The sequence below is a fragment of the Atopomonas sediminilitoris genome, from assembly GCF_022601735.1.
Lineage (GTDB): Bacteria > Pseudomonadota > Gammaproteobacteria > Pseudomonadales > Pseudomonadaceae > Atopomonas > Atopomonas sediminilitoris.
In genome coordinates, this window is sequence record NZ_JAKUMM010000008.1 from 170,761 (window position 1) to 269,012 (window position 98,252).

A 98,252-nucleotide genomic window follows, 5' to 3' on the forward strand; every position below is an offset into this window, starting at 1 on the left:
GCTGCCAACGCTTGGGCGAGCTGCCCACCGAGCGACCAGCCGAGCAACCAAGCATCGGCGGGCACGCTGGCATCCAGCTGCGCCAGCCAGCTGTCGGCCGGGCCTCGGGGCAGCGGATAAATCGTGACGTGGAAGTTGGGCGCCTGCTCGCGCAGCGCGTCGGCCAATGGCTGCAACACGCTCGGTGCAAACCCCCAGCCAGGGAGCAAAGCAATATGATCACGCATCAATCGGCATCTCCTGATTAAGCAGCGACCAACTGCTCGCCAACGCATCCAATAACCGCGCGACCTGCGCGTGGCTATGCGCCGCCGACAAGGTGACGCGTAAGCGCGCACTGCCGGCCGGCACCGTGGGCGGGCGAATCGCGCCCACCATCACCCCGCGCTCACGCAATAGCGCCGACAAACGCAGTGCACGGGCGCTGTCGCCCACCACAATCGGCTGAATCGGTGTGTGGCTGTCCATCAAGCGCAAGCCCAGTTCGCTGGCGCCTTGGCGGAACTGTTGGATCAGCGCCTGCAGATGCTCACGCCGCCAATGCTCGCTACGCAGCAGCTGCAAACTGGCCAGCGTGGCGCATGCCACCGCCGGTGGCTGGCTGGTGGTGTAGATATAAGGCCGCGCAAACTGGATCAAGGTCTCGATAAGCTCATCACTGCCGGCGACAAATGCGCCTGCGGTGCCAAAGCCCTTGCCCAGCGTACCGACCAAGACGGGCACGTCATCCACCGACAAGCCGCAGGCCTCCACCAAGCCGCCGCCCTGCGCCCCCAGCGGGCCAAAGCCGTGGGCATCATCCACCATCAACCACGCGCCGTGCGCTTTAGCGGTGGCACTTAAGGCAGCAAGATCCGCGACGTCGCCATCCATGCTGAACACGCCATCGGTCACCACCAAGGTATTGCCACTGGCTTTATTCAGGCGCTGCGCCAAGCTGGCGGCATCATTGTGCAAATAGCGGCTGAAGCGCGCGCCGCTGAGCAGGCCGGCATCCAGCAACGAAGCATGGTTCAAGCGATCTTCCATCACGCTATCGCCCTGCCCCACTAACGCCGTCACCGCAGCCAAGTTAGCCATGTAGCCGGTTGAGAACAGCAGGGCTCGCGGACGCCCGGTGAAGTCGGCCAATGCTTCTTCTAATTCGTGATGCGGTGTGCTGTGCCCGACCACCAAGTGCGAGGCACCACCGCCCACACCCCAGCGTTGCGCGCCCTGCTGCAGGGCCGCCAATACATCGGGATGATTGGCTAAACCGAGGTAGTCGTTGGAGCAAAAAGCCAGCAGCCGCTGGCCATCCACTTGTACCTCAGGCCCCTGCGGCGATTGCAGCAAGGGGCGCTGGCGAAATAAGTCCGCCGTGCGGCGCTCGGCTAAGCGCGCAGCAAGATCAAAAGACACGTCAACGCTCCACTTCAAGCGACCGCGGCAATCTGCAGCGATCGCAGACCACGTTAGGCCGTTGCGTCGTAGAACAGATTGGCGTCGCGCTGCTCGACCAAGGCTTGCTCGATGGCGGCTTGATGCACTTCATCGGCGTGTTCTTCGCGCTCTTCGGGCTTGATGCCTAAGCGCTTAAACAACTGCATGTCTTTGTCAGCTTGCGGATTAGCCGTGGTCAGCAGTTTTTCACCGTAGAAAATCGAGTTAGCACCGGCCATAAAGGCCAGCGCCTGCATTTGTTCGTTCATTGCCTCGCGACCGGCCGACAAGCGCACGTGCGACTTGGGCATCATGATGCGCGCCACGGCGAGCATGCGAATAAAGTCGAAGGGATCGACGTCTTGTTCTTCGGCCAACGGCGTGCCTTTGACTTTGACCAGCATATTGATCGGCACCGACTCGGGATGCTCGGGCAAATTGGCTAGCTGAATCAGCAAGCCTGCACGGTCGTCCAGCGACTCGCCCATGCCCAAAATACCGCCGGAGCAAATCTTCATCCCCGCATCGCGCACATAACTCAGCGTTTGCAAACGTTCGCTGTAGGTGCGCGTGGTGATGATGTTGCCGTAGAACTCTGGCGAGGTATCCAGATTGTGGTTGTAGTAATCCAAGCCAGCAGCGGCTAGCGCGCGGGTTTGCTCTTCATCGAGCTTGCCCAGAGTCATGCAGGTTTCAAGGCCCATGGCTTTAACGCCTTCAACCATCTTCAGCACGTAGGGCATGTCTTTAGCCGACGGGTGTTTCCACGCTGCACCCATGCAGAAACGCGTCGAGCCGATGGCCTTGGCTTCAGCGGCGGCGTCGAGCACCTTCTGCACTTCCATCAGCTTTTCTTTATCTAAGCCGGTGTTGTAGTGGCCCGACTGCGGGCAGTACTTACAGTCTTCTGGGCAGGCGCCGGTTTTAATCGACAGCAAGGTTGAGACTTGCACGCGATTAGGGTCGAAATGCGCGCGATGCACGGTCTGCGCGTGAAACAGCAAGTCATTAAAGGGTTGATGAAACAGGGCTTTAACTTCTGGCAAAGACCAATCGTGGCGCACAGGGGCAGCGGCAGTAGCGGGCATGAGCATTTCCTTGAACAGTGTCGACAGGCCGGCTAGCGTAAAGACCGGACAGGATGTCTGGGATAATAACGGGGCGATATGGACTGTCAACCAAACATAATCAAGCAGGTTTACAAGTGGTTGTTATTTGATCAGACCTGCTGGCTCTGTGAAGAACCCAGCCATGGCGATCTGCCCCTCTGTCATGGATGTGAAGACGACCTGCCGTGGCTGTTGAGTCACTGCCCGTGTTGCGCGGAACCCTTAGCCAGCGCGCAACTGTGTCGCCACTGCCAACAACGCCGACCACACTTTGCCACTGTTATTAGCCCACTGCGCTACGCCTTCCCGGTCGATAGCCTGTTGCAACGCTTTAAAGCCGACCAGCAAACCCACTACGGCCGGCTACTCAGCCACTTACTCGCTCGCCACCTTCAGCATGCGTATGCCGAAGGCTTGGCGCGCCCGGATCTATTGCTGCCCGTGCCACAAGCCAACACGCGCTTACGCCAGCGGGGCTTTAATCAGGCGCAATGGTTATGTCGCTGGCTGAGCGCGACGTTAGAGTTGCCGTGGCAGCGCCGCTGGCTGCACGACAACGGCCAGCATCAAAGCCAGAAAAAACTCAGCGCCCGCGCTCGTGCGCGCAACTTACGCGCCGCGTTCAGCCTGACCGAACACGCCAAGCCCGGCGGCCTGCACATTGCTTTGGTAGACGACATTGTCACCACCGGCAGCACCGCCAACGCCCTCGCCGCGCTGCTACTGAGCGCAGGGGCTGCGCAAGTGGATGTGTATTGTGTTGCGCGCACGGCGAAGATTCCCTGATCACGCCCTGCGCGGGCGGGTACACTGCGCCGATGAACACGCATCCGTATGATCGATTGACCCCTGAACTGATCCTCGACGCCGTTGAGGCACAAGGCTTACTCAGCGACGGCCGCCTGCTAGCGCTCAACAGCTATGAAAACCGCGTCTACCAAGTCGGCATCGAAGACCAAGCCCCGCTGATCGCCAAGTTTTATCGCCCAGAACGCTGGTCGCCGGCGGCCATCGCCGAAGAGCACGCCTTCGCCCATGCGCTCGCCCAGCACGAACTGCCCATCGTCGCCCCGCTGCTGTTTAAGCAACGCAGCGTGTTCGAGCATCAAGGCTTTCACTTTGCTTTATACCCGCGCCGGGGCGGTCACGGCCCCGACGCGGAAAATCCAGACTTGCTCTATCGCCTCGGCCAGCTATTGGGGCGCATCCACAACCTCGGCGCCACGGAGCACTTTGTGCACCGCGAGCGCTGGGATGTGGCGCTGGTGCAGCAAGCGTTAGATGAACTAGCGACGTTCCCCGCTTTATTAGAAGCGCCGTGCGACTACCTCAGCCAAGCGCAAGCGCTGCTGGATGAGGCCGGGGCACGCATCGCCGCGGTGAACCCAACCTATCTGCGCGTGCACGGCGACTGTCATATCGGCAACCTGCTGTATCGCGACGAGCAGCTGTGGCTGGTGGACTTGGACGACACTCGCATGGCACCTGCCATTCAAGATATCTGGCTGCTGCTGAGCCCCGAGGAAGACAGTCAACGTCGGCAATTGACCGAGTTAATCGACGGTTACGAGGAGTTCCGCGACTTCCCACGGGCCGAGTTAGCCTTGATCGAGCCGTTACGCGCCTTGCGCTTGGTGCATTACGACGCATGGCTTGCCAAGCGCTGGGCTGACCCAGCCTTCCCGCGGGCCTTTCCGTGGTTTGCTGGCAGCGGTTATTGGCAGGCGCAAGCTCGGCGCCTACAAGAGCAGCGCGTCGCGCTCACGCGGGCAACTGTTACGCTGTATTGAGGCTCGACTGTTGCGCTGCGATCAACGCAGCGCCCTCTAGACTGCCTATTTGCAGGACGCGCCCATGAGCGATGCATCCTTACGCCAAGGTTATGTGCTTGGCTTGACCTCTTACGTGCTGTGGGGGTTATTTCCGTTTTACTTCAAACCATTGGAAAGCATCCCCGCGCTGGAGATCATTGTGCAGCGTGTTTTGGGCTGCGCCTTGGTCGGCGGCTTGCTGCTGTTGTGGTGGCGCCACCCCGGCTGGTGGCGCGAGCTACGCAACCACCCCAAACGCCTCATGGCCCTGTCTGCTAGCGGCTTTTTGATTGGCTTTAACTGGACGCTCTACGTGTGGGCCGTCACCCACGAGCGCATGATTGAAGCCAGCTTGGGGTATTACATCAACCCGCTAGTTAACGTGCTGCTGGGCTTATTACTGCTCGGTGAGCGCTTACGCCGTTTGCAATGGTTAGCGGTAGCGCTGGCAGCATTGGGCGTCGCCTTGCAAGTGTGGCAGTTTGGCGCGGTGCCTTGGGTATCACTGGGGCTGGCGTTGTCGTTTGGCTTTTACGCGCTGATTCGTAAACAAGCACAGGTCAGCGCACTGCCGGGACTGGTCGTAGAAACGTGGTTGATGGTGCCCGTGGCACTGATCTGGTGGCTGGGCTTTAGCGATGGCCCCACCCGCACGCTGGAGCTTTGGCTAAGCCCACTCGGGCTGTGGCTGGCCGGCGCCGGCGTGGTCACCTTGGTGCCGCTGCTGTGCTTTGCTGCCGCCGCGCGCATGCTGCCGCTATCGACCCTCGGTTTTTTACAGTACATCGCCCCCACTCTCGTGTTGTTGGCAGCCGTCATGGTGTACGACGAACCGTTCGACCTTGAACATGGCCTCGCGTTTGTCTGCATCTGGGTGGCTCTGGTGGTGTTCAGTTATGACTCATGGCAGTGGCTGCAGCGCCAACGTGCCAGCAAACGTACTGCTGGCTAAAAAACAACCAGCCAACGGCAGCCCACAGTGGCTGCTGGCTGGACTGAGTCTTCCCAAACCCATTCACAGAGTTATCCACAGAAGTCGGGGATAATTACAGCGCTTATGCACCGCGCCAAGCCATGATTGCGCCAGCACTGGATAAGCAACCACACACCAATCAGCGACCTGATCCAACCGATTAGGTCAAGTATTTCAGCCAGTTACACGCGACGACCGGCAAGTCACTGCAACATTGATCAATAACTGATCAGCCTACGCCAAGCCACGCCGTATCAGGCTTGGCGACACTAACCCCAAGCTTATCCACAGACTTGCTCAGTGCTTTTGGGGGTAATCTGCGGACTTATCCCGTGCAACGCCGAGCCGACATTTCAGCCGGACAAAAACAACGAAGCCCCAACCATCGAAACGGCTGAGGCTTGTTTGGGGACACACTGAATCATGCCTGTACAACCCAAGCACTGGGTTGTGTCGCGCGACGATTAAATCGCCGCGCCTTACAGCAGTGTGGTTTAGCAGGCCATGCGGCTGCTAGCGCCCAGCTCACTGATCAGCATGCCTTGGCGCACCACGCAGCGCTGCCCGGCATGTTCAATTCGCAATGGGTTGCGCGCGACAACTACCCAGCCGTCACCAAACAGCTGGTCAATGTAGTGGCGTAAGGCATGAAACTGGCGCTTGTCTTGGTCTTTCGAGTCCATTCGAACCTCCTATCAGTGAAGCAATCCTTGCTCTTGGCTAGGCACACGGCCTTGGCGGGCGGCATCATACCGCACCTGCTAAGCCGCGCAAAAAAAATTGCACTAGCTCACACTATAAGCGTGATTCACGTCACGCGCGGGCCGCTCGTCGCAACGTCACGGCGATTCGTCAGGCTTATTCGGTGCCGAGCTTTAGCTCGACCATCAAATCATCGGCCAGCGACTCTAGGTGTGCTTTCAAGTCAGCGGTGGACACACTCGCCGGCACCGCCAACAAGGCTTCGGCGTGGAACAGCGGCTCACCCGACATCGGCGCCGCACGCACTTCGGTGGTTAAGCGCTCGACGTTAACCCCGCGCTCGGCCAAATGGCGGCTGACATCGCGCACGATACCCGGACGATCATTGCCCAGCAGATCCAGCTGCATGGCTTGCCATTGCCCCGCTGGGTTGTCGCCACTGGCGGCAACTTGCACACGAATCTGCTGCGCTTGCAAACTTTGCAGCTCATCGAGCAAGGCTTGGCTGCTAGCCTCAGGCACCGCCACACGCAAAATGCCGGCAAATTGCCCGGCCATGCGGGCCATGCGGCTTTCTAACCAGTTACCACCATGCCCAGCGACAACCTTTGCCAGACGTTCTACCAACCCCGGCTGATCGGGGGCCATGACGGTCAAAATCCAATGCTGCACGGTTTACTCCTCAACGGTGGCCGGCGCGAGCGCCAGCCAATAGGTTCGAAATTCCTGATCTCGCACATAACCTAGCTGTTCATACAGATTTTGCGCGGCGACATTGCTATTGGCGGTTTCTAACTGCACGCCACACACGCCAGCGGCCACGGCTTGCTCACTGACCGCTTGCAACAAACACTTGCCCACACCCTGACGCCGCACTTGGTTGGCCACGTACATATCATGCAAAAGCCACGCGGGACGTAAGTGCAAAGAGGCAAAAAAGGGATACAGCAGAGCAAAGCCCAGTAGCGCCTCGCCTTCATAGGCCAATAGCACCATAGCCTCACGATGCTGTAAGCGCTCGGCTAAAAAGGCGCGGATATCCTTAAGCGGTGCCGGGCGCTCATAGAAGCTCAGGTACGCGGCAAACAAGGGCACCAGCGCAGCCACATCGGCTTCTTCGGCTTTGCGCACGTGCACAGTCAAAGCTCGCCCCCTAAATCGCGCAGGCTTTCTTTCATCTGCTCGAAGTCGTATTCCGACAATCCCATGTACTCCAACACTAAGGTTTGAATACTCGTCCACTCGTGGTCTTCGCTTTGATTACCCAACGTGCGTGAGGTTTGGCAGATGTGCTCGGCCATCTTCAGGATCGCCAGCAGCGTGCGCAGATTGCTGTCACGGCTGGTTGGCTCTGAGAAAATCGACAGCACGTTGTGATGATTGGCGATGGCCTCGCACAAATGGCGCGGTAAACGCCACGACTTGGCCGTATAGAAGCCCACCACCGCATGGTTGGTGTTGTAGCGGCGGTTTTCGGTGTCCACCACGCGCTGCTCTGCACTGGCGCTGGCGTAGGCTTCTTCCATGACCTCCATGTAATCAGCAAAGCGCCCCAGCATCAGCGGAATGCCGCAGTTGTGAAACAACCCCAGCGAATACGCCTCATCCGGCGCTTGGTAGCCCAAGCGCTTGGCGAGGCTCATGCAGGTCATGGCGACGTCTTGCGCGGTGTCCCAGAAACGATTGAGCTGCACGATGGTTTCGTCGCTCATCTCGCCCTTGATCGACAGCGCGTTGACCAAGTTGACCACCAAGTTGATCCCCAACAAGCTGACCGCCTGTTGGATGGAGCTGATGGTGTTGGCCAAGCCAAAAAACGGCGAATTCACGATTTTCAGCAGCGCGCCAGACAAGCCTGGATCTTGGCTGATGAGCTTGGCAATAGTGCGCAAATCGGGATCAGGCATGACCTGCTCCATCTGCAAGTCCACCATGATTTGCGGCTGCGGGGGCACGCTAATGCCTTGCAAGGCTTGACGAATCTGTTCCTCGTTGAGCTCGTGGCTCATGGCGTGCACTCCTTCCACTCGATCTACTGCAGTGTAATCCATGCTTCACCTTGCACTGGGCAAACTACGACCTACGGACACGCGTAGGCACTTGCTATACGTCATCTCAAGCCTACGCCATGCGCTCAACCATCAATTCAGCCATGGCGGGGCACTGGCACAGGTATAATCGCCCTTTTTGTGGAGCCCATGCCATGTCCTTGCCCATCCTCAGCCTGAAAAATAACGCCGAGCGCCGTTTACGCGCTGGCCACCTGTGGATTTACAGCAACGAGGTGGATGTGGCGTTGACGCCGCTCAATGCCTTTAGCGCTGGCGACCAAGCGTTGGTGCAAACCGCCTCAGGCAAGCCCTTGGGGATTGCCTTGCTGAGCCCACAAAACCTGATTTGTGCGCGCCTGATCAGCCGCGATGACAAACACAAGCTGGATAAATCACTGCTGGTGCACCGCATCAATATTGCCCTGAGCTTGCGTGAGCGGGTCTTTGATCAGCCCTGCTACCGCCTGATCTACGGCGACAGCGACTTATTACCAGGCTTAGTGGTCGATCGCTTTTTCGATATCGCCGTGGTGCAAATCAGCTCAGCGGCGATGGAAAAAGAAAAAGCCGCCATCGTCGATGCGCTCGTACAGGTGCTCAAACCTAGCGGCATCTTGTTTAAGAACGATGGCAACGCGCGTAGCGCAGAAGAGCTGCCCAGCTACGTTGAAGTCGCCTACGGTGAAGTGCCCGAATGGGTGGCGCTGGAAGAAAACGGCGTGCGCTTCGAGGCGCCGGTGATGCAAGGCCAAAAAACCGGCTGGTTTTACGACCACCGCATGAATCGCGCCCGTTTGGCCCCCTACGTGGGTGGCAAGCGCGTGCTGGACCTGTTCAGTTACATCGGCGGCTGGGGCATTCAAGCGGCCGCCTTTGGCGCCAGTGAGGTCATGTGCGTCGATGCCTCCGCCTTTGCGCTGGATGGTGTCGAGCGCAACGCCGCGCTGAACAACTTAAGCGACAAAGTGGTCGCGGTTGAGGGCGATGTGTTTGAGGCGATTCGCGAACTCAAAGCCGCCGAAGAGCGCTTTGACGTGGTGATCGCCGACCCACCGGCCTTCATCAAGCGCAAAAAAGACATCAAAAACGGTGAAGCGGCCTACCGCCGTCTTAACGAGCAAGCCATGCGCCTGCTGAACAAAGACGGCATCTTGGTCAGCGCCAGCTGCTCGATGCACTTGGCCGAAGACAACCTGCAGAACATTCTGCTGGCCAGCAGCCGTCACCTCGATCGCCACCTGCAAATCCTTGAGCGCGGCGCGCAAGGCCCCGATCATCCGGTGCATCCGGCGATCAATGAAACACGCTACATCAAGAGCCTGACCTGCCGCCTCTTGCCAAGCTAAGGAAAGCGCCCCAGCCATGCACTACCCTCATGGCTGGGGCCGCCCATGCGGCTTGCTTGGCTTGCCCCAACTGACACCCTTCGACTGGCGCCGCTAAGGAATCACCCGCTTCATGGATGCACTGACCGTCAACAACCTGTTTCTGATCGGCGCCTTATTGATTGGCGCCAGCATCTTGGTCAGCTCGTTGTCGTCGCGCTTAGGTGTGCCCTTGCTGTTGGTGTTTTTGGGCATTGGCATGCTGGCTGGGGAAGACGGCCCCGGCGACATCATCTTCGACAACTACCCGCTGGCCTATCTGATCGGCAACTTGGCGCTGGCCATCATCCTGTTCGATGGTGGCTTACGCACTAAGGTCGAAACGTTTCGCGTGGGCCTAAAGCCCGCCCTCGCACTCGCCACCGTGGGCGTGTTGATCACTGCCGGGCTAACCGGCTGGGCGGCGATCTGGCTGTTTGATTTGAGCCTGATGGAGGGTCTGCTGTTAGGCGCGATCGTCAGTTCGACCGATGCGGCCGCGGTGTTTTCCCTGCTTAGCGGGCATGGTTTGTCGCTCAATCAACGGGTGTCCTCCACGCTGGAAATCGAATCCGGCAGCAACGACCCGATGGCGGTGTTTCTCACCATCAGCCTGATCGACATCATTCGCTTAGAGAGTGGTTTTAGCGCCAGCTTTTTGGTCGCGCTGGTGCAGCAATTCTCCATCGGCATCTTGTTTGGTTTGGGGGGCGGCTGGCTGCTGGTGCGCCTAATTAACCGCATGCAGTTGGCGCAAGGCTTGTATCCGTTGCTGGCGATCAGCGCTGGTCTCACCGTATTTGCCGGCACCAACGCCGTGGGCGGCAGCGGTTTTTTGGCGATCTACCTCGCCGGCTTGATGCTCGGCAACCACGCAGTGCGCAGTCGGCATGGCATTTTGCACATGAGCGACGGTTTGGCGTGGCTCGGGCAGATCGGCATGTTCTTGGTGCTGGGGCTACTGGTCACCCCGCACGAATTGCTGCCCATTGCGTTGCCAGCGTTGGGGCTGGCTTTATGGCTGATGTTGGTGGCGCGACCGCTGTCGGTGTTTGTCGGTTTGCTGCCCTTTCGCACCTTCCACTTACCCGAACGCAGCTTTATCAGCTGGGTCGGATTGCGCGGCGCAGTGCCGATTATTCTGGCGGTATTCCCGATGATGGCCGGGCTTGAGCAGGCGCAGCTGTTCTTCAACGTCGCCTTCTTTATCGTGCTGGTATCGCTGTTGTTGCAAGGCACCAGCCTGCCGCTGGCCGCGCGGCTGGCCAAGGTTGAAGTCCCGCCACTGCTCACCCCTAACTCGCGCGCGGGGCTTGAGCCATGGCCGACCAGCGACTGGGAGCTCTACACCTACCAGCTGTGCAACGAAAACTGGTGCGTGGGCGCGCCTCTGCGCGACCTGCACATGCCGGAAGGCACGCGGGTGGCGATTTTGTTTCGCGGCCACGAATCGCTGTCGACCAGCGGTAGCACCGTACTCGAATCTGGCGACATCCTTTGCGTGGTCGGCCGCGAAAGCGACTTAGGCGCCCTAGGCAAGCTGTTTAGCCAAGCCCCCGAGCGCAAGCTTGGCGCGCGTTTCTTCGGCGATTTCGTGCTCGAAAGCGCCGCCCCACTGGTCGATGTCGCCCGCCTTTACGGGCTTAAGCTTGATAACGACGATGACCCGACGCAGCTGCTCGGGCAAAAAATAGAACACTTGATCGGTGGGGAACCTGTGGTTGGCGATGCCGTCGAATGGCTCGGCCTAACTTGGACGGTCGCCGCCCTAGAAGACGGCCACGTGCGCAAAATTGGTGTACGTCTGCCGCATGGCGAGCACGGCCCTAAACTGTTCTTCTAACCGCTGCCCTGCCTGTGTGCTTTACCGCGCAGCCTGCTAACCTAGCCGCACTTTGCTTGCACCACCCGGAGAGTCACTGCATGCGCTTCCTTGCTGTACTTGCTGTTCTGATTAGCCTACAGCTCACGCCGGCCATCGCCGCAGAAACACTGCCCACACGCGACGCCGTGCAAGAGCAGCTGGAAAAACTCAGCGAGCGCAAACTGCCCGAGGCCGACGAAAAACTGGTGCGTAGCGCCCTGGAGAAATCACTCACCGTCATTGACGAGCTCAAAGAGTACAGCGAACGGCGCAAGCACCTTAACGAGCAGCTCGACAGCGCACCCAAGCAAATCAGCAATGCCCAGCGCGAAATCGGCCGCTTGCAGGAGGTGGATAGTGAAAAGCTCAGCATGCGCCACGCCAATCACGACCTCGCCACACTGGAAACCTTACTCAGCGAGAAAACCAGTCAACTGTCGATATGGCAAAGTGATTTATCCGCCGCCAACAACCTATTGATCACCACGCAAACCCGCCCCGAGCGCGCACAAGGTGAAGTAACCACCGCACAGGCGCGTCTGCTCAATGTCAATACGCAGCTAAAAAGCGGCCGCAATAGCTCACGCGAGCTACGCCCCGAAGAGCTGCAGCGCCTGACTATTGAGAAAACCGCCCTCGAAGTGCGCAGTCAGCTGAACCAAGAGGAGCTCAACGGCAACAGCGTGCTGCAAGAGCTGGCCAGTAACCGCCGCGACTTACTCAGCAAGCGCATCGCCCTCACCGAGCAAGAAGTGCAAATCCTGCAGCAGCAGATCAGCCATAAACGCTTGGCGGAAAGCGAAGCCGCGGCAGCGCAGGCGTCCACCGGCAGTTCAGGCGCGCCCGATAGCCTGCTGTCGAAGCAAAGTCGCATCAACTTGCAAGTCAGTGAGTACTTGATCAAGGCCACCACGCGACTCAACGAACTCAATCGACAAACCCAAGAAGGCAAACAGCAACTCGACAACCTGCGCCAAGTCGAGCAAGCCCTCGATGAGCAAATCAGCGTGCTGAAGGGCAGCCTGCTGTTGTCGAAAATTCTCTATCAACAAAAACAAGCGCTACCGAGCCTCAACATTGACAGCCGCTTAACGGACGAAATTGGCGACCTGCGCCTGTACCAATTCGATTTAGGCAAGCGCCGCCAAGAGCTGAGCAACCCTGACGTCTTTATCGACCAACTGCTGGTGAACGAACCGCCCGAGAACATCACGCCCTTATTACGTGACGAACTGCAGCGCTTGATCAGTAATCGTCGTGATCTGCTGGATCGTCTCAATGGCGAGCTCAATGGTTTGCTCAGCCAAGCGATTAACCTGCAACTGATTCAAAAAGACCTGAGCCGCACCAGCGGCCAGCTCAAAGACACGCTCGACGCGCAGATGTTCTGGATTCCCAGTAACCGCCCGCTGGACTGGAAATGGCTGCAAACGGTACCGGAGCTGTTTCTCGCAGAAATCAGTGACCTGCCGGGCATTCGCTCGTTGCAAAAAGCCGGCGGCAGCTTGGGTGACAACCCGTGGTTTTATTTGCCGGCGCTGGCGCTGATTGTCTTGCTGCTGCAGCGCCGCCGCGCGATTAAAGACAAACTCGAAGAGCTCAAAAGCAAAGTCGGCCATTACAAAGACGACACCCAACTGGTCACCCCATACGCGCTGTTACTGCACGCGCTATTGGCGCTGCCCGTGCCTGTGGTCTTGATTTGCGCTAGCTATTTATTGCAGCAACAAACCGGCGAAACCGACCCCGTCACCGCTCGCGCACTGCTAGAGATGGCCGGTCTGTGGTGGGTGCTGGCCTTTACTCGGCGCATTCTTGGCCCCAACAAAGTGGCTGAGCGCCATTTCCGCTGGGAGCCGCAGCGCGTACACATGATTCGCAGCAAAATCTTCTTGATCGGCTGCTTGCTGTTCCCACTCACCATGATCGTCAACGTCGCTGAACTGCAACCCTCACGACTGGCCGCCGACGTGATCGGGATCTTCATTTCCCTCTTCACCTTTACCAGCCTGAGCTGGCTGGCGTGGCAGATGTACCGCAATCAACCGCCGTTGCTGGGCTCACACAGCCTGCATTTCTTGGCCGGTGTCACCATGGTGTGCTTGCCATTGGCGCTGTTGGTGTTGGTTTTTATCGGCTACTTCTACACCGCACTCAAGTTGTTTGGCTTATACGTTTTAACCTTGGTGTTGCTCGGTGCGTGGGTGCTACTAGAGGCCATGTTTGTCCGTGGCATGGGCTTGGCCGCACGCCGCTTGGCCTATCAGCGCGCGATCACCAAACGCAACGCACCCACCCGCGAAGGTGCTGACGGCAGCGAAATCATCGATGACCACGAAATGGACATCGAGCAAATCAACCAACAGTCGCTGCGCTTGATTCGCTTAGTGCTGATGATCGCGTTTATTTTCGGCCTGTACTGGATCTGGGCCGACCTGCTGAGCGTGATCAACTACCTCGAAACCGTCACCCTGTGGGAATACAGCAGCGAGACGCCCGACGGGCCAACGCTGGTCCCGATCAGCGTGCGCGATGTGCTCGGCGCAGCCCTAGTGGTGTTTATCACCTTGATTTTGGGACGCAACTTACCAGGCCTGCTCGAGGTACTGGTGCTGTCCAAGTTGCACCTCAAACAGGGCAGCGCCTATGCCATGACCACGTTGCTGTCTTACGTGATCACCGGTTTCGGTATTGTCACCGCGATGAGCACCTTGGGCGTCAGCTGGGACAAACTGCAGTGGCTAGTGGCGGCGCTCTCGGTGGGATTGGGCTTTGGCTTGCAAGAGATCTTCGCCAACTTTGTTTCCGGCTTGATCATCCTGTTCGAGCGCCCCGTGCGCATCGGCGACACCGTGACGCTGGGTAATTTGTCCGGCACTGTGAGCCGGATCCGCATTCGCGCCACCACCATCACCGATTTCGACCGCAAAGAAATCATCGTGCCGAACAAGGTGTTCGTCACCGACCAGCTGATCAACTGGACGCTGACCGACCCTGTCACCCGCGTGGTGCTGAATATCGGGGTGGCGTACGGCTCGGATCTGGCACTGACGAAAAAACTCTTGATGCAAGCCACCCGCGAAAACAGCCGCGTGCTGCACGAACCAGAGCCACAAGTGCTGTTCTTGATCTTCGGCGAAAGCACGCTGGATCACGAAGTGCGCTTCCATGTGCGCGAGCTGGGCGACCGCCTGCAAGCGACCGACGAAATCAACCGCCGGATTGATGCGCTGTTCCGCGAGCACGGCATCGAAATCGCCTTCCGTCAGCTGGATATCTTCGTCAAAAACCTCAAAGGCGAAGAGCGTCAGCTCGTCGACAAGCAAGCCTTGCCGCCGAACGACACACCGCCCAACGCCGGATAAGCACGGCCAACACTGGCTCTTGCACACTAACCCGAGCAAAATGCTCGGGTTAGTTTTTTACAAGGTCAGCCAATGAGTGCTTGGGCAGCGTTATCTTTCGACAACCATTTCGCACGGCTCGACCCGGCGTTTTACACCCGTCTTGAACCCACCCCCTTAAGCGAGCCGCGCTTGGCTATCGCCAGCGCCAGCGCGCTGGCCTTGCTGGATTTACCGGCCAACACCGTCGATGACCCCGCGCTGGTCACCGTGTGCGCAGGCCAGCAGCGCTGGGCCGGCAGCGACCCGCTAGCCATGCTTTACGCCGGCCACCAATTCGGCGGTTACAACCCGCAACTGGGTGACGGCCGTGGCTTGCTGCTCGGACAAGTGCGCAACCGCCGCGGCGAGTCGTGGGACTTGCACCTCAAGGGGGCCGGTTTGACCCCTTACTCGCGCATGGGCGATGGCCGTGCGGTGCTGCGCTCATCGATTCGCGAGTTTCTCGCCAGCGAATATTTAGCCGCGCTGAACATCCCCACCACCCGCGCTTTGGCCGTGGTCAGCTCCAACACTCGGGTGCAACGGGAGCACTTAGAACGCGGCGCCACCTTAATGCGCCTGGCACCCAGTCATCTGCGCTTTGGCCATTTCGAGATTTTTTATTACCGCCAACAATTCGACTTGCTGCGCCAGCTCGCCGACTACGCCCTCCAGCAGCACTTTGCCGACTGCCTGACCGACCCGCAGCCTTACGCGGCCCTGTACCGCAGCGTGGTCGAGCGCACCGCCGGCCTCATCGCGCACTGGCAAGCCTACGGCTTTTGTCACGGCGTGATGAACACCGACAACATGGCCCTGTGCGGACAAACCTTCGATTTTGGCCCCTACGCCTTTCTCGATGACTATGAACCGGGCTACATCTGCAATGCCTCCGACGATCACGGCCGCTATGCCTTTAACCGCCAAGTCGACATTGCCCAATGGAACCTCGCTGCTCTAGCACAAGCCCTCACGCCCTTAGTGGCGGTCGAGCAGCTGCGGGAGATACACGCCTTGTTTGCCCCGCTGCAACAGGCCCATTTCCAACATCTGATGCGTCAGCGCCTCGGCTTAACCTGCGAACGCGACGGCGATGACACACTGGTCGTCGACTGGCTGGCCCTGCTGACGCGGAGTCGAGCCGACTTTCACTTAAGCCACCGCCGTCTCAGCGATACGCCCTGCGAACAACTGCAGCAGGTCGCCGATGACTTTGCCGATTTAGTCGGCGCACGCACTTGGCTCAGCACCTACCACGCGCGTCTACAGCACGAGACGCGCAGCGACGCCGAACGCCAGCAAGCCATGCGTGCGGTGAATCCACTGTACGTCCTGCGCAATCACTTAGCGCAGGAGGCCATTACCGCCGCCGAGCACGATGACTTCGCCCCGCTACGACGCTTACACGAGGTATTGAGCCAACCGTTCACCGCGCAAACAAACTGCGCCGATCTGGCGGCGCCTCCGGCGGAAGCACTGAAAAGAATGCACATCAGCTGCTCGTCATAAGTCCAGCCCATATTCCTTTAAAGAATATAAATTTCATAAAATGGTCTTGGACATTCTAAGCGCGACTTATTTATTGTGGCCGCCGTAGAAAACCTTGCCCGTTCGAGGACGCAATGCTCGGCGAAACATTCTCTCTGCTGTTGGTAGCCGCGGTGTTGGTCGCCGTTTTGGTGGCCTTTGTGCGCGAAACCTGGAGCCCCGACGTGGTGGCCGGGATCGCCGTCGCCGTGCTGCTGATCGCGCAAGTGCTCAGCGCCGAGCAAGTATTGAGTGTGCTGTCCAACCCGGCACCGATCACCATCGCCTGCATGTTTATTCTCTCCGCCGCGTTAGAACGCACCGGCTGTGTGGATGCGCTCGGCGCATGGCTGAGCCAGCTAGTCGGTGGCAGCCCGCTGAAAGCCTTGGCCGGTCTGATGGCCACCGCCATGCTGGTCTCGGCCTTCATTAACAACACGCCAGTAGTCGCCATCATGACGCCGGTGGCCATTGCCTTGGCCGCCCGCGCTGGCACCGTACCGTCCAAGCTGTTGATCCCACTGTCGTACGCCACCATTCTCGGCGGCACGTTAACGCTGGTCGGCACCTCCACTAACATCTTGGTCGACGGCGTCGCGCGCAACGCCGGCCTCGAGCCGATCGGCATGTTCGCCATCACCCTGCCAGGGCTTGTCTTAGCCGTGGTCGGCTTTGTGTTCATGCTCACCATCGGCCACAAACTACTGCCCGAGCGCGAGCCGTTCTCCCGCACGTTGCGCGCCCACACCGGTCGCACCTTTATGAGCGAACTGCTGGTGCCAGCGGGCTCGCCGGTGGTCGGCAAAAGCATCAGTGACGCCAGCTTAAACGGCGGCTCGGGCCTTAAAGTGTTGAAGATTTTTCGGGGCGACGAGGTACTCACCGAACCCGACCACACCACCACCCTGCGCGCCGGCGACCAGTTAGTACTGCACACCACCCGCCAAGACGTGGTGGAGCTTCGCGAAAGCGGCCTGCTGGAGTTCAACCGCAGCGAAGCGTTCGAAACCATCAGCACCCGCGACGTAGTGCTGGCCGAGGCCATCGTGGGGCGCAACTCCCGCTACAGCCATCGCCCCATGCGCGACCTCGACTTAACCGCGCGCTACGGCATTCACGTGCTGGCCGTGCATCGCCAAGATGAAAACATTCAAGGCAACCTTGACGAGTTTGAGCTGCAGTTTGGCGATGTCATGCTGCTCGAAGGCACGCCCGCACAAATCAAACGCTTTGCCGACAACGGCGAACTGATCAGCCTCAACACCGTGCAAGAGCGCGCCTATCGCCGCGACAAAGCGCCAATTGCGATCATCGCCACCCTGTCGGTGATGGTGCTGGCCGCGTTTAAAGTCATGCCGATTGAAGGCTTGGCCATGATTGCCGCCTCCGCCGTGCTGGCCACCCGCTGCTTGGATGTCGAAGACGCCTACAAAGCGGTGGAGTGGAAGATTCTCGGCCTGATCTTCGGCATGCTCGCGGTCAGTATTGCCATGGAACAAGTCGGCCTGATCCAAGTGATTGTCGATGCGGTCATGGCGGTAACTCCCACCGCGCATCCGCTGATCATGCTGGCGTTTATCTACTTCATGACCTCAGCACTGACCGAAGTGCTGTCGAACAACGCGGTGGCCGTGCTGATTGCACCGATCGGCATTAGCTTGGCGCAAACCTTAGGCGTAAGCCCTATGCCGTTTGTGGTCGCGGTAATGTTCGCCGCCAGCGCCAGCTTTGCCACGCCGATTGGCTACCAAACCAACACCTTTGTCTACAACGCCGGTGGCTACCGCTTTACCGACTTCATGAAGGTCGGCGGCCCGATGAACCTGCTGATGTGGGTCGTCGGCATGCTGGTGATCCCGGTGTTTTTCCCCTTCTAGCTGACTGCTGACAGCGGTTAACGGCGCAGGCTTTGCCCAACAAGGCGCATGCGCCTTTACGCGTGCCAATCGGGTCACTGCCCTTTAGATATATTGAACCGTCACGCGCAGTCGGCCATGCTCGGTGCTTTATTGGTCAGCGTCCCCGGAGGGAACCCATGAAGCGTGAAACACAGGCCATCCACGCAGGCTACAGCCCTGATCCGAGTACCAAAGCCGTCGCGGTGCCGATTTACCAGACCGCTTCGTATGCCTTTGACAGCACCCAGCACGGCGCTGACCTGTTTGACTTGAAGGTGCCGGGCAATATCTACACCCGCATCATGAACCCGACCAACGACGTGCTGGAACAGCGCATCACCGCGCTTGAAGGCGGGGTTGGCGCGCTGGCCGTGGCCTCTGGCATGGCGGCGATCACCTACGCCATCCTCACCCTCGCACAAGCCGGCGATAACATTATCGCCAGCAGCAAGCTCTACGGCGGCACCTACAACCTGTTCGCCCACACCCTGCCGCGCTACGGCATTGAGGTGCGCTTCGCCGCCCATGACGACATCGCCGGCATGGCCAAACTGATCGACGCCAACACCCGCGCGGTGTTCTGCGAGTCCATCGGCAATCCCGCCGGCAACATCACCGATCTCGCCGCGCTGGCCGACATGGCGCATGCGCAAGGCGTGCCGGTGATCGTCGACAACACCGTGGCCACGCCGGCCTTGTGCCGCCCGTTTGAACACGGCGCCGACATCGTGGTGCACTCGCTGACCAAATACATCAACGGTCACGGCACCAGCATCGGCGGCATGGTCGTCGATTCCGGCAAGTTCCCGTGGGCCGAGCACCAAGAACGCTTCCCGCACTTTAATACGCCGGATGCCTCCTACCACGGCGTGGTCTACACCGAGGCCTTTGGCCCAGCTGCGTTTATCGGGCGCTGCCGCGTGGTGCCACTGCGCAACATGGGCGCGGCCTTGTCGCCGTTTAACGCCTTTTTGATTCTGCAAGGCTTAGAAACCTTGCCGCTGCGCATGGAGCGCCACTGCGAAAACGCGCAAAAGGTCGCCGAATACCTACAGCAGCATGCTCAGGTGGAGTGGATCAGCTACGCCGGTTTGCCAGACAACCCCGACCACGCCCTCGCTAAGCGCTACATGGGCGGCTCGCCGGCGGCGATTCTGAGCTTCGGCATCAAAGGCGGCAGCGCCGCTGGCGCGCGCTTTATCGACGCACTGCAGTTAGTCGTGCGCTTGGTCAACATCGGCGACGCCAAATCGCTGGCCTGCCACCCCGCCAGCACCACCCACCGTCAGCTCAACGCAGAAGAACTGGCGCGCGCCGGTGTCAGTGCCGACATGGTGCGCCTGTCGATCGGCATCGAGCACATCGACGACATTCTCGCCGACCTTGAGCAGGCCCTGAGCGCCAGCGCTTAATTCACGCTTATTACCCCCGCGCAACCACTGCGCGGGTTTGGAGTCTGCATGAACCCGGTTTTAAAAGGTCTACTCGAAGACAAGATCGATTTCGTTAAGCGCATGGGTCTCACCGCTGAAGTGCTAGAGCGCGGCCACGTTGAGCTGCTCGCCCCCGCCGAAGGTAATCAAAACCATATCGGCTGCATGTATGCCGGCGCCTTGTTTACCTTGGCGGAAATTCCAGGCGGTGCGCTGTTTCTTACCAGCTTCGACACCCGCCAGTTTTACCCGGTGCTAAAAGCCATGAACCTGGACTTTAAGCGCCCCGCCCATGGCGATATCCGCGTGTGCGCTAAGCTCAGCGACGCCGAGATCGAACGCATTGAGGCCCAGGCCCGCGCGCACGGCAAATCTGCTTACAACTTAGACTTGGCGTTAGTCGACAGCCAAGGGCAGACTGTCGCCCTCAGTCACGGGCAATATCAGCTACGGAAAATTGGCCAATAACCCTTTTGCCGCAGGTCAACGGTCTGTCACCTAGACTGCGCCATACTTAACGCACACCGCACACAGGAGTTAGCTATGCGTTCCCTGATGATCGTTCACGACCTTAGCCACGAAGCCGACGCCGCTCTGCTGCGCGCGGTGCAGCTCAGTCGCCAGCATGATGCCGAGCTGCATGTGCTGCACGTTATTCAGGGGCATTTGCCGCCTGCGGTGATGGCCTCCGCCAAAGAAGCCGCTCAACGCGCGCTCGACGAAAGCCTGCGCCGCACTGGCGCGCCCACCGACACGCGCCTGAGTATCGAGTCGGGCCGCGTGGCGGAAACCATCTTAGAGCGCAGCCACGAAGGCGAGACCGACCTGATCGTGATTGGTCTGCACCACCAAAAAAGCCCCGAAATGTTTATTGGTACCACCCTCGAACGCGTCGTGCGGCAAAGTGCCCTGCCCGTGCTGGTGGTGAAGAACAGTGACGGCCAACCGTATCAACGCGGCAGCATCGCCCTGGACTTCTCGCTCTGTGCCACGCATGCGCTGGGCAACCTGTACGACCTGATGCCCAGCGATGCCGACATCTATGCCATGCACGTGTTTGACTTGCCTGCCTCAGGCTTTTTGGGTCGCCCGCGCAGCACCGAAAAGATGATTGCCACCCAAGAGCAAATGATCGCCCAACTGGTCAGTGATGAGCAGGAGCGGCTCGGCGCCGACGGCCCGACCATTCACAGCGAAGTGCGCCAAGGCGGCATTGCCAACGCACTGGACGAAAGCATCTACACCCGTCACAGCCAACTGCTGGCCCTGGGCAGCCACGGCCGCGGGGTGATCTCGCAAGCACTGCTCGGCAGCTTGACCCAGCACTACCTGCGTCACCCGCCGTGCGATTTGCTGGTGTGCAAATAAGCCTGCCCTAACAAGCCAAAAGGCGCCGTACACAACGTGTAACGGCGCCTTTTTTATTGGCCGATCAGCTCGTGCTTACGCGCCCGCCTCTAGGTGATCGTGCAGAGCCACAAATTGCTGGGTCAGCTTATGCCGTGGGTCGAGGTAAATCAGCGGCTTGCACAGCTGATGCGACTCGCGCATTTTCACCGAACTGCTCAAGTGAATCGGCAGCACCGGCAAGTCCTCGGCGACCAGCTCATCCAGCAACTGTTGTGGCAGACTGGCGCGCGGCTGGAACTGGTTGACCACGATGCCTTCTACCTCAAGGCCTTCGTTATGGTCTTCTTTTAAGTCTTCCAGCTCGTGCAGCAAGCTGTACAAGGCTTGGCGCGAGAAGCTATCGCAATCAAACGGAATCAAGCAGCGATCAGAGGCAATCAGCGCAGACACGGTGTAAAAGTTCAGCGCCGGCGGTGTGTCGATATAAATACGCTCGTAATCTTTGCTTAGGTTTTCCAGCAATTTACGCAGCTTGTTGATCTTGTGCTTGGCCTCAAGCTTGGGCTGTAACTCGGCCAGCTCTGGCGAGGCGGTAATAATGTGCAAGTTTTCAAACTGGGTTTCATGCACTTGCGCGGTCGCCTTCTTGCTAAACGGCCCCGACGACAACAGCTGCTTGAAGTAGTCAGCCATGCCCACTGGCACGTCATCGCCCAGCAAGCCGGTGAGGTAATGCGTCGTGTTGGCCTGCGCATCTAAATCCACCACCAAGGTGCGGTAACCCTGCTGCGCACTGACCGCCGCCAAGTTACACGTAATGCTCGACTTACCCACACCGCCCTTCTGATTAAATACCACGCGACGCATAAGCTTCTCCTTGACCCCCTAGGCCTCTCCACTGCTGGCGACCATAACCAGTGCTTGGGCGTTAGTCCACGGCAAAATACAGCTCCAGCCCAGCGGCAAAGCCTGAATTACCGTTCATCCACAAGCCTGAGCGCCTAGCGAACCACAGCCGATTGGGTTGTTTTCCTCACAAAAGCTGGGTGATATCATGCGCGCCCCGCGCACTGACCGGAGCATCGTCAGTACCGCCTTTCTTTAAGTCACCACATGGAAGTCCCGCAGGACAGGCAGGTTATCGTGCTGCATTTCTCTATCGCCGACTGGCAAGCTTGGGCCCCGGGGCTCACAAGCCACACTGACTGGCAAGCGTGGGCTCTCGACCAGCGCGCGGTAGACAACAGCGACACCACCCCCGATGTTAGTTTTTTACCGGCCATGCAGCGGCGGCGCCTCAGCCCTTTAGCCCGCATGAGTTTTTGCGTCGGCTGGCCACTGGCGCAAGCGCAAGGCTCGCTACCGTTAGTGTTTTTATCACGCCACGGCGAAACTGGGCGCACGGCCGAGCTACTCAACCAATTGGCCGCGCAACAGCCGCTATCGCCCACGCAATTTGGCTTATCGGTACATAACGCGATTATTGGTCAGTGGTCGATTCTGCGCGGCGAAACCGCCGAGATGACGGCCCTTGCCGGCGCCAGCGATGGCTTTGAGCAGGCCTTCATTGAAGCCTGCCTGCTGTTGCAGCAACACCCACAAGTACTGCTCATTGTTGCCGAAGAAGCACCCGCGGCCTGCTATCAACCCGCCATCGACGACGTGCCCTTTTCTTACGCGCTGGGCCTGCGTTTATCGCGCGGCGAGCAATTTACGCTGGACTGGCAAGCGCCCAGCAACGACCCCAGCACAGCCATTGCCCACCCGCTGAGCTGGCTTAAACACTTTCTGCGCAGCCATACCCAGTGGCTACACGCAACACCACAGCGCACCTGGCACTGGCAACAAGCATGAAACAGCCCAAACACGATGCCTATTATTGGCGCCTGTTCGCCACAGGCCTGAGCTTTACCGTCTTCGGCCTTGGCGGCGTATTACTGCTGCTGGTGGTTTTTCCGGTGCAACGCTTATTGCCTGGCAGCGCACTCGAGCGCCGCACGCGGGCGCGCGCCACGGTCAGCGCCTTGTTTATGTGGTTCATCCGTTTTATGCGCGCCTTAGGCGTACTGACGTTTGATATCGACGGCGCTGAGCGCTTAGGCCAACCGGGGCAGCTGATCATCGCCAACCACCCCTCGTTGCTGGATGTGGTGTTTCTGATTGCGCATATGCGCGATACCGGCTGCGTGGTCAAAGACAGCCTGTGGCGCAACCCCAGCATGCGCGGCCCGATTCGCGCCTGTGCCTACATCAGCAACAACGGCAGTGCCGAGATGCTGGAGGACGCCGCGCAAACCCTGCGCGATGGGCAGTCACTGATTATCTTCCCCGAAGGCACGCGCACCACCCCGGGCCTGCCGCCCACCTTTCATCGTGGCGCAGCGGCCATCGCTTTACGCGGCGCACGGGTGATCACCCCGGTGTACATCAGCGTGAACCCCAGTACGCTGACCAAAGCCGAGCCGTGGTACCGCATTCCGTACCGCCGCATGCACTATCGACTGCGCGTCGGTGAAGACCTTCGCCCACAAGAATACCTCGCAGGCCGCAGCGCACCCCTTGCCTCGCGCCAACTCAATCAACAGCTGCATCAGCAATACACGCAGGAGCTCGCCGTATGAGCCAACTGGAACTGGACATTAAAAACCTCATCATCGATGCGCTGGGTCTGGAAGACATGAGCGCCAACGACATCGATAGCCAGCAAGCCTTGTTTGGCGATGGCCTAGGGCTCGACTCGGTCGATGCGCTCGAACTGGGCTTGGCTATTCAAAAGCGCTACGGCATCAAGCTAGACGCCGAATCCAAAGACACCCGCGAGCACTTTGCCAACGTCGCCAAACTGGCCGCTTTCATTAATAGCCATCAGACCGCTTAAGGAGCCGCTCATGCAAAGCCGTGAAGATGTTTTTAATACCCTGCGTGACGCCCTCGTCGAACTGTTCGAGCTAGAGCCCGAGGCGGTGACTGGCGAAGCCAATCTGTACGAAGACCTTGAAATTGACAGCATCGACGCCGTCGATCTCATCGATCACATCAAGCGTAAAACCGGCAAGAAAATTGCCGCCGACGACTTCAAAACCGTGCGCACGGTGGATGATGTCGTCGACGCGGTGTTCCGCACCCTCAACAGCGACGCATGAAAAAGCTGACCAGCATCCTGCTGGTGCTGGTGGGCTTGTTGTATCCGTTTGCCGTGTATTTTGGCTTGGAGCACATCTCACCGCGCTGGTTTGCCTTGCTGCTGGCATGCCTGTGGCTGTGGCGCTTATGGCTGGAACCCGCCAAGCCTGGTCGCGCGCCGCTGTTGGCGGCAACCCTGCTGTTTTGTGCGGTATTAGTGTTGAGCAACGAGCAAAGCGTGCTGCGCTTGTACCCCGTACTGATCAATGCCGTCTTAGGACTGGTGTTCTGGGCCAGTTTGCACCACGGCATGCCGATCATTGAGCGTCTGGCACGCCTGCAAGAGCCTGATTTACCGGCGTCCGGCGTGCACTACACTCGACGCGTGACACAGGTGTGGCTGGGCTTTTTCGTCATCAATGGCAGCACTGCATTACTGCTGAGCCTGTATGCCCCGTGGCATTGGTGGACGCTGTACAACGGCCTGATCGCCTACCTGCTGATGGGCACTTTGATGGCCGTCGAGTGGCTGATACGTCAACGTGTGCGGAGCCACGCATGAGCTGGATTGACTTACCCGCGCTACTGCTTAGCCCCGACGCCTCCCGCCAGATCACCCTGGCACCGGCGCTGAACCATGCCTTGCTGAATCACGCCCTGCTGAATCACGCCCAGCTGTGCCATGACGCGGGGCGCTTAGCGGCGGCATTAAAAGCCCGCAACATCCAACACATCGCTGTGCATTGCCGCGACAGCGCTACGCTCGCCACCTGCCTACTCGGTGCTTGGCAAGCCGACATTGCGGTGTATTTACCGGCAGACTTGCAGCCGGCCAGCTACAGCGCATTGGCCGATCACGTTGAGCTTTGGTTGGGCGACAGTGACTTAGCGCACTTTACCGCCCCGCACACGCTGATCGCCGAACAAACGCAGGGCCTTGCTGCTCGCCAGCTGAACGACACGGTGCCCTTGTTGTGGGTCTGCACTTCCGGCTCCACCGGAGCGGCCAAACGCATCGGCAAAACACTCGCGCAACTGAACGCTGAGCTGTGCGCGCTGGAAAGCCTCTGGGGTGAGGCGCTACACGACGCCCACATCCTCGGCAGCGTCTCGACCCAGCACCTCTACGGCTTATTGTTCCGCCTGCTATGGCCACTGGCGGCTGGCCGTACCTTCGGTCGCGAGCAATTGGGCTACCCCGAAGACGTACTGCACCAAGCCCAGCGCAGCACACGCTGCGCATGGGTCGCCAGCCCCGCCCTGCTCAAACGCCTGCCCGAGCATCTGGAGTGGGCAGGCCTTCGTCAGACCATGCGCGCCGTGTTTTCCTCCGGCGGCCCGCTGCCGGCAGCCGCCAGTGCGCAGATTGCCCAGTGGTTGACGCACGCGCCGATCGAAATTTATGGCAGCTCAGAAACCGGCGGCGTGGCGTGGCGACAAGCCAGTGACCACTGGCAGCCCTTGCCCAGCGTCGAGCTAAGCCAAGATGCCAGCGGCGCCCTGCAAGTACGCTCCGCCTTTTTACCGGCGGGACACTGCGAGCATACCGCCGACGCCGTCGAGCTGACCGCGCAGGGCATGCGCTTGTTAGGCCGCCTGGATCGCATCGTCAAACTGGAAGAAAAACGCATCGCCCTACCGGCGCTCGAACAGCGACTGGAAAGCCACCCGTGGGTCAGCGATGCCCGCTTAGGCTTACTGCAGCAAGGCCGAGCCCACTTAGGCGCGGTGATTGCGCTCAACGCGGCCGGGGTCTTTGCCTTGCGCAATCAGGGTCGTCAGCACGTCACGCAAACCCTGCGCACGCATTTACGCGGCTATTGCGAAAATCTGGCACTGCCCAGACGCTGGCGATTGCTGCAACAGCTGCCGTTCAACAGCCAAGGCAAGCTGAGCCAACAGCACATCGAACAACTGCTCAACGCCGAACGTGCGCGCCAACCCGAGCTGATCAGCCAGCGCGTCGAGGGTGACAACCTGCTCTGCGAGCTGTTGATCCCGCTGGATTTGGCGCACTTTTCAGGGCACTTCCCGGGCACGCCCATTGTGCCGGGCGTGCTGCAAATCGACTGGGCCATTGCTTTGGCACGGCAACTGCTCGACCTTAAGGGTGAGTATGCCGGCATGGAAGTGATCAAGTTCCAACGCCTATTACGCCCCGGCGATCGCCCGCAGCTATCCCTGCGCTTTGATCAAGCCAAGCAAAAGCTGCACTTTAGCCTGCGACACAACGATGAAGCCTGCTCGAGCGGACGCATTCGCATCGAGGTCGCGCATGTTTAAGCCTTGTGCGGTTATTCCCGTGTTTAACCACGAAGAGCCCCTACCGGCGGTGGTGGCGCAGCTGCGCGCCCAAGGCTTGCCCTGCGTGCTGGTGGATGACGCCTCCAGCGCGAGCTGCCACGCAGTTATGCAGCGTCTCGCCGAGGCAAGCGACGTGCATCTGGTCTGCCTTGCGCACAACCTGGGCAAAGGCGGCGCCGTCACGGCGGGACTGTGGCACGCGCACCAACTGGGCTTTAGCCACGCGCTGCAGGTCGATGCCGATGGCCAGCATTGTCTGGATGACGTCGCGCGCTTTCTCGCCGCCGGCCAACACAACCCGCACGCCCTAATTTGCGGCTATCCCGCTTACGACGCCAGCATCCCCAAAGGACGCTTGTACGGGCGCTATCTGACCCATGTCTGGGTGTGGATCAACACCCTGTCGCTGAGCATTCGCGACTCCATGTGCGGCTTCCGCCTCTATCCGCTGCAACCGGTGGTCGCCCTGCTCAACCAAGCCAAGCTCGGTCAACGGATGGACTTCGACCCGGAAATATTGGTGCGCTTGCATTGGCGCGGCCAAGCCATGCAGTGGCTGGAAACCCGCGTCACCTACCCCGCCGACGGCCTGTCGCACTTCCGCCTTTGGCAAGACAACTGGCTGATCTCGCGCATGCACGCCCGGCTATTTTTCGGCATGTTGTTACGCCTGCCGCGCCTGTTACAACAGCGCCGCCAACGAGGCCGCACATGAGCCAAACGCAAACCTGGGCGCAGGAAAAAGAACGCGGCGCGCTGATCCTTATGCGCTTGCTCGCGTGGTGTGCCAAACATCTGGGCCGCGCGGTCATTAGCCCCGTGCTGCACCTGATCGTGTTGTATTTCTTTATCTTTGGCCGCCAAGCGCGACAAAGCAGCCGCCAGTATCAAGCGCGGCTGGCGACCTTTGCCCAACGGCCCGATTGGGCGCCCACGCTGCGCACCCAGTTTCGCCACTTTATGCAGTTTGCCGACGCGCTGCTGGACAAGCTCGATGCCTGGCAAGGCAAGCTAACGCGCGCGCAACTGAGTTTTAACGACCCTGAGCTCATCCCGCGTTTACACGCCAGCGGCCAAGGCGTGCTGCTGATTGGCTCGCATCTGGGCAACTTAGAAGTCTGTCGCGCCATGGCCGAACTGACCGACCGTGTGCCGCTCAATGTGCTCGTGCACACCAAGCATGCCGCGCAATTTAATCAGCTGTTAAGCGACAGCGGCGCGCGCCATTTGAACCTGATCCAAGTCACCGAAGTCGGCCCCGACACCATGATGATGCTGAGCGAGCGCTTGGCCCGTGGCGAGTGGGTGGTGATTGTCGGCGACCGCATCCCCGTGCACGGCGGCCGTACCGTGAACGTCGACTTTCTCAAGCACCCAGCGCCTTTCCCGCAAGGCCCCTACTTGCTGGCCGGCTTGCTGCAATGTCCGGTGTATCTGTTGTTTTGCCTCAAACAGCCACGCGGTTTTGCCGTGCATCTTGAGGCGTTTAGCGAGCGCATTCAGTGGAAGCGCAGCACCCGCGAAGCGGTGATTGCCGAACACGCGCAACGCTATGCCCAGCGCCTTGAGCACTATTGCTTACAAGCGCCGCTGCAGTGGTTTAATTTTTACCCGTTCTGGAGCTCTCATGACTGACGCCAGCCTAGTCTTCGGCGATCGCGCACTGTGCATTGAAGACATCGTCGCCCTCGCTCGGCAAACCCGTAGCAGCCAGCTGGAGCAAGACCCCGCGTACGTCGAGCGCATTCGCTCCGGCGCGCGTTTTCTTGAGCAACTGCTGGCGCGCGAAGGGGTGATTTATGGGGTCACCACAGGCTACGGTGACTCCTGCGTGGTGGCCATTCCGCCCGAGCACGTGGATGAGTTGCCGCGTCATCTGTACACCTTTCACGGCTGCGGTTTAGGCCAGCTGCTAAGCCCCGAAGCCACCCGCGCGGTGCTGGCGGTGCGCTTACAGTCGCTGTGTCGCGGCGTATCTGGCGTGCGTTATGAGCTGCTCGAGCAACTGCACGGCCTGCTGCAACACAACATTCTGCCGTTGATCCCTGAAGAAGGCTCCGTCGGCGCCAGCGGTGATCTGACGCCACTCAGTTATGTTGCCGCCGCCTTGGCCGGTGAACGTGAGGTGCTGTTCGGCGAGCAGCGCATGAGCGCGACCCAAGCGTTAGCCAGCATCCAACGTCAGCCTTTGCCGCTCAAGCCCAAAGAAGGCTTGGCCCTGATGAACGGCACCGCGGTGATGACCGCCCTCGCCTGCCTCGCCTTCGACCGCGCGCAGTACTTGTTGCAACTGGCTACCCGCATTACCGCGATGAATGTGCTGGCGCTGCAGGGCAACCCGCAGCACTTTGATGAGCGCCTGTTCGCGGTCAAGCCTCACCCGGGGCAAAACCAAGTCGCCGCTTGGCTGCGGGCTGATCTAGCCATCGAAGGCCCACAAGCGCCGCTGCACCGTCTACAAGACCGCTACTCGCTACGCTGTGCGCCGCATGTGCTGGGCGTGCTGGCCGACAGCTTGCCGTTTTTGCGGCAGCTGATTGAAACCGAGCTCAACAGCGCCAACGACAACCCCATCATCGACCCCGAGCAAGAGCGCGTGCTGCACGGCGGCCACTTCTACGGCGGGCATATCGCCTTTGCCATGGACAGCTTAAAAACCTTGGTCGCCAACGTTGCCGACCTGCTCGACCGCCAACTGGCGTTGATGGTAGACACCCGCTACAACCATGGCCTACCGAGCAACCTCTCGGGGGCTCCTGGCGAGCGCGCGATGCTCAACCACGGTTTTAAAGCGGTGCAAATCGGTGCCAGCGCTTGGACTGCCGAAGCCCTCAAGCACACCATGCCCGCCAGCGTGTTCTCGCGCTCGACCGAGTGCCACAACCAAGACAAAGTCAGCATGGGCACGATTGCCGCGCGTGATGCGCTGCGCGTGCTTAGCCTCAGCGAGCAAGTTGCCGCCGCCACCTTACTGGCCGCGCGCCAAGGGTTATGGCTGCGCGAGCAAGCCGGCGAGCTGGAGCAACTCACGCCGGCACTGGCGAGCACCTACCAACAACTGTGCGCCGATTATCCGCCACTGATCGAAGACCGCGCGCTGGAAGCCGAACTGCGCCAACTGCTCCTGCAGATCAGCCAGCAATACTGGAGCTTGTATGCGTAGCCAAGGCCCGCTGCACGTTGAAATCGAGCTGGAAGTGCCATTTTTCGACGTCGACATGATGACCGTGGTTTGGCACGGCCACTACGTGAAATACCTTGAGCAAGCCCGCTGCGCCCTGCTCGACAAGCTCAACTACGGCTACCTCACGATGGTCGAGGCTGGCTTCGCTTGGCCGATTGTCGACATGCAGCTGCGCTACGCCAAACCCGCACGCTTCGGGCAGAAAATTCGGGTACGCGCCGACCTCATCGAGTGGGAAAACCGCCTCAAACTGCACTACCTGATCAGTGACGCCAACAGCGGCGAGCGCCTCACCCGCGCCAGCACCGTGCAAGTGGCGGTCGATATCAACAGCCACGAAATGCAACTGGTCTCACCGGCGGCCTTTGTCGCTGCGGTCGAGGCGGCGCTGGGACACCCCGCGCCATGAAGCGCCGCGCGCTGATTGTTGCCCTGAGTCTCGCCGTGCTGGCCAGCCTTGGCGCACGCGCCAACGAGGCTAACAGCAGCTTTGATTTGCCCGCCCTAAGCCAGCAACTGCAGCAAAGCGAGCGCTTACATGGCCAGTTTATTCAGCGCCGCTTTCTGCCGGGCTTAGCACAACCACTGCAAAGCCAAGGTCGCTTTGTGATGGACCGCGAACTCGGCTTGCTTTGGCTGATTGAACAGCCGTGGCAACTGGATTTACGCCTCAACCAAAGCGGCTTGGCCCAGCAGCAAGACGGACAATGGCTGGCCGTGGCCGACAACGCCGCCAGCGCACAATTCACCCGCCTGTTTTTGAGCTTGTTGCAAGGCGATCACCAACAGCTCACCCCGCTGTTCGACAGCCAATTACACGGCAACCGCGAGCAATGGCAGCTGACGCTGCAGCCGCGCAGCCTGCTACTCAAGCAAGTGTTTCAACACATCGTGGTCAGCGGCGGCAACGAGATTCAACAAGTCACCCTGCTAGAAAGCCAAGGCGATCGCAGTGAGTTGTTGTTCAGCCAGCAGCAACCCAATCAGCCGCTTAGCGACAGCGAGCGTCGGGCGTTGGTGCCTTAACATGCGGCTCTTGGCCTCGTTCACCATCGTGCAGCGCGCGGCGGGCTTGGGTCTTGTGCTGCTGTTGCTGCTGCCTGCACTGGCGCTGCTAAGCGGACTGCGCGAGGCCAAATTGTCCGCCAACTTGCTTGAGCTGCTACCGCAGCAAAGCCACAGCGCCGCCGAGCAACAGGCGATCACCCAGATTCAAAGCACCTTGCACCGTGATTTGTGGCTCTTGCTTGGCCACCCCGACGCCGACCAACTGCCGCGCGCGGCGGCGCAACTGAGCCAAACATGGCAGCGCAGCGGCTTATTTGTCAGCGTCGAGTGGCAGTTCCAGCAAGACTTAGCGCAAGTCCGGCAAAGCCTAAAACAGGCGCGCATCGCCAGCCTGCCGCTGGCGGCACAAGCGCAATTAAACGACGACGCGGCGCGTTTTATTGATGGCCGCAGCGCACGCCTGCTCGACCCTTTTCGCCCAGACCTGTTGCCCCCGCAAGAGGACTGGCTTGGCTTTGCCAGCCTGATCAGCGCCAACGCGGCCAGTGCTAGCGCACTGACCTGGCAGGCCACCCGCGGCACGCTGGAGCGCCATGCCCACGGCCAGCAATGGTTACTGATTCGCGCGCAAAGCCTGAGCGACGCCTTTGCCCTCGACACCCCACAGCAGATCGCCAACCTGCTCAGCGACAGCCAACGCACGTTACAGGCCCAAGGCTTTAGCCTGCTGGCCAGTAGCGGACTGCTGCATGCGGCGGCGGCGCAAACGCAGGCTCAGCGCGAAATTAACCTCGTCGGCGGCGGCGGCCTGCTCGGTATTGTGCTGCTACTGTGCTTGAGCTTTCGCAGCGCGCGGGCGCTCAGCGCCTTGCTGCCGGTCTGCACAGGTATGCTCGCCGGTGTCTTGGTCAGCCTGTGCCTGTTCAGCAGCGTACACGTGCTCACGTTGGTACTGGGCTGCAGTCTGATTGGTGTGGCCATCGACTACCCGCTACATGTGCTGGCCAAGCGTTGGCAGCCGGGTAGCTGGCATCCCGAACAGGCGCTGCAACAACTGCTACCCAGCCTGACCCTCGGCCTGCTGACCAGCGTGCTGGGCTATCTGGCCTTAAGCGCCGCGCCCTTTCCGGCGCTGCAGCAAGTGGCGGTGTTTTCCGCAGCCGGCTTAATGGCGGCCTTTGGTTGTGTGATCTGTGTGCTCCCCAAGCTTATTCGCGCCCTGCCTGCCCACCCTGCGCCGGCACTTTTGCAGCACAGCGCTAGCCGCTGGCTTAACTGGCGCTGGCCGCGCAGCGCGTTACTGCTGGTGATGTTGTTGGCCGCGTTCGGGCTGCCGCAAATCACGTGGAGTGAAGGGCTTAAGCAGTGGATCAGCAGCCCTGCGGCGCTGCTTGAGCAAGAACAAGCCTTTGCCGACATCAGCGGACAACGTCCCACCAGCCAGTTCTTCCTGCTGGAAGCCGATGATCTGGAACAACTGCTGCAGCGCGAACGCGCCTTGCTCGAAGCCCTCAAGCCACTACAACAAGCCAAGCAGCTAGGCGCGGTGCTCAGCATTGCCGAGCGCTACAACAGCCCGGCACAACAAACCGCGCTGCAATTGCGCCTCCAGCAACTGGCGCAAACACCGCTGGACACCCCGCACTGGCAAGCCTTGGGCGTAAGCCCCGCGCTACTGCAAAGCACGCTGCATGAGCTTGCGGCCCTGCCCGTGTTGTCGCTGGCAGATTGGCTGCAAAGCCCGCTGGGCCAGCCTTATCAAACGCTGTGGCTGGGCGAACAAAACGGCACATGGCGCAGCATCGTCAGCCTCAATCAACTGCAAGACAGTCAGCTACTACACGCGCTGCCGTCCCTGCCGGGCGTACGCCTGATCAACCCCCTCGGCGATGTGCAAACGCAACTGCTCAGCGCGCGCCAGCAGGCCCTATGGCTGGTCCTGCTCGCAGCAGGTTTAATGCTCGCCTTGCTGTGCCTGCGCTGCGGCTATCGCTTGGCGCTGCGTCTGGCTGTGGTGCCGGCGCTGGCCCTGCTGCTCACCGTGAGCCTACTGGGATTACTACAAGTACCGCTGACTCTGTTCAGCGTCTTTGCCTTGCTGCTGGTGCTCGCGGTAGGGGTCGATTACGCCATCTTCTTGCAGCAGCAACATAGCCTCGCCACCGCCTGTGGCTTGTGCCTGCAAGCGCTGACCACCTTGTTATCGTTTGGTCTGTTGGCCTTGAGTAACACGCCGGCCATTAGCAGCTTTGGCCTGTGCTTGGCCCTCGGGATTAGTTTGTCGTTATTGCTGGCCCCACTGGCTAGCCCACCCACCGCTCGGAGTCATCATGGAAGAACGTGAAGTCGTTGTTATTGGCGCAGGCCCATCCGGCGCTATTGCGGCTGCCTTATTAAAACGCCAAGGGCATGATGTGCTGGTGATTGAGCGCCAGCACTTCCCACGCTTTAGCATTGGCGAAAGCTTGCTCACCCACTGCCTAGACTTCGTCGCCGAAGCGGGCATGCTGCCAGCGGTCGAAGCGGCCGGATTTCAGTACAAGAACGGCGCCGCGTTCACTTGGCATGAGCAATACACCGACTTTGATTTTGGCGACAAATTCAGCCCCGGTCGCAACAGCACCTTTCAAGTGCAGCGGGCCGACTTTGACCAACTGCTCGCCGACCAAGCCAGCGCCCAAGGCGTCGAGATTCGCTATGGCGAAACCTTAGTGCAGGCCGACTTCAGTTCGGCGCAGCCACAGCTGACCGTGCAACGCGAAGATGGCGCGCAATACAACGTAAGCGCACGCTTTGTTTTAGACGGCAGCGGCTACGGCCGGGTGCTGCCGCGTCTGCTGGATTTAGAAACGCCCTCAGCCTTCCCCAGCCGCTGCGCCTTGTTTACCCACATCGAAGACCGCATCGACGACGCGCACTTTGACCGCAACAAGATCCTCATCAGTATTCACCCCGAACACCGCGGAGTGTGGTTTTGGCTGATTCCATTCAGCAACGGCCGCAGCTCGATTGGCGTGGTCGCCGAAGAAAGCTTCTATCACGATCGCCCCAGCGACCTGGCCACCTGCCTGCGCCAACTCACCACCGACGTGCCCATGCTGAAACGCATTCTCGGCAATGCCCAGTGGGACACTCCGGTCAACCGCCAAGCCGGTTACTCGGCCAACGTTAAAGCGCTGCACGGGCAAAATTTCGCTTTATTGGGCAATGCGGCGGAGTTCTTAGACCCGGTATTTTCCTCCGGTGTCACCATCGCCATGCACTCGGCCAGCCTTGCCGCAGGGCTGGTCCATCGCCAACTACAAGGCCAAGCCGTGGACTGGGATGCCGAATTCAGCAAGCCGCTGATGCTCGGCGTCGACACCTTCCGCGCCTATGTCGAAGGCTGGTATGACGGCAGTTTCCAAAACGTGATTTTCCAGAGTGATCGCAACGCCGAGGTGAAGCGGATGATTTGCTCGATTCTGGCGGGTTACGCTTGGGACAGCAGCAACCCCTTTGTCGCCCAAGCCAAACGCCGACTGCGCGTCGTGAGTGAGTTATGCGCCTTAGACTGACCTTCGCCTGCGCCCTGCTAAGCCTTGTGCTTGGCGGGTGTAGCAGCACGCCATCGCAGCCCCTGAGCGACACCAAAAGCCTGGTCTTGCCGCAGCAGCTGTTAGTGGAGCACACCCCCAGCAATGGGCTAAAACGCTTGCTGCTGCTGGTCATCCAACCGCACGCGCAAGGCTCGCAGTGGTCACTCTTCGACCCGCTGGGCATGCCGCGCGAACGCATGCTGCTCACGCAAGGACAGTGGCAGCGCGAAGGGTTATTGCCGCCGTTCAAGCTCACCGATAGTCGTGAGTTATTTGCCGCGGTGCTGTTTGCCCTCAAGCCCCGCCACCGCTTAGCAGAGGACTACCCGCAAGCGCGCGAAGTGGATAACACCCGCTGCCTAACCCAAGCGCAGCAGTGCCGTTGGCAAGTCGACTACCATGCCAACGGCACCTTTAGCCTGCGCTTGGCCAACCAGCAGCGCTTCGAACTGCAACCCTTGGGCGCCGCCGCTGAGGCGCAACCATGACCAGTTACCTCAATGCGCTCGGCCTCGTCTGCCCGTTAGGCGACACCCTTGAGGGCGTCAGCCGCGCCCTGTTTAACGGCGACAGCGGCCTGCAACCACAAAGCCACTGGATTGCCGACAAAACCGTGCCGGTGGGCGCCGTAACCGTGGCGCTGGCACCGTTGCCGGCCAGCGTCAGCGCCTTTGATAACCGCTGCAATCGCTTACTGCACCACGCACTGCAACCGATTTTGCCGGCGATAAAACAAGCCCTTAGTCGCTACGGTGCCACGCGTGTCGGCCTTGTGCTGGGCACCAGCACCGCCGGCATTCTGGAGGGTGGCCTAGCCATCCGCGAAGGCCAGTCCGCCGCGCAAGCCTACCTCGCACAAGAGCTGAGTTCCTGTAGCCGCTGGCTAGAACAGTGGCTCGGCTTGCAAGGGCCGGTGACGGTGATTTCCACCGCCTGTACCTCCGGCGCGCGGGCGCTCCTCAGCGCGCAGCGTTTGCTGCAAAGCGGGCTGTGCGATGCGGTGATCTGCGGCGGTGTCGACTCGCTCTGCCACCTGACGCTCAATGGCTTTGATGCCTTAGAAGCCATCAGCCAAGTCCCGTGTTTGCCGCTGTCGCAGCAGCGCAACGGCATCAATATCGGTGAGGCAGCCGCGGTCTTCTTGATGACGCGCGAGCCCGGGCCCATCGCATTATTAGGCGCCGCCGCCAGCAGCGATGCGCACCATATGTCAGCGCCAGACCCCAGCGGCGCTGGTGCAGTCGCGGCCATGCGCGGCGCCTTAGCCAGCGCCCAATTAACCCCGGCACAGATTCACTACATCAACCTGCACGGCACCGCCACGCCCCACAATGACGCGATGGAAAGTCTCGCCGTGGCCGAGGTGTTTGGCGGCCGCGTGCCGTGCTCATCGACCAAGCCATTAACCGGTCACACGCTCGGCGCCGCCGGCGCGTTAGAAGCCGCGTTCTGCTGGCTCAGCCTCTCAAGCTACAACCCAGAAAGACGCCTACCTCCGCACCGCTGGGATGGCAACGCAGACCCGGCGCTGCCGACGCTGACCCTGGTCGATCACGACACACGCTTAGCCCCAGCCCTAGCACCACGCCTGCTGAGCAACTCCTTTGCCTTTGGCGGCAACAATGCGTGCCTGATTTTAGGAGCGACCGATGCTTGACTGGCCCATCCATGAATTACTGCCGCATGCCGGCGAAATGATTTTGCTCGACCACGTCGTTGCGTTCGACCACGAAAGCCTGAAGGCCTCGGTCACCATTGCCGCCAAGGGACTGTTCAATCAGGCAGACGGTAGCCTGCCGGCGTGGGTCGGTATCGAGATCATGGCCCAAGGCATTGCGGCCTTTGCTGGCTGCCATGCGCGCCAAGCAGGCAACCCAGCACCGCTCGGCTTTCTGCTCGGCAGCCGCCAGTATCAGTGCTCGCACCCCGCCATACCGGCAGGCACACCGCTGGGTTTAGAGGTCAAGCAATCGCTGCGCGATGACAACGGCATGGGCGTCTTTGAGTGTCGCCTGTCTAACGCGACCTACTGTTTAGAAGCGCGGCTTAATGTGTTTCAACCGCCGCACATTGAGCAATACCTGCAAGAAGCCAGCCCCCAAGGAGATCCCGCATGAGCCAGCGCGTTTTAGTCACCGGCTCCAGTCGTGGCATTGGTCGCGCCATTGCCCTTCGTCTTGCCGCCAGTGGTCACGACATCGTGCTGCATTGCCGCAGTCGTCGCGACGAAGCCGAGCGTGTCGCCGCTGACATCCATGCCCTCGGGCGCAGCACGCAAATTTTGCAATTCGACGTCAGCCAACGCGAAGCTTGCGCCGCCGCCCTAGAGGCCGATATCGAGCAACACGGCGCTTACTACGGCGTGGTATGCAACGCCGGACTCACCCGCGACGGCGCCTTCCCTGCGTTGACCGGCGAGGACTGGGACAGCGTATTGCGCACCAACCTCGACGGTTTCTATAACGTGCTGCACCCGTTGATCATGCCGATGATTCGTCGACGCGCGGCCGGCCGAATTGTCTGCATCACCTCCGTCTCTGGGCTGATCGGCAATCGCGGCCAAGTTAACTACAGCGCCTCCAAAGCCGGTGTGATCGGTGCCGCCAAAGCCCTAGCCATCGAGCTGGGAAAACGTAAAATCACCGTCAACTGCGTAGCCCCCGGCCTGATCGAGACCGACATGCTGGATGAGCATGTGCCGATCGATGAGATCCTCAAGATGATCCCTGCCGCTCGCATGGGGCGCGCCGAAGAGGTCGCTAGTGCGGTCAATTTCCTGATGTCGGCCGAGGCCGACTACATCACCCGCCAAGTGCTGGCGGTTAACGGTGGTTTGTGTTGAATGAGTAGTTTTAAGCGCGTCGTCGTCACCGGCATGGCCGGCATTACCGCCTTGGGCAATGACTGGAGCAGCATCCTCGCCGCCTTCAGCGCTGGACAAAGTGGCATTCGCTATATGCACGAGTGGGATCGCTACAGCGAGCTAAACACCCGCCTTGGCGGCCCGGTGGATCATTTCCAAGTGCCCAGCCACTGGACGCGCAAACAACTGCGCAGCATGGGCCGGGTGTCACGCTTATCGGTCGCCGCCGCTGAGCAAGCGCTGGCGCACGCCGGCTTGCTCGACGACGCCAGTATCCGCGATGGCCGTATGGGCGTGGCCTGCGGCTCATCCACCGGCAGCACCGATGAGGTCAAAGCCTTTGGCAACATGCTGATCAACGGCACCGCCGATGGGCTCAATGCCAACTCTTATGTGCGCATGATGCCGCACACCACGGCCGCCAATATCAGCATCTTCTTTGGTCTCAAAGGCCGCCTGATTCCCACCTCCAGTGCTTGCACCAGCGGTAGCCAAGGGATCGGCTATGCCTACGAGGCCATCAAGTTTGGCCGCCTGCCGCTGATGCTCGCCGGCGGCGCTGAAGAGCTGTGCCCGACCGAGGCCATGGTGTTTGACGCGCTCTACGCCACCAGCCTGAAAAACGACAACCCAAGCCACAGCCCAAGCCCCTACGACAGCCAGCGTGACGGCCTCGTTATCGGTGAAGGCGCCGGCATGCTGGTATTAGAAGAGCTGGAGCACGCGCAAGCACGCGGCGCGACTATCTATGCCGAGATTGTTGGCTTTGGCTGTAACGCTGACGGCCAGCACACCACGCGCCCCGAGCAAATCACCATGCGCGGCGCAATGGAGTTGGCCCTCGCCGATGCAGCGCTGGCGCCTAGCGCCATTGGTTACGTCAACGGTCACGGCACCGCGACCGAGCAAGGCGACATTGCCGAAACCCTCGCCACCCACACGCTGTTTGGCGCGCAGATGCCCATCAGCTCGCAGAAAAGCTACCTTGGCCACACCTTAGGCGCCTGCGGCGCACTGGAGTCTTGGTTCAGCATCGAGATGCTCAATAGCGATCAGTATGTGCCGACGCTCAACTTGCACAACATCGACCCTCGCTGCGGCGAGCTGGATTATCTGCGCGGCGAACTACGCACGCTGAGCAACGAATACGTCATGAACAACAACTTTGCCTTTGGCGGCGTTAACACCTCGTTAATCTTCCGCCGTTGGGCTTAACTCACCCGTCACTCACCGAAAAGGATGTTCCACGTGTCTACGCTGCGCCACTTTACCCGCCTGCTTTGCTTGGCCTTTATCACCGTCGCGCTGGTCGGCTGCACCAGCAAGCCCCTGCTCACCCCGCAAGAGGCGCTGTATAGCGGCAAGACCGAGCAGCAAGTGCATGACGCGATTATGACCGGACTAGAACAGCGCGGCTGGACCGTAACCGCGCAACGCCCACAGCTGATTCAGGCCAAGATTGTGGTGCGCGCCAAGCACGGCGCCGAGATTGACATCCCTTATTCAGCCACTATGTTCAGCATTAACTACCGCGACAGCTTTGGGCTGGACTACAAAGAAGGCAAGATTCATCGCAATTACAACCGCTGGGTTAACAACCTGCGTGCCGTGATTGCGCAACAACTCAACTAATCCTCCCCCCAACACAAGGATGCGTTTAATGAAATCGCTCAAACTGTGCAACATCGCTCTGGTTGGCGCCCTGACCGTAGCCGCCACACAAACCGCTAATGCCCGTGATACCGCGTTGTTTTTAGACTTTGACAGCGTTGTTGCCGAAGCAACCCAAGCTGGCCGACTGGATGGCAGCGTTAAGTTTTACCTCACTGGCGAAACCCTACCCGGCAAAGCCAGCATCGTGCGCGAAGTGGTGACCAACAAAAAAACCAATGCCTTTAACAAAAGTGATGAAGAGGCCTGCAGCTGGGTGCTGCAGTCAGCCTTAATCACCCTGCAAGATGCGGCCAAAGCTGCCGGGGCCAACGCGGTAACCGATATCGTCAGTTTTTATAAGCGCAAAGAATACAAAAGCAGCAAACAATTCGAATGCCATGCCGGCGCCTTCGTTGCAGGCACGGCATTAAAAGGAAATCTGGCCAATGTTAAGTAAGCGCCGCTTGCTAAGCGCCTTGGCCGTCGCCGCGCTACTGCCCGCCAGCGCCGTAGCCGATGCCAGCACGCAAGGCGAGCAACTGTTTCAGCAACACTGCGCCAAGTGCCACGGCAGCACCGGCCAAGCCAATACGTGGCGCGGCTGGCTGTTTTTCGCCAAAAACCTTAGCAAGTCTAGCTGGCAGAACAGCGTCAGCGACGATGAGATCACTCAAGCGATTAAGCAAGGCCCAGGGGTCATGCCCGCCTATGCCGACAGCCTGAGCAGTGATGAGCAACAGAACATCCTTAAGTTTGTTCGCACGCTCGGCAACTGAATCAATACTGCGCGCTGACGCCGTGCCTAGGTCGCCTAGGCACGGCTTTTTCTTGGCTTTAACACCCTAAGGACAGCCCATGAACCGGCATGCCATCGCCACCCTTTGCTGCACTTTTCTTTTAAGCGCCTGTACCGCCGTACAAGTGCAACCACTGGCCAGCGCCCCTGAACAGCTGTGCATCAAGAACAACCCGAAGGTGCAGGTCAGCGACTTTGTCAGCGTGATGCAAAGCGGCTTTCAACGGTACGGATTTAACACTCAAGTGGTGGATAACCCCTCACTCAGCGACTGCCCGTACGTCGTCACCTATACCGCGCGCCGGACATGGGACATCGTGCCTTACGTGTCGCTGGCGGAAATCCATATTTTCAACGAACAACGTCGGGAAGTCGCCAACGCCCATTACCACTTACGCGGCAAAGGCGGTTTCTCGCTGATGAAATGGCAAGGCACTCAAGCCAAGATCAGCCCCGTGATGGATCAGTTGCTCAGCAAAAGCAGTGTATTGGTAACACCCATCCAGCCTGCTCAGCCCACGCCAACAAGCAGTACAGGGCTAAGCAAGGAGCAGCAAGTAGAGGCGTTGCGCCAAGAAAAACTCAGTTATGAGCAATACCAAGCGCGCTACAAAGCGATTATGAACGCACCGTAAAACAACAAGGGCCGCAATCGCGGCCCTTGTTGTTTATTGATGGTATGGCGCCGAGAGCTCGTGCACCGCCTCGAAAAAGGCTTTGGCGTGCTCTGGATTGACCTCAGGCGTAATGCCGTGGCCAAGGTTAAACACGTGACCGGTGCCGTGGCCGTAAGAGGCCAAAATACGTCCCACTTCGGCGCGGATCGCCTCGGGTTTGGCGTACAGCACGCTAGGGTCCATGTTGCCTTGCAGGGCGACTTTATTGCCCACGCGGCTGCGAGCACTGGCGATGTCACACGTCCAGTCGAGGCCCAGTGCTTGTGCGCCGCAGTCGGCCATCGACTCTAACCACAAGCCGCCGCCTTTGGTGAACACGATCACCGGCACAGTGCGGCCATCGTGCTCGCGGATCAAACCGTCGATGATCTTCTGCATATAGGCCAGCGAGAACTCTTGGTACGCCGCCGCCGATAAGCTGCCGCCCCACGAATCGAAAATCTGCACCGCTTGCGCGCCGGCTTTGATTTGCCCGTTAAGGTAGGCGGTAACCGATTGCGCGAGCTTATCCAGCAGCGCGTGCATGGCTTGCGGATCGCTGTAGAGCATGGCCTTGGACTTGCGGAAATCTTTGCTAGAGCCGCCTTCAACCATGTAAGTGGCCAGCGTCCAGGGGCTACCGGAGAAGCCGATCAGCGGCACGCGGCCGTTAAGCTCACGGCGGATGGTACGCACGGCATCCATCACGTAGCCCAAGTCTTTTTCCGGATCAGGGATCGGCAGAGCGTCGATATCCGCCGCGCTGTTAATCACCTTTTTGAAACGTGGGCCTTCACCGGTTTCAAAGTATAGGCCTTGGCCCATGGCATCAGGCACGGTGAGGATGTCCGAAAACAAAATCGCAGCGTCGATTTGCGGGTAACGCTCCAGCGGCTGCAAGGTGACCTCGCAGGCCAGCTCAGGGTTCATGCACAGGCTCATGAAGTCGCCTGCTTTAGCCCGCGTGGCGCGGTATTCCGGCAGATAACGCCCCGCTTGGCGCATCATCCACACTGGCGTGACATCGACCGGCTGCTTGAGCAGCGCACGCAAGAAACGATCGTTTTTCAGTTCAGACATACATCACCCCAAAATTCACTGCGCGCATTGTCGCAAAGCGCAAAACAAAAGGCACGGCGAGTGCCGTGCCTTTTGCTGATCGATTGATCTGACGCAAGCCGTGGCTTATACGCCGAGGTAGTCGAGAATCCCTTCAGCCGCCTGACGGCCTTCGTGGATAGCTGTCACCACCAAGTCAGAGCCACGCACCATGTCGCCACCGGCAAAAATCTTGGGATTGCTGGTTTGGAACTTGTACTGCGCTTGCTCTGGGGCGACCACGCGACCGCTGTTATCGGTCTTGATGCTTTGCGCTTCAAACCAACTGGCAGGACTTGGACGGAAGCCGAAGGCGATCAGCACCGCGTCTGCCGGAATCACTTCCTCAGAGCCTGGAATCGGCTCAGGACTGCGACGGCCACGCGCATCGGGCTCACCCAGACGGGTTTCCACCACTTTGACGCCTTCAACCTTGTCCTCGCCAACAATGGCGATGGGCTGGCGGTTGAACAGGAAGTTAACGCCTTCTTCTTTGGCGTTCTTCACTTCTTTGCGCGAGCCGGGCATGTTTTCTTCGTCACGGCGGTAAGCACAGGTCACGCTGCTCGCACCCTGACGAATCGAGGTCCGATTACAGTCCATCGCGGTGTCACCACCGCCGAGCACCACAACCTTTTTGCCCTTCATGCCGATAAAGTCTTCCGGGGCTTTTTCAAAGCCCAAATTACGGTTGACGTTAGCGATGAGGAAATCCAAGGCATCGTACACGCCTGGCAGGTCTTCACCGGGGAAGCCGCCTTTCATGTAGGTGTAGGTACCCATGCCCATGAAGACGGCATCGTAATCCCGCAGCAAATCATCGATTTGCACATCGGTGCCGATTTCCGTGTTCAGGCGGAACTCAACGCCCATGCCGGTGAACACTTCACGGCGGCGTTCGAGCACGCTTTTTTCCAACTTGAACTCGGGAATACCGAAGGTCAGCAAGCCGCCGATTTCCGGATTCTTATCAAACACGACCGGTTTTACGCCGTTGCGTACCAGAATATCCGCGCAGCCTAGGCCAGCAGGGCCGGCACCAATCACCGCGACTTTTTTACCGGTAGGCACGACCTTGGACATGTCCGGACGCCAGCCCATGGCAAAAGCGGTGTCGGTGATGTACTTCTCGACCGAGCCGATGGTGACGGCACCAAAGCCGTCGTTTAGGGTACACGCGCCTTCGCACAGGCGGTCTTGCGGGCACACGCGGCCACAGACTTCAGGCAAGGTATTGGTCTGATGCGACAGCTCTGCCGCGGCCAAAATGTTGCCTTCGTGAACCAGCTTCAACCAGTTCGGGATGTAGTTGTGCACGGGGCACTTCCACTCACAGTAAGGGTTGCCGCAGCCGAGACAACGATGCGCTTGTTCGCAGGCTTGCGCCGGCTTAAACGTGTCGTAAATCTCCACGAACTCTTTTTTACGCTGACGCAGCAGCTTTTTCTTCGGGTCTTTGCGCCCGACTTCGATGAACTGGAAGTCGTTATTCAGACGTTCAGCCATATCAAAAACCTCTTTACAGCAGCCTCAAGCGTCACGCCTCAAGCTGTAACTCATCAGGGTTGCCTGAGCCGCGCGCAGGGCGCAAGCGGCTCAGGGCGATGCTGCATTATTGTGGGTTAGCGCGGGTGGTCGACAGCAGCGACGCCAAGTTGGCCGCCTTCGGCTTGACCAGCCAGAACCTACGCACGTAATCGTCCAAGTTCTCCAGTAAGTAAGCGCCCCAGGTACTGCCTGTTTCGGCCACGTACTCGGCAATCACTTCTTGCAGGTGGCTGCGGTAGGCTTCCATGGCCTCGCTGCTGATGCGGGTGATTTCCACCAGCTCGTGGTTCACCTTGTCGACAAAGCTGTTGTCTTGGTCGAGCACGTAAGCGAAGCCACCGGTCATCCCGGCACCGAAGTTGTAGCCGGTGCGACCCAGCACGCAAACCATGCCGCCAGTCATGTACTCACAGCAGTGATCGCCAGCACCCTCGATGACCGCATGGGCACCGGAGTTACGCACGGCGAAGCGCTCGCCCGCAGTGCCGGCGGCAAACAAGGCGCCGCCCGTTGCACCGTACAAGCAGGTGTTCCCGATGATGGCGCTTTCTTGGCTAGCAAACGCACTGCCCTTGGGCGGCGCAATCACCAGCTTACCGCCGGTCATGCCCTTGCCGACGTAGTCGTTGGCATCGCCTTCAAGGTACAGGTTCAAGCCGCCGGCGTTCCACACGCCGAAGCTCTGACCCGCAGTGCCCTTAAAGCGGAACGTGATCGGGGCACTGACCATGCCCTGATTGCCGTGCGCCTTGGCAATTTCGCCCGAGATACGCGCGCCAATCGAACGGTCGCAGTTACACACATCTAAGCTGTATTCACCGCCAGACTTGGCCGCGATCGCCTCTTTGGCCATCTCGACCATTTGCTCAGCGAGCAAGCCCTTGTCGAACGGCGGGTTGCGGTCGCTTAAGCAGTACTGTGGCTTTTCTGCAGGAATCAAATCGTTGCGGATCAGCGGCGTCAGGTCCAAGTTGCTTTGCTTGCCAGTGCTGCCAGGCAACACTTCCAGCAAATCGGTACGACCGATCAAGTCCTGCAGACTGGCAACGCCAAGCTTGGCCAACCACTCACGGGTTTCCATGGCAACGTAGGTGAAGAAGTTCATCACCATTTCCACGGTACCGATGTAGTGATCGCGGCGCAGACGCTCGTTCTGTGTCGCCACACCGGTGGCGCAGTTGTTCAGGTGGCAAATACGCAGGTACTTACAACCCAAGGCGATCATCGGCGCAGTACCAAAGCCGAAGCTTTCAGCACCCAAAATGGCCGCTTTAACCACGTCCAGACCGGTCTTTAAACCGCCGTCGGTTTGTACGCGCACTTTGCCGCGCAGGTCGTTGGCACGCAGGGCTTGGTGCGCCTCAGACAGGCCCAACTCCCACGGACTACCCGCGTACTTGATCGAGGTCAGCGGCGAAGCGCCGGTGCCGCCGTCGTAGCCGGAGATAGTGATCAGGTCGGCGTAGGCTTTGGCCACACCGGCAGCAATCGTGCCTACGCCCGCTTCCGCCACCAGCTTGACCGATACCTGCGCCGCTGGGTTGACCTGCTTGAGGTCGAAAATCAGCTGCGACAGGTCTTCAATCGAGTAGATATCGTGGTGCGGCGGCGGCGAGATCAAGGTCACGCCCGGTACGGCATAACGCAGACGCGCGATCAAGGCATTCACCTTGCCGCCCGGCAACTGACCGCCCTCACCGGGCTTAGCGCCTTGCGCCACTTTGATCTGAATAACCTCGGCGTTGACCAAGTATTCCGGCGTGACGCCGAAACGGCCCGAAGCCACTTGCTTGATCTTGGAGGTTTTCATGGTGCCGTAACGCACCGGATCTTCACCGCCCTCACCGGAGTTTGAGCGCGCGCCTAAGCGGTTCATCGCTTCCGCAATGGCTTCGTGAGCTTCTGGCGACAGCGCGCCCAGCGAGATGCCCGCCGAGTCAAAGCGCTTAAAGATCGCATCCAGCGGCTCGACATCATCCAGCGCCAGCGGCTTATCGGTTAGCTTGACCTGGAACATGTCACGCAACGAAGACACCGGACGGCTGTTCACCATATCGGCGTATTCTTGATACTTCTCGTACGAGTCTTGCTGCACCGCGGCTTGCAGGGTGTTCACCACATCCGGATTGTAGGCATGGTACTCGCCGCCGTGAACAAACTTCAGCAGGCCACCTTGCTGGATGGGCTTGCGGGCACTCCAGGCCTCAGCGGCCAGCAGCTTTTGCTCTGCCTCGAGATCAACAAAGCGCGCGCCTTCGATGCGGCTAGCTACGCCACGGAAGCACAGCTCGGTCACGTCTTTAGACAGACCCACGGCTTCAAACAATTGCGAACCACGGTACGAGGCCATGGTGGAGATACCCATCTTCGACAGGATCTTCATCAAGCCTTTGGCGATACCTTTGCGGTAGTACTTGAAGATTTCGTGGGTGTCGCCCAGCACTTCGCCGGTACGCACCAAGTCTTCCAGCACTTCGTACGCGAGGTACGGATACACCGCCGAGGCACCAAAGCCCATCAGTACCGCATAGTGGTGCGAGTCACGCGCGGTGGCGGTCTCAACCAAAATATTGCAGTCGCAACGCAGGCCTTTTTCCACCAAACGGTGGTGCACGGCACCGGTCGCCATCGCCGCATGCACCGGCAGCTTACCCGGGGCAATATTGCGGTCGCTCAGCACTAACAGCACTTTACCGGCACGCACCGCTTCTTCGGCTTGATCGGCAATATTTTCAATCGCCGCTTTCAAGCCGAGTTCTTCGGCGTAGTTCAGATCGATGCGCTGGTGGGCAAAAGCCGGATCCGTCAGACCAAGAATCGAACTCCACTTCGCCGGCGAAATCACAGGCGAGGTCAGAATCGCACGCTTAGCGTGGTCTGCTGTTTCATCAAAAATATTACGCTCGGCACCCAAACAGGTTTCCAGCGACATCACGATAGACTCGCGCAGCGGGTCGATCGGCGGGTTGGTTACCTGCGCAAACTGCTGACGGAAGTAGTCGTACACCGAACGCACGCGCTGTGACAGCACGGCCATCGGTGTGTCATCGCCCATCGAGCCGACCGCTTCTTGGCCCTGCTCCGCCATCGGGCGCAGAACTTGGTCGCGCTCTTCGAAGGTGACCTGGAACATCTTCATGTACTGCTTGAGCTGATCTTGATCGTAGCTCGCGCTGCCATGGTCTTCATCTAGGCTGGCACGGATACGCAAGGCGCTCTGACGCAGCCACTGCTTGTAGGGATGGCGCGACTTGAGGCGATCATCGATATCTTTGGTTTGCAGCATCTCGCCGGTTTGCGTGTCCACCGCCAAGATTTGCCCCGGGCCAACACGGCCTTTGGCCAGCACATCTTCGGGCTGGTAATCCCAGACGCCGATTTCTGAGGCGAGGGTGATGTAACCATTCTTAGTGGTGACCCAACGCGCAGGGCGCAGACCGTTACGGTCGAGCAGACAGACCGCATAACGGCCGTCGGTCATAACGACGCCGGCCGGGCCATCCCACGGCTCCATGTGCATGGAGTTGTATTCGTAGAATGCCCGCAGCTCGGCATCCATGGTGTCGACGTTCTGCCACGCCGGCGGAATGATCATGCGCACGCCACGGAACAGGTCGATACCGCCGGTGACCATCAACTCCAGCATGTTGTCCATGCTGGAGGAGTCAGAACCCACGCGGTTAACCAGCGGGCCCAGCTCAGCCAGGTCGGGAATCATCTCGTTGGCGAACTTGGTCCGGCGCGCCTGTGCCCAGTTGCGGTTACCGGTGATGGTGTTGATTTCACCGTTGTGCGCCAAAAAGCGGAACGGCTGCGCCAAGGGCCACTTAGGCAGGGTGTTGGTCGAGAAGCGCTGGTGGAACACGCAAATAGCGGTTTGCAGGCGCTCGTCGCTGAGGTCCGGATAGAAGGCGGCAAGGTCTGCCGGCATCATCAGGCCTTTATAAATGATGGTCTTGTGCGAAAAGCTACAGATGTAGTGATCGCTATCCGCGGCATTCGCCACGGAAGAGCGACGGCGCGCACTGAACAGCTTGACCGCAAACTGCTGGTCGCTCAGGCCTTCACCGCCAACAAAAACTTGTTCAATTTGTGGCAGACGAGCCAGAGCCAACTCACCCAGCACGCTGGTGTCGATCGGCACTTTGCGCCAGCCGACCAACGTCAGGCCGGCAGCTTCGATCTCGCGATTCATGTTGGCGCGCGCGGCTTCTGCTTTGGCAGCGTCTTGGTTGAAGAACACCATGCCCACGGCATATTGCTGGGGCAGTTGCGCAGCGAATTCAGCTTGCGCGATCGCACGCAAGAAGGCGTCTGGCTTCTGAATCAGCAGACCACAACCATCACCCGTCTTACCATCGGCGTTAATGCCGCCACGGTGAGTCATGCACGTTAGGGCTTCGATGGCCGTCTGCAACAGGTGATGACTGGCCTCACCCTGCATGTGGGCGATCAGACCAAATCCGCAGTTATCCTTGAACTCACCAGGATGATACAAACCTGCTTTCATAGACCCTCACCTGGAAAATCTTTATATAAATCAATTACTTGCCACAAAACTCAGGGCGCAAAAAGCCCTGAGAGAGGGCAAAAGGGAGGTCATTGTACACACCCCCCCTATGCCCCACAAATTTTCGTGACCGCTGGGTTTAATTCAATGTCGCGATTGCGAATGGAGCGTCACCGGCATCCATGTTACTGACCGCTAAGTCAGTCGTGCACAGCAGATTAGCTCAACGAGGCGCTAAAGCTCTCCATTGCGTTAGCGACTCGCTTGAATCTCGCGCTGTATATCGCCGAAACGCTTGGGCCAAGGCTTGTTACGCTGAAAGGTCGCCGGCAAGGTAGCGATCGCTTTTTTAGCCTCTAAGGCCGAAGTAAAGCGACCAAACGTCACCACAAATATTGGCTTGCCGCCGACCTGTTTGCGGTAATAGTGGTATTGACCACCAAACTTAGCGAGTACCGATTTAGCCGCCACTTCGGTCGAGAGCGCAGAAATCTGCAGCGCGTAATCGCTACCCGCTTGCTGCGTATACCAATCACTCCCTGCAGCAACCGACTTAGCCGCAGCGGCGACAGGCTTAGACTCAGGCTTTGGCGCAGGGGCCGGCTTGGCCACCTCAGCAACCGCCGGCTTCTCTAGCACAGGCGCTACCGGCGCCACCGGCTGCGGTGCCGGCTGCGCTACTGGCTCCGCCACGACCTCAGGCTCCGGCTTGGGCGCGGGTTCAGCCACTGGCGCAGCAGCAACTGGCGACACATCGCGCACCACCGCTTGCGCCGGCTGCGTCATAGGCAGCGGCAACGGCTGGCTTTGGCCGCTGAATTGAACTTGCGGCACCACACCAGCACCCTCTGCAGCCTCAGGTACTGCGGCGATACTGGGCTGTGCCACTGAGCCTGAACCCACTGTCGACTCAGCATCGACACTGGCCACAGGCGTCACCGGCGGCAAGGCAATCTCAGCGGGGGCGCTAGAAGCAACGCCTGGCTCGGTGCGCCCCTGCATAAACCAAGCAGCCATCACACCGAGCGCCACCACCGCCAACAGCGCAAGGTGCTTCACAGGGAAGCGCCCACGCGGCGCATTGGCGGGCTCAGCCTGCTCATGCATCGCCTCGACGGCCACCTCATGGGCAACACGATTAATCACTCCAGGCCAACCACCCGACTCTTCGTGAATTTGCTCTAACTGCTCTTCATTGAAGACATCTAAATCAGCACCCGCTGCCTTTAAACGCTGCGCCAAGTACTCGCAAGTATCTTCATATTCATAGGGCGCCAAGGCGATGGGGTGAAAGCGCTCTTGCTCGAGCGTTAACCGCTCAAGCCGCGCCGCCAATGCCGCCGTTGCAAACAGAAACACATGCGGCCGCGCCTGGCCCTGCCCCTCCGAAAGGGTCAACAAAGTCGGCAATACCTCATCGGCAAGGTCATCGGCCTCGTCAATCAGCAGGTACAGCTCTTGCCCTGTTAGCGCGACTTGCTCGATTAACTCAAAGACCTCATCCAAATCACTCGATACACCGCCAAGCCCCTGCGCCACGTGCAGCAACAAGTCTTTGGGCGTGGCTACGCTGCGGCCATTTAAAATGACGCTCTTGACCGAATCCTTATTCGCACTCCCAGCCAAAGCCTTACGCAGCAGAGTCTTGCCACTGCCCTCAGGCCCTGTGACCAGCAACATTAACTGGCTATAACGCGCCAAATGGTGCAATTGGCTCAGTACAGTCTTGCGCTGCGCTGGGAAAAACTTCATCCCTGGCACACGCGCCGCAAACGGATCATGTGAAAAACCGTAGTGCTCTAACAAAGCGTCATCAGCGTGCAGCATGCAATGCTCTCGAAGAATTCTTAAAGTGGGTATCGTGCGCTAAGCGTTGCCAATAACGCTTCACGAGAAAAATCGGCCGTTACACAGGCTTGTCCGAGGCCTTTGAGCAACACCAATCGTAACTGACCATCTAAAACTTTTTTATCGACCGACATATGCTGGATAAACGCCTCCACCGTCATGTCCGCAGGCGGCGCAACGGGAAGACCCGCACGCGCCAACAGGTCACAACCTCGGCGCACAACCTCAGCATCAATCCAACCTAAACGGTGGGACAGATCCAAAGCCATGACAGTACCCGCAGCAACCGCTTCGCCGTGCAACCAATTACCGTAACCTTGCTCGGTTTCAATGGCGTGCCCAAAGGTATGACCAAGATTCAAGATGGCGCGGATACCGCCTTCGCGCTCATCCTGCGCCACCACGCGCGCCTTTGCGGCACACGAGCGCTCGATCGCCTCACTAAGCGCGGCAGAATCCAATGCGAGCAACGCATCGACATGTTGCTCTAACCAACAAAAAAACGGCTCATCACAAATAAGGCCGTACTTAATCACCTCAGCCAAGCCTGCGGACAACTCTCTTGCCGGCAACGTGCGCAGCGTATCGATATCAATCACAACCGACTGCGGCTGATAAAAAGCCCCAACCATATTCTTGCCGAGAGGATGATTAATGCCCGTCTTACCACCAACAGAAGAATCAACTTGCGACAACAGCGTGGTAGGCACCTGAATAAAGTTAACCCCGCGCTGATAACAGGCCGCAGCAAAGCCCGTCATATCACCAACCACCCCACCACCTAAGGCAATCAAGGTCGTTTTGCGATCGTGCCGCTGCTTAAGAAGCTCATCAAAAATCAGATTCAGCGTTTGCCAGTCTTTGTGCTGCTCGCCATCTGGCAACACAACAGCATGAACATCGCGCCCAGCTAGAGTCGCGGTCAATCGCTCAAGATACAAGGGCGCGACTGTGGTATTTGTCACCACCGCCACTTGCTTGCCTGCAATATAAGGAAGAAATAGCTCAGGCTGATCAAGCAAACCTGCGCCGATGGTTATGGGGTAACTGCGCTCCCCCAAATCAACCGTCAATGTCGTCATAGCATCCTCACACACCGAAGCGGCTAGGATACCTTGTCAAACACCATCGGGGGAGTCGAGCTGGCGAAGGATTTCCTGCACCACCATGCGCGGGGGACGTTCGTCGGTAACCACAATGATGTCAGCCACCTCACGATACAGCGGGTCGCGAATGGCCATTAAGCGCGCCAAAACGGCGGCTGGATCTTCGGTTTGCAGCAGTGGACGATTACGATCACGCGCTGTACGGGCGACCTGCTGCTCAACCGAGGCGAACAAATACACCACCACAGCACCGCGCTGCATCGCTAAGCGATTGGCCTCGCGCAACACGGCTCCACCACCTGTTGCTAGCAGCATTCCGTCACGAGAAAGCAGCTCCTCTACAACCGCCTGCTCTCGATCGCGAAAGCCCTGCTCACCCTCAACATCAAAAATCCACGGGATGTCCGCGCCTGTTCGTTCCTCAATCTCCTTATCGGAATCGATAAACGGCAAACGTAGCTCTTTAGAAAGAAGACGCCCGATGGTGCTTTTACCAGCACCCATCGGGCCAACGAGGACGACATTCACAAATAATTAGTTCTTCAGCGCAATGCCCTGGCCATTCAAAATACGCGGAGTGAGGAAAATCAGCAGCTCATTTTTCTGGTCAACCACAATGTCACGCTTGAATAGCCGCCCTAGAACTGGCAGGTCACCCAAGAATGGCACTTTATCGACTGACTTAGTTTGCGTATTTGAGAACACGCCACCAATAACGATCGTTTCACCGTCACCCACCAGAATCTTGGCGCTGACTTCGTTCTTTTTAATTGGCGGAACACCATTCACTTGGTTCGAATAATCAGGCTCATCCTTATTAACTTTAACTTCAATAATGATGCTGTTATCTGGAGTGATTTGCGGTGTTACCTCAAGCGCCAAGGCAGCTTCTTTGAACGAAACCGATGTTGCACCGCTTGAGCTAGCTTCTTGATAAGGAACCTCGGTACCTTTCAGGATTTTTGCAGTTTCTTTGTCTGAAGTAACAACTTTAGGCTGCGATACAACTTCACCATTACCGGTTTTTTCCATCGCCGACAATTCTAGATCGAGAATGGTGTTATCGGTAACGAAGCCAATACCTAAACCCGAGGTCGGAGCAGACGCACCAAGATCAACAAAATCCCCAACCGCACCACCTAACGAGCCACCTACCTGATTACCACCAGCGCCGCCGTAGGCGAAGTTACCCGTGCCATCACCAAAGCGCGCACCGCGCCACTGAACACCAAGCTCTTTGTTGTAATCGACGTTAGCCTCGACAATCCGTGCTTCAATCATGACTTGACGTACTGGAATATCTAGCTGCGTAACAATCCGGCGAAGCTCATCTAGGCGATCTTGGGTCTCATAAGCAATGATGCTGTTTGTGCGATCATCCACAGTCACCGAGCCACGCTGCTCTGCGCCATCAGCCGTCACGGACTGGAAGAGCTTGGCAATATCTGATGCTTTTGCGTAGTTGACTTGAATAAGCTCACGACGCAACGGTGCCAGTTCAGCAATTTGCTTTTGCGATTCGAGTTCTTGGCGCTCGCGAGCAGCAATCTCGTCAGCGGGCGCAACCAATAGCACATTACCTACTTTGCGCTTATCTAACCCCTTGGTTTTTAAAACCAAATCCAGCGCCTGATCCCAAGGCACATTCTGCAAGCGCAGGGTAATGCTGCCTTGAACAGTGTCGCTGGCCACCAAATTCAAATCGGTAAAATCAGCAATTAACTGCAACACTGAGCGCACATCAATATCTTGGAAGTTTAACGACAGTTTTTCGCCGCTGTAGGCAAACTTATCAGAGACGCGCTTTTCAGATTCTTCTTTAGTTAACGGCTTAACGCTGACCGTTAGCTTATTATCGGTTTGGTAAGCCAAGTAGTCATAGAAACCCGTAGGTTCGATAATAACCGTTGACTTGTCCGCAGCCCCGCGCGCGTAAACGTACTGAACTGGCGTAGCAAAATCCTTGACATCTAAGCGTACGCGCAGCGCTTCAGGCAGTTGAGTCTTTGGAAACTCTAAACGAATCTTGCCGCCTACTTCCTGAATATCCGGACTGATTGACGGATCCGACAGCTCAATAACCACACTGCCTTCACCCTTCTCACCACGCTGGAAATCCAAATTCTTGATGCTTTGCGCGCCAGCAGGAGCAACAGCCACAGGTGCAATAGGCGCGACCGTGGTTTTCTCACCAGCCCCCACTACCACGATCAAATTATTGCCTTCAACTCTTGTTGAATAGGGCGTTAATGCCGTCATATTTATGATCATGCGCGTGCGGTCAGCAGCTTCTACCAACGTCACACTTCGGGCATTACCCATACCCAGCTCGCGGCTCTTCACCCCAAGCTTATTTTTAACGCCCGGAAGATCCAGTGCAATTCGAGCCGGCTGCTCAATGGTGTAGCCTCTGGGCGCAGTCACTGCAGAATCAAAGCCTAAGCGCAATTCCATTCGATCCCCTGGAAGTGTAACCACATCCAGTGACTTGAGGTCCGCAGCAATGCTTGTACAGGAAAACAATCCAAGAGCAGCAGAAAGAGCAATATTAGTCGTTATAGTTTTCATCTTCTTTTCCCCGAGCGCTGGCATGCTCTTGTCCTTAACCATTATCTTTCAAAGGTAACTGACGAGGCCTCTCAAGCCAGCCACCCTCTCCATCTGGAACTATTTCAATCACATCAATCTTTGATGCGTCGATTGCAATCACTTTACCGTGATTACGACCCAAGTAATCACCGACCTTAACACGGTGCACGCTCTCCGCTCCGTGAAGCAAAGCAAACATTCCACGCTGGTCACTTAGCGTGCCAACCATACTAAAGGTTTCAATATTGAAACCTTCTAAGAACTGTCTTACCCGCGATTCATCCGGCTTAACTTCTTTGCTGCCCTTTTGACGCTTGACCACTTCAAATTTGACTGGAGCCTGAAATGGTGAGCGCAAGCTGGATGCACTGTAAGCAAATGCCTCGTATGGCGTAAATTGAGGGAGTGGCTCAATCGATCCTTTGGGGCGCGCCCGAACTTCCGCCATGTATGCATTAAGATCAGAGAAGTCACCTTGACTACACCCTGTCATTACTAAAGCAGTGAAACCGAGAGCAATAGCTTTAAAAGCGCGCATCACTTGCCCCCCTTATCGTTATATCGGTACGTTTTTGCCGTGATTGACATTCTCAATGACGAGCCTGCACCTACTGCCTGGCCACTTAGCGGGCTGACGTCAAAATCATGCAAGGTAACAATGCGCGGCAAAGCCGCCACACCGCTAATGAAGGTCGCCAAGTCGTGATAGCTACCTACAACCGAGATCAAGATAGGCAGTTCTATATAAAACTGCTGCGTTACTTCTGGCTGTAGCTTAATTTCATCGAATTCAAGACCTGCACCCAGCCCTGTCCGAGTAATATCTTCAAGCAAGCCTGGAACTTCAGTGTCGCTCGGCAGCTGACGTAGAAGTGCGCCAAACGACTCTTCCATTTCCACCATTTGCTCTTTGTAGGCGTCTAGGTTTGCCGCCTGAAAAGCCTTCTGCTCGAAGTCCTGCTTCAGCTGTACTTCCTGCTGCTTTACTTGTTCAAGCTGGCTCTCAATATCTTTTAAATAAAAGTTGTAGCCCAACACCAAAACCAAGGTTAACAACAACACTGCAGAAATCACCTTAACCACAACCGGCCATGAGCCAACATTCTCAAAGTCAAGGTTATTAAGGTCTAAATTTTTCAGGTCATCCAACGCAGTTTGCAGGCTCATTTAGCGCCTCCTTCAAGCTGTGGCGCCACGCGACTTACGGTCAGGGCAAAGCTGTTTTTCTGATCAATTTCGCCTGCGGTTAATGCTTTAACGCCGGTCAGAACCGGTCCTTCCAGCCACTCGGACGCATCCAGCTGACGCATCAGCTTTGACACACGGTTATTCGACTCAGCAATCCCTTCTAGAGAAATCAGGTTTTCTTTCGTAGAGACCTTGGTAAAGAAAACACCATCCGGCAACGAACGCACAAGCTCATCCAGCCCGCGCACAATTACAGGGCGATTACCTTGCAAGTCAGAAATAATTTTCATCCGCTCCAACAGCTGTTTTTTTCGCTCTTGCAGCTGCTTGATTTCTGCGATCCGCGTATCCAGCACGGCAATTTCTTTCTTAATGTAATCACCACGCGCTGTCTGATACTCAATTTCAGAGGTCAAGTATTGACCCGCCACAAATACCAATCCAGCCGCCGCAATAAAGACACCCAACAAAGAAGCAACAAACCGCTGCTTACGCTCTTCGCGTAATTTTTCGCGCCAAGGTAATAAGTTAATTCTTGCCATTAGTCGAAACTCCTCATCGCTAGGCCGCAGGCAATCATCAGCGCAGGAGCATCACTGGCTAAAGCCCCCGCATTAACTTTCCCGCTAAGCGCCATTTGCGCAAAGGGGTTTGCCACTTGGGTGGGAGTCCCAATCTTTTGCTGAATTAATTGATCAAGGCCGGGAATTGAGGCTGTGCCGCCAGCCAGCAAGATGTGATCAACATCATTGAACTGTCCGCCTGCAAAGAAAAACTGCAGCGCCCGCGAAACTTGCTGCACCACCTGCTCTTTGAAAGGTCCAAGCAACTCTGTTTCATAGTCATCTGGCAGGCCACCTTGCTTCTTCGCAAGGCCAGCTTCTTCAACAGAAAGACTGTAGCGACGCTGAATTTCCTCAGTCAGCTGCTTACCACCGAACAACAGCTCGCGGTTATAGACGTTACGCCCCGCATGCAACACGTTGAGCGTGGTCATGGTTGCGCCCACGTCCACGACCGCTACGGTCAAGTCTTCAGCATCTCCGGACAAGGTCGGTAGAATCAAATCACAGGCACGCTCCATGGCGTGCGCTTCGATATCCACCACTTTGGCGGTCAACCCCGCAACGGAGAGTACCGCCTCGCGATCTTCGACGTTTTCACGACGACACGCAGCAAGCAGCACATCCACGCGCTCAGGGTTGCGCTTGGAGGGGCCGACCACTTCAAAGTCGAGCGCAACCTCATCCAGCGGATACGGAATGTATTGATCGGCTTCGAGACGAATTTGGTTCTCCAGCTCGTCATCCGACAAGCCAGACTCCATTTCGATAGTTTTGGTGATCACTGCCGAGCCTGACACCGCAACAGCGGCGCTCTTAACGCCGCTCTTGGCTTTGCCCAGCACACGCGCAACGATCTGCCCGACCAACTCGACGTCAGCCACGTTCTTCTCTTCCACCGCATTTGGTGGCAGAGGCTCGACGGCGTAGGCCTCGACTTTAAATCGAGAGCCCGACTTACTCAGCTCGATTAACTTCACCGACGTGGAGCTGATGTCGATCCCCAGGAGCGTATTCGCTTTCTTATTGAAGAGCCCTAGCACGGCTATTTCCCTATCAACATCCGAGACTTACGGACGATTTATGTTTTTCAACATTAAATAACAGACTTGACAGAAGCGCAAATAGCTCACCACGAAAAAATCCGCGTATACTGTGATGCGCTTCCTCCTGTCTTCATCCGCAATTCTTAACCTGTTCATTTTTCAGGACTTTCACAGCCCCATGCGCTTGATCAAATTTCTTTGGTGGTCGTTACTCGCCTTGCTCTGCGCGCCCATCATGGCACTCAGCGGCGCGTATCTGTATCTCAACCCCACCTTGCCTGACGTCGATACCCTGAAGTCAGTGCAATTGCAAATCCCTCTGCGCGTTTACAGCCAGGATGAACGCCTAATCGCCGAATTTGGCGAAATGCGCCGCAACCCGATCACCTACCAGCAAATCCCGCAAGACTTTATCAACGCCTTGCTGGCCGCCGAAGATGATAATTTTCAGCACCATTATGGCGTTGATGTGAAGAGCCTGATGCGCGCTGCCGCTCAATTATTGCAAAGCGGACGCATCCAAAGTGGTGGTAGTACCATCACCATGCAGGTGGCTAAAAACTTCTTTCTCTCCAGCGAGCGCAGCTTTTCGCGCAAACTCAACGAAATTCTGCTGGCCTTACAAATCGAGCGCCAACTCACCAAGGCCGAAATTCTTGAGCTCTACGTCAACAAAATCTATTTAGGCAATCGCTCCTACGGCATCGAAGCGGCTGCCAATGTTTATTACGGCAAAAGTATTCAAGAGCTGAGCCTAGCTCAATTGGCCATGATTGCCGGCCTACCTAAAGCACCATCGCGTTTTAACCCACTGGTTAATCCCGCACGCGCCAAAGAGCGCCGCGACTGGATTCTGGGACGCATGCACAAGTTGGGCAGCATCGACACTGCCAGCTTAGAAGCAGCCCTCGCCGCCCCCGTTGACGCCGAATACCACGTTCCTAAGCCCGAGGTGAACGCGCCCTATATTGCTGAGATGGCGCGCGCTGAAATGGTCGGCCTGTACGGCAGCGCCGCTTACACCGACGGTTTTAATGTGTACGTAACGATCAACAGTAGCCGCCAGCAACTGGCTAACCATGCACTGCGCAGCGGCCTGATTGAGTACGACCGCCGCCACGGCTACCGCGGCCCCGAAGCGCGCCTTGGCGACAAGACCGAGACCGAGCGCCATCAGCGACTGGCACAATTAAACTCCATGAACGGCATGGAGCCTGCTCTTGTGACCAGCGTCGAAGCGAGCGGCATCATGGCGCGCTTACGCAATGGCAACGAGCACGTGATTAGCTGGGACAGCATGAAATGGGCACGCCCGTTTATTAACAGCCGCAGCATGGGCGCGCGCCCACAAAAACCCGCCGACGTGGTCAGCGTCGGCGACATCATCCGCATCGAAAAAACACTCAAAGACGAGCAAGAGATCTGGGAGTTCGCCCAAGTCCCGAAAGCGCAAAGCGCGCTGGTTTCACTGAATCCACACACTGGCGCTATCGAAGCCTTAGTCGGCGGTTTTTCCTTCGAGCAGAGCAATTACAACCGCGCCGCACAAGCTAAACGCCAGCCCGGCTCCAGCTTCAAGCCGTTCATCTACGCCGCCGCAATCGATAAAGGTTATTCACCGGCCAGCCTAGTGAACGATGCCCCAATCGTCTTTGTGGATGAGCACATCGACAAAGTGTGGCGCCCGAAAAATGACAACAACACCTTCCTAGGCCCCATCACCCTCCGTGAGGCTCTGTACCGTTCGCGCAATTTGGTCTCGATTCGCCTGCTGCAAGACATCGGCATCGACTACGCCCTCAAGTACGCGCAGCTGTTTGGCTTTGATCCCGACGATCTGCCCCGCAACTATTCGCTGGCCCTCGGCACTGCAAGCTTAACGCCGATGCAAATCGCCACCGGCTGGAGTGTGTTCGCCAACGGCGGCTTTCAGATCAAGCCCTACTTACTTGAGCGCATTACCGATCGCGACGGCAAAGAATTGCTGCGCGTAGAAACCCCGACCAAACAAGCAGTCGCGCTGGATGAAGAAGAAACTGGCGAAGCCATGAACCTTGGCCAATTAGCCGCCGAAGTAGCCGCCAATGAAGCCGCTGTCGAGAACTTGCACATGCAGCGCGTCATCGATGAGCGCACCGCCTACCTAATGACCAGCATGCTGCAAGACGTGATTCGCCGGGGCACCGGCCGTCGCGCACTCGCTTTGGGCCGTAGCGATCTTGCCGGCAAAACAGGCACCACCAATGAAAGCAAAGATGCCTGGTTCTCTGGCTATAACGCCGACTTGGTCACCACGGTATGGGTCGGTTTCGATCAACCGGAAAGCCTAGGCCGTAACGAGTACGGTGGCACCGCCGCGCTACCTATCTGGATGAGCTACATGGGCGGCGCGCTGCAGGACATGCCTGCCCACCTGCCGGCCGAACCGTCCGGCATGGTCAGCCTGCGGGTTGACCCCAATACCGGCCGCGCCGCAGCGCCGGGCACGCCCGACGCCTACTTTGAAGTGTTCAAAGCCGAGCAAACGCCACCGGCCGCCGAAACCAATCCCTACTATCCGCAAGACAGCGTCAGCGGGCAGCCAGCCACGAGTGCGCCCATCGACCTGTTCTGAGTGTAAAAGGCTAGCAACAGACACTAAAAAGCCCCGCGTCGCGGGGCTTTTTAGTGTTGCGCGGATTAACCGTTAAACACGTCATCCACACTGGTCAGCGGGTAGTGTGCAGGGTACGGCAAGCTTGCCACGCCGCTATCCACCGCCGCTTTAGCCACTGCCGCTGACACCACGCTAATCAGGCGCGGATCAAGAGGCTTCGGAATGATGTACTCAGGACCGTATTCCAGCGCATCAACACCGTAGGCGGCCATCACTTCCTGCGGCGCCGGCTCTTTAGCCAGATCACGCAGTGCATACGCCGCTGCGATCTTCATCTCTTCGTTGATGCGGGTTGCACGAACGTCCAACGCACCACGGAAGATAAAGGGGAAGCCCAACACGTTGTTGACCTGGTTCGGGTAGTCCGAGCGGCCGGTCGCCATAATCAAATCCGAGCGAGTGGCGTGCGCCAACTCAGGCTTAATTTCTGGATCAGGGTTGGAGCAGGCAAACACGACAGGGTTCGGCGCCATCAACTTCAGGTCATCCGCGCTGAGCAGATCAGCACCCGACAAGCCTACGAACACGTCAGCGCCAGTCATGGCATCAGCCAAGGTGCGGGCGTTGGTTTCATGGGCGAACATGGCTTTGTACTGGTTGAGATCATCGCGACCGGCATGAATCACGCCCTTGCGATCAAGCATGAAGATGTTTTCAATCTTCGCGCCCATGCTCACCAGCAGCTTCATGCAAGCGATTGCGGCAGCGCCAGCACCCAAGCAGACGATACGTGCTTCTTCGATCTTCTTGTTGGCAATTTCCAACGCGTTGAGCATGCCAGCCGCCGTCACGATAGCGGTGCCGTGCTGGTCATCGTGGAACACTGGAATGTCGCACTGCTCGATCAAGGTGCGTTCAATTTCAAAGCACTCCGGTGCTTTGATGTCTTCGAGGTTGATACCACCGAAGGTGATCGAGATGCGCTTAACGGTATCGATAAAGGCCTGTGGGCTCTCAGAGGCCACTTCGATATCGAACACATCAACGCCGGCAAAACGCTTAAACAAAACGCCCTTGCCTTCCATCACCGGCTTGGATGCCAGCGGGCCAAGGTTACCCAAGCCCAAAATGGCGGTGCCGTCGGAAATCACCGCAACCAAGTTACCTTTGGCGGTGTACTTGTATGCGTCTTCTGGGTCCTTGGCGATTTCGCGCACAGGCTCGGCCACACCGGGGCTGTAGGCCAGGGTCAGGTCACGCGCCGTGGCGGTGGGCTTGCTGATTTCCACGCTGATTTTGCCCGGACGGGGCAGCGCGTGGTACTCAAGAGCAGCTTTCTTCAGATCAGACATTTCTACAGTTCCGGTTGGTGGTAACAACGGGGAGGTCGTCGAGCATACGAAAACTCCCCAGATCGCTCAAGAACAAAGCATGACGCAACGGTCAATTAGGCGTTTGGCCAACAGGCCAGCGTCACACTCAACGTACAATCTTGATCACTTGGCCTGCCTTTACTTCACCACTGGGGTACAGGCCATTGAGCAGGCGCAACTGACTTTCGCCATCTTCATTAAATTTACTGGACCCCGCCAAGCTGCGGATCGTCTCGCCCGCTTTGACCGTGTGCAAACGAATGCGCAGCGGCTGGGCCAAGGCTTTTTCTTTGCTGGTTAGCGGGCGGAAGCTACGAATCACCTGCATAAAACGATCATCCTGCGTTTCAATCGGGGCCCGCCCTTTGACCGCAGCAACAAACATATACGCGTGCTTACCGTGATACACCACCGCTAAGCGGCGCGCCTTGTCACCGGGAATCATCGCCGCATAGCCACTCAGGCCAGCTTGTTTGAGATTAAATTCTTCAACCAAAGATTGGCGACCAACCTTTTTGCGCAAGAATTCTTCCGGCGTTAGGCGCTCATCACGATCTTCCATCCCCATGATGATGAAGGCTTGGTCGTCCTGCGTGTGGCCGATCAGCTTATCTGGCTGATTGACGATGCCCCAGCCAGCAGGGTACTCCAGCGTGAAGTTAAGCTCTGCGTGATAAAAGCGCTGACCACGACGCACACCGGAGGCGGCGGAATCACCAAAGGGCACGCCATTAAGCCGCTTTAAGAAGGCCTCTCGACCGACCTCGCCCGAACCGCCGCCCGGCACCTTACCAATCACCTCCTGCAAGCGGCGGTCATTGTCGGGATGGGTATCAAACAAGCCGTGATAGCCCCCACTGGCCTCTTGGCCTTTAGCCGCCGCACGGGCCCGAGCAAAGTCCTCTTGGGCCTTTAACACCCGCACCACCTGAATCATCGCCTGCGGGTCGTAGCCGGCACGGGCCAAATACTGCGCGCCTAGGCCGTCTGCCTCGAGTTCCATATCGCGGCCATAGCCACGCACCACCGCCGTGCCCAGCACGTTGGTTAAGTCGCCGGCGGCACCATAGCCAGTGCCGATCGCCACCACGTTGGCCAAAATACTCAGCGCGCTGGACTGGCCATGCTGACGCACGCTATGTCGCGCCGTGACGTGGCCGATTTCGTGGCCCAAGACTGCGGCCAGTTCGGCTTCGCTATTGAGGTAACTCATCAGCCCGCGATGGATATAGATGTAGCCGCCGGGCAAGGCAAAGGCGTTGATCTCGGGGCTATCCACCACGGTGAATTGGTAATTCAAATTACTGCGATGACTGGCGCGCGCCATGCGCTGGCCGATACGCTCGACGTAATCGCGCAGGGCTTTGTCCTCAACCAGCGAGTACTGTTTGAGCACTTCTTGGTGATAACGCTGGCCGAGGCTGACTTCCTCTTGCTCGCTCATCATCACAAAGTCGGTTTGCCCCGTGGCCGGGTTCACCGCGCAACCGCTGAGCGCTAGCATCCCGCTCAGTAACACCAGCGCTAACCATCCTTTACTGCCGCTCATCGCCACTCCCTCAACATGCTTGGATGCTGTAAGTCTACCAACCATCGCGCGCGCTGCGTGCTGCCCTGTTCGCGTGCACGGTCGCGCCACCAGCCTTTGATCAACCAACGGCCTTGTTGCAGTTGCGTATCGCTAGGCCACGCCTGCTTACTGTGGCGCCACGCAATGCGCGCGACCGCGCCATGTTCCAACTCAAGCCAGATGCCACCACGGTTACGCTGCACCGCCACGATGCGAGCGGCCAACGGCTGAAAGCCGCTGCGCTGCACATGCGCGCTCAGCGTCGCGCGCCAGACACCGAACATGGCGCGCTGCGCGGCTTGTTCGGCACGCAACTGACAAGCCGCCAAGCGCGTATTCGGTGCAATCGCCACTTGCCAGGCGAGGCCTTGGGCAATCAATTGCGCTTCCCAGTTTTGTCCATCACGACCAAACGCGTGCGCTAGGGTACGGCCATAGTGATCGTGCGCATCATCACCCAGCTGCAGACCCACCTCAGAACCACTGCTGTGCACCAAGGCCTGCAGCGCACGCTTAGCTTGTTCGGCCAAGGGCTCGGCACTGCGCCCTTTACCTGCCAGCTCCGGCGCATTCACACCGATTAAACGCACACTGCGACCATCGGCGAGCTTTAAGGTGTCGCCATCGACCACCTTAGCCACACGTTGCCATTGCAGGTTCTGCCCCGCCGGACACTCTGCATGCGCCAAAAAACCAGGCAGAAAAAACACAGGCACAAAAAAAGCGCCGACCAGCAGCGCTTTTTTTGTGAGTTCGCGAATGTGCATTAGCCGATTCGCGCCAGCAAGTCTTACTTCTTGCTGCTGATCGCGCCGAAACGCTGCTTGAAGCGATCGATACGGCCGCCAGCGTCAACGATCTTCTGCTTACCGGTGTAGAACGGGTGGCAAGCGGAGCACACGTCAAGGTGGATGCCAGCGCACAGAGTAGAGCGAGTCTGGATCACGTTACCGCAGCTGCAAGTGGCTTCGATAGCTTCGTACTTAGGATGGATATCGGCTTTCATGGGGTGTCCTCAAGTAAGGATGTGCCGCCACCCATCCGACTTGAACGGGCACCGCACGCATTTAACACAAGCCACGCTTGTGCGGAAAAATAGGCCGGCATCATACCAGAGTGCCCCGCGCGGGCAAGACTTTTGCGCCTGCGTGCTATGCTCGCTCGCCTGTCATCTGAGAGCCGCTTCGTGCCTGTCATCTTGCAACTGGCGCTACCTTCGCCCCTGCGCCGCCTGTTCGACTATTTACCGCCACAAGGCTGCAATCCTGCACAGTTAAAGCCTGGGGTACGTTTGCTAGTGCCGTTTGGCAAGCGTGAAATGGTCGGAGTACTGGTCAATCTTGCTGACAACAGCAGCGTTCCTGCGGACAAATTACGCCCAGCCATCGCACTACTGGAATCACAACCCCTGCTGCCGGACAGCGTTTGGCGTTTGGCTTTGTGGTGCGCGCAGTATTACCAACACAGCCTAGGCGATACCTTGGCGTGGGCGCTGCCCAGCCTGCTACGCCAAGGCGAGCCAGCGCAAATGGCCGACCAATGGTTGTGGCAAGCCGCACCCAATGCCCGTCTCGATGACCCTAGCCTCAGCCGCGCACCCAAGCAGCAGCAAGCGCTGCGCACGTTATTGCAGCACCCGCACGGCATTCAGCACGCCAGCTTGGCACGCTTTGATCTGCTAAAAGCCACGCTCGATAGCCTTCGCGCCAAGCAGCTGGTGCAGCTCACCCGTCAAGCGCATCAAGGGCGCACCCGCCCCAGCCAATGGCTGCACGCCCCCGAGTTACCACTGAATGAAGAACAAGCCAGCGCGCTGCAGCATTTGCGCGCCGGCCTTGGCCGCTTTCAGCCGTATTTACTCGCCGGCGTCACAGGCAGCGGCAAGACTGAGGTCTACCTGCAGCTGATCCGCCAAGTGCTGGAACAAGGCCAACAAGTGCTGGTGTTGATCCCTGAGATCAATTTGGGGCCACAAACATTGCAGCGCTTCCAGCAGCGCTTTAATGCGCGCATCGCCATGCTGCACTCCAACCTCACCGACCGTGAGCGCCTCGATGCCTGGCTAAAAGCACGCGCCGGCGAGCTCGACATCATCCTCGGTACCCGTTCGGCGCTGTTTACCCCGCTGGCCAAGCCCGGCTTGATTGTGGTGGATGAGGAGCACGACGCCTCGTATAAGCAGCAGGAAGGTCTGCGCTATCACGCCCGCGACCTTGCCGTGCTGCGCGCTCGCCTAGAAAACACGCCCGTGCTGCTCGGGTCAGCCACACCTTCGTTAGAAAGCCTGCACAACGCCCAACAAGGGCGCTACGCCTTGCTGCGCCTTACCCAGCGCGCCGGCAATGCCCAGCCGCCTAAATTGCTGCGTTTAGACATTAAAAGCCGGCCGCTGGACGCCGGTCTGTCGCAGCCTTTAGTCAGCAGCATTCGCGACACCCTCGCCCAAGGGCAGCAAGTGCTGGTGTTTCTTAATCGGCGCGGCTTTGCTCCCACCTTGCTGTGCCATCACTGCGGTTGGCAGGCCGAGTGTCACCGCTGCGACGCGCGCCTGACCCTGCACCAGCGCCACCGCCAGCTGCGCTGCCACCATTGCGACAGCCAGCGGCCGATTCCCGACGCCTGCCCCAAGTGCGGCGAGGCCGACTTACTGCCGATCGGCGTTGGCACCGAGCGCAGCGAAGAGCGGCTGCAGCGGTTATTCCCGGACACCCCGGTGCTGCGCATCGACCGCGACAGCACGCGCGGCAAACACAGCATGCAAGCGCTGTTTGAGCAAATTAACAGCGGCAAGCCGTGCATCTTGCTGGGCACGCAGATGCTTGCCAAAGGGCATCACTTCCCCGCAGTCACCTTGGTCGCGGTTTTGGAGGCTGATGGCGGGCTGTTCTCCGCCGACTTCCGCGCCGCCGAGCGCATGGCGCAGCAAATCATCCAAGTCGCCGGACGTGCCGGGCGCGCCCAGCGGCCGGGCAAGGTGATCATCCAAAGCCAGCTGGCCGACCATCCCCTGCTCGTCCAGCTGTGTGAAAGCGGTTACGCCGCCTTTGCCGAGCAAGCCTTGGCGGAACGCCGTCACGCAGGGTTACCGCCCTTTACTCAGATGGCCTTACTCCGCGCCGAAGCCAACCAAGCGGCCTTGGCCGAACAATTTTTGCAGCAAGCCTGCGATTTAGCCGAAGGCTTAAACCCGCAACACGCCGTCGAGCTACTCGGCCCCGTACCCGCCCCGATGGCCAAACGCGGCGGGCGCCATCGCGCGCAGTTATTGCTGCTCAGCGAGCAACGCGCCCCACTACACAACCTACTCGCACCGTGGCTGCAACAGCTAGAAAGCCTCCCACAAGGGCGCAAGGTGCGCTGGTCGCTGGATGTCGACCCCATCGACACGTACTAAAACTCAACGCACAGGCATCCATCTACAGGCGCTCAGCGACGCGCTTAGACCGACAAGCGATGACCGTGACTTAATCTATATCAATTTTTTTTGATGCTTTTCTTGCGAGCAGTGCACAGGCACTCTAAACTGCGGCGCATGCATAATTCTGCCGCCGTATTGATTGCGCCCAGCAGCCCATCGCTGGATGACCTCGCCTTGCTGGCTAAAGCCGCCGGCGATGCCTTGCGCCTGCGCATTTTGCGCGCGCTGGCCAATGATTCGTTCGGCGTGCTGGAGCTGACGCAGGTGTTTGCCACCACCCAGTCGGGCATGAGTCATCACCTCAAGGTACTGGCCCAAGCGGGACTGGTGGCCACGCGCCGCGAAGGCAACGCGATTTTCTATCGCCGTGCGCTGCCGCAGACCGACAGCCCATTAGCCGCCGCCCATAGCGGTTTATTACAGAGTCTGGATAGCCAAACGCTAGAGCCGGAACTGTGCGCCAAAATCGCGCAAATCCACGCGCAACGCGCCGCCATCAGTCGTGATTACTTCGCCCGCGTGGCGGACAAGTTCCAAGCCCAGCAAGACTTGATCGCCAGCCTGCCGCAATACCACGACAGTGTTCTGAGCCTGCTCGACAGCCTGAACTTGCCTGCTGAGGCGCATGCCATTGAAGTCGGCCCCGGCGACGGTGCCTTTTTGCCGGCATTGGCCCGCCGCTTTGCCCGCGTCAGTGCGCTGGATAACAGCGCAGCGATGCTCGAACAAGCGCGACAGCACTGCGCGCAAGCAGGGCTTAACAACGTCAGCCTGCAGTTAGCCGACGCCCTGAGCGACCCTTGCGAGCCGGCCGACTGCGTGGTGCTGAACATGGTGCTGCATCATCTGCCCGCCCCAGCGGAAGCACTGCAACAGCTCAGCCGCCTGCTCAAGCCAGGCGCGAGCCTGCTGCTCACCGAGCTGTGCCCACACGATCAAGCCTGGGCGCGCGATGCCTGCGGCGATTTATGGCTCGGCTTTGAGCAAGACGATCTCGCGCAATGGGCGGCACACGCCGGCCTGCGCAATGCCGACAGCGTGTACGTCGGCCTACGCAACGGTTTTCAACTGCAAATCCGTCATTTTCAACGTCCGCCTGCGGGCGACGCCTCTATCCACCGGCCATAGGAATCCGCCGCAATGAGCGACTATTCACTGTTTACTTCTGAGTCCGTGTCCGAAGGTCATCCGGACAAGATCGCCGACCAAATTTCTGATGCGGTGCTCGACGCCATCATCACCCAAGACAAGCATGCCCGCGTCGCGGTCGAAACATTGGTCAAAACCGGCGTGGCCATCGTCGCCGGCGAAGTCACCACCAGCGCGTGGGTTGATCTTGAGCAAATCGTGCGCGATGTGATTTGCGATATCGGCTACACCAGCTCAGACGTCGGTTTTGACGGCGCCACTTGCGGCGTGATGAACATCATCGGCAAGCAATCGCCGGACATCGGCCAAGGCGTTGACCGCAGCAAACCAGAAGACCAAGGCGCCGGTGACCAAGGCCTGATGTTTGGCTACGCCAGCAACGAAACCGACGTGCTGATGCCCGCGCCCATCTGCTTCAGCCACCGTTTGGTTGAACGCCAAGCCGAAGCGCGCAAGTCGGGCCTGCTGTCGTGGCTGCGCCCCGACGCCAAGAGCCAAGTCACGTGCCGCTATGAAAACGGCAAAGTGGTCGGCATCGACGCAGTCGTGCTGTCTACCCAACACAACCCCGACGTCAGCTACAGCGACCTGCGCGAAGGCGTGATGGAGCTGATCGTGAAGAACGTGCTGCCCGCCGAGCTGCTGCACAAAGACACTCAGTTCCACATCAACCCCACTGGCCAGTTCATCATCGGCGGCCCCGTGGGCGACTGCGGCCTGACCGGGCGCAAGATCATTGTCGACACTTATGGCGGCATGGCCCGTCACGGTGGTGGCGCGTTCTCCGGCAAAGACCCATCCAAGGTTGACCGCTCGGCAGCCTATGCCGGTCGTTACGTTGCCAAGAACATCGTCGCCGCAGGCTTAGCCGACAAGTGCGAGATTCAAGTGTCCTACGCCATCGGCGTGGCACAGCCGACCTCCATCTCGCTGAACACTTTTGGCACCGGCAAGATCAGTGACGACAAGATCATTCAGCTGGTGCGCGAGCACTTCGACCTGCGCCCGTACGCCATCACCAAGATGCTCGACCTGTTGCACCCGATGTACCGCGCTACCGCCGCCTACGGTCACTTTGGCCGCACGCCGCAGCAGCTGAGCGTGGGTGACGACCGCTTCACCAGCTTCACTTGGGAACAAACCGACAAAGCCGACGCCCTGCGCGCCGCCGCTGGCCTGTCTTAACGCATTCAATCAGGAGCCACCTATGAGCACCTTCACCGATTACAAAGTTGCCGATATCACGCTGGCCGATTGGGGCCGTAAAGAAATCATCATTGCCGAGTCAGAAATGCCGGCACTGATGGGCCTGCGCCGCAAGTACGCTGGCGAGCAGCCACTCAAAGGCGCCAAGATCATCGGCTGTATCCACATGACCATTCAAACCGCGGTGCTGATCGAAACCTTGATCGCCCTCGGCGCCGAAGTGCGTTGGTCCAGCTGCAACATCTTCTCCACGCAAGACCAAGCGGCAGCGGCCATTGCAGCCGCCGGCATTCCGGTGTTCGCGTGGAAAGGCGAAACCGAAGAAGAATACGAATGGTGCATCGAGCAAACCATCCTCAAAGATGGCGCGCCGTGGGCAGCCAACATGATTCTGGACGACGGCGGTGACCTGACCCAAATCATCCACGACAAGTACCCCGCGATGCTGGATGCCATCCACGGCATCACCGAAGAAACCACCACCGGCGTGCATCGCCTGCTCGACATGTTGAAGAAAGGCACCCTGAAAGTGCCGGCGATCAACGTCAACGACTCTGTCACCAAGAGCAAAAACGACAACAAATACGGCTGCCGTCACAGCCTCAACGATGCCATCAAGCGCGGCACCGACCACCTGCTGTCCGGCAAGCAAGCGCTGGTGATCGGCTACGGCGACGTAGGCAAAGGCTCGGCGCAATCGCTGCGCCAAGAAGGCATGATCGTCAAAGTCTCAGAAGTCGATCCGATCTGCGCCATGCAAGCCTGCATGGACGGCTACGAGCTGGTGTCGCCCTACGTAAACGGCATCAACGATGGCAGCGACGCCAGCATCGACAAAGCGCTGCTGGGCAAGATCGACTTGATCGTCACCACCACCGGCAACGTCAACGTGTGTGACGCCGGCATGCTCAAGGCCCTCAAGGCCCGCGCCGTGGTGTGCAACATCGGCCACTTCGACAACGAAATCGACACCGCCTTCATGCGCAAAAACTGGGCATGGGAAGAAGTGAAGCCGCAGGTGCACAAGATTCACCGCACCGGCAAAGACCTCGACCCGACCAATGACGACTACCTGATCCTGCTGGCCGAAGGCCGCTTGGTTAACTTGGGTAACGCCACCGGCCACCCCAGCCGCATCATGGACGGCTCTTTCGCCAACCAAGTGCTGGCGCAAATGTACCTGTTCGAGCGCCAATTCGCCGCACTGCCTGCCGCTGACAAAGCGGGCAAGCTGAGCGTCACCGTGCTGCCGAAGAAGCTCGACGAAGAAGTGGCCCTCGAAATGGTCAAAGGCTTCGGCGGCGTGGTCACCCAGCTGACCAGCACCCAAGCCGAGTACATTGGCGTGGCGCAACAAGGCCCGTTTAAGCCCGACGCCTATCGCTACTAATCAAGCACCGCGCACACCGCGCTCACCTTCACGGTGGCGCGGCGTGCACGCCGCTCACGAGATACTGTTATGAGTGAACAACGCCGTTTCAGCTTCGAGTTCTTCCCCACCAAAACCGAGGCCGGCCACGACAAACTGATGACCGTGGCGCGCCAGCTGGCGGGCTACAACCCCGATTTCTTCTCCTGCACTTACGGCGCTGGCGGCTCCACCCGCGACCGCACGATCAACACCGTGCTGCAGTTAGACGGCGAGATCAAAGTCCCCACCGCGCCGCACTTATCCTGCGTTGGCGATAGCAAAGCCGAGCTGCGTGACTTGCTGCAGCAGTACCAAGCCGCCGGCATTCAACGCATTGTCGCCTTGCGTGGCGACTTGCCCTCCGGCATGGGCATGGCCTCGGGTGAGCTGCGTTTTGCCAACGAACTGGTCGAATTTATCCGTGCCGAAACCGGTGATCACTTTCATATTGAAGTGGCCGCTTATCCGGAAGCGCATCCGCAAGCACGCAACTTCGAGACCGATCTGGCAAACTTCGTCCGCAAGATGCAAGCCGGTGCCGACAGCGCGATCACCCAGTACTTCTTCAACGCCGACTGTTATTTCCACTTTGTCGAGCGTGCCGCGAAGCTGGGCATCAACCAACCCATCGTGCCGGGCATCATGCCGATCACCAACTACAGCAAGCTGGCGCGCTTCTCCGACGCCTGTGGTGCGGAGATCCCACGTTGGATTCGCAAGCAGTTAGAAGCCTACGGTGATGACATCGACAGCATCCAAGCCTTCGGCGAACAAGTGATCAGCGAGATGTGCGAACGCCTGCTCGCCGGCGGCGCACCGGGGCTGCATTTTTACACCCTCAACCAAGCCGAACCGAGCTTGGCGATTTGGCATAACTTGCAGCTGCCGCGATAAGGACTACTAATGAACGCGCCTCAATGCTCCCAAGCACTGGTGTACTTCACTTATGGTACAGATTGCTTCCATATAGAGGCGCGCTTCAGCATTCTTACTGCCTTATTCCGTAGCCCCGAGAGAACCCCCACGTTCTCTATATTTGTTTATACCGACAGCCCTCAGTACTTCTCTGACTTACCCGTCGACATCACCTGTATAGACGCTGCACAACTTAACGCGTGGCAAGGCCCGCACGGATATATACACCGTAGCAAGCACGAAATTATGCTTCGTGCCCTTGACCGAACAGAGACGGCTATCTTTATCGACAGTGACACCTATTTCACCCAAGACCCCGCGCTGCTTTTCTTACGAACGGGGCACAACACGGTATTAGTCAACGTCATTGCCGAGGGAGCAAGAAGCAGCTCCAACGATATCGTTAAAGCGCTCGCCAAACCTATTGCCAAATTAGGCCTTGATACCAGGCATTTAAAACAAACCAACTCAGGTGTCATGGGTATCCATCAACAAAACACCGAGATACTCCACCAGTCATTGGCTTTAATGGATGAGCTCTATTTACAAAGCGGCAGCCATTACACCATGGAAGAATTTGCGCTTGCCTTAGCAACCCAGAAAAACAACATGCAACTCACCCAGTGTGCTGATTTACTGCATCACTACTGGAGTCGGAAAACCATTTTCCGCGCCAAAGTCAGTGCATTTCTCAACAATTATCCAGCCCCCTTATCTGACGATCGCGCACAGACCAGCTTTACACTCGTGACGCCCACCTTGCCCAAACCACCGACCTATTATCGATTAACCAGCAAGATGCTCGCTTTCAGCCTGCCAAAAGCGTATCGTCAGTTCTTCATTGAGATTCGCTACGGCCTCTACCCGTACGCCAATGAGTTTGACCGAGCCTGCCTATACGCATGGCTAGATAAAGCCTTAAACAATGCTGAAGAAAACCAGCTTGGCTTTGATGTAAAACCTGCGCTCCGCTCCGTGCTTAGACGCTTGCCAGCTAGAGACTGTCAATCTGTCCGCGAGCACTTCCCGCCTAGCGCTTTTTAATAGACTACGTGGCCACTTCCGCCGCCGCTGCGCGCACCTTAGTGCTTGCCACATTGCTTAAGTACAGGTTAATTCATGTCCTTTTCTTCCCTCGGACTTTCTGAGGCGCTCACGCAAGCCGTATCCGCAGCCGGTTACGACACCCCTACGCCCGTGCAACAGCGCGCCATTCCTGCGGTGCTCAGCGGCCGTGACTTGATGGTGGCGGCGCAAACCGGCACCGGCAAAACCGGCGGCTTTGCTTTGCCCGTGCTGGAAAAATTATTTCCCGCAGGCCACCCCGACCGCGAACAACGCCACGGCCCGCGCCAAGCCCGCGTTCTGGTGCTGACACCAACGCGCGAACTGGCCGCCCAAGTGCACGACAGTTTCCAGCTCTATGCCCGTGACCTGCCGCTGAGCAGCACGTGCATCTTTGGTGGCGTGGGCATGACCCCGCAAATCAAAAAAATGAGCAAAGGCGTCGACGTACTCGTCGCCTGCCCCGGCCGCCTGCTCGATCTGCTCGGCCAAGGTGCGATTGATTTAAGCCACGTCGAAATACTGGTGCTGGACGAAGCCGACCGCATGCTCGACATGGGCTTTATCCATGACGTGAAAAAAGTGCTGGCTAAGCTGCCTACCAAGCGGCAGAACCTGTTGTTCTCCGCCACGTTTAACAAAGACATTATCGCGCTGGCCAACCGCCTGCTGGACAACCCCGAGCGCATCGAAGTAACGCCGCCGAACACCACGGTCGAGCGCATCGCACAAGCGGCATTCCGCCTCGATAACGGCCACAAGCGGCCACTGCTGGCGCACCTGATCACGCAAGGCGCGTGGGAGCAAGTCTTGGTGTTTACCCGCACCAAGCACGGTGCCAACCGTTTGGCGGAATACCTTGAGAAGCAAGGGCTGCCGGCGGCCGCGATTCATGGCAACAAAAGCCAGAACGCACGCACCAAAGCCTTGGCTGACTTCAAGGCCAACACGGTACGCATCCTTGTGGCCACCGACATCGCCGCCCGCGGGTTGGACATCGACCAGTTGCCGCACGTAGTCAACTACGAGCTACCCAACGTCGAAGAAGATTACGTACACCGCATTGGCCGCACCGGCCGAGCTGGACGCAGCGGCGAAGCCATCTCGCTGGTTGCCCCCGATGAAGAAAAGCTGCTCAAGGCGATCGAAAAGTTCACCCAGCAGAAAATCCCCGCCGGCGATAGCATGGGCTTTGACCCCAGCAGCATTGATCTGGCCCAAAGCCAAGACGCTCCGCGCCCACCACGCCAGTCACGTGGCCAAGGCCGTAGCGACAAGCCGCGCCACGAAAAAGACGCCAGCGCCAGCAACCCAGAGCAAAAGCGTCGCGAGCCACGCAAACCGCGCGATCCCGCGCAGCAAAAAACCTCCGCGGACGGCCAAAACGCAAGCAACAACAACCAACGCCGCGATAACCGTCAGCGCAGCAACACTCAAGGCGAGCAAAATCGTCGCCCGCGCCGTGATACCAACAACGCCGGCGCACCCGCCGCGCAAGATCGTCGCCAACAACATGCGCACCCGCGCGACACAAACGGCCGCAAGCCGTACAGCGGCAGCAACATGCCACGCATGGAAGACCTGTTGGATACCCCATGGAGTCGCCAAGAGCGTGAGCGCCCAGCCCTGCTGAAAACCCTGCAAATCGACCCACCGCCAGTACCCGAAGGCGTGGATGATGACTTCGGCAACCGCATCGATTACGTGCCGCAAGCGCCGAAAAAGCCCAGCAGCAACAAGCGGCGCGGCGGTAGCAACCAGCGTGGTGGCCGTGGCGGTCGCAGCACCAGCGGCAGCCGCTCCGGCGGTGATGACAGTCGCGGAAACCGCTAAACCTTGCGAGGCTCGACAGGCTAACCCTGTCGAGCCTTCGTTACCCACGGGAGCCCTATGCCCCTACCCTCGCGCATCAAACTGCACAAAGCCTCGCGTGAGCTTGAGCTGATCTACAACGGCAACAGCTACCGACTGAGCGCCGAGTACCTGCGCGTACATTCCCCCTCCGCCGAGGTGCGCGGTCACGGCCGCCCCATTTTGCAAGTCGGCAAACAGCACGTTGCTTTATTGACGGTCGAGCCCGCCGGGCAATATGCCCTCAAATTGACGTTCGATGACGGCCACGACTCAGGTCTATACAGCTGGGACTATCTCTACCAACTGGCGACGCAGTTCGATGAACGCTGGGCGCTCTATCTCGAGCAATTACGCGCCGCCAAGGCCAGTCGAGACCCGCACACAACCATTGTTCGGCTATAGCTATTTACCCGCCAAAGCAAGCCGCCCAGACAAGTCTAGAGCGCATTTTCTAACCACTCGTTGGCATAATTGGCTAAGTTTTTGCGTGCTAGGCTTTTACTTGTCATAACTCCGTAACTGGAGTAACAGGTAATGACGCTTTGAACATTGCTGCTAAAGCGCCACCACAATGCCAGTCGTGTGTAGCGAAATGATGCGCTGCTCGCACTGGGTATCCCTCCTCGGAGGATGACGGAGAGAACAATGAGCCAGAATAATGATCAATTGAAGGACCAAGCGGCAGAAAACACGCTCAACCTTAACCCTGTCGTTGGGCTTCAAGGCCGTGACATTCTGACCTCTGCACGCATGGTGATGACTCAATTCCTGCGCCAGCCGGTCCACAGTCTCAAGCACATGGGCCATTTCAGCCTTGAGCTTAAAAACGTCATACTTGGTCAATCTGAGATTTCTCCGACCTCAGACGACCGCCGCTTTAGCGACCCTGCGTGGAGTCAAAACCCGCTGTACAAGCGCTACATGCAGACCTACCTAGCCTGGCGCAAAGAACTGAACGACTGGACTGACAAGAGCAGCATGTCGGAGCTAGACCGCGAACGCAGCAAGTTCGTGATCGCCCTGATGACCGAGGCCATGTCGCCCACCAACACGCTGGCCAACCCCGCTGCCCTGAAGCGCTTCTTTGAAACCGGCGGCAAAAGTCTGCTCGACGGCCTGAGCAACCTAGCCAAAGACATCGTGCACAACGGCGGCATGCCCAGCCAGGTCAACAAAAAAGCCTTTGAAGTGGGCAAGAATCTGGCCACCACCGAAGGCAACGTGGTGTTCCGCCACGATGTACTGGAACTCATCCAATACAAGCCGCTGTCGGAGCAAGTGTACGAGCGTCCGCTGCTGGTCGCGCCGCCGCAAATCAACAAGTTTTATGTCTTCGACCTGTCGCCAGAAAAATCGCTGGCGCGCTTCTGCGTGAAGAACGGTCTGCAAACTTTCGTGATCAGCTGGCGCAACCCAACCAAGGCGCAACGCGAGTGGGGCCTGAATACTTACATCGAGGCCATGAAAGAAGCCATCGATGTAGTGCTGCAAATTACCGGCAGCAAAGACGTCAACATGGTCGGTGCTTGCTCTGGCGGCATCACCACCTCGTCCCTGCTGGGGCATTACGCCGCACTGGGACAAAAGAAGATCCACAGTTTCACCCAGCTGGTCAGCGTGATGAACACCGAAGCACAAAAAGGCGTAGAAACGCCCGCCTCGCTGTTCGCCGAAGAACGCACCCTAGAAGCCGCCAAGCGCCACTCCTACCAAGCCGGCGTGCTGGAAGGCAGCGACATGGCCAAGGTCTTTGCGTGGATGCGCCCCAATGACCTGATCTGGAACTACTGGGTCAATAACTACCTGCTGGGTAACGAGCCGCCAGCGTTCGATATCCTGTACTGGAACAATGACACCACGCGCCTGCCTGCCGCATTCCACGGTGACTTGATTGACCTGCTGAAGAACAACTCGCTGGCCACCCCCGGTGCGCTAGAAGTGTGTGGCACGCCGATTGACCTGAAGAAGGTTACTTGCGATATCTACTACGTAGCCGGCATCACCGATCACATCACCCCATGGCAAGCGTGCTTTACCTCAGCGCAGATGTTTGGCGGCAAGTGCGAGTTCGTGCTTTCGCAGAGCGGACATATCCAGAGTATTCTGAATCCGCCGGGCAACCCCAAAGCACGTTTTATTACGAACCCGAGCATGAAGGGCAATCCAGAAGAGTGGCTCAAGGGCGGCACCAAGCACAGTGATTCTTGGTGGCTGCATTGGTCGAAGTGGATTGCTGATCACTCAGGCAAACACAAAGAGGCTCCGGCCGGTGTGGGTAGCGCTAAGTACCCTGCCGCCGAAACCGCGCCCGGCACTTACGTGCACGAGCGATAAGCAAGACAGGAAGCAGTCATCATGTCGAACGCCTTTATTTTTCGCACCATTGAACTGGACGGCCAGCGGATTCGTACCGCGGTTCGCCCCGGCAACGGCAGCTTAACGCCGCTGTTGCTGTTCAATGGCATCGGGGCCAACTTGGAGCTGGTTTTTCCCTTCGTCCAAGCCCTTCATCCCGATCTGGAAGTGATTGCGTTTGACGTGCCGGGCGTCGGTGGTTCCTCCACACCGTCCACGCCGTACCGCTTTCCAGGGCTGGCCAAGCTTGCTGCGCGCATGCTCGACTACCTTGATTACGGCCAAGTCTCTGCCCTGGGCGTGTCCTGGGGCGGCGCACTGGCGCAGCAGTTTGCCCATGATTACCCCGAGCGCTGTAAGAAGCTGGTGCTGTGCGCCACTTCCGCCGGCGCGGTGATGCTGCCTGGCAAGCCCAAAGTGCTGCTGCGCATGGCAAGCCCCCGTCGCTATATTCAGCCATCGTACGGCGTGCATATTGCGCCCGACATTTACGGCGGGGCCTTTCGCCGCGACCCCACACTTGCGATGAAACACGCGGCCAAAGTTCGCTCATCCGGCAAAGTCGGTTATTACTGGCAATTGGCCGCCGGCCTTGGCTGGACCAGCATCCACTGGCTGCACAAGATCAAACAGCCGACCTTAGTGTTAGCCGGCGATGATGATCCGATTATCCCCTTGGCTAACATGCGCTTAATCGCTTGGCGCATTCCCAATGCCGAATTGCATGTCATTGATGACGGCCACCTGTTTTTGGTGACCCGCGCCGAAACCGTCGCGCCGATTATCATGAAGTTTCTGGAAGAGGAACGGCAGCGTGCCATTATCCACCCGCGTCCGCAGCTGGCCCGCTCTTAATTCCGCGCAATACCCAAGCGTAGCCCGCAATGGGCTACGCTTTCCCTTCTTGTTGATACCCACTGATTACTCAATGATTTAACGTCCTGCACAGGAGTGCTTGTCATGCCTCATCGCCAGAACCCGGCCGAGCTACCGGCCAACGCAGAAATCATGGTTGCGAGCAACGCCATGGTTGGCGTCAGTGGTACGGACTTATTAGGCAGTTTGCGGCAAATCGCTTTTCACGGCCTGCGCCAGCCACTGCATACCCTCAAGCACATTGGCCAACTGGGCAAAAGCCTCGGCCATGTCGCTTTGGGTGACAGCGCACTGCAGCCAAGCAAGAACGACCTGCGCTTCAGTGACCCCACGTGGCAGTTCAACCCGCTGTATCGCCGCACCATGCAAGCCTACTTAGCGGTGCAGCAGCAGCTACACAGTTGGCTGCAAGAAAGCGATTTACCGCACGACGACAAGTCGCGCGCTTTATTCGTGATGAGCCTGCTCACCGACGCGGCTTCGCCCAGCAACGCGCTGCTCAACCCACAAGCAGTAAAAGAGCTGTTCGACAGCGCGGGCTACAGTGCAGTGCGCGGTATGCGCAACATGTTCGATGACTGGGTGCACAACGGCGGCCTGCCCAGCCAAGTCAACAAGCATGCCTTTGAAGTCGGCCGCAACTTGGCCGCGACCGAGGGCTCGGTGGTTTATCGCACCGACATGTTCGAGCTGATTCAGTACAAACCACTCACCGAGCAGGTGTACGCCAAGCCGCTGTTGATCGTGCCGCCGCAAATCAACAAGTTCTACATTTTCGACCTAGCGCCGGAGAAAAGCTTCGTCCGCTACTGCCTGAAGAACGGCTTACAAACCTTCATCATCAGCTGGCGCAATCCGGATGCGCGCCACCGCGAGTGGGGCTTATCCAGCTATGCCAGCGCCGTGCTGGAAGCCATGCAGATCATTCAGCAGTTGTCCGCCAGCAAAGAGGTCCATCTCCTCGGCGCTTGCGCAGGCGGGATGAATATCGCGCTCCTACAAGGGCATCTTGCCGCCAAGCGCAAGCTCAAGCAGGTCGCCAGCGCCACCTATTTGGTGAGCCTGCTGGACTGCCACATCGACAGCCAATACACCCTGTTTGCCAACGAAGAGGCGATCGAAAGCGCCAAGCGCCGCTCATACCAGCAAGGCGTACTCAATGGCCGCGACATGGCCCGTGTATTTGCTTGGCTGCGGCCGAACGATTTGATTTGGAATTACTGGGTCAACAACTACTTGATGGGTAAAGAGCCGCCCGCCTTTGACGTGCTGTACTGGAATAACGACAACACCCGCCTACCGGCCACCCTGCACGGGGATTTGCTCGACTGTTTTAAGCACAACCCGCTGCCGCGCGCCGGCGCCATCGAAGTGTGCGGCACGCCGATTGACCTGAAAAAAGTCACCGTCGATAGCATGACCATCGGCGGCATGACCGACCACATCACCCCGTGGGACTCGGTCTACCGTTCTGCCAATCTGCTCGGTGGCGACAGCCGCTTTATTTTGTCTTCCAGCGGCCATATCCAAAGCATCCTCAACCCGCCCAAGGGGCGCAGCAAGCGCTTCTTCTACCAAAGCGATGCCCTAGAAAGCGATCCGCGCGCGTGGCTCTACGATGCCAAGCGCCAAGAAGGCAGCTGGTGGGGCACGTGGCTTCGCTGGATTCAAGAGCGCTCTGGCGAGAAGCAAGATGCGGTGCCGGCGTTAGGCAACCAAAGCTACCCGCCATTGGGTGATGCACCGGGGATCTTTGTGCATGTGCGCTGATCAGCCACGGCCAAAAACCCGCGAGCGCATTTTGTTATGCGCTCAGGAGCTGTTTAACCGCATGGGCGAACCGCAGGTCACCACGCTGGAAATCGCCAATGAACTGGAGATCAGCCCCGGCAACCTGTACTACCACTTTCGCGGCAAAGAACCACTGATTCTGGCGCTGTTTGAACGCTTCCAAAACGACACTCAACACCTGCTAGAGCCGCCAGTGGAGGCCGAGTTATTACCCGATGATTATTGGTTGTTTTTACACTTAATCGTCGAGCAAACCATCCACTATCGGTTTCTGTTCCAAGACTTATCAGTGCTGGCCGAACGCATGCCTAAGCTCGCCCACGGCATGCGCCAATGGATCAACCGCCTTAAACAAGCCATTGCGCTATTGCTGGCCAAACTCAAAGCCGAGGACGTGCTCACCAGCGAGCTAGATTCACTCGGCAGCTTGGTTGAGCAGCTCACCATGACCCTGCTCTACTCGTTGGAGTACCAGCGCATGCTTGGCCAACCGAGCGAGGCGCGCATCGCTGTCTTTCAAATCATGATGCTGGTGGCGCCGCATTTAACCCCTGCGGCACGCCATATCGCCGAAGGCATGGCCAAGGATTACCTCGCCTAGCCTCACGCCGTCTTTACTGAGCATACAAACAACAACGCCCGGCTAAGCCGGGCGTTGTTGTTGGAGCGCAACAGGTTTAGTTGTTGCCAGTGGTCGGCTTTGCGGCCGCCGGTGCTGCGGCAGGTGCCGGAGCAGCAGGCTTAGCTGCCGGTGCTGCTTTAGGCGCTGCAGGCTTCTTCGCTGCAGGCTTAGCGGCGGCGGGCTTAGCCGCTGGTTTGGCGGCCGGCTTGGCAGCAGGCTTAGCCGCAACCGGCTTGGCAGCTGCAGGCTTGGCCTTAGGCTCAGCCGTCAGTTGCTTGACCAGCTTAGACAGCTCGTCGACCTTCTTTTGCAGGTCGCGAACTTCATTGCGGCTCGGCACGCCCAGGCGAGAGATAGCGCTGTTCAGACGGCGATCAAACGCCTCTTCCAACTCACTCCACTTGCCCAACGCTTTGTCTTTCACTGACTCCACCTTTTCCAAGGCGCTGTCTTTGGCCGACTCAACGTGCTTGAGCTGCTTTTCCACTTCACCCTTGGCCAGCTTCTCAGCCTTCTCGCCGTCTTCAACCAAGCCGTCGAACAGCTTAGCGCCGTCCTTGCCGACCTTGGCATAAGCGCCAAGACCTGCCAGCCAGATTTGACGAGAGTACTTTTCGACTTCCGCCAGCCAGGAATTGCTTTCCTTCACTTCGGATTTCTTACTAGCCATGGTGCCTCCTTAAAGTCTAATTACTTAGCGCTCAGCTTCTTGATCGCGGCGCTCAGCTCGTCGATCTTGCTCGACAGCTCAGCAACGTCTTTCTTCGAAGGAATGCTCAGACGACCCAGTGCAGCAGAAACGCGCTCGTCGAATGCCTTCTCAACCACGTCCAGCTTAGCTTGCGCTTGGGTTTTTACATTGTTCTTAACAGAATCGAACTTGCTGTTAGCCGCTTCAACTTGCTCAGCAACCAGTTCTTTGCCCTGCTTTTCTACGCCTTCGCCTTCAGTGACCAGACCTTTGAAATAGTCCAGACCTTCTTTACCGGCTTTAGCGTAAGCGCCCAGGCCAGCCAACCAGATTTGACGCGCGTAAGCTTTAACGTCGGTCAGTACGGTAGCGTCTTGGGTTTCTGCAACTTTTTTAACGGCAGCCTTAGTCATAAATCACCTCTATCTATGGTGGTAAAAACTCCTGGCTCATCCAGGCTTGTGGGCAAGATTAGGGATTGTCTTTAGAAAAGGCATACTAAGAACAAAAAAGGCGCCACTTTTTTTGTGACGCCTTTCCTATCGAAGCAAAGCAGCGAAAGACGGGCTTAGCGCACCGCCGCAGTAGCACTCAGCACGTCACCCAGCGCTAAGGTCAGTTGATCGCCGGCAGCCAAAGCAGCCACACCCGCCGGCGTACCGGTTAGCACCACATCACCGGGCAACAACGTGAAGTGCTGGGCAATGTATTGCAGCAACGGCAGAATCGGCGTGAGCATCTCGGCGCTGTTGCCTTGCTGACGCAGCTGGCCGTTGACGGTCAGGCTGACCGGGATATCCGCCAAATCTTCAAAGCATTCGGGAGCGACAAAGCCCGTTAGCGGGCAAGCGCCGTCAAAGGCTTTGGCCACTTCCCACGGATGCCCTTTTTCTTTGAGCTTGCTTTGCAGGTCACGCAGGGTCAGATCGAGCGCGGCGCCAATCCCGACAATGGCTTCGCGGGCTTCTTGTGCGCTGACCTTATGCGCCAGCGGCTTGCCTATAAGCACGGCAATTTCTGCCTCGTGATGCACATCACTCCGCCCCTGCGGCAGGCACACACCCTGACTGAGTGACACCACCGCGGTAGCCGGCTTGATAAACAGCAACGGCTCGGTAGGAATAGGATTATTCAGCTCTTTGGCGTGCTCGGCGTAATTGCGCCCCACGCACACCACTTTACCCAGTGGGAAGTGAATCAGCGCGCCGTCGGTGTATTGATGTTGATAGCTCATGCCGGCTCCTCAGTGCTTAGGCGAAAATTTTACCGGGGTTCATAATGCCATTCGGATCAAACACCGCCTTGATCGCCTTCATTGTGGCAATCTCCGCCGCGCTGCGGCTGTAGTGCAAATAATCACGCTTGGTCATGCCCACGCCGTGCTCGGCAGAAATCGAACCGTTGTACTTTTGCACCGTTTCAAACACCCACTGATTAACCGTGGCGCACTTGGCGAAGAACTCATCTTTGCTGAGGTTCTCGGGCTTCAAGATATTCAGGTGCAGGTTGCCGTCACCGATATGACCAAACCAGATCACTTCAAAGTCGGGGTAGTTCTGCTCGACGATATGATCGATATCGTGCAGGAACGCCGGCACTTGGCTGACCGTGACCGAGATATCGTTCTTATACGGCGTCCAATGACTGATGGTTTCTGAGATGTATTCGCGCAGCTTCCACAGGTTTTGCAGCTGCTGCTCGCTCTGGCTCATCACGCCATCCAGCACCCAACCTTGCTCGACACAATGCTCGAACGTCTCCAGCGCTTGATTGGCCACCTCTTCGGTGGTCGCCTCAAATTCCAGCAACGCATAAAACGGGCAATCGGTTGCAAACGCGGCAGGCACATCGCCACGCGCCATGATCTTAGCCAGCGCCTTGTCGGAGAAAAACTCAAAAGCGGTCAAGTCGAGCTTGCTCTGGAAGGCGTGCAGCACCGGCATGATCGAGTCGAAATCCGGCGTGCCCAGCACCATGGCGGTGAGGTTCTTCGGCGCCCGATCCAAGCGCATGGTCGCTTCCACCACAAAACCCAACGTGCCTTCAGCGCCAATAAATAGCTGACGCAAGTCGTAGCCGGTGGCGTTTTTGATCAGGTCGCGGTTGAGCTCGAGCAATTCGCCGGTGCCGGTCACCACTTTGAGCCCAGCCACCCAGTTACGGGTCATACCGTAGCGAATCACCTTGATGCCGCCTGCGTTGGTGCCGATATTGCCGCCAATCTGGCTCGAGCCGGCCGAGGCAAAATCCACCGGGTAATACAGGCCTTTTTCTTCGGCAAAATTCTGCAATTGCTCGGTGATGACGCCCGGCTGACAAACGGCCGTGCGGTCGTACTCATTAAAAGCCAGGATTTGGTTCATGTAATCGAACGCCACCACCACCTCGCCGTGGGCCGCTACCGCCGCCGCCGACAAGCCGGTACGTCCGCCAGACGGCACAAGGGCGACCGCGTGCTCGTTGGCCCAACGCACGATGGCTTGCACCTGCTCGATGGTTTTCGGGAAGGCAATCGCCAGCGGCGCCGGAGCAAAGTGTTTAGTCCAGTCCTTGCCGTAGGTCTGCAAGGAGTCCGCATCGGTGAGCAGCTTGCCGTCATCCAGCAGACTACGCAGTTGATCAAGAAGGGCGGCTTGGCTCATGGACTCACTCTCGCTACGTTCATCGGCACCCTGAGTAGAATTCAACTCAGGTTAGGGTCACAAAATGGGCGCATATGCTAGCATACGTCGCCCTAAGAGCAGCCTCTGCCAGATGCATCTTAGATCGCCCACCGCGCACATGTGCCTCGTTTAATCACCATCGGGATCAGGTTTCACCCATGAGCAAGACTTCCCTCGACAAGAGCAAGATCAAGTTTCTGTTGCTGGAGGGCGTTCACCAGAATGCCGTCGACACCCTGAAAGCCGCAGGTTACGACAATATTGAGTACCTCAAGGGTGCCCTGTCTGACGAAGAGCTGAAAGAGAAGATCGCTGATGCGCACTTCGTTGGCATTCGCTCACGCACCCAGCTGACCGCCGAGGTATTTGACTGCGCCAAGAAGCTGGTTGCGGTGGGCTGCTTCTGCATCGGCACCAACCAGGTTGACCTCAACGCAGCTCGCGAGCGCGGCATCGCCGTGTTCAACGCGCCCTACTCCAACACCCGCTCGGTCGCCGAGCTGGTATTAGCCCAAGCCATCTTGTTGCTGCGCGGGATTCCCGAGAAAAACGCCGCTTGTCATCGCGGTGGCTGGATCAAGAGCGCGGCCAACTCGTTTGAGATCCGTGGCAAGAAGCTCGGCATCGTCGGCTACGGCTCGATCGGCACCCAGCTGTCGGTCTTGGCCGAAGCCTTGGGCATGCAAGTCTTCTTCTACGACGTCGTCACCAAGCTGCCGCTGGGTAACGCCACACAAATTGGCAACCTGCACGAATTGCTGGGCATGTGCGACATCATCTCGCTGCACGTGCCACAACTGGCTTCGACCGAGTGGATGATTGGCGAGAAAGAAATTCGCGCCATCAAGCACGGCGGCATCCTGATCAACGCCGCACGCGGCACCGTGGTTGAGCTGGATCACCTGGCCGATGCGATCAAAGAAGAGCGCCTCATCGGCGCCGCCGTTGACGTGTTCCCCGTTGAGCCTAAGAGCAACGACGAAGAGTTCGAAAGCCCACTGCGCGGCCTTGATCGCGTCATCTTGACGCCGCACATCGGTGGTTCAACCGCCGAAGCGCAAGCCAACATTGGCTTGGAAGTGGCCGAGAAGCTGGTCAAGTACAGCGACAACGGCACATCCACCTCGTCGGTTAACTTCCCTGAAGTAGCGCTGCCTGCTCACCCGGGCAAGCACCGCCTGCTGCACATTCATGAGAACGTGCCGGGCGTGATGAGCGAAATCAACAAGGTGCTGTCAGACAACAACATCAACATCTCCGGTCAGTACCTGCAGACCAACGAGAAAGTCGGTTACGTGGTGATCGACGTGGATGCTGAGTACTCTGACCTGGCGCAAGAGAAGCTCTTGAGCGTCACCGGCACTATCCGCAGTCGTGTGCTGTTCTAATCGGTAACACTGCGCCAAAAAAGGAGGCTTCGGCCTCCTTTTTTATGCCCTGCACATCGCGCCCAGCGCCCAAGCGCCCCAACCTTTCGCCAGTTTTCCGCCACAAGCGCAGCACGTCATTGCCCTGCGCCAAGCAAGCGACACAATAGATGTCGCAGTGTTTTGTTGTCGCTGCCCATAACAAGAACACACCATGGGACGACACCATGCTTAACAGAAGTGCTTACACCGCGTTATTGTTGGCCTGTAGCAGTGCCTGCTACGCGCTAACCCCAATGACCGACCAAGAACTGGCCGCCACCACCGGCCAAGCCGGTATCAGTTTGCGTTTAGATGTGCTGGCGCAAATTGGCCGTGTTGAATACCGCGACACCGACGCCAATGGCGGCAGCGTTAGCCTGCGCAACGTCAAAATTGATAACGGCTGCGTGACCGTCGCCGACTGCCCCAATGGCCAAGGCGGTGGCATTGCCTACGGCGCAGCCAAACTGGGCTTGTCGCTGCCGATTTTTGGCGTAGAGCTGCCGACGTTAAAGGTCGATGTGGTCAATACCGGCAGTGGTGACTCCGCGGTACAACTCACCCTGCCCGATCTAACCACTATCAACCAGCAAATGATCGCCAACGGTCTACCCGCACAACGGATTCGCATGCGCGTGGCTGGCGACATGTACGTGGGCGAAAGCAATCTGGGCAATGTTGAAATTCGCGACATCACCGACATCCGCGGCGAAATTCGCATCCGCGGCCACTGACCTTCCCACAAGAAACAGCAAGGCCCGCGCCACGTTAACGTGGGCGGGCCTTGGATTGGACATGCGCCCAAGTGACGCGCTGCGGTTAAAGGTCGCGGATCACCACGGTGCTGGCCATTTTGTCGTGCCAGCCTTGTTTGCGTGAATCAAACGCCACCCAAATCACCCCGATAAACAGCACCATCATTGAGGGGATATAGCCGACATAGCGCAACACTAAGCGACCGATGCTAACCGGCTGCTGGGTTTCGGCATCCACCACCCGCATGCGCAACGCCAGCTTACCCGGCGTGGCTTGCTTGTAGTGCCAGAACAACACCACCGCCGTACCAACCAGCAACTGCTGCACAATATCCCATGTGAAGCCCGGGCCTGAGCCCGTGCGCAACAGCTCATCGGTGTCGAACAGTGCAAAAAACAGCGGCACCAACAGCGCGATAACCAACACGCTGTCGATCAAGGCCGCTAACACGCGCAGCCAAAAGCCGGCGTACACCGGCGCGGCGGTGGTTGCATTGACTAACTGCGCCTGCGGGGCTTGGTAGGGGTTTTCATTCATCGAAAGCAGCTCCTTATGCTGACGGCAACGCTGAACCGCTCAGCGCTGGTGACTACGCATGGCGCGCCAACACGGCGGCCACTTGATCTAACTCATCCTCGCAAAAAACCTGTACACCTGCCATGCGCAAAGCCGCGGCTGTGACGCCTTCACCAGAAACCAGCGTGCCGTTAAAGCGACCGTCGTAGGTTTGCCGGTGCCCGCACGAGGGGCTACGCGCCTTGAGCACCGCCAAACGGATGCCATGCTGCGTTACCAAGCGCAGCGCCTGCTCGGCACCTGCGCGAAAGGCTGCGGCGACGTCGCGCCCTTGGTTATCCCAAAGCGGCAACTCGCCACGCCAGACAGCAGCACCATCACCGCCTAAGATTTCTGCCGGCGCGCGCGGCACCGGCAAGCCGCCTGCGACCTCGGGGCACAGCGCGCAAGCCAGCCCTTGCTCCCACCACTGTTGCAACAATGGATAAGCCGGCAGCAGCCGGTCGTCATACCGCACCCGCTGCCCGAGCAAACACGCCGACACCAGCACCCGTGGCGGGCTTACCACGGTATTTCGCCACGGCGCAAAAACCAGCCCGTGAGCGATAACCGCTCGCGGTGCGCCACGCGCACTTCGTGCGGCAGTAACGCGGAGCGAAAGCACACTAAGGTCCCCAGTTCTGGCTGCACGTCTTGCACGCTGCCGTCAGGCAGATACAGGCGCAGCTCGCCACCGTCTGCGGGCAACCAATGCTCATTGAGATACAGCACGATGGTGATCGTGCGCCGGTCATCGTCACGGAAACGATCCAGGTGTTTTTTGTAGAACGCCCCCGGCGGATACAGCGCGTAATGGCTTTCCAGCTCCTCGAGGCCCAAAAACAAGCTGGCGTTCAAAGCTTGCCGCAGCTGTTCACTGAGCGCCAAAAAGCGATCGGTGGCCGGCGTCATGCCCGGCTCTAACCAGCGGGTTAAGTCGCCACGAATGGCTTCGCGCACTTGCGCCTCATCACCGCGCCCAATGGCCGCTAGGCTCAACAGGCCTTCGTTTTGCCACAGGCGCGCCTGATCCGCTAATTCGCGCGCCATTTCCGCCGGCACAAAACCCGGCAAGACGCACCAACCGGGCTCGACTAAGCGCTCAACCAGTTCATCCAGAGCCGTTTCCGGCGTGAGAGGCGACAGCAACATGCAATTCTCCGCAGACCAGCGCACAGTGTAGGGCCGCGCCCGTGCCTTGGATACGCCGACGAAGCGCGCACGCACGCCACTCGACAAGCGCGCCGGCGCACGAAACAATAGCCACCTGCTCATTACCCCTCATGCGACCCCCATCATGCGTGCCCTGCTTGCCCTGTGCTGTGTTTTGTTTGCCCCTTTGTTGCTGGCCGATCCTTATGTTGCGCTGTACCGCGCCGCCGGTTGGGAGCAGCAACAACAGCACTTCCAACTGGCCCTGCAAAATGCCCAGCAGAGCTATCGCAACAGCCTGCCTGAGGCGGTCTATCAAAGCCTTAAGGACAATTCGCAGCGCCGCTTAGGCAGCGCACACATCGAGCAGCGCTTGCTCAATAGCCTGCGTCAGCAAGGGCTCGAAACAGCACCGGCCTTAGCGTTTTTTAGCGGCCCCGTGGGTCAGCGCGTGGTCATACAAGAGGTGCACGCCTCAAGCCCGAGCGAACTCAAGCGCAACGCCCAAGGCATAGCCCCCGTCAGCGCCAGTCCTGAGCGGCGCGCCATGGCGCAGCGCCTCAGCGCTGTGCTGCCGGTGCGCGAGGCCGGTGCGGAAGTCGCCCTGGCCTTGGGCAGCATCGCCGCTGACAGCTTGAGCCAAATGCTGCCGGGTTTGTTCGACACCCAACAAACGCAAAACTTGGTACAAAACCAGCGCGACCGCCTGCAACAGCAGATGGCCGGCGATTTAGTGCAAACCTTGTTGCACGTATACCGCGAACTGGACGACCACGAGCTAGCGGCCTTTGCCGAGTTTGCTGAGTCTGCCCAGGGTCGCGCTTACTATGCCGCCGCACTCAAGGCCTTGCGTGCGGGCCTTGCGGTTGGCCAGCCGCTGCCGTAACGCCGTTTAGCTCAGCAATTGCTGGCTTAAATAAGCCAAATAGCGCGCGCGGATATCGGCATGCTCGTTGGCCAGATGATGCCCCGCCGTGGGCAAGGTGAAGACCTGCGGCGCGGCAAACTTCTCCCCCAGCACGCGTAAGTTGTGCGCCCAATCCACGGTTTGATCTTGCTCACCCTGCACGATGATCGGCTGCAAGGCGCTGACCGGAGCGGCCTCCATGCGTGGAATCCAGCGCGCCAGCGCCCCAACCCAATCCACCGGCAAGGTGCGCGGCTGCAGCGGGTCAGCTTCACGTACAAAGCGCAAAAAATCGGCATCGTTACTGTTATTGGCAAAGCGCCGCGGGATGCTATCGACAAACGGGCGCAGCAAGCGGTAGCTCAACTGCGACATCCCCCACGACACCGGCCGCACCAACGGCGCCAAGAGCATGACCTTGCCCAGCCCCGTCGGCGCTTCGTTATGCAGTAGGTAATCCAACAAAATGCCGGCGCCGGTGCTTTGCCCCATCACGTGCCACGGGTGTGGCAAAGCTAACTCGGTCGCCGCTGCCATCAGGCCTTGCAAGGTCAACTGATAAAAGTGGAAGTCCTGAATACTGGCCCGCGCGCCGCTGGATAGCCCGTGCCCCGGCAGATCACAGGCCAACACGGCCAAATCATGGCTCAACGCCCAGCGTTGCAGATGGCCGTACAGCCCCATGTGATCGTAATAGCCGTGCAGCAACAGTAAGGTGCCTTTGAGCGGCCGACCTTGCGGCAACCACGCTTGCAGCGCCACTCGATAAGGCCCGACTTCACGCCGCCCGAGCAACACCTGCAGCACGCCTGTCTCGGGCATGGGGAGGCGATAAAACTGCCAATACGCGGCTGCCAAATCCGGCACTGGCGCACCCAAATCCGGTAGTTGCTCGACGAGCTTGGCGAGGCCTTGCTGATCCATTACGTTGCTCCAAATCATTCGCATCACTGCCCTATGTTGCCGATAATAGCCGCCCGCCAGCGTTTGCGCGGAGTTATCCCAAGGCACAAGGACCTGACACACCTGTGAAGGCCAAACCCATCCTGACTTTAGCGGCCGTCGCTGTGTGGCTGCTGGCAATGCTGACCGCTTTCTTGTGGTTTCAGCAGAGCTATATTCGCCCCTTTAGCGACAGCAACAGTCACCTCGACGCCTTGCAGTGGCACGCGCCGCAAGCCTTGCGCGGCGCTGGGCCGATTCGCGTGGTGCACTTCTGGCAGCCGGGCTGCCCATGCAATGTTGCCAACCAAGCGCACTTAAATGAGCTGCGGGTGAAGTACCGCGAACAGCCGGTGCAGTTTTTTCACGTCAAACACCCCAGCGAATCGGGGCAACTGCCCGGCCCGCTCAGCGATGTACTGGCCCTTGAAGCCAACGCCGCGTTTCGTCCACCGGTCAGCCCGGCAGTTGGTATTTGGGATAGCCAAGGCCGTCTGGCTTACTTTGGCCCCTACAGCGAAGGCATGGTGTGCAATGCCGCCAACAGCTTTATCGAGCCATTGCTGGATCGCCTACTCACCGGCGAGCGCATTCAAAGCAGCAACACCTTAGCCGTGGGTTGTTTCTGCCGCTGGTAACTTGCCACCCTGATATCAGCAAGGCAGCATGAGCCATCACCCAAGGAGATCGCCATGTTTCGGACCTTACTCAGCGCCGCCCTGCTTGCCAGCCTAACCTTCACCCCCATCGCGCAAGCAGAAACTATCGAAAGCGCCAAAGCCGAACTGGCCGCCACCCTGGTCAACGTTGAGGCGGGGCGCAAACAAACGATCGACAGCAACCTCAACCTAGGTGCCAGCGAAGCGGAAAAATTTTGGCCGCTGTACCAAGACTATCGCGGGCAGATCAGCGAGCTGGCCAATCAAGGCATCAGCACCCTGATCGACTATGCGCGCCTGCATAACAGCCAAAGCCTAACGCAAGTTGACGCGGCCAATATCCTTGAACAGGTACTCAAGCGCGACGCCCAACGCAGCGTGTTGAAGGAGCACTTTATTAACAAGCTATCGAGCGAGATCAGCCCGCGCGTGGCGCTGCGGTTTATGTTGATTGAAGGCCAGCTGGATTCGCTTAGCCGTTACGATGCCCTGCGCCAGATCCCGCTGGACTAAACCTCGGCCTTAAGACGCTGGCGCACCACTTGCGGGGTTTGCCCATACCAGCGTCGAAACGCCCGATAGAACGGCGACAGCTCGGCATACCCCAGCTGTCGCGCCACCTCTTTAAACGGCATCGCTTGCGTCAGCAGTGCGCTCACCTGCGCCCGCCGCACCCCATCCAACACTTGGCGAAAGCCTAAGCCGCGCTCGCTGAGCGCTTGCTTCAGTGCGCCAACCGGCATCGCTAACGCCTCGGCGCTGTGCGCCAACGTCATCGCCTGCGACGTGCCGAGCTGCCCCTGCAGCTGATTGCGCAAACGTTGCAGCAACAAATCACCGACTAGGCTGGCTAACTGCACCTGCGCCTCACGCTGCAACGCCGCAAACACCGAGGGGCAGGCATTGCGTGACGGCTTATCCAACACATCAGCCTGAAAGCACAGGGCATCATGCGCGGCGGCAAAGTGTGGGCGACAGCCTAACAAGCGCTCGTACTCCCCCCATTGCGCCGGCGCGGGGTGGCGCAGCTGTACCGCTTGCACCTGCACACGGCCATCGCTAACCCACTGCAGCAGCTTGAGCAGCAGCAATGCCAAACAATCACTTTGCTGCGCCAAATACGGCATGCCTTGGTAGCTGAGATCAAAAATCAGCCGTGCTTGCGCGCCGTTAACCTCAAGCCGCGCCAGCAAACCGCCCGACAACAACGCCTGATACTCCAGCAACGCCTGCAACCCTTGGCGCAGTGTGGCCGCCGATAACAACAGGTAGCCCGCCACGTCCAACGCGCGCGGCTGCATGGCCTCGGCCAAGTGCAAACCAATCTGCGCATCGCCCGTCAGCGGGGCAATCGCTTGCCAAAAGCGCGGTGCCAACTCATGCGGCTCGCGGCCATCGCTGAGCAATAAATTGCGCTCGGCACCCTGAAAGGCTTGACGGTAAATCTGCCCGGGATCAAAGCCCAGCGCCGCCAAGGCCTCGAACAAAAAACGCCGCAAGGTCACCGAGTGCGTCAGCGGCGCTGAAGAGGGGGGCACGACGGACTCGTTCATAAGCACCTCACAGAATTGACTTAAAAATATGCATCACCACACAAAAGGTCAATGCCGCAGAACAGGCAACGTCGCAGAATCAAGGGCATTACACCCTGCGATAACAACGACAAGAGGATTCTGTATGCGGCGGTTGCTCGGCTTTTCAGCATTAGCGCTCGCGGTGGCGGGCTTTAGCGCCATGGCTTATCTGGATGGCAAAACGCCCAAGCGCAGCGGCGAGCTCAGCTTGCAAGCGTTGAGCGCGCCCGTCAGCGTGACCTACGACACCACCGGCGTGCCGCATATCAAAGCGCAAAACGAGACCGACCTGTACCGCGCTCTCGGCTACGTGCAGGCCCAAGACCGCCTATTCCAGATGGAAATGCTGCGTCGCCTTGCGCGCGGGCAACTGGCCGAAGTGCTCGGGGAACAACTCGTCCCCACCGACACCTTGTTCCGCACCTTGCGGCTCGATCAGCAAGCACGCGAGCGCGCCGCCACCTTTGACCCCAGCACCCCAGCCGGCCAAGCGTTGACCGCCTACCTTGACGGCATCAACCAATGCCTTGAGCAATGCGCCACCCCGCTGGAGTTTGATCTGCTGGGCATTCCCAAGCGTGCCTTTACCGTCGAAGACACCTACGCCTCCGCCGGCTACTTAGCCTTTAGCTTTGCCAACGCTTTGCGCGCCGAGCCGGTGCTGAGCTTTATCAAAGACGAGCTGGGTAGCGACTACCTACGCATGTTTGACCTGAACTGGTATCCAGAAGGCGTGGTCGATCGCCCCTTGGCGCAGGCTGACTGGCAGAGCCTTGGCCACCTCGCCGCACTCAGTGCGCAAGCGCTCGAAGGCAGCGGCTTGCCGCAATTTGAAGGCAGTAACGCATGGGCGGTGGCCGGCAGCCGCACACAAAGTGGCAAGCCGTTATTGGCCAGCGACCCGCATATTCGCTTTGCCGTGCCCTCGGTATGGTACGAGGCCCACCTACAAAGCCCCACCCACGAGCTGTACGGACACTTTCAAGCGCTGATGCCGGTGCCTTTGCTGGGGCATAACAGTGAATTCGGCTGGGGCGTGACCATGTTCCAGAACGACGACATGGACCTGTTCGCGGAAAAAGTGAACCCCGACAACCCGCAACAAGTCTGGCACCGTGGCGCGTGGGTTGAACTCAGCGAAGAGGTGGTCGAGATCAAGGTTAAAGGCGCCGAACCCGTCGCGCTAACCCTGCAAAGCTCGCCCAATGGCCCGATCATCAACCCCGCCATGGGCAAGGTCGCCGGTAGCACGCCAATCAGCCTGTGGTGGCCGATTCTGACCGAGCAAAACCCCATTCTGGAAGGTTTCTACGACCTTGGCCGCGCCGACACCTTGGCGAAAGCGCGTGCGGCCGTCGAACAGATCGAGGCCCCCGGGCTGAACATCATGTACGCCAACGCCAAAGGTGACATTGCTTGGTGGGCAGCCGCCAAACTCCCCCAACGCAGCGCCCCGGGTAACCCAACTTTTATTCTGGATGGCAGCCTTGATGACACCACGCCGCAAGCCTTCCACCCGTTTAGCGCCAATCCGCAGGAAGAAAACCCCAGCCGAGGCTACATTCTGTCGGCCAACCACCAGCCAGCCCCCGCTAGCGGTATCGATATTCCCGGCTATTACAACCTGCCCGATCGTGCCCAACGCTTGAATCACCGTTTAAGCACCCCCGGCGTGCGCTGGAACACCGACAACAGCCGCGCCCTGCAACTCGACAGCGGCACCGCCTACGGCCCGCGCACGCTCGCCGTGATCATCCCGACCTTGCGCGAGCTCGTCGGCGATGATGACGCACAACAAGCCCTGCTCGACCAACTGGCGCAGTGGGACGGCGACTACCGCCGCGATAGCCAAGCCGCCAGCCTGTTCACCAGCCTCAGCTATGCGATCACCCGCGCCGCCATGGCCGATGAGCTTGGCGAAGACCTGTTCACCGCGCTGCTCTCCGTGCGCAGCTTCGACACCGCGCTACCGCGTCTGCTGGCCGATGCCAGCTCACCGTGGTGGAACAACGTGCATAGCGAAGCATCAGAAAGCCGCCGCGACATTCTGGTGCAAGCGTGGCAAGCCGCCCTCGATGAATTCGACTCACTCGCCGATGAGGGGCGCTGGGGCGCAAGCCACACACTCACCCATCTGCACCCATTGGGTAGTCAGGGGGGCGTGCTCGGCTGGGTCTTCAACGTCGGGCCACTGGCAGCCCCCGGCGGGCATGAGACGCCCAACAACCTCTCCAGCAGCATGGGCCCTGCGCCGTGGTCGGTGAGCTACGGGCCGTCGACCCGTCGTTTGATCGACTTTGCCGCGCCGGAAAAATCGCTTGGTATCAACCCAGTCGGGCAAAGCGGTGTATACGGCGATCAGCATTATGACGATCAAGCCGAGCGTTACATTCGCGGCGAATACCGCCAGCAATGGCTCAGCGAAGAGGACATCAGCCGACACAGCAGTGGCACACTACAACTCACACCCGCGCCATAAGGGTTAGCACGGCGGCGAGTGATCACGCGATCAACCGCCGCCGTGGCTTGCCACGTAGATCAGTGCCGCACCCGGCGCGGGCTACGCGCCTTTTAACTCCGCCAGCACTTCATCCGCCCACGCCAGCCACGCTTGCTCGCCCAAAATACCGCGCCGCAGAGTCAGATACGGCAAGCGCTGTTGTGCCTGCTCAGCCGCGCTCAGGGCGCGGTATTGCTGCTCAATGGCTTGTAAGCGTGTCAGGGTGTCCGCATGCGTGAGCCGATGGCGCTCAAGCTCGCCAACCAGATTATCTGGCTCAGCCAAGGCACCGCCGTACAGCTTCACCAGCAACGCGTCATTAATCTTGTTCGGCGCCGCGGGCTCGGCCTGCCAACGCTGCAACTCCGCCAACCCCGCCCGCGTTAAGCTGTAGACCTTACGATCGGGCTTGTCGCTTTGCGCATCCAGCTGGCAAGCCAGCCAGCCGTCCTCACTCAAGCGCCGTAACTCTTGGTACACCTGCTGGTGCTTGGCATTCCAGAAATAGCCCAGCGACTGTTTAAAGTGCTGCACGATGTCGTAGCCACTACCGGGCTCGGTGGCCAACAAAGTCAGAATCGCGTGACGCAAAGACATGGCAGTTCCTAGGTAAACAAAACAGCAAATAACGGCGCGGATTCTACGCCATGGGGCGCGCACATCCGCATCACGTCAGCACCACGCCGGTACTATGCAAATATTTGCATTACTCCGCACACTGGCGTAACAATACCTCAATGCAATTAATTGCATAGTTAGGCTCCCCAAAATAACAAACAACAGGCCCCACCATGAAACGCACCGGCACCCGTTTTCGCGTACAAAAAGCACTCACTCATTACGACACCATCGTGATTGGCTCAGGCATTGGCGGGCTTTGTACGGCGGCGTTGCTGGCCAAAACGGGGCAGAAAGTCTGCGTGCTAGAGCAGCACTACACCGCCGGCGGGTACACCCATGTGTATGAGCGCGGCGGTTACGAGTGGGATGTTGGCGTGCATTACATTGGCGAAGTACACAAGCCATGGTCGGTGATTCGCCGCGTGTTTGACGTCATCACCGACGGCCAACTTGAATGGGCCGAGATGGACCAGCACTACGACCACATCGTGATTGGCGGCAAAGAGTTCCGCTACCTCGCCGGCCGCGATGCGTTTAAAGAAGAAATTAAACGCCACTTCCCCGAAGAAAGCGCCGCAATCGACCGCTATGTCGACCTGATCAGCGAAGTCAGCAGCAAAATCCCGCGCTTCTTCGCCGGCCAAGCGCTGCCACGTAGCCTCGGCACGCTGTACAACAAGCTGCGCCGTCGCCTGTTCCCTGCTTATTTTTTCCAAAGCACGCGCGAAGTACTCGAAGGGCTGACACAAAACCAAGAACTGATCGGCGTGCTCACCGCGCAATGGGGCGATTACGGCCTGCCGCCGGCGCAAGCCGCCTTCGTCATGCACGCCATGGTCGCCAAACACTACATCACCGGCGGCAACTACCCCGTCGGCGGCTCAGTACGCATCGCCGAAACCATCATTCCTGTGATCGAAGCGACGGGCGGCCATGTGTTTACCTATGCCGGCGTGGAGCAAGTGCTGGTCAAAGACAACACCGCCTACGGGGTCAAAATGGCCAAAGACGGCCACGTCATCACTGCCGACAAGATCGTCAGCTGTGCCGGCCTGTTACCGACCTACGACAAACTACTGCCCAAAACCGTCGCCGCACCGCTGGGCCTGCTCAAGCAAACCGAACAGGTCAAACCCTCGGCCTCGCACGTCTGCATCTACGCCGGCTTCAATGGTGATAGCAAAACCCTGAAACTGCCGAAAACCAACTACTGGCTCTATCCGGAGTTCAATCACGACCTGTCGGTAAAACGCTTTATGGACTCACCGGGCATGGACTTCCCGATGATCTACATCTCATTCCCGTCGGCCAAAGACCCAGACTGGAACCGCCGCTACCCCGATAAATCGACAGTCGAAATTGTCGCCCCAAGCTTTCCGCACTGGTTTGAACAGTGGAAAGGCAGCACCTGGAACAAGCGTGGTGAAGACTACGAGGCCTTCAAAGAAAAGATCAGCCAAGTACTGTTAGAAGCGCTGTACCAACACCAACCGCAACTGCGCGAAGCACTGGATTTTTACGAGCTATCCACGCCGCTTTCCACCGAATGGTTCCAGTGGAATCAAGTCGGCGAAATCTACGGCCTAGAGCACACCGTCAAGCGCTTTGAACAACACTGGATCCACCCGCAAACCGAGATCAAAAACTTCTACCTGACCGGCTCCGACGTCGTCACCGCCGGCGTTGGCGGCGCGTTAATGGGCGGCGTCCTATGCACCGCCCGCATGCTCGGCTGGAAAGCCTACAAAGTGAAACAAATGATCGCCGACGCCTACCAAACCGAACCATCAAGCACCGCACAAACCGCATCCAATGTGTGATTAACCGCAAGATGAACCTAAGCGCAGCGACCTAGTCCACCCTAGAGCGCTGCGCGAAGACTTTGCGGTTTTGGCTTAGCCAGCGGGCTTTGGGTTAAGCAAAAGCCTGCTCATGGCGCTTACTAAGGGCGGGCAAGATCAGGTGCCAAGTGAAGACTGTATCTGTACATTTCCATTGAGTATGTATCGCAAGGACTCCACCCTCTCTTGGGTTCGTAGGTAAAGACAACGTTGCTGGTAGGTTGAACTCATTTCTAAACAATCCGCATCACGATAACGAAGCCAAGCGCGCTGAGCTTGACGCAGCGATTCAGCGAGACTCTTTGGCGTGACTTCAAGCAGGTGCTGATAATTTGCGTTTAATACCTCGTCGCTTTGGCTAAGCAAGTAACGCCAAGGGGAGCCTGCTAACTTAGGCTCGCGCGCTTGGTGAAGGTAGAGCAATGGCTGATCATGACTGCTGCGAAGCCCCCATTGAGGGATATCCAGATGAAGCGTCAATGTGCCTTCATCAAGGGAGTCCAGTTCCGAGCGATAGCTCAGCCAAAGGTAGTTCCAGTTGTCGAGAGGGCGAGTAGGGACATTAACCTGACGAATTTCAAGGATGTTTCTACCATTTTCACTGAGTTCAATCTTCCAACAACTCCAGCCAAGCTGTTCCAGACCTGCCTCACACCCAAAGGGTGTTGGCGGCCTCCTTAGGTCACCCGGTAATCCCCCCTGAAAAAAGCACTCGCCATAAGTAGAATTTTCTCCTAACCGGACCAAGGAAATTTTGCGTGAAGACATCCCGTTTTTCAGACAGCCAAATCATCGCCACTCTCAAACAGGGCGAGGCAGGCACGCCGGCACCGGAGCTGTGTCGCGAGCATGGCATCAGTTCGGCGACCTTCTACAAATGGCGCGCCAAGTTCGGCGGCATGGATGCATCTTTGATGACCTGCCTGCGCGAGCTTGAGGAAGAGAACCGTCGCCTCAAAAAAATGTATGCCGAGGAGCGCCTCAAGGCTGAAATCATCCAGGAGGCCATGGCAAAAAAGTGGTGAAGCCATCTCGGCGGCGGGAGATGGCGCAGCAAGTCGTTCAGGCTGGCCGAATCAGTATCAAGCTGGCGTGCCAAGCCTTTAGCGTGAGCATTACCTGCTACCGCTACCAGCCGCTGTTATCTTCGGAAAACGCTGAGATTGCCGACCACCTGATCCGCCTTACCCACAACCAACGCAACTGGGGTTTTGGCTTGTGCTTCTTATATCTACGCAACGTGAAAGGCTACCGCTGGAACCACAAGCGGGTGTACCGCATCTATCGTGAGCTGGAGCTGAACTTGCGGATCAAGCCGCGCAAACGCATCGTACGGGAAAAGCCCCAACCGCTGGCGGTGCCTGAAGCGATCAATCAATGTTGGTCGATGGACTTCATGCACGATCAGTTATCGGATGGCCGTAGTTTTCGGGTATTCAACCTGATCGATGACTTTAATCGTGAAGCATTGGCCATGGATATCGACTTGTCTCTGCCGGCAGAGCGTGTGATACGCGCCTTAGATCAGGTGATTGAATGGCGTGGCAAGCCGCGCGCAATCCGCAGCGATAATGGCCCTGAGTACATCAGCAGCAAGCTTGTGCTCTGGGCTGAAAAGCACGACATCCGCCTAGAGCATATTCAGCCCGGCAACCCGCAGCAAAACGCCTACGTCGAACGTTACAACCGAACGGTGCGCTACGACTGGCTAGGGCAATACTTATTTGAGTCGATAGCTGAGGTGCAAGACTACGGAACAAACTGGATCTGGACATACAATCACGAGCGCCCGAATATGGCCCTCGGAGGCATCACCCCCAAACAGAAACTGGCCTTAGCAGCCTAACCTCTACTTCTGGCGAGCGTTAAATATGGGGGGATTACCCATATACAGGCTGTAGAGCGTGATAGCCGGCGGCGTAGCTGCACCGGGCTTATTCAGCGCTGGTGCTTGTAGGCGATGACGCACCAAGACAAAACCGGAGGAAAACGGCGCTCGCTTGAAGGTCGGCACATCCCTCGCGAACTCGCTGACGGGGTAACGCTCGTCAATGCGATAAGCCACCACCTCACCATCGGCCATGCAGCGCACGCTACTTTGATCGAAGGTGGCTTGGGTGCCGCTATCGAAATGAATACCCCCATGCCACAGGCCATTATTGCCCACGGGGTAAAACCCGCCCTTGGCTTTGGCCAGCGCGGCCATGGCGGCAAATGGATTAAGCAACTTTTAACACGCGCCTACAGTCATTACCTTTCCAGAGAAAGGTGTAGCTTTTTTATTATGCGATACCAACCATAAACAAACCAATCAACTTTTCGCCCCTGCATTAATATCACTCAATTAAAAATTAACTGCGAAGACAAAATCCACCCTTCCACCTTAGAAACACCACCAGAATATTCAACCTTATAATAGAGCCCCTTAGGGGCCTGAAAGAAATCTAATAGCAAAACCTTATCACCACCCACCAGATAGCCTTTTCTTTCTTCAAAAAAACCATCAGACACTCTATTATTGAGCCTTGCCTTAGCCACCGAAACGACTGCAAACGCCTGCAACAGGCTAGATTTATAGATTATCTTTGGCGATCCACATGAACGCTCACCACAAACATTTTCCCTAGCGAGAAAATCATCTATATCCACTTTCTTCTTGCATAGGAAATAATCATTTCTACTAGCAGAATAGCAAAGAGTATCTTCGTGCCACCTAGCCATGTCTCGATACGAGCTAATGATCTTACGCTGCCCAAAATCTGGATTCACAATCAATCCGACTTTCGACTCAACAAGCTCCCCCTTTAAGGGATCGTTCAAAAAAAGCGTGTAGCTCTCGTTTACATCACTCTTCCCATATGGAACTGCAAAGTCACACCCCCCCACCCCTGTAATATCGCCAACAATTAACTCACCACCCTCGGGAATATCATCTAAATCCACAGAGAATTTACTAGCGCCAGCTTCCAGAACAAGGTACTGATCATCAACATACGCTTTCACTTTCGTTGTATCGCAACCTACAATAGCGGCATCCCTACTTAAATCCAAACCTTCATCCAAAGTTAAATATGCGACCTCCCCTCGCGCAGGCAGCGCCTGCAATAGCAACAAAAAACTCAACACCATAACCGCTTTCATCTCACGTTCCCTTTAATCACTCGAAATAATTGCTGCCTTGCCTCAAGACCGCGACGCCCCCCATTGACAATTTTTGTTACTCTCCGCACAACCTCATCATCTTTTTGTGCTTCAGAAAGCCCCGACTGAGAAGACAACTCCTGATAGTATCGATCAATTTTTTTATTTAAGCTTTCGCCTTTGAATACCGTCCAAAACCACAGAGAGGCACTTATCGCCAACTCCATATTTCTAGCCACAGCATCAGGATCACCCACACAATCAACCCCGCTATAGTCACTAAAAGCTTTATAAGCGCTCTTCCACGTTATTTGTATAAGACCTCGCCCCTTATATTTTGGACCATCGCCTACTACCGTGTTCCCTTCTGCCATGATTTGCCGGTGTCTTCTACACGCCCTGCTGTTCACACCATAAGCACTGCATACAGTAGCTGGATGGGTTGCCAAGTCGTAGTCCAATCCATCTGCGTACTCAACCATTGTATTAAAGTGATCACTTTCATGATAACACTGCGCCAAGAAATGAGCCTTGTGAAGACAAGAGGCAAAACCGTAAGACTTAAACGCAGAGTTAATTAGATCTACAAATCTTCCTATAGAGCCATTAAACGCATCCCCATCCTTCGGCATATTATATGCAGAGAAAATACGCCTATCACCAAATACAGACTTAAACTTCTCTACGGACAGCTCACAGTTACATGAGCTCTGCTGGTATTTCGCAATCAATGCAGTCGATTGCAAATGCCACGCCCTTCCACTCCCATTAAGCCCCACCTTTTCAGCCACACCCTCCCACCAACACAGCTTCTGAATTCGCTTCTTCTCTTCCACCCACACAGCATTCGGGTCTACTGGGGTGTGCTCCATTAAGACGTCAAGCTCGTCCCATTTGGTTTGGTTCCAGAACCACTCGCTTTCGTGCCGGGTGATCAGTTGGCCGAGGGCTTGGGCTTGCCAAGGCTTGCTGTGTGCGGCGCGGATTTCGTCGCTGGTGAGGTGGCTGTCTTGGTTGGTGTCGATCACGTCGTAGAGGCGCTGTTTGACTGGGCCTTTGTCGCTTTGGTCGATCAGGGCTTGGTATTGG

89 protein-coding genes and 2 pseudogenes (1 of these 91 running past the window's edge) are annotated in these 98,252 nt (G+C 58.2%); 54 read left to right on the forward strand and 37 right to left on the reverse strand.

Translation table 11 applies throughout. The features are described 5' to 3' along the window. The 3 genes in view from MKI83_RS13760 to bioB are tightly spaced (at most 53 nt apart) and all read right to left on the reverse strand, a layout consistent with a single transcriptional unit that may run on beyond the window. Nucleotides 1-227 carry the 5' end (the start) of an alpha/beta fold hydrolase gene (locus MKI83_RS13760; protein WP_241587439.1) on the reverse strand. 490 nt of this gene lie to the left of the window's left edge, so only the first 227 of its 717 coding nucleotides appear in the window; it begins with the start codon at nucleotides 225-227; the stop codon falls past the left edge of the window. Beyond that, on the reverse strand, nucleotides 220-1,401 hold the full coding sequence (gene bioF / locus MKI83_RS13765) for an 8-amino-7-oxononanoate synthase (RefSeq protein ID WP_241587442.1): 1,182 nt from the start codon (nucleotides 1,399-1,401) through the stop codon (nucleotides 220-222). Before bioF ends, MKI83_RS13760 begins: the two co-directional genes overlap by 8 nt. A gap of 53 nt (nucleotides 1,402-1,454) precedes the next feature. Further along, complete coding sequence (gene bioB, locus MKI83_RS13770; protein ID WP_241587445.1) at nucleotides 1,455-2,510, reverse strand: biotin synthase BioB; 1,056 nt, start codon at nucleotides 2,508-2,510, stop codon at nucleotides 1,455-1,457. Between the two features lie 78 nt (nucleotides 2,511-2,588). Here bioB and MKI83_RS13775 point away from each other — a divergent pair, with 78 nt between their 5' ends. The 3 genes from MKI83_RS13775 (at nucleotide 2,589) to rarD (ending at nucleotide 5,294) form a co-directional block, all read left to right on the forward strand. Further along, nucleotides 2,589-3,317 carry a ComFC family protein gene (locus MKI83_RS13775; protein ID WP_241587448.1) on the forward strand — a complete coding sequence of 243 codons (729 nt, stop codon included), beginning with the start codon at nucleotides 2,589-2,591 and terminating at the stop codon, nucleotides 3,315-3,317. A gap of 32 nt (nucleotides 3,318-3,349) precedes the next feature. Continuing rightward, entirely contained in the window at nucleotides 3,350-4,321 is a 972-nt protein-coding gene (locus MKI83_RS13780; RefSeq protein ID WP_241587450.1) for a serine/threonine protein kinase, read from the forward strand. A gap of 64 nt (nucleotides 4,322-4,385) precedes the next feature. Continuing rightward, nucleotides 4,386-5,294: an EamA family transporter RarD gene (gene rarD, locus MKI83_RS13785; protein WP_241587452.1), complete on the forward strand. Its 909-nt coding sequence runs from the start codon at nucleotides 4,386-4,388 to the stop codon at nucleotides 5,292-5,294. A gap of 515 nt (nucleotides 5,295-5,809) precedes the next feature. Here the strand turns inward: rarD and MKI83_RS13790 are convergent. The 4 genes from MKI83_RS13790 to MKI83_RS13805 all read right to left on the reverse strand — a co-directional run bounded on the left by MKI83_RS13790 (nucleotide 5,810) and on the right by MKI83_RS13805 (nucleotide 8,026). Beyond that, nucleotides 5,810-5,998: a hypothetical protein gene (locus tag MKI83_RS13790; RefSeq protein ID WP_241587454.1), complete on the reverse strand. Its 189-nt coding sequence runs from the start codon at nucleotides 5,996-5,998 to the stop codon at nucleotides 5,810-5,812. Between the two features lie 175 nt (nucleotides 5,999-6,173). Then, entirely contained in the window at nucleotides 6,174-6,689 is a 516-nt protein-coding gene (locus MKI83_RS13795; RefSeq protein WP_241587456.1) for a glycine cleavage system transcriptional repressor, read from the reverse strand. A gap of 3 nt (nucleotides 6,690-6,692) precedes the next feature. Beyond that, nucleotides 6,693-7,154: a GNAT family N-acetyltransferase gene (locus MKI83_RS13800; RefSeq protein ID WP_241587640.1), complete on the reverse strand. Its 462-nt coding sequence runs from the start codon at nucleotides 7,152-7,154 to the stop codon at nucleotides 6,693-6,695. Nucleotides 7,155-7,156: 2 nt separating this feature from the next. After that, nucleotides 7,157-8,026, reverse strand: a complete 870-nt coding sequence (locus MKI83_RS13805; RefSeq protein WP_245399772.1) for an HDOD domain-containing protein — start codon at nucleotides 8,024-8,026, stop codon at nucleotides 7,157-7,159. A 194-nt stretch (nucleotides 8,027-8,220) separates the two neighbouring features. On the opposite strand from MKI83_RS13805, the gene MKI83_RS13810 reads away from it, so the two are divergent. The 8 genes from MKI83_RS13810 to MKI83_RS13845 all read left to right on the forward strand — a co-directional run bounded on the left by MKI83_RS13810 (nucleotide 8,221) and on the right by MKI83_RS13845 (nucleotide 20,908). After that, nucleotides 8,221-9,414, forward strand: a complete 1,194-nt coding sequence (locus MKI83_RS13810) for a class I SAM-dependent rRNA methyltransferase (RefSeq protein WP_241587459.1) — start codon at nucleotides 8,221-8,223, stop codon at nucleotides 9,412-9,414. Nucleotides 9,415-9,526: 112 nt separating this feature from the next. After that, on the forward strand, nucleotides 9,527-11,275 hold the full coding sequence (locus MKI83_RS13815) for a potassium/proton antiporter (RefSeq protein ID WP_241587460.1): 1,749 nt from the start codon (nucleotides 9,527-9,529) through the stop codon (nucleotides 11,273-11,275). A gap of 80 nt (nucleotides 11,276-11,355) precedes the next feature. Further along, complete coding sequence (gene mscK, locus MKI83_RS13820) at nucleotides 11,356-14,661, forward strand: mechanosensitive channel MscK (RefSeq protein ID WP_241587465.1); 3,306 nt, start codon at nucleotides 11,356-11,358, stop codon at nucleotides 14,659-14,661. A 72-nt stretch (nucleotides 14,662-14,733) separates the two neighbouring features. Then, entirely contained in the window at nucleotides 14,734-16,191 is a 1,458-nt protein-coding gene (locus MKI83_RS13825) for a protein adenylyltransferase SelO (RefSeq protein WP_241587468.1), read from the forward strand. A 113-nt stretch (nucleotides 16,192-16,304) separates the two neighbouring features. Further along, on the forward strand, nucleotides 16,305-18,086 hold the full coding sequence (locus tag MKI83_RS13830) for an SLC13 family permease (RefSeq protein WP_241587470.1): 1,782 nt from the start codon (nucleotides 16,305-16,307) through the stop codon (nucleotides 18,084-18,086). 158 nt (nucleotides 18,087-18,244) lie between these two features. Continuing rightward, the gene (locus MKI83_RS13835; protein WP_241587474.1) at nucleotides 18,245-19,519 is read left to right on the forward strand and encodes a bifunctional O-acetylhomoserine aminocarboxypropyltransferase/cysteine synthase; all 1,275 of its coding nucleotides are present in this window, start codon (nucleotides 18,245-18,247) and stop codon (nucleotides 19,517-19,519) included. A 48-nt stretch (nucleotides 19,520-19,567) separates the two neighbouring features. Then, nucleotides 19,568-20,008: a YiiD C-terminal domain-containing protein gene (locus tag MKI83_RS13840; RefSeq protein WP_241587478.1), complete on the forward strand. Its 441-nt coding sequence runs from the start codon at nucleotides 19,568-19,570 to the stop codon at nucleotides 20,006-20,008. A gap of 75 nt (nucleotides 20,009-20,083) precedes the next feature. Further along, a complete protein-coding gene (locus tag MKI83_RS13845; protein ID WP_241587481.1) occupies nucleotides 20,084-20,908 on the forward strand; it encodes a universal stress protein in 825 nt (274 codons plus the stop codon). Between the two features lie 75 nt (nucleotides 20,909-20,983). Here the strand turns inward: MKI83_RS13845 and MKI83_RS13850 are convergent, their stop codons facing one another. After that, nucleotides 20,984-21,757 carry a ParA family protein gene (locus tag MKI83_RS13850; protein ID WP_241587484.1) on the reverse strand — a complete coding sequence of 258 codons (774 nt, stop codon included), beginning with the start codon at nucleotides 21,755-21,757 and terminating at the stop codon, nucleotides 20,984-20,986. A 246-nt stretch (nucleotides 21,758-22,003) separates the two neighbouring features. Between MKI83_RS13850 and MKI83_RS13855 the strand changes: the two genes are divergently transcribed. From MKI83_RS13855 to MKI83_RS13960, 22 genes are all read left to right on the forward strand, one after another. Continuing rightward, on the forward strand, nucleotides 22,004-22,744 hold the full coding sequence (locus tag MKI83_RS13855) for a beta-ketoacyl synthase chain length factor (protein ID WP_241587487.1): 741 nt from the start codon (nucleotides 22,004-22,006) through the stop codon (nucleotides 22,742-22,744). After that, nucleotides 22,741-23,511 carry a lysophospholipid acyltransferase family protein gene (locus tag MKI83_RS13860; RefSeq protein ID WP_241587490.1) on the forward strand — a complete coding sequence of 257 codons (771 nt, stop codon included), beginning with the start codon at nucleotides 22,741-22,743 and terminating at the stop codon, nucleotides 23,509-23,511. Before MKI83_RS13855 ends, MKI83_RS13860 begins: the two co-directional genes overlap by 4 nt. Further along, nucleotides 23,508-23,768, forward strand: coding sequence for a phosphopantetheine-binding protein (locus MKI83_RS13865; RefSeq protein WP_241587492.1), 261 nt, complete (start codon nucleotides 23,508-23,510; stop codon nucleotides 23,766-23,768). The genes MKI83_RS13860 and MKI83_RS13865 overlap by 4 nt, the downstream gene beginning before the upstream one ends. Before the next feature lie 10 nt (nucleotides 23,769-23,778). Further along, entirely contained in the window at nucleotides 23,779-24,033 is a 255-nt protein-coding gene (locus tag MKI83_RS13870; RefSeq protein WP_241587495.1) for an acyl carrier protein, read from the forward strand. Next, nucleotides 24,030-24,575 carry a COG4648 family protein gene (locus tag MKI83_RS13875; RefSeq protein WP_241587497.1) on the forward strand — a complete coding sequence of 182 codons (546 nt, stop codon included), beginning with the start codon at nucleotides 24,030-24,032 and terminating at the stop codon, nucleotides 24,573-24,575. Before MKI83_RS13870 ends, MKI83_RS13875 begins: the two co-directional genes overlap by 4 nt. Next, nucleotides 24,572-26,296 carry an ApeI family dehydratase gene (locus tag MKI83_RS13880; RefSeq protein ID WP_241587499.1) on the forward strand — a complete coding sequence of 575 codons (1,725 nt, stop codon included), beginning with the start codon at nucleotides 24,572-24,574 and terminating at the stop codon, nucleotides 26,294-26,296. Before MKI83_RS13875 ends, MKI83_RS13880 begins: the two co-directional genes overlap by 4 nt. Further along, nucleotides 26,289-27,032, forward strand: coding sequence for a glycosyltransferase family 2 protein (locus tag MKI83_RS13885; protein ID WP_241587501.1), 744 nt, complete (start codon nucleotides 26,289-26,291; stop codon nucleotides 27,030-27,032). The genes MKI83_RS13880 and MKI83_RS13885 overlap by 8 nt, the downstream gene beginning before the upstream one ends. Next, the gene (locus tag MKI83_RS13890; RefSeq protein WP_241587503.1) at nucleotides 27,029-27,952 is read left to right on the forward strand and encodes a lysophospholipid acyltransferase family protein; all 924 of its coding nucleotides are present in this window, start codon (nucleotides 27,029-27,031) and stop codon (nucleotides 27,950-27,952) included. The genes MKI83_RS13885 and MKI83_RS13890 overlap by 4 nt, the downstream gene beginning before the upstream one ends. After that, nucleotides 27,945-29,480 carry an HAL/PAL/TAL family ammonia-lyase gene (locus MKI83_RS13895; RefSeq protein ID WP_241587505.1) on the forward strand — a complete coding sequence of 512 codons (1,536 nt, stop codon included), beginning with the start codon at nucleotides 27,945-27,947 and terminating at the stop codon, nucleotides 29,478-29,480. Before MKI83_RS13890 ends, MKI83_RS13895 begins: the two co-directional genes overlap by 8 nt. Next, on the forward strand, nucleotides 29,473-29,910 hold the full coding sequence (locus tag MKI83_RS13900; RefSeq protein ID WP_241587507.1) for an acyl-CoA thioesterase: 438 nt from the start codon (nucleotides 29,473-29,475) through the stop codon (nucleotides 29,908-29,910). Before MKI83_RS13895 ends, MKI83_RS13900 begins: the two co-directional genes overlap by 8 nt. Then, on the forward strand, nucleotides 29,907-30,527 hold the full coding sequence (locus MKI83_RS13905) for a LolA family protein (protein WP_241587510.1): 621 nt from the start codon (nucleotides 29,907-29,909) through the stop codon (nucleotides 30,525-30,527). The genes MKI83_RS13900 and MKI83_RS13905 overlap by 4 nt, the downstream gene beginning before the upstream one ends. A 1-nt stretch (nucleotide 30,528) precedes the next feature. Further along, nucleotides 30,529-32,853, forward strand: a complete 2,325-nt coding sequence (locus tag MKI83_RS13910; protein ID WP_241587512.1) for an MMPL family transporter — start codon at nucleotides 30,529-30,531, stop codon at nucleotides 32,851-32,853. Further along, a complete protein-coding gene (locus MKI83_RS13915; RefSeq protein WP_241587515.1) occupies nucleotides 32,840-34,066 on the forward strand; it encodes an NAD(P)/FAD-dependent oxidoreductase in 1,227 nt (408 codons plus the stop codon). Before MKI83_RS13910 ends, MKI83_RS13915 begins: the two co-directional genes overlap by 14 nt. After that, complete coding sequence (locus MKI83_RS13920; RefSeq protein WP_241587517.1) at nucleotides 34,051-34,575, forward strand: hypothetical protein; 525 nt, start codon at nucleotides 34,051-34,053, stop codon at nucleotides 34,573-34,575. The genes MKI83_RS13915 and MKI83_RS13920 overlap by 16 nt, the downstream gene beginning before the upstream one ends. After that, a complete protein-coding gene (locus MKI83_RS13925) occupies nucleotides 34,572-35,744 on the forward strand; it encodes a beta-ketoacyl-ACP synthase (RefSeq protein ID WP_241587520.1) in 1,173 nt (390 codons plus the stop codon). Before MKI83_RS13920 ends, MKI83_RS13925 begins: the two co-directional genes overlap by 4 nt. After that, nucleotides 35,737-36,204, forward strand: a complete 468-nt coding sequence (locus MKI83_RS13930) for a hotdog family protein (protein WP_241587522.1) — start codon at nucleotides 35,737-35,739, stop codon at nucleotides 36,202-36,204. The genes MKI83_RS13925 and MKI83_RS13930 overlap by 8 nt, the downstream gene beginning before the upstream one ends. After that, the gene (gene fabG / locus MKI83_RS13935) at nucleotides 36,201-36,929 is read left to right on the forward strand and encodes a 3-oxoacyl-ACP reductase FabG (RefSeq protein ID WP_241587525.1); all 729 of its coding nucleotides are present in this window, start codon (nucleotides 36,201-36,203) and stop codon (nucleotides 36,927-36,929) included. The genes MKI83_RS13930 and fabG overlap by 4 nt, the downstream gene beginning before the upstream one ends. Then, entirely contained in the window at nucleotides 36,930-38,165 is a 1,236-nt protein-coding gene (locus MKI83_RS13940; protein WP_241587528.1) for a beta-ketoacyl-ACP synthase, read from the forward strand. It begins immediately after the preceding gene. Nucleotides 38,166-38,198: 33 nt separating this feature from the next. Further along, complete coding sequence (locus MKI83_RS13945; RefSeq protein ID WP_241587530.1) at nucleotides 38,199-38,582, forward strand: DUF4136 domain-containing protein; 384 nt, start codon at nucleotides 38,199-38,201, stop codon at nucleotides 38,580-38,582. Between the two features lie 28 nt (nucleotides 38,583-38,610). Further along, nucleotides 38,611-39,060: an excinuclease gene (locus MKI83_RS13950; RefSeq protein ID WP_241587533.1), complete on the forward strand. Its 450-nt coding sequence runs from the start codon at nucleotides 38,611-38,613 to the stop codon at nucleotides 39,058-39,060. Beyond that, on the forward strand, nucleotides 39,050-39,379 hold the full coding sequence (locus MKI83_RS13955; protein ID WP_241587535.1) for a c-type cytochrome: 330 nt from the start codon (nucleotides 39,050-39,052) through the stop codon (nucleotides 39,377-39,379). The genes MKI83_RS13950 and MKI83_RS13955 overlap by 11 nt, the downstream gene beginning before the upstream one ends. Before the next feature lie 79 nt (nucleotides 39,380-39,458). Continuing rightward, the gene (locus MKI83_RS13960; RefSeq protein ID WP_241587537.1) at nucleotides 39,459-40,034 is read left to right on the forward strand and encodes an Sbal_3080 family lipoprotein; all 576 of its coding nucleotides are present in this window, start codon (nucleotides 39,459-39,461) and stop codon (nucleotides 40,032-40,034) included. A gap of 33 nt (nucleotides 40,035-40,067) precedes the next feature. On the opposite strand, the gene hemE is transcribed toward MKI83_RS13960, so the two are convergent. The 11 genes from hemE to MKI83_RS14015 all read right to left on the reverse strand — a co-directional run bounded on the left by hemE (nucleotide 40,068) and on the right by MKI83_RS14015 (nucleotide 55,548). Further along, nucleotides 40,068-41,135: a uroporphyrinogen decarboxylase gene (gene hemE / locus MKI83_RS13965; protein WP_241587539.1), complete on the reverse strand. Its 1,068-nt coding sequence runs from the start codon at nucleotides 41,133-41,135 to the stop codon at nucleotides 40,068-40,070. Nucleotides 41,136-41,240: 105 nt separating this feature from the next. Beyond that, nucleotides 41,241-42,659, reverse strand: a complete 1,419-nt coding sequence (locus MKI83_RS13970; RefSeq protein WP_241587541.1) for a glutamate synthase small subunit GltD family protein — start codon at nucleotides 42,657-42,659, stop codon at nucleotides 41,241-41,243. Nucleotides 42,660-42,765: 106 nt separating this feature from the next. Then, nucleotides 42,766-47,211, reverse strand: a complete 4,446-nt coding sequence (gltB, locus tag MKI83_RS13975; protein ID WP_241587543.1) for a glutamate synthase large subunit — start codon at nucleotides 47,209-47,211, stop codon at nucleotides 42,766-42,768. A gap of 252 nt (nucleotides 47,212-47,463) precedes the next feature. Then, on the reverse strand, nucleotides 47,464-49,038 hold the full coding sequence (locus MKI83_RS13980; RefSeq protein ID WP_241587545.1) for an AAA family ATPase: 1,575 nt from the start codon (nucleotides 49,036-49,038) through the stop codon (nucleotides 47,464-47,466). Between the two features lie 20 nt (nucleotides 49,039-49,058). Beyond that, complete coding sequence (gene aroB, locus MKI83_RS13985; protein ID WP_241587547.1) at nucleotides 49,059-50,141, reverse strand: 3-dehydroquinate synthase; 1,083 nt, start codon at nucleotides 50,139-50,141, stop codon at nucleotides 49,059-49,061. A gap of 36 nt (nucleotides 50,142-50,177) precedes the next feature. Then, nucleotides 50,178-50,693, reverse strand: coding sequence for a shikimate kinase AroK (gene aroK / locus MKI83_RS13990; RefSeq protein WP_370867400.1), 516 nt, complete (start codon nucleotides 50,691-50,693; stop codon nucleotides 50,178-50,180). A gap of 6 nt (nucleotides 50,694-50,699) precedes the next feature. Next, on the reverse strand, nucleotides 50,700-52,733 hold the full coding sequence (locus MKI83_RS13995; RefSeq protein WP_241587647.1) for a type IV pilus secretin PilQ: 2,034 nt from the start codon (nucleotides 52,731-52,733) through the stop codon (nucleotides 50,700-50,702). Nucleotides 52,734-52,767: 34 nt separating this feature from the next. Beyond that, nucleotides 52,768-53,292, reverse strand: coding sequence for a type 4a pilus biogenesis lipoprotein PilP (gene pilP / locus MKI83_RS14000; RefSeq protein WP_241587549.1), 525 nt, complete (start codon nucleotides 53,290-53,292; stop codon nucleotides 52,768-52,770). Further along, nucleotides 53,292-53,921 carry a type 4a pilus biogenesis protein PilO gene (gene pilO / locus MKI83_RS14005; protein WP_241587550.1) on the reverse strand — a complete coding sequence of 210 codons (630 nt, stop codon included), beginning with the start codon at nucleotides 53,919-53,921 and terminating at the stop codon, nucleotides 53,292-53,294. Before pilO ends, pilP begins: the two co-directional genes overlap by 1 nt. Further along, nucleotides 53,918-54,484: a PilN domain-containing protein gene (locus MKI83_RS14010; protein WP_241587552.1), complete on the reverse strand. Its 567-nt coding sequence runs from the start codon at nucleotides 54,482-54,484 to the stop codon at nucleotides 53,918-53,920. The genes pilO and MKI83_RS14010 overlap by 4 nt, the downstream gene beginning before the upstream one ends. After that, entirely contained in the window at nucleotides 54,484-55,548 is a 1,065-nt protein-coding gene (locus MKI83_RS14015; protein WP_241587554.1) for a pilus assembly protein PilM, read from the reverse strand. Before MKI83_RS14015 ends, MKI83_RS14010 begins: the two co-directional genes overlap by 1 nt. A gap of 181 nt (nucleotides 55,549-55,729) precedes the next feature. On the opposite strand from MKI83_RS14015, the gene MKI83_RS14020 reads away from it, so the two are divergent. Further along, complete coding sequence (locus tag MKI83_RS14020) at nucleotides 55,730-58,165, forward strand: penicillin-binding protein 1A (RefSeq protein ID WP_241587556.1); 2,436 nt, start codon at nucleotides 55,730-55,732, stop codon at nucleotides 58,163-58,165. 65 nt (nucleotides 58,166-58,230) lie between these two features. Here the strand turns inward: MKI83_RS14020 and MKI83_RS14025 are convergent, their stop codons facing one another. The 4 genes from MKI83_RS14025 to rpmE all read right to left on the reverse strand — a co-directional run bounded on the left by MKI83_RS14025 (nucleotide 58,231) and on the right by rpmE (nucleotide 62,096). Beyond that, nucleotides 58,231-59,499, reverse strand: a complete 1,269-nt coding sequence (locus MKI83_RS14025) for a malic enzyme-like NAD(P)-binding protein (protein ID WP_241587558.1) — start codon at nucleotides 59,497-59,499, stop codon at nucleotides 58,231-58,233. Nucleotides 59,500-59,626: 127 nt separating this feature from the next. After that, the gene (locus MKI83_RS14030) at nucleotides 59,627-61,069 is read right to left on the reverse strand and encodes a M48 family metalloprotease (protein WP_241587560.1); all 1,443 of its coding nucleotides are present in this window, start codon (nucleotides 61,067-61,069) and stop codon (nucleotides 59,627-59,629) included. Next, the gene (locus MKI83_RS14035; protein ID WP_241587562.1) at nucleotides 61,066-61,857 is read right to left on the reverse strand and encodes a thermonuclease family protein; all 792 of its coding nucleotides are present in this window, start codon (nucleotides 61,855-61,857) and stop codon (nucleotides 61,066-61,068) included. The genes MKI83_RS14030 and MKI83_RS14035 overlap by 4 nt, the downstream gene beginning before the upstream one ends. Nucleotides 61,858-61,880: 23 nt before the next feature. Beyond that, the gene (gene rpmE, locus MKI83_RS14040) at nucleotides 61,881-62,096 is read right to left on the reverse strand and encodes a 50S ribosomal protein L31 (RefSeq protein WP_241587564.1); all 216 of its coding nucleotides are present in this window, start codon (nucleotides 62,094-62,096) and stop codon (nucleotides 61,881-61,883) included. Between the two features lie 147 nt (nucleotides 62,097-62,243). Between rpmE and MKI83_RS14045 the strand changes: the two genes are divergently transcribed. The 12 genes and pseudogenes from MKI83_RS14045 (at nucleotide 62,244) to MKI83_RS14100 (ending at nucleotide 77,731) form a co-directional block, all read left to right on the forward strand. Continuing rightward, complete coding sequence (locus MKI83_RS14045) at nucleotides 62,244-64,484, forward strand: primosomal protein N' (RefSeq protein ID WP_241587649.1); 2,241 nt, start codon at nucleotides 62,244-62,246, stop codon at nucleotides 64,482-64,484. A 138-nt stretch (nucleotides 64,485-64,622) separates the two neighbouring features. Then, nucleotides 64,623-65,636 carry an ArsR/SmtB family transcription factor gene (locus MKI83_RS14050; protein WP_241587566.1) on the forward strand — a complete coding sequence of 338 codons (1,014 nt, stop codon included), beginning with the start codon at nucleotides 64,623-64,625 and terminating at the stop codon, nucleotides 65,634-65,636. Nucleotides 65,637-65,648: 12 nt separating this feature from the next. Continuing rightward, the gene (gene metK, locus MKI83_RS14055) at nucleotides 65,649-66,842 is read left to right on the forward strand and encodes a methionine adenosyltransferase (protein ID WP_241587569.1); all 1,194 of its coding nucleotides are present in this window, start codon (nucleotides 65,649-65,651) and stop codon (nucleotides 66,840-66,842) included. Between the two features lie 22 nt (nucleotides 66,843-66,864). After that, nucleotides 66,865-68,253, forward strand: a complete 1,389-nt coding sequence (gene ahcY, locus MKI83_RS14060; RefSeq protein WP_241587570.1) for an adenosylhomocysteinase — start codon at nucleotides 66,865-66,867, stop codon at nucleotides 68,251-68,253. Between the two features lie 69 nt (nucleotides 68,254-68,322). Beyond that, the gene (metF, locus tag MKI83_RS14065; protein ID WP_241587572.1) at nucleotides 68,323-69,168 is read left to right on the forward strand and encodes a methylenetetrahydrofolate reductase [NAD(P)H]; all 846 of its coding nucleotides are present in this window, start codon (nucleotides 68,323-68,325) and stop codon (nucleotides 69,166-69,168) included. A 9-nt stretch (nucleotides 69,169-69,177) separates the two neighbouring features. After that, nucleotides 69,178-70,233, forward strand: coding sequence for a hypothetical protein (locus MKI83_RS14070; protein ID WP_241587574.1), 1,056 nt, complete (start codon nucleotides 69,178-69,180; stop codon nucleotides 70,231-70,233). A 75-nt stretch (nucleotides 70,234-70,308) separates the two neighbouring features. After that, nucleotides 70,309-71,458 (forward strand): annotated as a pseudogene (locus MKI83_RS14075) (DEAD/DEAH box helicase); the annotation flags it as partial. 686 nt (nucleotides 71,459-72,144) lie between these two features. Further along, a complete protein-coding gene (locus tag MKI83_RS14080; protein WP_241587576.1) occupies nucleotides 72,145-72,510 on the forward strand; it encodes a gamma-butyrobetaine hydroxylase family protein in 366 nt (121 codons plus the stop codon). Between the two features lie 243 nt (nucleotides 72,511-72,753). Continuing rightward, nucleotides 72,754-74,442, forward strand: a complete 1,689-nt coding sequence (gene phaC, locus MKI83_RS14085; protein WP_241587578.1) for a class II poly(R)-hydroxyalkanoic acid synthase — start codon at nucleotides 72,754-72,756, stop codon at nucleotides 74,440-74,442. Nucleotides 74,443-74,463: 21 nt separating this feature from the next. Then, complete coding sequence (gene phaZ / locus MKI83_RS14090; RefSeq protein ID WP_241587580.1) at nucleotides 74,464-75,318, forward strand: poly(3-hydroxyalkanoate) depolymerase; 855 nt, start codon at nucleotides 74,464-74,466, stop codon at nucleotides 75,316-75,318. Nucleotides 75,319-75,423: 105 nt separating this feature from the next. Next, nucleotides 75,424-77,109 carry a class II poly(R)-hydroxyalkanoic acid synthase gene (gene phaC, locus MKI83_RS14095; protein ID WP_241587583.1) on the forward strand — a complete coding sequence of 562 codons (1,686 nt, stop codon included), beginning with the start codon at nucleotides 75,424-75,426 and terminating at the stop codon, nucleotides 77,107-77,109. Next, nucleotides 77,099-77,731, forward strand: coding sequence for a TetR/AcrR family transcriptional regulator (locus MKI83_RS14100; RefSeq protein WP_241587585.1), 633 nt, complete (start codon nucleotides 77,099-77,101; stop codon nucleotides 77,729-77,731). The genes phaC (MKI83_RS14095) and MKI83_RS14100 overlap by 11 nt, the downstream gene beginning before the upstream one ends. Before the next feature lie 94 nt (nucleotides 77,732-77,825). Here MKI83_RS14100 and MKI83_RS14105 read toward each other — a convergent pair. From MKI83_RS14105 to MKI83_RS14120, 4 genes and pseudogenes are all read right to left on the reverse strand, one after another. Continuing rightward, nucleotides 77,826-78,422, reverse strand: a pseudogene (locus tag MKI83_RS14105) (phasin family protein); the annotation flags it as partial. Nucleotides 78,423-78,442: 20 nt separating this feature from the next. After that, nucleotides 78,443-78,856 carry a phasin family protein gene (locus MKI83_RS14110; RefSeq protein ID WP_241587587.1) on the reverse strand — a complete coding sequence of 138 codons (414 nt, stop codon included), beginning with the start codon at nucleotides 78,854-78,856 and terminating at the stop codon, nucleotides 78,443-78,445. Nucleotides 78,857-79,011: 155 nt separating this feature from the next. Beyond that, on the reverse strand, nucleotides 79,012-79,677 hold the full coding sequence (locus MKI83_RS14115) for a fumarylacetoacetate hydrolase family protein (RefSeq protein WP_241587589.1): 666 nt from the start codon (nucleotides 79,675-79,677) through the stop codon (nucleotides 79,012-79,014). Between the two features lie 16 nt (nucleotides 79,678-79,693). Continuing rightward, a complete protein-coding gene (locus MKI83_RS14120; RefSeq protein WP_241587591.1) occupies nucleotides 79,694-81,085 on the reverse strand; it encodes a D-2-hydroxyglutarate dehydrogenase in 1,392 nt (463 codons plus the stop codon). A gap of 179 nt (nucleotides 81,086-81,264) precedes the next feature. On the opposite strand from MKI83_RS14120, the gene serA reads away from it, so the two are divergent. Both serA and MKI83_RS14130 read left to right on the forward strand, forming a co-directional pair. Next, nucleotides 81,265-82,494, forward strand: coding sequence for a phosphoglycerate dehydrogenase (gene serA, locus MKI83_RS14125; RefSeq protein ID WP_241587593.1), 1,230 nt, complete (start codon nucleotides 81,265-81,267; stop codon nucleotides 82,492-82,494). Between the two features lie 206 nt (nucleotides 82,495-82,700). Continuing rightward, nucleotides 82,701-83,249 (forward strand): DUF6160 family protein, encoded by a 549-nt coding sequence (locus MKI83_RS14130; RefSeq protein ID WP_241587596.1) that lies wholly within the window; start codon nucleotides 82,701-82,703, stop codon nucleotides 83,247-83,249. Nucleotides 83,250-83,334: 85 nt separating this feature from the next. Here the strand turns inward: MKI83_RS14130 and MKI83_RS14135 are convergent, their stop codons facing one another. Genes MKI83_RS14135 through MKI83_RS14145 form a run of 3 tightly spaced genes read right to left on the reverse strand, consistent with a single transcriptional unit; the run spans nucleotide 83,335 to nucleotide 84,978 of the window. Next, entirely contained in the window at nucleotides 83,335-83,808 is a 474-nt protein-coding gene (locus MKI83_RS14135) for an RDD family protein (RefSeq protein ID WP_241587599.1), read from the reverse strand. A gap of 52 nt (nucleotides 83,809-83,860) precedes the next feature. Further along, a complete protein-coding gene (locus tag MKI83_RS14140) occupies nucleotides 83,861-84,355 on the reverse strand; it encodes a 2-thiouracil desulfurase family protein (protein WP_241587602.1) in 495 nt (164 codons plus the stop codon). Continuing rightward, entirely contained in the window at nucleotides 84,349-84,978 is a 630-nt protein-coding gene (locus tag MKI83_RS14145; RefSeq protein WP_370867402.1) for a 2OG-Fe(II) oxygenase, read from the reverse strand. Before MKI83_RS14145 ends, MKI83_RS14140 begins: the two co-directional genes overlap by 7 nt. Before the next feature lie 145 nt (nucleotides 84,979-85,123). Between MKI83_RS14145 and MKI83_RS14150 the strand changes: the two genes are divergently transcribed. After that, nucleotides 85,124-85,864 (forward strand): hypothetical protein, encoded by a 741-nt coding sequence (locus MKI83_RS14150; protein WP_241587606.1) that lies wholly within the window; start codon nucleotides 85,124-85,126, stop codon nucleotides 85,862-85,864. A gap of 6 nt (nucleotides 85,865-85,870) precedes the next feature. On the opposite strand, the gene MKI83_RS14155 is transcribed toward MKI83_RS14150, so the two are convergent. Next, nucleotides 85,871-86,809, reverse strand: a complete 939-nt coding sequence (locus tag MKI83_RS14155) for an alpha/beta hydrolase (RefSeq protein ID WP_241587608.1) — start codon at nucleotides 86,807-86,809, stop codon at nucleotides 85,871-85,873. Nucleotides 86,810-86,913: 104 nt separating this feature from the next. Between MKI83_RS14155 and MKI83_RS14160 the strand changes: the two genes are divergently transcribed. Both MKI83_RS14160 and MKI83_RS14165 read left to right on the forward strand, forming a co-directional pair. Further along, a complete protein-coding gene (locus MKI83_RS14160; protein WP_241587610.1) occupies nucleotides 86,914-87,465 on the forward strand; it encodes a DUF6436 domain-containing protein in 552 nt (183 codons plus the stop codon). Nucleotides 87,466-87,519: 54 nt separating this feature from the next. Further along, entirely contained in the window at nucleotides 87,520-87,999 is a 480-nt protein-coding gene (locus MKI83_RS14165) for a hypothetical protein (protein WP_241587612.1), read from the forward strand. Here the strand turns inward: MKI83_RS14165 and MKI83_RS14170 are convergent. Next, the gene (locus tag MKI83_RS14170) at nucleotides 87,996-89,024 is read right to left on the reverse strand and encodes an AraC family transcriptional regulator (protein ID WP_241587614.1); all 1,029 of its coding nucleotides are present in this window, start codon (nucleotides 89,022-89,024) and stop codon (nucleotides 87,996-87,998) included. The genes MKI83_RS14165 and MKI83_RS14170 overlap by 4 nt on opposite strands. 139 nt (nucleotides 89,025-89,163) lie before the next feature. On the opposite strand from MKI83_RS14170, the gene MKI83_RS14175 reads away from it, so the two are divergent. Then, entirely contained in the window at nucleotides 89,164-91,539 is a 2,376-nt protein-coding gene (locus MKI83_RS14175; protein WP_241587616.1) for a penicillin acylase family protein, read from the forward strand. An 81-nt stretch (nucleotides 91,540-91,620) separates the two neighbouring features. On the opposite strand, the gene MKI83_RS14180 is transcribed toward MKI83_RS14175, so the two are convergent. Next, nucleotides 91,621-92,157, reverse strand: coding sequence for a PadR family transcriptional regulator (locus MKI83_RS14180; RefSeq protein WP_241587619.1), 537 nt, complete (start codon nucleotides 92,155-92,157; stop codon nucleotides 91,621-91,623). Nucleotides 92,158-92,351: 194 nt separating this feature from the next. Here MKI83_RS14180 and MKI83_RS14185 point away from each other — a divergent pair, with 194 nt between their 5' ends. Then, entirely contained in the window at nucleotides 92,352-94,001 is a 1,650-nt protein-coding gene (locus tag MKI83_RS14185; protein WP_241587621.1) for a phytoene desaturase family protein, read from the forward strand. Nucleotides 94,002-94,139: 138 nt separating this feature from the next. On the opposite strand, the gene MKI83_RS14190 is transcribed toward MKI83_RS14185, so the two are convergent. Continuing rightward, complete coding sequence (locus tag MKI83_RS14190) at nucleotides 94,140-94,790, reverse strand: lysozyme inhibitor LprI family protein (RefSeq protein ID WP_241587624.1); 651 nt, start codon at nucleotides 94,788-94,790, stop codon at nucleotides 94,140-94,142. Here MKI83_RS14190 and MKI83_RS14195 point away from each other — a divergent pair. Beyond that, a protein-coding gene (locus MKI83_RS14195; RefSeq protein WP_241587627.1) for an IS3 family transposase occupies nucleotides 94,781-95,868 on the forward strand; the annotation gives its coding sequence in 2 pieces (ribosomal slippage) (nucleotides 94,781-95,033 and nucleotides 95,033-95,868; 1,089 coding nt in all). The genes MKI83_RS14190 and MKI83_RS14195 overlap by 10 nt on opposite strands. Before the next feature lie 3 nt (nucleotides 95,869-95,871). On the opposite strand, the gene MKI83_RS14200 is transcribed toward MKI83_RS14195, so the two are convergent. The 3 genes from MKI83_RS14200 to MKI83_RS14210 form a co-directional block, all read right to left on the reverse strand. Then, nucleotides 95,872-96,249, reverse strand: a complete 378-nt coding sequence (locus MKI83_RS14200) for a hypothetical protein (protein ID WP_306423265.1) — start codon at nucleotides 96,247-96,249, stop codon at nucleotides 95,872-95,874. Between the two features lie 113 nt (nucleotides 96,250-96,362). Further along, complete coding sequence (locus tag MKI83_RS14205) at nucleotides 96,363-97,163, reverse strand: hypothetical protein (protein WP_241587630.1); 801 nt, start codon at nucleotides 97,161-97,163, stop codon at nucleotides 96,363-96,365. Further along, nucleotides 97,160-98,252, reverse strand: a 1,093-nt coding sequence (locus MKI83_RS14210; protein ID WP_306423266.1) for a glycoside hydrolase family 19 protein, incomplete at its 5' end; no start/stop codon positions are given. The genes MKI83_RS14205 and MKI83_RS14210, both read right to left, overlap by 4 nt.

Bases quoted from the DNA above. Each gene is read 5' to 3' on its own strand.
- bioB (WP_241587445.1), bottom strand. From the start codon at position 2,510: ATGCCCGCTACTGCCGCTGCCCCTGTGCGCCACGATTGGTCTTTGCCA.
- MKI83_RS13775 (WP_241587448.1), top strand. From the start codon at position 2,589: ATGGACTGTCAACCAAACATAATCAAGCAGGTTTACAAGTGGTTGTTA.
- MKI83_RS13780 (WP_241587450.1), top strand. From the start codon at position 3,350: ATGAACACGCATCCGTATGATCGATTGACCCCTGAACTGATCCTCGAC.
- rarD (WP_241587452.1), top strand. From the start codon at position 4,386: ATGAGCGATGCATCCTTACGCCAAGGTTATGTGCTTGGCTTGACCTCT.
- MKI83_RS13790 (WP_241587454.1), bottom strand. From the start codon at position 5,998: ATGGACTCGAAAGACCAAGACAAGCGCCAGTTTCATGCCTTACGCCAC.
- MKI83_RS13805 (WP_245399772.1), bottom strand. From the start codon at position 8,026: ATGAGCCACGAGCTCAACGAGGAACAGATTCGTCAAGCCTTGCAAGGC.
- MKI83_RS13810 (WP_241587459.1), top strand. From the start codon at position 8,221: ATGTCCTTGCCCATCCTCAGCCTGAAAAATAACGCCGAGCGCCGTTTA.
- MKI83_RS13815 (WP_241587460.1), top strand. From the start codon at position 9,527: ATGGATGCACTGACCGTCAACAACCTGTTTCTGATCGGCGCCTTATTG.
- mscK (WP_241587465.1), top strand. From the start codon at position 11,356: ATGCGCTTCCTTGCTGTACTTGCTGTTCTGATTAGCCTACAGCTCACG.
- MKI83_RS13825 (WP_241587468.1), top strand. From the start codon at position 14,734: ATGAGTGCTTGGGCAGCGTTATCTTTCGACAACCATTTCGCACGGCTC.
- MKI83_RS13830 (WP_241587470.1), top strand. From the start codon at position 16,305: ATGCTCGGCGAAACATTCTCTCTGCTGTTGGTAGCCGCGGTGTTGGTC.
- MKI83_RS13835 (WP_241587474.1), top strand. From the start codon at position 18,245: ATGAAGCGTGAAACACAGGCCATCCACGCAGGCTACAGCCCTGATCCG.
- MKI83_RS13840 (WP_241587478.1), top strand. From the start codon at position 19,568: ATGAACCCGGTTTTAAAAGGTCTACTCGAAGACAAGATCGATTTCGTT.
- MKI83_RS13845 (WP_241587481.1), top strand. From the start codon at position 20,084: ATGCGTTCCCTGATGATCGTTCACGACCTTAGCCACGAAGCCGACGCC.
- MKI83_RS13850 (WP_241587484.1), bottom strand. From the start codon at position 21,757: ATGCGTCGCGTGGTATTTAATCAGAAGGGCGGTGTGGGTAAGTCGAGC.
- MKI83_RS13855 (WP_241587487.1), top strand. From the start codon at position 22,004: ATGGAAGTCCCGCAGGACAGGCAGGTTATCGTGCTGCATTTCTCTATC.
- MKI83_RS13860 (WP_241587490.1), top strand. From the start codon at position 22,741: ATGAAACAGCCCAAACACGATGCCTATTATTGGCGCCTGTTCGCCACA.
- MKI83_RS13865 (WP_241587492.1), top strand. From the start codon at position 23,508: ATGAGCCAACTGGAACTGGACATTAAAAACCTCATCATCGATGCGCTG.
- MKI83_RS13870 (WP_241587495.1), top strand. From the start codon at position 23,779: ATGCAAAGCCGTGAAGATGTTTTTAATACCCTGCGTGACGCCCTCGTC.
- MKI83_RS13875 (WP_241587497.1), top strand. From the start codon at position 24,030: ATGAAAAAGCTGACCAGCATCCTGCTGGTGCTGGTGGGCTTGTTGTAT.
- MKI83_RS13880 (WP_241587499.1), top strand. From the start codon at position 24,572: ATGAGCTGGATTGACTTACCCGCGCTACTGCTTAGCCCCGACGCCTCC.
- MKI83_RS13885 (WP_241587501.1), top strand. From the start codon at position 26,289: ATGTTTAAGCCTTGTGCGGTTATTCCCGTGTTTAACCACGAAGAGCCC.
- MKI83_RS13890 (WP_241587503.1), top strand. From the start codon at position 27,029: ATGAGCCAAACGCAAACCTGGGCGCAGGAAAAAGAACGCGGCGCGCTG.
- MKI83_RS13895 (WP_241587505.1), top strand. From the start codon at position 27,945: ATGACTGACGCCAGCCTAGTCTTCGGCGATCGCGCACTGTGCATTGAA.
- MKI83_RS13900 (WP_241587507.1), top strand. From the start codon at position 29,473: ATGCGTAGCCAAGGCCCGCTGCACGTTGAAATCGAGCTGGAAGTGCCA.
- MKI83_RS13905 (WP_241587510.1), top strand. From the start codon at position 29,907: ATGAAGCGCCGCGCGCTGATTGTTGCCCTGAGTCTCGCCGTGCTGGCC.
- MKI83_RS13910 (WP_241587512.1), top strand. From the start codon at position 30,529: ATGCGGCTCTTGGCCTCGTTCACCATCGTGCAGCGCGCGGCGGGCTTG.
- MKI83_RS13915 (WP_241587515.1), top strand. From the start codon at position 32,840: ATGGAAGAACGTGAAGTCGTTGTTATTGGCGCAGGCCCATCCGGCGCT.
- MKI83_RS13920 (WP_241587517.1), top strand. From the start codon at position 34,051: ATGCGCCTTAGACTGACCTTCGCCTGCGCCCTGCTAAGCCTTGTGCTT.
- MKI83_RS13925 (WP_241587520.1), top strand. From the start codon at position 34,572: ATGACCAGTTACCTCAATGCGCTCGGCCTCGTCTGCCCGTTAGGCGAC.
- MKI83_RS13930 (WP_241587522.1), top strand. From the start codon at position 35,737: ATGCTTGACTGGCCCATCCATGAATTACTGCCGCATGCCGGCGAAATG.
- fabG (WP_241587525.1), top strand. From the start codon at position 36,201: ATGAGCCAGCGCGTTTTAGTCACCGGCTCCAGTCGTGGCATTGGTCGC.
- MKI83_RS13940 (WP_241587528.1), top strand. From the start codon at position 36,930: ATGAGTAGTTTTAAGCGCGTCGTCGTCACCGGCATGGCCGGCATTACC.
- MKI83_RS13950 (WP_241587533.1), top strand. From the start codon at position 38,611: ATGAAATCGCTCAAACTGTGCAACATCGCTCTGGTTGGCGCCCTGACC.
- MKI83_RS13955 (WP_241587535.1), top strand. From the start codon at position 39,050: ATGTTAAGTAAGCGCCGCTTGCTAAGCGCCTTGGCCGTCGCCGCGCTA.
- MKI83_RS13960 (WP_241587537.1), top strand. From the start codon at position 39,459: ATGAACCGGCATGCCATCGCCACCCTTTGCTGCACTTTTCTTTTAAGC.
- hemE (WP_241587539.1), bottom strand. From the start codon at position 41,135: ATGTCTGAACTGAAAAACGATCGTTTCTTGCGTGCGCTGCTCAAGCAG.
- MKI83_RS13970 (WP_241587541.1), bottom strand. From the start codon at position 42,659: ATGGCTGAACGTCTGAATAACGACTTCCAGTTCATCGAAGTCGGGCGC.
- gltB (WP_241587543.1), bottom strand. From the start codon at position 47,211: ATGAAAGCAGGTTTGTATCATCCTGGTGAGTTCAAGGATAACTGCGGA.
- MKI83_RS13980 (WP_241587545.1), bottom strand. From the start codon at position 49,038: ATGCTGCACGCTGATGACGCTTTGTTAGAGCACTACGGTTTTTCACAT.
- aroB (WP_241587547.1), bottom strand. From the start codon at position 50,141: ATGACGACATTGACGGTTGATTTGGGGGAGCGCAGTTACCCCATAACC.
- MKI83_RS13995 (WP_241587647.1), bottom strand. From the start codon at position 52,733: ATGAAAACTATAACGACTAATATTGCTCTTTCTGCTGCTCTTGGATTG.
- pilP (WP_241587549.1), bottom strand. From the start codon at position 53,292: ATGCGCGCTTTTAAAGCTATTGCTCTCGGTTTCACTGCTTTAGTAATG.
- pilO (WP_241587550.1), bottom strand. From the start codon at position 53,921: ATGAGCCTGCAAACTGCGTTGGATGACCTGAAAAATTTAGACCTTAAT.
- MKI83_RS14010 (WP_241587552.1), bottom strand. From the start codon at position 54,484: ATGGCAAGAATTAACTTATTACCTTGGCGCGAAAAATTACGCGAAGAG.
- MKI83_RS14020 (WP_241587556.1), top strand. From the start codon at position 55,730: ATGCGCTTGATCAAATTTCTTTGGTGGTCGTTACTCGCCTTGCTCTGC.
- MKI83_RS14025 (WP_241587558.1), bottom strand. From the start codon at position 59,499: ATGTCTGATCTGAAGAAAGCTGCTCTTGAGTACCACGCGCTGCCCCGT.
- MKI83_RS14030 (WP_241587560.1), bottom strand. From the start codon at position 61,069: ATGAGCGGCAGTAAAGGATGGTTAGCGCTGGTGTTACTGAGCGGGATG.
- MKI83_RS14035 (WP_241587562.1), bottom strand. From the start codon at position 61,857: ATGCACATTCGCGAACTCACAAAAAAAGCGCTGCTGGTCGGCGCTTTT.
- rpmE (WP_241587564.1), bottom strand. From the start codon at position 62,096: ATGAAAGCCGATATCCATCCTAAGTACGAAGCTATCGAAGCCACTTGC.
- MKI83_RS14045 (WP_241587649.1), top strand. From the start codon at position 62,244: ATGCTCGCTCGCCTGTCATCTGAGAGCCGCTTCGTGCCTGTCATCTTG.
- MKI83_RS14050 (WP_241587566.1), top strand. From the start codon at position 64,623: ATGCATAATTCTGCCGCCGTATTGATTGCGCCCAGCAGCCCATCGCTG.
- metK (WP_241587569.1), top strand. From the start codon at position 65,649: ATGAGCGACTATTCACTGTTTACTTCTGAGTCCGTGTCCGAAGGTCAT.
- ahcY (WP_241587570.1), top strand. From the start codon at position 66,865: ATGAGCACCTTCACCGATTACAAAGTTGCCGATATCACGCTGGCCGAT.
- metF (WP_241587572.1), top strand. From the start codon at position 68,323: ATGAGTGAACAACGCCGTTTCAGCTTCGAGTTCTTCCCCACCAAAACC.
- MKI83_RS14070 (WP_241587574.1), top strand. From the start codon at position 69,178: ATGAACGCGCCTCAATGCTCCCAAGCACTGGTGTACTTCACTTATGGT.
- MKI83_RS14080 (WP_241587576.1), top strand. From the start codon at position 72,145: ATGCCCCTACCCTCGCGCATCAAACTGCACAAAGCCTCGCGTGAGCTT.
- phaC (WP_241587578.1), top strand. From the start codon at position 72,754: ATGAGCCAGAATAATGATCAATTGAAGGACCAAGCGGCAGAAAACACG.
- phaZ (WP_241587580.1), top strand. From the start codon at position 74,464: ATGTCGAACGCCTTTATTTTTCGCACCATTGAACTGGACGGCCAGCGG.
- phaC (WP_241587583.1), top strand. From the start codon at position 75,424: ATGCCTCATCGCCAGAACCCGGCCGAGCTACCGGCCAACGCAGAAATC.
- MKI83_RS14100 (WP_241587585.1), top strand. From the start codon at position 77,099: ATGTGCGCTGATCAGCCACGGCCAAAAACCCGCGAGCGCATTTTGTTA.
- MKI83_RS14110 (WP_241587587.1), bottom strand. From the start codon at position 78,856: ATGACTAAGGCTGCCGTTAAAAAAGTTGCAGAAACCCAAGACGCTACC.
- MKI83_RS14115 (WP_241587589.1), bottom strand. From the start codon at position 79,677: ATGAGCTATCAACATCAATACACCGACGGCGCGCTGATTCACTTCCCA.
- MKI83_RS14120 (WP_241587591.1), bottom strand. From the start codon at position 81,085: ATGAGCCAAGCCGCCCTTCTTGATCAACTGCGTAGTCTGCTGGATGAC.
- serA (WP_241587593.1), top strand. From the start codon at position 81,265: ATGAGCAAGACTTCCCTCGACAAGAGCAAGATCAAGTTTCTGTTGCTG.
- MKI83_RS14130 (WP_241587596.1), top strand. From the start codon at position 82,701: ATGCTTAACAGAAGTGCTTACACCGCGTTATTGTTGGCCTGTAGCAGT.
- MKI83_RS14135 (WP_241587599.1), bottom strand. From the start codon at position 83,808: ATGAATGAAAACCCCTACCAAGCCCCGCAGGCGCAGTTAGTCAATGCA.
- MKI83_RS14145 (WP_370867402.1), bottom strand. From the start codon at position 84,978: ATGTTGCTGTCGCCTCTCACGCCGGAAACGGCTCTGGATGAACTGGTT.
- MKI83_RS14150 (WP_241587606.1), top strand. From the start codon at position 85,124: ATGCGTGCCCTGCTTGCCCTGTGCTGTGTTTTGTTTGCCCCTTTGTTG.
- MKI83_RS14155 (WP_241587608.1), bottom strand. From the start codon at position 86,809: ATGGATCAGCAAGGCCTCGCCAAGCTCGTCGAGCAACTACCGGATTTG.
- MKI83_RS14165 (WP_241587612.1), top strand. From the start codon at position 87,520: ATGTTTCGGACCTTACTCAGCGCCGCCCTGCTTGCCAGCCTAACCTTC.
- MKI83_RS14175 (WP_241587616.1), top strand. From the start codon at position 89,164: ATGCGGCGGTTGCTCGGCTTTTCAGCATTAGCGCTCGCGGTGGCGGGC.
- MKI83_RS14180 (WP_241587619.1), bottom strand. From the start codon at position 92,157: ATGTCTTTGCGTCACGCGATTCTGACTTTGTTGGCCACCGAGCCCGGT.
- MKI83_RS14185 (WP_241587621.1), top strand. From the start codon at position 92,352: ATGAAACGCACCGGCACCCGTTTTCGCGTACAAAAAGCACTCACTCAT.
- MKI83_RS14190 (WP_241587624.1), bottom strand. From the start codon at position 94,790: ATGTCTTCACGCAAAATTTCCTTGGTCCGGTTAGGAGAAAATTCTACT.
- MKI83_RS14205 (WP_241587630.1), bottom strand. From the start codon at position 97,163: ATGAAAGCGGTTATGGTGTTGAGTTTTTTGTTGCTATTGCAGGCGCTG.